Genomic DNA, 115,343 nt, shown 5'->3' with positions numbered 1-115,343 from the left:
TGTGCAAAATAGTTTGCCATCAACTTATTATGATGCTCCTGCTCGTTATGGAGAGACTTTCTGAAGCCAATAAAATCGGCAGGAATAAATTTTGTTCCCTGGTGAATAAGCTGGAAGAAAGCATGCTGCGAATTAGTACCGGGTTCACCCCAAACGATGTTTCCGGTTTGGTAGTTCACCTCGTTTCCATTGCGATCTACACCTTTTCCGTTACTTTCCATAATTGCCTGTTGCAGGTAAGCAGGGAAACGGTGAAGGTACTGCGTATAAGGAATGACTGCCTGGGTTTCAGCTTTAAAGAAGTTGTTGTACCAGACTGTCAAAAGTGCCAGTTGAATGGGAATATTTTTTTCGAACGATGTCTCCTTAAAATGTTCATCCATTTTTCGGGCACCTTCGAGTAGCGCAGTAAAATTGTCGTACCCTATAGAAAGACTTATAGAAAGCCCCACAGCGCTCCAGAGAGAAAAACGGCCTCCAACCCAGTCCCACATGGGGAAAATGTTCTGAGTTTCAATCCCAAACTCTTCTACCGCCTTTACATTACTCGAAACAGCTACAAAATGTTTAGCCACAGCATCGGCCGGTGCTTTTTTGGTGAACCACTTTCTAATTGTAGTGGAATTTGCCAAAGTTTCCTGAGTTAAGAAAGATTTTGATACGATAATGAAGAGGGTAGTCTCAGGATTAAGGTCTTTAATTACCTCCTGTACATGGTCTCCATCAACATTAGATACAAAATGTACTTTCAGATGGTTTTTATAATACTCAAGTGCTTCAGTAACCATTACCGGGCCAAGGTCTGAGCCCCCAATCCCAATGTTCACAACATCGGTGAAAGCCTTACCTGTAAAGCCTTTTTTGGCACCTGTAATAACCGAATAAGAAAACTCCCTGATCTTCTCTTTGACCTCATAGACTTCAGGCATTACGTTCTCACCGTCAACTCTCACATCGGCATCAGCTTTGCTTCTCAAGGCTGTATGCAATACGGAACGCCCCTCGGTCCTGTTGATTTCTTCCCCTTCAAAAAGGGCATTTATAGCCTCCTTTAATCCGGCTTCTTCAGCAAGAGCAGTAAGGAGGTCACGTGTTTCTTCAGTAATTAAATTTTTGCTGTAGTCTACATAAAAATCTTCCCACTTAAGAGTAAAGGCATCGGCCCGATTAGGGTCTTTTTGAAAAGCTTCCTTTAGGTTAAGATCTTTTATTTCAGAAAAGTGAGCCTGAAGTTTTTTCCAGGCTTTGGTATGGATTGGATTAGTGTTAGTCATTTTAAATAGGTTCTTTAAATTCAATTTTTCCCAGCTCCGTCTTCAAAGGCTCAATAGCCGCAAAGTAAGACGGGATGTATTTATCTTCAATAGGCTCGGCTGCCGGAAGGTTTTGACGGAATGGATCTACCTGCACGCCATTCTTCCAGAAGCGGTAGCAAACATGCGGCCCGGTGGCCAGTCCTGTACTACCTACATAGCCAATAATATCTCCCTGCTTTACACGCTGCCCCTGCTTTACTGCACGTTTTGACATGTGCAGGTACTGGGTGGTATAGGTGCCGTTGTGTTTTATCTTGACATAATTACCATTTCCGGCAGTATAGGAAGATGCGATAACCACACCATTTGCTGTACTCCAAATTGGCGTACCATGAGGTGCTGCGTAATCTGTACCTTTATGAGCCTTCCATCTTTGCTGCACGGGATGAAATCTTCTAGGGCTGAAACGAGACGAAATACGGGTAAAGTTAAGCGGTGCCTTTAAGAAGAAACTCTGTAGCGGCCGGGCTTTTTCATCGTAATAATCACGCTCTCCCGAAGTAGAATCTACCATGAAATTAAAAGCGTAATAAGGCTTATCTTCATGGTAAAAAACCGAAGCTTCAATATTCTCGATCCCGGCATAAATGCTGTCATTAATGTAACGCTCGTTGTAGACCAGCTTAAACCTGTCTCCTTTCTGCAACCTGAAAAAATCTATACTCCACTGGTAAATATTGCTCATTTCATGTGCAATAAGATAGCTTAGCCCCTCGTCTTGTATAGCCTCGGTCAAACTGGAATTTATCACTCCAGAAACTGATCTTTTTGTAATGGTAACGGGCTTTTTGGCAGTATATACCGAAATGCTGTCGCGTAGATCTACCACGGTATAATTTACAAGGTCGTTCTCATAAATAAATACATTTGGAGTTGCAGCCGAATCCCGGCTCTTTAAAATTGCATAGGGCTTGCCAAGAACTATTTTACGCGGATTAAAGGTATCCCGCACTTTGTTAACGATTTCAAAAATCTTATTCGGGTCTACCCCATGCGTACCGAGGATAAGTCCAAAACTATCACCCGAACGTATGGTGTCGCGCACCACTTCATAATCATTTAATACAAAACCAAACTCTTTTACAATAGCTGGCGCCTTTACTTTAACAGTGTTATCGGCTATTTCGGGTTTTTCATTGTGGTTATTACAGGCAGTCATAACCATCATCAGCATTAGCAGGTAACCAAGTCTTTTCACTTTCAATATTTTATTAATTTATCATTTCTTCTACCCATTGTCTACCCCATTCCTTTTTTTCTTCTTCACTCCAAAGTTCGGGAAAGAAGAAAATCCTTTGAAAACTGGGCGGCAAAAACTCTTTCCAGTTTGTACCTCCCGTAGCTTTTACAGCGTGTTTTTTCACCACAAGGTAACGTTGCGCTGCACCAATATGAACCAGAAGCCAGTTTACATTGACTGCAACATCCAGATTACGCAACGCCGAAATAAGATTTTTATTGTTTTTTTCTTCCTGCGGAAGTTTGTCATACAGCGCAAGAAGGTTTTTACCCTGAAGCTTATGAGCTAGCCGCAAGAACTCGTCATCATATTTTTGTTCAAACTGCCTAAGGGTAAGTGTTTTCTCTCCCGTATCTGAACTAATCCCGCCACGCTTCCAGTAGATGTTTTGATACACCTCCTGAAGGTTAGTATTAGCGCGATATGCTTCCCGATTTGCCTGCAACACCAGGTTTTGTAGTGGAGTTGCATAAATCTCTATCATCCTGAACTGGGCAGACTGGAATCCGCTGGCCGGTAAAAGGGCCATCCTGAATTTAAGGAACTGCTCCCGGTCCATCCCCTTAATCATTACATCAAAAGAATGGGCTAGAATGTGGAAGTATCGTACAATACGATTAAGCCTTTCAGTAAAGAAATCGGCTTTGAGATCCCTGGCTTCAACCAGCTGCTTCATTTCATGGAGCACCAGCTTAAAATAAATTTCTGTAATTTGATGATATCCTATAAATATCTCCTCATCGGGAAAATGAGTTTTGGGTTTCTGCAGGCTCAAAAGGGTATCGAGTTCGATATAATCCCAGTAGGTAAGGTATTTGTCGTATAGTAGACCATCGAGATAAGAGCCAAGGTCCTGGCCAGAATTTCGGAATTTTTCTTCCAGCTGCCGCACCTTTTCGGCTATCTCGGGCTGTATGACGCTCATATTTAATTCATTATTATATTCAACGGATATTTCAAGCCTTTAAAAGCATCAATATCAGCATTTAGAGAACCTACAGCAAGATCGGCTTTGATCTTTAGGGGCATGCGATTTTTATCATCACTAACCCAAATAGTAAGGCTTTCTTTCTTTTCAAAAACCCTTCCTGCTAACACGTAGGGCCGAAATTTTAATGCCGCAATATTACCCATTTTTGTTTTTACGACCTCCCTCCCCAGGAATTTTAACTTAAAATCGTGATTCTCGTCATCTATAAACATTTTAATGCTAAACATCTCTCCCTTTTCAATAGCACTTACATCAAGATTATTACGCAGGTAATAGAAAGAAGAAAGCATATCCTGAACATTCTCGGGAATAGCGTAAGTATCCCTGGTATTATGTTTTCTATTGAAAACATGAGCGGTATTACTGTCATGATCAAAATCTACAAGTAGATCACGGGTATGACCACCTTCATCTATTTGCCTTATAAACCTGAGAGGCGCACCACTCTTTTTATCCATAAAGGTTTCATAGTTGTCATCAACTTTAAAGAACAGGTGTAATAAACCAGTAGATTTTCCCTGCCCCACCACATGATAAACAGGTTTATTTCTTAGTGTGGTCTCCTTCACTTCAAGGGTAGCAAAGCTCGCGTTGAACATGCCGTAGTGAATACGGAACCTAAACCATTCGCCGGCGTCAAAAGCCTGATGAGACTGAGCCGAAACATTGAGAGCTATAAGTGAAATTATAATTGCTGTAATCTTCTTCATTTTATACAAGTAGGTTTTTTTGATATGACAATTACAATTTCTATTCCAAATGTATTAAAAACAAAAAGCCCCGTCAAATGAATGACGGGGCTTTTAATCTTATTAACCAACTAAAACTTAAATTATGAAAAAAAAAGTAATTTTTTTTCCCAATCCTGGTAACCACTCCAAAATTGCGGTGCAAAAGTCTTATATAAGTAGCTATTACACAACTAAAAAAATAACTTTAACGCAACTTTTTGTAAAAACCTATCTTTTTAAGTCTTAATCTACATTATCAATGAGTTGGCATCTAATTTATAGGGTTCCCCGCAAATTCTGTTCTCTTTCTATAGCTTCAAAAAGGGCTTTAAAATTACCTTTTCCAAAAGATTGAGCTCCTTTTCTCTGAATGATCTCAAAGAACATGGTTGGCCTGTCAAGAACCGGCTTGGTAAATATTTGCAACAGGTAACCTTCATCATCACGATCAATCAACACCCCAAGTTCCTTTAGCGGCTCGAGTTCTTCATCTATTTCTCCTACCCGATCTAAAACATCGTCGTAATAAGCCTCGGGAACATAAAGGAATTCTACTCCCCGGTCCCTCAAAGCAGTGACAGTTTCAATGATATTATCGGTGGCCACAGCGATGTGCTGTACGCCGGCACCATTATAAAAATCGATGTATTCTTCTATCTGGGACTTCTTCTTTCCTTCCGCGGGTTCATTGATAGGGAATTTGATCCGCCCGTTACCGTTACTCATCACCTTACTCATCAAGGCGGTGTATTCCGTAGAAATATCCTTATCATCAAAAGAAACCATTTGCGCAAAGCCCATTACTTTAGCGTAGAACTCACACCACTTGTTCATTTCATTCCATCCCACGTTTCCTACCATGTGATCAATGTATTTTAAACCTACATCTTTCACCTGGAAATTGGGTTTATATTCCTTGTAGCCCGGCATAAATGGCCCCGAATAATTTTTTCTTTCAACAAATACGTGCACTGTTTCGCCATAGGTGTGAATTCCCGAAAGCACTACATGCCCATGTTCGTCACTTACCTCTTTAGGCTCAAAATAAGATTTCGCACCTCGCTTTGTAGTCTCTTCATAACTCTTACGGGCATCATCTACCCACAGGGCTACTACTTTAACGCCATCTCCATGCTTGTCTATATGTGCATTTATTTCGCCTCCCGGTTGCAAAGGGCTGGTAAGCACCAATCTAATTTTGCCCTGCTGCAGTACATAGGAGACCCTGTCTTTGCTACCCGATTCAAGCCCCGAATAAGCTACAGGCTGAAAGCCCCAGGCCTGTTGGTAGTAGTAGGCTGCCTGCTTGGCATTCCCCACATAGAGTTCAACATAATCTGTACCCATTATGGGCAGGAAATCTTCTGCCTGTGGCACGGTCTTTTTTATTTCTGTTGTGTTTTCAGTAGACATAAATAAATATATTTTAGGCCGCTGTGCGGCATGTTTCTTTAAAGTGTTATTTAATAAACCCTCAAAAATGCCATTTTTGAAAGGTTTTGTTTTTAATGATCAAGCCATGATTTATGGTAAGAGTCATCTGCAATCTCCATGGCATCTTCGGTCACCATTAAGGGCTTAAAGGTATCTACCATCACTGCCAGCTCTTCGGTCTCAGTCTGGCCTATACTTCGCTCAACAGCTCCCGGGTGTGGCCCGTGAGGAATACCCGCCGGATGCAAAGAAATATGCCCGGCTTCAATATCATTCCGGCTCATAAAATCGCCGTCTACGTAATATAAAACCTCATCGCTGTCTATATTGCTGTGACTGTAAGGCGCCGGTATACTTTCGGGGTGGTAATCGTAAAGACGGGGGCAAAAAGAACACACCACAAAGGCATCAGTCTCAAAAGTTTGGTGTACCGGTGGCGGCTGGTGAATTCGGCCGGTAATAGGTTCAAAATCGTGAATAGAAAAAGCATAGGGATAATTGTAACCATCGTAACCCACTACATCAAACGGATGCGACGCGTATACCATATCAAATATTTTCCCCTGTTTCTTGATCTTGATCAAAAAATCCCCTTTTTCATCATTCGTTTCCAGCTCATAAGGCCTTCTAATATCCCTTTCACAAAAAGGCGAATGCTCCAGCAACTGCCCAAAATAATTCCGGTAGCGTTTTGGGGTGTAAATTGGCCTTCTCGATTCTACAATGAACAACCTGTTCACCTCATCATCAAAATCAAGTTTATAAATGGTTCCGCGGGGAATTAGCAGGTAATCTCCATATTTAAAATCCAGGTTTCCCAGGTGGGTTCTTAACTTCCCGCTGCCTTTATGAATAAAAAGCAACTCATCTGAATCTGCATTTTTATAGAAATAATCTTCTGTAGATTTTTGTGGCGCAGCCAGGGCGATATCTACATCGCTATTGGTAAGCACCACTCTTCGGCTCTTCAGGTAATCTGGGTCTGGTTTTACCTGGAAACCTTTAAACCTGTATGACTGTATATTCTTTTCAGTAGCCACCTTTGGCTGTACATCATAGCTCCCTTTAATCTCTTTTACCTGCGTAGGCCGCTGCTCGTGATACATATTTGTATACATTCCGTCGAAGCCAATGGTTCCAAAAAGCTGTTCATAGTACAGGCTTCCATCGGGCTTTCTAAAGACGGTGTGTCTTTTATGCGGAATTTTTCCGAGGGTGTGATAAAAAGGCATGTTATTTATTTTAATGAAAACGTTTTCGTAAATTTCCGTAATGAGTCTCAAAACTCCTGAAGGAACAGCTACAAATATGAACAATTTTTAGCTAAATATCCGTTAAAGGACCTCTAAAACCAGAAGCCCAGGCTAAAATACCACTGACTTTCCTTCCTTTCGGGGGAAATAGAATATTTTACCTCAACAGGGCCTAAGAAGGTCTCCAAGCCGTATCCTATAGCATATCCCGAATACTCCGGCCACTTGATCCATTTCCCTCCTTCAAAAAGTTCATTTTCAACATTGGCAAAATTAGCGCTAAGAATAAGGTGGCTGTTTTCCAGAAATTTGTAATCAAGCTCCAGCAAAGCTTTAGTAAAACTATCTCCCGAAAGATTTACAAATTCATACCCGTAAAAAGAGGTAAAATTGTTTATGAAGTCATTGCCGTAACCGCCCAAAAAGAAGTCAAAAATATTATTTGAACGACTACCAATCCTGAACCCCGCTTCCGAAGAAATTCTTACCGCCAACTGCTCTACAGGAGAAAAAGCAGCTCCAAGAGTTCCCTTTGTAACAGAAAACGGTGAAAAATCATCTCTTGATGAGAGGAGGTGCCAGTGAAAATCACTTTCAAAATAAACCCCGCGTGTGGGAAAATATTTAGAATCCCTGCTGTCGTAAAGCAAATATCCGAAAGGAGCATAATAAGAGCTGTCATCAAACTCGCCATTTGACGGTTGTGCAGGACCTGAGGTATTAAGAGTCTCTGAAGTTACACTAAGATGCTTGTGCTCCAGCCCTACCCCAAAAGAAAATACCTGCTGAAAAAGCGTCTCTAAATAAAGCTGATTTGTAAGATCTTCATAATCTATCTCCAACTTATTGATCCCTTCGCTTTCAAACCCCGAATTTTCACTAGCGAGGTCAAACGAAACTCCTTTGCTAAAGCTATTGTACCTTGACCTAAACCCCACGCTCCAATAGTAGCCTTTATCAATATAGTAGTTGAAGTTATACCTGAAGTTATCTCCCAGGACCACATCAAGGGAACTTACATCATTAGCCACAAGTAAGCTTTTATGGGTAATATTAAGGAGCACACCGCTGTGATAGACATTGTCATAATGCACACCCATTCTCAAAAGAGTTTTACTTGAATTTTCCTCGAGTTGCAGCACAAGGGCGTGACCTCCGTTTGAAGGAACCAGCCGGTAATTTATCCGGTTAAAGTTCCTGGTGGCCGAAAGGTTATTGATGCCAAGGTTTAAATCTCTGTAGGTAATAGTATCGGGCGACTGAATTTTCAATTTTCCCATAATATACGCCCTGGGATAAGAGGTGTTCCCTTCTATCTGTACCCCGGTGATGTATAAAGATTCTACAGGTGAGATGTGATTCTGCGGTGCCGGCTTTTCTTTCTGCCTGGCCGCGATCTCCTTCAGGTTAGGTAATATTGCCCGCGCAGCGGCCTCGCCTTCATCAATGATCTCCCGGCCTTTTTCAAAAGAAACTACAGAGAAAGGTTTGATGTCAGGATCTATATAAACATCGGTCTTTTCAATTTTGTCGCGCATATCGGTGATGGTCCTGAAGTTACTTACCTGGGTAAGAATATCAAAAACCGACCTGAGTTCATCCCTCTTCATAAGGGTGTCCTGCACATCGACACCAATAATGATATCTGCCCCCCTGCGCTTCACCTCTTCTACCGGATAATTATTTACAACTCCCCCGTCTACCAGCAATTGGCCGTCAATGATCACGGGACTGAACAGGCTTGGGATGGCTGCACTTGCCGAAATGGCCTGCGGTAGATGCCCCTCATCAAGCAAAACTTCCTTTCCGGTTTCAATGTTGGCAGCAACAGCGAAAAAAGGAATAGGCAAAGCCTCAAAATCCTGATTTTCCTCCAAATGCAGCGTTAGCTTAGACATGAGGTTGTAGACATTTTGCCCCCTTGAAAGCGCAGACGGGAAACTAATATTAAAGCTATCAAAGGGCAGCGTAAGCGCATATTTTTCTGAATCCCTTTTCTCGTAAAAAGTCTTGGCACTGCGGGGTAGTTCGTCCTGGAGCAGGATATTAAAGTTGATGGTTTGAAAAATACTGTCCAGCTGGTGAGCCGAATAGCCTGCAGAATAAAGAGCCCCAACAATAGCCCCCATGCTGGTACCGCCAATAACATCAATGCGCACCCCGGCTTCTTCGAGCACCTTAAGCACCCCAATATGAGCCAGGCCTTTGGCCCCGCCCCCACTAAGCACCAACCCTACCTTTGGATCTTCCTGCTCCTGGGCAATTCCCGGCAGAAGCCCCAAAAAAAGGAAAAATATGCACAGTTTTTTATTCATTTTCTGAATGGTAAAATTGATAGATCAGCGTGGCTTTAGATTTCCCAATCACCGAAGATAAACTTTCTATCGACGCTTCTTTCACTCTTTTTACAGACCTGAAATTCTTGAGCAACTCAACCACGGTTTTTTCTCCAATTCCCGGAATCTCTTCAAGTTCGGTATTAAGGGCAACACTGCTGCGCTTTTGCCTGTGAAAGGTAATACCAAACCGGTGCGCTTCATTCCTTAACTGCTGAATGATCTTAAGGGTCTCCGATTTTTTATCGAGGTATAAAGGAATAGAATCTCCCGGATAAAAAATCTCTTCCAGCCTTTTTGCTATCCCAATAATGGCGATCTTCCCTCTTAGCCCAAGTGTCTCCAAAGCTTTTACTCCCGAAGACAACTGGCCTTTCCCACCGTCTACAATCACCAGCTGCGGCAAAGGTTCACCTTCTTCCAGGAGTCTGCGGTAGCGCCTGAAGACTACCTCTTCCATAGAAGCAAAATCGTTAGGCCCCTCAACAGTTTTAATATTGAATTTGCGGTAATCTTTTTTACTGGCTTTCCCATCTTTAAAGACCACACAGGCTGCCACAGGATTACTCCCCTGGATATTTGAGTTGTCAAAACATTCAATATGCCTTGGCTCCTCGTTTAGCCTGAGGTCCTGTTTCATCTGGGCCATAATACGGTTTACATGCCGGTCTGGATCTACGATCTTCATTTGCTTGAAACGCTCCTGCCTAAAGTATTTTGCATTTCTTGTAGAGAGATCTACAATTTGTTTCTTGTCTCCCAATACGGGCACAGTCACCTTAATTTCTTCACCCACATCAACCTTAAAAGGAACATATATTTCACGGGTGAGAGAATTGAACCTTTGCCTGATCTCGGTGATGCCCAGCTCCAGGAGTTCCTGGTCTGTTTCGCTAAGCTTCTTCTTCATTTCTATGGTATGAGACCTTATAATGGCCCCGTGCGACAATTGTAAAAAATTCACATAGCCATACCCCTCATCGCTCACAATCGAGAACACATCTACATTGTTGATCTTTGGGTTCACCACTGTAGACTTTGCCTGATAGTTCTCTAAAATGTCAATTTTGGTCTTGATTTTTTGCGCCTCCTCAAATTCCATTTTTTCGGCGTGATCTTTCATTTGCTGCCGAAACTGCTGTAAAGAGTCCTTAAAATTTCCTTTGACGATTTGGCGTATGGCGTCAATCTTTTTCTGGTACTCTGCTTCAGCTTCATAGGCTTCACAAGGCCCCATGCAGTTCCCAAGATGGTACTCCAGGCACACTTTATACTTCCCGTTCCTTATTTTATCTTCAGCAAGGTCATAGTTACAGGTGCGAAGAGGATAAACGCCCTTAATCAAGTCCATAAGCGTGTGTATGGTCTTAAAACTGGTAAAAGGGCCGTAGTATTCACTGCCATCCTTAACTAAGCGGCGAGTAGCAAAAACCCTCGGAAATCTCTCATTTTTGATACATATCCACGGGTAAGTCTTATCGTCTTTCAACATTACATTGAAGCGCGGCTGGTGCTTCTTAATGAGGTTATTTTCCAGGAGAAGCGCATCGGTTTCCGAAGAAACCACGATATGCCTTATCTCATGGATTTTTTTCACCATCACGCGAATGCGATGGCTATCATTGTTCTTGGTAAAGTATGAAGTGACCCTTTTTTTGAGGTTTTTAGCTTTTCCCACGTAAAGGATCCTTCCGTTTTTGTCAAAGTACTGGTAGACCCCCGGATTTTCGGGGAGGGTTTTTAATTGTACTTCCAGCTTATTTTCCTCCATGCTTCAAAGGTAAAATATTAGAATTTGCCTTTTTGGGTAGGTTCGGGTGTATAGTGTTAAAAATTTTTTCTGAAGCTTCAGGTGTCAAAAATGTCAAAAAGAAGGATTACTTAGGAAGAAACCGGAATCATAAAAGAGCTTTAAAGAACCTTCCGAAGCATAAAACCAATGGGGAGTTACTTCATTTTCAGCAGAATATATTTTCAGAAATAGTTAAGATTTTAAAAATCTGCTTTTAGTACCTTGCGTTCATGGAAAAAATTACCATTGGCCGTTTTGACAAGGCAGATTTTCCCGATCTACACCTCGAAGACATAGCAGTTAAGGTAGATACAGGAGCTTACACCTCATCCATCCACTGCGATCACATCGTGGAAGAAAAAGGGGTGCTAAAATGCACATTTTTGGATGAAGAGCACCCGCTGTACAATGGCCGCACTTACAGGTTTAAAGACTATGATATTGTTTTTGTGAAAAGCAGTAATGGCATTGTTCAAAAGCGTTATCAAATCCAGACCACGATCACCCTGTTTGGAAAGACCCGGAAAATTTCCCTGTCCCTTTCGGCTCGGCAGGAGATGAGATTTCCCGTACTTTTGGGCCGTAAATTTATAACTAGAAAATATATCGTAGATACCGAGTATTACGATCTCTCTTTTAAGAAGAAACAAGAATGAATATAAAGATCCTTTCCAGGAACAGCAGCCTGTACTCCACGCAACGGCTTGTAGAGGCAGCTAAAAAAAGGCATCACGATGTCGAGATCATTGACCCTCTCAAGTGTGACCTCATTATTGAAAAGAAACACCCGAGTATTTACTACAAAGGCAGGCATATTGAAGACGCCGATGCTGTAATTCCGAGAATTGGGGCTTCGGTTACTTTTTACGGTACTGCAGTGGTACGTCAATTTGAGATGATGGGCGTTTTTTCTACTACCGAGTCACAATCTCTGGTAAGGAGCCGTGATAAACTGAGAAGCCTGCAGGTACTCTCTCGCGCCAGGCTTGGACTTCCTAAAACCGTGTTCACCAATTATTCTAAAGATGTTGGGGAAGTTATAGACCACGTGGGAGGTGCCCCTTTGATCATTAAATTGCTTGAAGGAACCCAGGGCCTTGGAGTTGTTCTTGCTGAGACCAAAAACGCAGCCGAATCGGTCATTGAAGCTTTTAACGGGCTGCAGGCAAGGGTAATTGTACAGGAGTTTATCAAGGAAGCCGGTGGTGCCGATATACGGGCATTTGTTGTGGATGGCCATGTAGTTGGAGCCATGAAGAGACAGGGAAAAGAAGGGGAATTTCGTTCTAATCTTCACCGTGGCGGTACTGCAAGCATCATTCAGCTTACAGACGACGAAGAGAACGCAGCCATTAAAGCAGCCAAAGCAATGGGACTGGGTGTTGCCGGTGTAGACATGCTACAAAGCTCCCGCGGACCGCTTATTCTTGAAGTAAATTCTTCTCCGGGCCTAGAAGGCATAGAAGAAGCCACTGGAAAAGATATAGCTAAAACCATTATTCGTTATATTGAGCGAAATGTTTAGTATATGGCATCTATAGATGAGAACAATGTTCTTGAGATCTTAGGGAAAAGAGTACCTCCCGGCAAAAGTGCAACGATTAACTTTAACATGGCCAAACTCTACACCACTACCCATGTAGAAGTGCCAATTATTATTGAAAGGTCAAAAAAACCCGGCCCGGTGGTACTTATCACCGCGGGGATTCACGGTGATGAGATCAATGGCGTAGAGGTGGTGCGCCAGCTTATAGTAAAAGAAATAAACAAACCTGCCAGGGGCACCGTGATTTGTATTCCTATTCTAAATGTCTTCGGATTTTTAAATATGGCACGCGAATTCCCTGATGGGCGCGACCTTAACAGGGTTTTCCCGGGTTCCAAAAATGGCTCTTTGGCCAGCCGTTTTGCTTACCAGTTTGTACAAAAGATACTGCCGGTAGCCGATTTTTGTATGGACTTTCATACCGGCGGGGCAAGCCGGTTTAACGCTCCTCAAATCAGGATTAAAAAAGGAGAGGAAATGGCCATGCACTATGCCAGGATCTTTAATGCACCTTTTACGATCATCTCCAAGACCATTACCAAATCATACAGGGAAACCTGTGCAAAACAGGGCAAACCGGTGCTGCTCTTTGAAGGAGGAAAATCACAGGACAGCAACAAAACCATTGCAAAACAGGGGGTAGAAGGGGTGATGCGCATTCTTGATCATTTTGAAATGCTCAAGCCAAAATTTGATGTGCCCGATCCTACAGGGGAAACAATTATTATAGAATACAGCAGCTGGATGAGGGCAAAATACAGTGGCCTTCTACATGTAAAGATCCCCTGCGGCAAACACGTGGAAAAAGGTGAATATATTGCTACTATTACCGACCCTTACGGAAAGCTGAGGCACAAAGTAAAAGCTCCAAATACAGGTTACATTATAAATGTGAATGAATCGCCCATTGTTTACCAGGGGGATGCCATTTTCCATATTTCTCTTTCAAAAGAATCCTATGAACAAGAAACAGCTTCGGCTTGAGTACAAAGAACTAAGAGACTCCCTCACCCCGGAACACATTGAAAAAGGCAGCCTGGAGATTGCCAATCGCCTTTTAGATCTTCCTATTTGGAACTTTTCTTATTACCACCTGTTTCTGAGTATTTCAGAAAAAAAAGAAGTTGACACACAGCTCATTTTACACATCCTGCAGGGCAAGGATAAGAATATTGTACTCTCAAAATCCGATTTCAAAAGTGGCTCTCTTACCAATTACCTGCTCACAGACTCCACCGTTATTAAAGTTAACGACTGGGGAATTCCGGAGCCGGTAGATGGCATTGAGATCCCGGCTACAAAAATTGATGTGGTTTTTATTCCGCTACTGGTTTTTGATAAAAAAGGCAACCGAATAGGCTACGGAAAAGGATTCTACGACAGGTTTCTTTCCCTTTGCACAAAAGAAGTAGTAAAAGTAGGATTATCGCTATTTCCAGCTGAAGAAGAGATTAAAGAAATTAACGAACACGACGTTCCATTGGACTACTGCATCACTCCCGGCAAAATATATAATTTCAAAAATTTGTAAACCTACTGGTTTTCAATTACATTTATTACCTCCCTTATTGGAATTTTAATGCTCAACGATCTCCAGTTAAACAGTATTTTAGAAGACTTTGATGTTGCTTATTGGAAAATCAATGTCTTCTCGAAAAAGATTTCCTGGTCTCCTCACTTCAATCATCTGGTAGGAGATCCAGATACAGGAGGTGACCATTTTGAGTACTTTCTCAATAACATTCTACACAAAGATTACCGGTATGACTTCAGGGAGCATTTTGAAGATCTTACCACTCATTCTAAACCCTTTAATGCTGAAGTCCGCATCAAGCTGGAGAACGGAAAATACCGGTGGTTCGAATGCAGAAATTTAAAAGGTAAAGAAGGTGCTTTTGGTGATACAGCCATACTCATGTTTGTGAACATTCACCAGGCAAAGAGAGACGAATACACCATTGAAGAGAATTTCTTCTACTATCACGAAACTGCTGAAATGACCTCTACGGGTGGCTGGTATTACGATGTGACTTCGGGAGCTGTGTACTGGGATAATGTAACGAAAAAGATTTTAGATTGCCCTTTAGATCATGAGCCAAAGCCCGAAGATAAAATGCGTTTCTATGCCGAAGATCACCGGGAAAAAGTGACAGACATGTTCCATAAATGTTCAAAATACGGGATCCCTTTCAAGGTAGAGATAAAAATGCGTACCCTTCACAACAGGGAGTTCTGGGTGAGGGCCACTGGCAAGCCGGTTTACAATAACGACCAGGAAATTATTGGGATTCGGGGTGTCTTCCAGGATATAGATGAGCAGAAGACCAACGAATTGAACCTGCAAAATTCCCTGGATATTATAGCATCCCAAAATTCCAGATTATTCAATTTTGCACATATTGTATCTCACCAGCTACGCTGCCATAGCAGTAATTTAAACCTCATCTCCCAACTTCTTGAAGAGTCAAAATCTGTTGAAGATAAGCTTGACCTGCTTATCAATGTAAATGACATTTCAAAAAATCTCGAAAAAGCCATTGTTGAGCTCAATACAATAGTTACAAAACAGAACAACCTTAAAAAAGAACGCCGGGTGGTGAAATTTAAAGATGCTCTAGATGTAGTTATCGCCTCTGCACATTCTCTTATCAAGAGAGAAAATGCGGAGATCATCGCCGAATTTAATCAGTTGAACGAAATAAATTACATTTCGGAATATCTGGAAAGTATTTTGCTAAATTTGATCACCAATGCCATAAAGTACAGGTTCGAAGGCAGAAAACCAGTGATCTTTATCCAGACCTACAAAGAGAATGGAGAAAACATTCTTGAGATAAGCGACAACGGGATGGGTATTGATCTTGATGAGCACGGGGATAAAATGTTTGGCATGTACAAAACCTTCCACCGGCATCCCGAAGCAAACGGAATAGGCTTATTTATTACCAAAAATCAGGTGGAAACCATGGGAGGAAAAATTTCTGTGACCAGTACAGTGAACATTGGCACCACTTTTAAAATTACTCTCTAATTCTATGGATCATCCAATAGAACTTGCCTGTATCATTGACGATGACAGGATCTATGTTAACCTGGTAAAGAAGATCATCGAGATCAAAAAGCTTTCCCAAAACCTTATCATCTTCAAAAATGGCAAAGAAGCGCTTGATTACTTTAAAGCTATTCTCGGGAACATAAGTGAAAACAGGCTGCCCGATATCATTTTTCTAGATCTCAATATGCCGGTGATGGACGGCTGGGAATTTCTTAGTGAATTTGTAAAGATCAAGAATAACTTCAATAAGAAGATAACGCTGTATGTAGTAAGTTCTTCAATAGATCCCAGGGACCTGCAAAGGGCTAAATCCTTTAACCTGGTTACAGATTACCTGATCAAGCCCATAGAGCTAAAACAATTTGAGAAGATCTTTGATCAGGACGTCGCTTAATTAACGGTTTCTTTCGACTGTTCCTGCTCTTTTTTATCCTGCGGAAAAACTTTCTTGTTAAAGATGATCAATAGGAAAAAACCTACAGTAATGGCAGAGTCGGCGATGTTGAATACAGGCTCAAAAAAGGTAAAATACTCACCTCCCCATATTGGAAGCCACTCGGGCAGGTAACCAGACCATAAAGGGAAATACAGCATATCTACAACATGGCCGTACAACATAGGAGCATAACCTCCCGCTTCGGGCATAAAATCGGCTACCTGATTGTAGCTGTGCTCGAAGATCACTCCATAAAAAACTGAATCTATAATATTACCCACGGCCCCTGCAAAGATCAAAGCTATGGCAGTGATAAGCGTCCTTGATCCATTTTTTCTCACCGAATCCCATAACCAGTAGCCAATAAAGGGCACCGCAATTAACCGGAAGGTGGTAAGCAGTAATTTCCCGTACTCGCCGGGAATCTGGGCGCCCCACGCCATACCTTTATTCTCCACAAAAAGAATCCTGAACCAGTCAAAAACCCTTATTTCATCTCCCAACATAAAGTGGGTTTTAATATAGAATTTTGAAACCTGATCAATTAAGAGGATCACAACTATAAGGGCAGAAGCTTGTTTTAAGGACATTGAAAGTTTTTTAAGCGGAGTAAAAATACTAATATTATTTAGTTTCAGTAAGCTTTATATCCCCGTTAATACTGGTTAATACCATATTGTGAACTCCATCGGGAACTTGTGGTACATTCACAGTGCCATGCCTTGTTTTCGCCTCCACATTCACCTTGCTCACCGTTCCCAGGATGTTACCGTCATAAGTATTGATCACTGCTTCCCCGCTGAAGTCGCTAAGGTAACAGGAGCCATTCTTCAGCTCAATAAATACCGACTTATACCTGCCCGAAAGATAGACACTGGCTGTGTTAGAATTTATCTGCAGCAGCATACCTTCAGGTATTTCAAGGTCAACTTCCATAGAAAAAACTTTATGGGCACTCAATTTGTCATAACCACTCTGCAAAATTTTCATGTAGCGGGAGCTCAAAAGAAGAGTATTGCCTTCAAGTTTGGTGTCGAGACTAATCTGGTTGAAGTATTCTCCTTCTGTTTTAGTCTTAATCTGGATCTCTTCTCTAGTGCTTGCTTTAATATTGATCCTGTAAATCTCGTCACTGGACAAAACGATTTTGTCAAGGTGAGCTGAAGCTAAAACATCCTGCGTCACCTTCTGCGCACTTGCCGAAAGAGATAATATGAAGAGGAAAATAACGAGATATGATTTCATAGCGGGAAAAAAACAAAAAACGCTCCAAACCTAACGGCAGGAGCGTTTTTTATCATGAGATAACATCACAGTTTATCGCTGCATGTTTTTTGCCTCAATACTAAGGGTAGCATGAGGAACCAGTTTTAATCGCTCTTTAGCAATTAACTTCCCGGTAACTCTGCAAATTCCGTAGGTTTTGCTCTCAATGCGCACAAGGGCATTCTTCAGGTCACGAATAAATTTTTCCTGGCGAATAGCCAGCTGCGAGTTAGCCTCTTTACTCATTGTTTCACTGCCTTCTTCAAAAGCCTTGAACGTGGGAGAGGTGTCATCTGTACCATTGTTCCCGTCGTTCATGTAGGCGCTCTTGTAAAGTTCCAGCTGCTCCTTTGCCTTCTCAATTTTGGCAAGGATCAATGTCCTGAATTCCGCCAGCTCTGCATCGCTGTAGCGTTCTTTTACTTCTGTTGACATAGTTCTTAATGTTTTTTAATTAACAACCTTGTGGTCACTTCATCAAAAGAAACTTCCAGTCCGTTGTTCACTTCTTCTGCTAAGTCGAGATTTGCAGTGAGGGTTTCGGTTTTAATATATTGAATATTTTGTTGAACAGCATCCTCGACAGTGCCGTCCTTTTGTAGGGTCACATCTATTTTATCTGTCACTTCAAAGCCAGAATCCTTACGCATGTTTTGAATGCGGTTCACCAGCTCTCTAGCAATCCCCTCTTTCTTGAGTTCATCAGAAATGGTGATATCTAAAGCAACAGTAATATTTCCAGAGTTGGCTACTAACCAGCCCTCAATATCCTGGGAGGTTATTTCTACATCTCCGCTTTCTAATGTAAGCGAATTCCCGTTAATATCAACTTCAATTTTTCCGTCGCGCTCAATTTTTTTGATGTCTTCTGCGGAAAAACTATTGATCTTAGCCGCCACCTGCTTCATGTCTTTTCCAAAACGGGGGCCCAGAACTTTAAAATTAGGCTTGATTTGCTTTACCAAAATGCCCGAAGCATCATCAATAAGCTCAAGCTCCTTCACATTCACTTCAGATTTGATGAGCTCAGCCACTGCCGCAATTTCCTTTCTTTGCTGCTCATCCAGAATAGGGATCATTACTCGCTGCAAAGGCTGGCGCACTTTGATCATCTCTTTTTTCCGAAGCGAAAGTACAAGCGAAGAGATGGTTTGCGCTTTTTGCATTTGACGCTCCAGCTCCTTATTCACATAACTGTGATCTACCTCGGGGAAATTCGCTAAATGTACCGACTCAAAACTCTCCTTCTGAGTGGCTTTTTCAAGATCTTTGTACAACCTGTCCATAAAGAAAGGCGCCACGGGAGCTCCCAGCTTGGCTACGGTCTCAAGGCAGGTGTAAAGCGTTTGGTAAGCTGAGATTTTATCGGTACCATATTCACCTTTCCAGAATCTTCTTCGGCACAATCTCACATACCAGTTACTCAAATTCTCCTGTACAAATTCTGAAATTGCCCTTGTAGCCCGTGTAGGCTCATAATCGGCATAGAATTTATCAACATTCTCAACGAGCGTGTGCAATTCTGAAAGTATCCAGCGGTCTATTTCTGGTCTTTCCTCCAATGGCACATCGGCTTCGGAATAAGTGAAATTATCAATATTTGCGTACAAACTAAAGAAAGAGTACGTATTGTAGAGGGTTCCGAAGAATTTACGCCTTACTTCTGAAATTCCTTCAATATCAAATTTTAAGTTGTCCCATGGGTTGGCATTAGAGATCATGTACCAACGGGTGGCATCGGGCCCAAAGGCAGCAAGGGTTTCAAAAGGATCTACGGCATTACCAAGACGCTTGGACATTTTTTGCCCGTTCTTATCGAGTACAAGTCCGTTAGAAACCACATTTTTATAAGCCACATCATCAAAGGTCATGGTCGCTATAGCGTGCAGCGTATAGAACCAGCCCCTGGTCTGGTCAACACCTTCAGCTATAAAATCGGCTTTACGCCAGGTTTTTTCAACTTTTTCGGCATTTTCAAAAGGATAATGCCACTGCGAATAAGGCATAGAACCTGAATCGAACCACACGTCGATAAGATCGGCTTCGCGCTTCATTGGTTTTCCTGAACCTGATACCAGTACAATCCCATCAACCACATTTTTATGCAGGTCGACTTTGTCATAGTTGTCATCGCTAAAATCTCCAGGCTGGAAGCTTTCAAAAAGATCGGCTTCCATAAACCCGGCCTCTACGGCCCTGCTCATTTCCTGCTTCAGCTCTTCAATAGATCCTATGATCTTTTCTTCTTTCCCGTCTTCAGTCCTCCAGATAGGTAGCGGGATCCCCCAATATCTGGATCTTGAAAGGTTCCAATCATTAGCGTTGGCAAGCCAGTTTCCAAAACGGCCTTCGCCGGTAGATTTTGGCTTCCAGTTTATTTCTTTGTTCAGTTCATGCATCCGGTCTTTGACCTCTGTGATCTTGATGAACCAGGAATCAAGCGGATAATATAAAATAGGCTTATCGGTTCTCCAGCAGTTAGGATAACTGTGAAGATATTTCTCAACTTTAAAAGCCCTGTTCTCTTCTTTTAATTTGATGGCGATCTCTACATCCACCGACTTTTCGGGGGCCTCACCATCATTGTAATATTCGTTCTTGACGTATTTTCCTCCAAACTCCTTTAACTCGGGCCTGAATTTTCCCTGTAGATCTACCAGCGGAACAAGATTGTCATTCTCGTCTTTTACGAGCATTGGCGGCACCTCAGGGTTTGCCTGCTTTGCAACCATAGCATCATCGGCACCAAAAGTTGGGGCAGTGTGAACAATTCCGGTACCGTCTTCGGTGGTAACAAAATCCCCAAGAATAATCCGGAAAGCATTTTCGGGATGTTCATACGGCTGCGCATAAGGCATCAACTGCTCATACCTGCTTTCTGAAATTTCCTTACCGGTGAAAGACTTACCTGTCAAAAATGGGATTTTCTTATCCCCTTCTTTGTAAGCCTGCAAAGCCTCTTCAGAATCCACTTTTTGGAACTTCTTATCGAACTGCTTTTCGGCCAGGTCTTTTGCAACTATAACTGTAATAGGTTCAAAAGTGTACTGGTTATAAGTTTTAACCGTCACATATTCTATCCTGGGGCCAACTGTGAGGGCAGTGTTAGATGGGAGCGTCCAAGGAGTGGTGGTCCAGGCAATAAAAAATACTTCCCCTTCAATTTCTGAAAGAAAATCGGGAAGCGTTTCCTTCTTCGCCTTAAACATAGCAGTAACCGTGGTATCGGTCACATCCTGATAAGTACCGGGTTGGTTGAGCTCGTGTGAACTAAGGCCTGTTCCCGCTTTTGGGGAATAGGGTTGTATGGTATAGCCCTTGTAAATAAGGCCTTTTTTATAGATCTGGGAAAGCAGCCACCAAACGGTCTCCATGTATTTGGACTTGTAGGTAATATATGGATCATCCATATCTACCCAGTACCCCATTTTTTCAGTAAGGTCGTTCCACACATCGGTATAACGCATCACGGCATTTTTACACGCCTCGTTATATTCCTCTACACTTATCTTCTTCCCAATATCTTCTTTGGTGATGCCCAGCTCCTTCTCAACACCAAGTTCTATAGGCAGGCCGTGGGTATCCCAACCGGCTTTTCGCTTTACCTGGTAACCTTTTTGGGTTTTGAACCTGCAAAAAATATCTTTAATGGCACGCGCCATGACATGGTGAATTCCGGGTAGACCGTTTGCTGAAGGTGGCCCTTCAAAAAAGATAAACGGCTCTTCTCCATCTCTTGAAGTTATACTCTTCTCAAAAATGTCATTTTCCTTCCAGAATTGCAGAATTTCTTCGGCCACTTTTGGCAGGTCAAGTCCTTTATATTCAGGGAACTTTGCGCTCATCATCTTGTTCTTTCAAAATAGTTGCGCGAAAATAATGATTTTTAGTAAATCGAGTGGTTTAAAATAGGAAAACCTGAAGACGAGCTGATTTTTGTCAGTTCTAAATTATTTAAAATCTGAAGCTTATACTAGAAGGAGTACTGCAGGGCGAGGATCAGGTTCCTGCCGGCAGCCGCCACTCCCGATGAGTACGTGCGGTAGCGTTGATCGGTAATATTTTCAAGACTGGCAGTGACCAGCCACATTTTCCCTGCCTGGTATTGAGAACTAAAGTTAAGTGTATACCATTCAGGAGAATAAGGATCTCCATTTTCATCTATGGCATAAAGGTAGTCTTTGTCCCTTTCTGAAGGTGCCAGCTCAGAGGCGCTAATCTCTCCATTGTACTCACTAAAAAGGTCAAACCTAAGCCTGTCTTTCTCCCAAACCAGGTGTGCATTTCCAAAAAGAGGTGCTGCATGTCGCAAAGGAGCTGTTGTACCATCGTCCTGCTCTTCCTCTCCTTCAGTAATACTCAATTGCGCCTTTAATTTCAGTTGTTCGCTAAACCTGATTTTTGCCCCGGCCTCGAATCCGTACACATGCGCACGAGCCGCATTTTGAATAGCCTGCACCCTGCTGGGTTCGCCGTGATATTCAATTGTAGTTTCCCCATTGAGGTCAAAATCCCGCCGCACCAAAGCATCTTCTAGTAAGGTGTAGTAACCGGCAAGATCGAGCTTTACCACCTTATCAAAGTTCAATGCAAGCCCCAGCTCGGCATTATAGGCTTTTTCGGGCTCAAGATCGGGATTGGGCACTACCACAAGGCCGGGTGCCGAATCGAAGATCTTCCCAACATCATCTATATTGGGCGATCTAAAGCCGGTAGAAAGGTTGAATTGCCATCCAAAAATGTCATTTTGCTGCCAGTTTAATCCGGCACTTCCCGTTAAAGCGCCGGTTCGCAAATTGGCATCTGAAAACGGAAAGTCATAGGTATCCTCATCAAAAACAGCGTCTAAAAGAATGTAATTATATCTGGCCCCGGTTTGCAGAGTAAGGGAAGGATCAATTTCCCACTGCAAATTACCATAGGCAGCCAAAGATTGCCAGGTGGCATCATCGGGATATCTCGAAGTGCCGGCAGCCCACTCTCCGGTGATGATGTTCTTTTCACTCCCTTTAGACCCTACTTTGTTGTACACATATTCTGCTCCGTAAGAAAGTGTGGTAAGGCGGAAGTTCTTTTCAAAATCAAGGTTAAGAGAATAAGCATCGACTTCTTCCTGCGTATGATAAAAGATGTCATCTCCAAAAGCACGGTCATTACGGCTCTCTTCAAAATATTGGTATGCTGCAGTCAGTTTAGCTTGATTATAAATTTTTCCGTTCCCGACTTTATTAAGCTGAAAATTAGTTTGCAGCCATTCCTGTGGGCCATAATACCATTCGGCAGCTCTTAAAACTCCATTCTTTTTACGGTAAAGCCGGTCGTAACGCGGATAATCGGTAGTAGTGGAATAGATCATTCCGAGGGAAAAATTGTATTCTTCATTGGGTTTGAACCTTATTTTCTGAAGTAGATTGAGCTGTTCATATCCCGTAGGTTTTTGCACCTGCGGATTGTCATTTTCTACCATCACATCCTCCCCGTTTCGTCTCACTACATAGTTGGGGCGCAAATATTCTTCGGGCCCGTGGCTTCCCATGCGCATATCCCCAAAATCTGAATAAGAAGCACTGCTTAAGAATGCCCATTCCTTGAGACCGTAAGACAAATTGAGATGCCCGGTTTTCTCATTATTGGCAGTGGCATACCGGCTGTAAACGCGGCCGGAAAGATTTCCTCCTTTCGCCACCGAAAAAGCAGGAGAAAGGGTGAGAAAATTGATCACGCCACCAATAGCGTCGCTTCCAAAAACTAAAGATCCGGGGCCGGGAACAACTTCGGTCCTTTCAACCGAAAGTGGATCTATAGAGATCACGTTCTGCACATTACCACCCCTAAAAATGGCAGTATTCATACGAACCCCATCTACAGTGATCAACAACCTATTGGTTGCAAACCCCCTAATCATGGGGCTCCCACCTCCCAGCTGACTCTTTTGAACATATACCTGCCCGGTACTCTCCAGTAGATCGGCTGAAGTTTGAGGTGCCGCGGTAAGTATATCTTTCCGGTTAATGGTGATCACCTTTTGGGGGACCATGTTTCGGTTCTGCTCAAATTTTGAGACCGAAAGCACTACTTCTGAAAGTTCATTTTTAGTAGATGACAAATATACTTTTCCTTTCTTCTGAAGGATTTGCCGCTTGGTAGCATGAAAATCTGAATGCGAAACATGCCTGAAGAAGATGACTTCGTTAGAAGAAAAACCTGAAATATTGGCCTCCCCGTTAAAACCGGTAAGAAGGTTTTTCGACTTATCCTTGTTAAAAACTGCAACATTGAAAACAGGCTCTCCTGTTTCTTTATCAAGCACCGTAATTTCCTGAGCTGAACAAACAGAAAAAAGCAGGAAAAACAGGGCTAAACCAGAGTAAAGTCTCATCATGAATTATAGATTTCATTCATTACCGCAAGAGACTTTGGCTTGTGAAAACCCTGAAGGTGAATTTCGTAATATTTCAAAAGCATTAAAAGAAATCCCGAACGGGTGGTTTGGTTAAGTTTAATGGCAGAAAGCGCATCAAAGTCTGTGCCTAACAGGCGCTGTAGAAGTACCACGTTTTCATCATTTATGCAATCTGGATTGGTCTCCACATCCTGAAAAGTACCATCTACAAGATTAAAAACCGGCGCATCCTGTTGATAATCATCGGGGTAGAACCCAAGGTAACGGCTAAGCTTCAGCAGAAAAAGCAAATGAAAATTTACCGTACTGCTATGGGTGTCAAACCATTCAAGACTCGACTCGAAAAAATTGTAAAGGGCCGGGTTAGCTTCCTCCTCCTTAATGGCATTTTTGAGCACTTCAGAAAGGAACATCACCACACTGGCTTTCACCACATTAGTATGCAGGCTTTGATAAACTTTACCCAGTTTAGCTTCCTTCATGTACTCCATCGTACCCTTGTCTTTGTGATTGGCCACAATTTCAAGCTGGGTGAGCGGCTGAAAAAGTGAGGCTTTGAATTTGCCTTTTTTAGACTTTAGCACTCCGCGTAGCAGGTAAGTCTTTAAACCGCTTTGCAGGGTGAAACATTTCACAATAAGATCGGCTTCCCCATACTTTAAGGCGCTAAAAACAATTCCTTTGGTTGTGATCAACATGTATTACTGGTCTTTCAGGAGAAAACGGGTTTCAAAAATGGCATTTTTAAGAGGTAATATTACTTCTGCTTACCTGTCAAAAATGGCATTTTAAGCAGTTATTCTTCAGAAGCAATAAATGTAAGCTAAAAAAAGAAAAAGCCGCAAAAGCGGCCTTTTCAGAATTTATTTCAGCAAAAGTTTATACAACTCCCTGCGCTAGCATGGCGTCGGCTACTTTTACGAATCCGGCGATGTTAGCTCCTTTTACATAGTCAACGTAACCGTCTTCACCTGTACCATATTTCACACACTGGGCATGAATATCGTTCATGATTTGTTTAAGTTTTGAATCTACTTCTTCTGAAGTCCAGTTGAACCTCAGGGAGTTTTGAGACATCTCAAGTCCAGATGTTGCAACCCCACCGGCATTTGAAGCTTTACCTGGCGAGAAAAGGATCTTAGAGTCCTGGAACACTGCAATAGCTTCGGGGGTACAAGGCATGTTGGCACCCTCACCTACAAGGATACAGCCATTGTTCACAAGAGCGCGTGCGTCATCTTCCTGCAGCTCGTTTTGCGTTGCACATGGTAGCGCAATATCACACTTCACATTCCACGGAGTTTCTCCTTCAAAGTATTCGGCATCAGGATACTCGTTGAGATATTCTTTGATCCTGCCCCTTTTCACGTTCTTAAGGTCCATGATGAAAGCAAGTTTTCCGGCGTCAATTCCGGTTTTGTCATAAATATACCCTGAAGAATCGGACATGGTTACTACTTTCCCACCCAGCTGGGTAGCTTTTTCAGCAGCATACTGCGCCACGTTTCCGGAACCTGAAACCACTATAGTCTTACCTTTAATAGAGTCTTCTTTGGTCTTCAGCATATTTTCGGCAAAGTAAACGTTCCCGTAACCTGTAGCTTCGGGACGAATTAAAGATCCGCCGTAAGAAAGGCCTTTTCCGGTAAGCACTCCCGTAAATTCATTGCGAAGTCTTTTGTACTGCCCGTACAAATATCCTACTTCACGCCCCCCTACTCCAATGTCTCCTGCAGGCACATCTGTATTTGCACCAATATGACGTTGCAATTCGGTCATAAAGCTCTGGCAGAACTTCATCACCTCATTATCTGACTTTCCTTTGGGATCAAAGTCTGATCCTCCTTTACCACCGCCCATAGGCAGGGTAGTAAGGCTGTTTTTAAACACCTGCTCAAAGGCGAGGAACTTCAAAATAGAAAGGTTTACGGAAGGGTGAAAACGAAGACCACCTTTGTAAGGTCCAATGGCAGAGTTCATCTGGATCCTGAAACCACGATTCACCTGTACTTCGCCGTTATCATCTATCCAGGGCACACGAAATATGATCACGCGCTCTGGTTCGACCATACGTTCCAGTAATTTTTTATTTTGATACTTTTTATTTTTTTCAATGAATGGGATAACAGTTTCAGCAACTTCATGAACCGCCTGTAAAAACTCGGGTTCATTACTATTCCTTTTTGAAACGCTATCTAGAAATTCTTTTACATTTTGTTCCATGGTTTTGGCTAAAATTATATTAACGAAAACGTTTTATACGATTCGATGCAAATATACATTATCTGCAAAATTTAGCCTTGAAATTTTTGTTATTCCTTTTATAATTAATCATTTTCTGAAAGCCCCATAATTCCAATTTTCCTTAAGATGTTTTTATATATTTGCTCGTATCGCAATTTTCTATATGGCCAACATTCTCAAATCTTTAATGCTGGGTTTGTTCCTTTTTTTCTTCGGAAAAGGAACTGCTACCGCACAGGTGGGAATGGTAGGCCAGGAAATAGGTATAGTGGCGGGACCGGTAGCCTATTTCACCGATTACGGTTTGCGCTGGAATTTTGAAACAAATTCATCTAACGTAGGTTTTGGAGTAGGCCTGGTTTACTATCTCAACTTCGCATATAGGGCCGATTGTAATTGTTATGCCCGCTACAGTTATTTTAACGATCATTTTAGAGTTAGGGCCGAAATTGATTATCACCAGGGGGAGCTTAATCACTATGGGCCTCTTTCTCAAAAAGCAAGTACCGGTGGTGAACAGCTGCGTTCAATGATTGGAGAAGTAAAGGTTTATGAAATGGGCGCCCATCTTGAATACTACCCACTAAGCATAAGAGATTATACAGCTTTTGCCTATCCCATTGCCCCTTATGTAAGCCTTGGTTTCAACTTTGTGGGTTATGATCCTAATACTTATTCAACCCTGGGGCCACTTGATGAAAATATTTTTCCCACCTTTAAAGGTTACGTAAGCCAGGAAGAAGGCTCTACCTGGGGCGTGACCCTGGGCGCAGGATTCCGTTACAAGCTGGCAGTCTCCAGCGATTTGGTGATGAATATGCAGTGGCGGTATTACGACACCGACTGGCTGGATGGACTTGATCACGACAACCCCCAAAACAAGTTTAACGACATGATGTTCTGGTTAAACTTCGGGTATATTTATTACCTGAATTTTTAATTAGGCGGTAGACAGTAGACGGTAGGCGGGAGATTTATTGAGAGTTAGAAGCAATTATTATAGACAGGAGTGTAAATAGTTTGCTGTACTATTTAAGCCCAAATTTCTTAATCGATCAAGAATTTCAAATTCATCTAAATCAGGATTTGTTCTATTCAGAACAAGCTTTTTAAATGCTTCAACTGCTTTTTCTGGATTTAGGTCAATTATATCAGTTAAAAACTCATCACTAGATTTAGCACTTAAACCAAAAGATGCCAGGTAATCTTCAGGAAAATCCTTCAGGTTTTCAGTTACAATTATATTAGCATTAGTCTTTATAGCTGCAGCTAAAACGTGTCTGTCTTTCTCATCGGGTAATTCTAAGCTTGTTATTAGTTGCTCATAATTATCAACCATTGCGTCAGGAAATGCTCTATTAGCTATATTAATTCGTTTGGTTATTTCTTCTTCTGAAATGCCTTTTCTTCCCATTACATTAATCCATTCATCAAAAATATGTTGACTCCATTTTGGAGTAAACAATTCATAATAAGCAAACCAAAACATTAGGTCCCTAATTAGTAGAGGATAAATCACATTGGTGTCTAAAACACAAATAAACCTAACACTATGAATCATATAGACCAGATTCTTCGTCTGATTTCATCATTTGAATAATTAAATCTTCCTGCTCTTTCTTCATTCGATCTTTATAATTAGATACATCTTCAAATTTTACTCTTCGATGTTTGCCAATTTTTGTGAATGGAATTTCCCCTTTCTCTAAAAGTTTTACAAAATGAGGTCTGGAACAATTTAAAAATTCTGCTGCTGCCTGAGTCGTCATTTCAGCAGCGACAGGCACTACAGAAATGGGTTTTCCCTCACCCATGGCTTTTAAAATTTTGGCTAATAGTTTTAAAGCCTTAAGAGGAATTCTTATTTTATCTTTGGTTTCTTCTATCTCAATTTCAGGAGATTTATCTCTGATTTCTTTCAATACAGCTTCCAGCGCATTATAAGATTCAAATGCCGTAGTTTGTTCTTCCTTTGATGGTCTCTTGATATTTTTTAATTCTTCCATTGCTTCAGGAGATTGATTAAACATAAATTTAATCGAAATAAACGAAACAATCGAAATAAACGAAAATGTTTAACAAAAACTGTGACTAATAATGAAAATTAAAATTTCGAAATAGCTTTCAAAAATGACATTTTTGAAAGCTTATTCTAAAGCCTGTTGAAGGTCGTTGATGAGATCTTCTTCATCTTCAATCCCTACACTCAGTCGAATCATGGAATCTACTACCCCGGTCTTTTCCCGCTCTTTCTTCGGAATAGAGGCATGGGTCATGGTGGCAGGGTGACCCGCAAGAGACTCCACGCCGCCAAGGGATTCGGCCAGCGTAAAAACCTTCAGTTTTTCTACAAATTTCACAGCGCTTTCCATAGTTCCTTCAGCAGTGGTAAAAGAAACCATTCCGCCGAAACCGCTCATTTGCCTTTTTGCAATTTCGTGATTAGGATGATCTTGAAATCCCGGCCAGTACACATTTTCAACCTTTGGATGTGCCTTCAGAAACCTTGCTACAGCTTCCCCGTTCTCACAATGCCGCTGCATACGCAGGTGCAGGGTTTTGATGCCGCGCAGCACCAGGAAACTGTCCTGCGGCCCACACACCGCCCCGCTGGCATTCTGGATAAAATATAATTTTTGGGCAAGTTCCTGATCTTTCACTACCAGGCTCCCCATGATCACATCGCTATGCCCGCCCAAATATTTTGTAGCACTGTGCATTACAATATCGGCACCCAAATCCAGCGGCTGCTGCAAATATGGGGTTGCGAAAGTATTGTCTACCGCCAGCAACAGCCCGTACTTTTTGGCAATGCCGGCCATGGCTTCTATGTCAATGATATTCATCATTGGGTTGGTTGGAGTTTCCACCCAAATCATCCTGGTATTCTCATTGATATATTGCTCAATGTCACCAGCATTTTGCATGCTCACAAACCGGAATTTAATGCCCAATTTTTCAAAAATTCGGGTAAAAAGCCGGTAAGAACCTCCATAGAGATCATTGGTAGAAATAATCTCATCACCGGGACCAAACAGCTTTAGCACGGCATCTATTGCGGCTAGACCCGAGCCAAAAGCAAGGCCAAAATTGCCATTTTCAAGACTGGCAAGAGATCTCTCGAGGGCAGCGCGGGTAGGATTGCCGCTCCTGGAATACTCAAAACCTTTGTGGCCTCCCGGAGTATCCTGCCTGTAAGTGCTTGTCTGGTAAATGGGCGGCATTACAGATCCATAAGCAGGGTCTGTGTTCTCCTGGCCTCCATGAATGGTTTTGGTATTGAACTTCATTTTTACATTTTATTTAAGATACAAAGGTAGCATTGACCTTGGGCTTTCCCAAAATAGCCCGTACCTTTCAGATCAGTTTAACATCAAGAATTTATGTTCCGCAATTTATTGGCCCTGGTATGCCTGGCACTGGTCTTTACAGGGTGTAAACAAGACAAAGAAGAAGAAAAACCAGTAAGAAATTTAGCCCCTTTAAGCTTTCAAAAGGAGAGCCTGGTTAGAAAGGCCGGAGAACACTGTGATACGGCCGATTATGATTGTTCTATCATTGCGCTGGACGTGGTGAGGGCCAAGGGGGCTTCGGAAGTTTCAGAAAAAATAAACCGCAGGCTTGATGAACACACCATTGGGCTGGTTGCTACCCAGGAAAATCCTGATATCTCAAATCTCGAGGAACTGGCTGAAAAATTCCTGAAAGATTATCGGGATGCTGCCGAAAATTTTTCGGAAGAACCACCATGGGAAGCATACGTAGATCAAAAGGTTTATATGCAATCAGACAGCCTGATCTCTATTGGTATAACCACCGAGATATTTAGCGGTGGCGCCCACGGCTATAAAACACTTACCTTTCTTAATATTGATCCTGCCACCGGAAAAAAGTTATCCAAAAATGACATTTTTGAAGAGGATTTTTCTCCATTTGTAGAGCAAATATTTCGGCAGGAACAGGGAATTCCTGAAGATGAAAACATCAACAGCACAGGGTTCTGGTTTGAAAATGAAACCTTCAGCCTACCCGAAAATATTGGCTTTTCCGAAGAAAAAGTGATCCTTATATACAACTCTTATGAGATTGCTCCTTATGCAGCCGGGGATATCGTAATGGAAATTCCGCTGCAAGAAGTTCGGCCTTTCATGAAGATTGAATAATTTTACCCCATGAAGAAAATCTATTACCTGTCTACCTGCGATACCTGCAAAAGGATTCTAAAAGAACTTGACCCACCTGCTGATTATGAACTGCAGGACGTTAAAAAAGTACCTCTTACTTTAGACCAGCTTCAGGAATTAAAACACAGAGCGGGCACTTATGAATATCTTCTTAATAAACGGGCAAAAATGTACCAGGAGCGGGATTTAAAGAATAAACAACTCTCGGAAGAAGATTATAAAAATCTCCTTTTGGAGCATTATACTTTTCTAAAGCGACCTGTGATTATAAACAATCAAAAGATCTTTATTGGCAATTCCAAAAAGGAAGTCTCTGCCGCAAAAGCTGCGCTAAGTGAATAGCAGGCTGCTGGCTATTCTCGCAGCCATTGGTGCCGGCACTATCTATGGTATTAACCACACGGTAGCAAAAGGTTTGATGCCTGTTTACATCCAGCCATTTGGTTTTATCCTGCTGCGGGTAACGGGAGCTGCTATTCTTTTCTGGCTCATTAGCCCGTTGGGACCCAAAGAGAAAATCGCCACCAGTGACTGGCCGCGACTGCTTGGTTGTGCCGTGCTGGGAATGTGTATTAACATGCTGTTCTTCTTCAAAGGCCTTAACCTCACTACCCCAATCAACAGCTCGGTGATCACCACCATCACACCAATTATCGTGCTGGTGCTGGCTGCCATTCTTATCAAAGAAAAGATTACCCTGCTAAAAACGGTAGGAATAATAACAGGGCTTGCCGGGGCGCTTGGCCTCATACTTTTTAGCAGTAGCGAAGTAAGGAACGCCAGTAACATTCCGCTGGGAAACTTCCTGGTGCTTATTAATGCCACTTCTTACGGACTTTACCTCATCCTGGTAAAGCCGCTTACCAGCAAGTATCACCCGGTCACCCTAATGAAATGGCTTTTTACAATGGCGATTATTATCAATTTGCCGTTCACCCTGAAGGAATTCACACAGGTGGAATGGAGCAGCCTACCTACCGAAGCTATTTTTGGGATGAGCTTTGTTGTTGTAGGAACCACTTTTCTCACCTACCTGCTCAACGTATATGCACTTAGACAGCTAAGCGCCTCCACCATAAGCGCTTTTGTGTACTTACAGCCCCTTATTGCGATTATTTACGCAGTTTCAACCGGCGCCGATTCTCTGAATATGCTCAAAATAGTGGCGGCACTTCTAGTCTTTGCAGGGGTTTATATGGTAACCCGAAAGCCTAAACCTAAGCCTGCAGCATAGCCGGATCTATATCTTTTGGCTTCTTGCCATACCTCCTGGTGTCTTCACGGGTTAGGATCTTGAAATCTTCGGTGTGGGATAGGTGGTTAATATTGTCAAACAGTTCTTTTGGGAGACCTGTTAATTTGCGCTCTTTTAGATCTATCCAGCCGCCCATCATTTCACAGCTCGCAAAGTTCCTACCCTTGTGATCATAAAAATCATGGATGAATTCAAAATACATTCCGTCTTCAGAAAGGCCTTTTAATTGTAAAGTAACGGTTACCGGCTTACCTGCAAAAACTTCTTTGAAGTATGAGATATGTTCATAAAACACCACCGGCCCCAGGTTGTGCTGCGCCATTTCTTTTTGTCCGAAGCCGTTTTCCATTAGAAAACTCATTCGGGTGTGGCTCATAAAATTTATATAGGCAGTGTTAGCCAAATGCCTGTTTGCATCGATATCACTCCATCTTATTTCAAAACTCTTCTTGTACATTTTTCAAATTTTGAGATAAAATTACAAATTTATACTATGCATGCATAACGAATTTTTCTTTCATTTACAGTTCTAAAACCTTACACCGCTCGATGCCCATAGTAGAAAGTACATATAAACCCCCAATGATCTTCAGGAATTATCACGTCTCAACCGTGTATTCTGCCATGATTAGACGGGCACCTGTAGCGCAGCAGCGCGAGCGGATAAACCTTCAGGATGGGGATTTTCTGGATCTTGACTGGAGCTTTTCCGAAGAAAGATCAGAAAAAGTACTTATTGTAATTCACGGGTTGGAGGGCAGTGCAAAACGCCCTTACGTTACCGGGCTTGCCAAATATTTCACTCAAAAAGGCTGGGATGTTGCTGCCGTGAACCTTAGAGGTTGCAGCGGCGAGATCAACCGCCATTTCAGGTCTTACCATGCCGGGGCCACCAATGACCTTCAGGAAGTGGTGGAGCATATTCTGAAGAAAAACAAGTATGCTACAATGGCCTTTAACGGCTTCAGCCTTGGTGGGAATTTAATGCTGAAGTACCTTGGCGAAGACAGGGAAATTCCGAAGCAACTCAAAGCAGCAGTGATGGTCTCGGTGCCCTGCGACTTACATGGCAGTTTGAAACAACTCGAGAAGAGGGAGAATTTTCTCTACGCAAAACGTTTCCAGATCAAACTTCAAAATCATTTACGCCAGCGCGCACAGCATTTCCCCAACCAGTTAACCACTGAAGAAATCAATGCCTGTGACAGCCTGTTAGACATTGATGACCTGTATACCAGCAGGGCCCATGATTTTGAAAATGCGCTAGATTACTACCACAAAAACAGCTCCCGTCGTTTTCTTGAAAATATTGGGGTGCCCACCCTGCTTATAAATGCTAAGAATGATGGCTTTTTATCTCCTGCCTGCTATCCTTTTAAAATTGCTGAAGAAAGCAAATATCTTTACCTGGAAACGCCTGAGTATGGCGGACATGTAGGTTTCATGCAAAACAAACCGGAGACCTATACCGAAGAGCGCGCATACCAGTTCATACATTCCCACCTCTAGCCACTTTTCTTTGTACCGCCTTGAATTTGTTTATCTTTGTGCATCAATAAAATTACCGTATGATTCAGTCCATGACCGGTTTTGGAAAAAGCGTTTTACAGCTGCCTTCCAAAAAGATCACCGTAGAGATCAAATCCCTCAACAGCAAAAATTTAGATTTAAATGCGCGCATCCCATCCCAGTACAGGGAAAAGGAGTTACAGCTACGCAATAAAATTTCACGGGAACTCACCCGCGGAAAAGTTGATTTTTCGGTTTATGTTGAAGTTACAGGAGAAGAAACCAGCTCGGCAGTCAATGCGGCTGCAGTAAAAAAATACATGAACCAGTTGCGGGAGATCTATTCGGCACCTGATGTTGACCTTCTTCAAATGGCAGTGCGCATGCCCGATGCCTTTAAGACGGAAAGAGAAGAAATTGATGAAGATGAATTCAAAGCTATAGAAGAAGCCGTTGATGAAGCACTTAGAGAGATCAATGATTTTCGCTCGGCTGAAGGGAAGGTACTCGAAGATGAACTGGAGCAAAGAGCCGGAAACATTCAGGAGCTGTTGCAAAAAGTAATCGCCATGGATCCCGAAAGAATTGCCGGTGTGAGAGAACGCCTGCAAAAAGGAGTAGCCGAACTAAAAGAAAACGTTGACCAGAACCGCTTTGAACAGGAGTTGGTCTTCTACATCGAGAAATTCGATATTACCGAAGAAAAGGTGAGACTGGAAAACCACATGGACTATTTTCAGAAGACACTTGGATCATTAGATTCCAACGGGAAAAAACTCGGTTTCATCTCTCAGGAGATGGGTCGTGAGATCAATACCATTGGCAGCAAATCAAACTATGCACCCATGCAGCAACTGGTGGTGCAAATGAAAGACGAACTGGAAAAGATCAAAGAACAACTTCTAAACGTACTCTAATGGCTGATGGCAAATTAATCGTTTTTTCGGCACCATCAGGATCGGGAAAAACAACTATAGTAAAATACCTGCTTGCCCAGGAAGAACTAAATCTTGAATTCTCCATCTCTGCAACCTCGCGCGCACCAAGAGGTACAGAAGTGCACGGCAAAGATTACTACTTTTTGGACCTTAAGGAGTTCAAAAATAAGATCAAGAACAACGAATTTTTGGAATGGGAAGAAGTTTACCGCGATAATTTCTACGGAACGCTTAAGAGTGAAGTAGAGCGCATTTGGTCACATGGCAAAAATGTCATTTTTGACATCGATGTGGTGGGCGGGCTCGACATTAAGAACATCTATCCTGAAAAAACCCTGGCCGTATTCGTAAAACCCCCCAGTATTGAGGAGTTAAAGATACGCCTGAAGAAACGCAAGACAGAATCGGCCGACAAGATTAGCATGAGGGTGGCAAAAGCCTCTATTGAGCTGGCTACTGCCCCACAGTTTGATCACATTATCATCAACAACGACCTCAATACTGCCCTCGAAGAGGCTTACACTTTGGTGACCGATTTTGTGGGCGCTACTAAAGTCTCAAAAAAGTGAAAAAAAGAATAGGTTTATTTTTTGGCACTTTTAACCCTGTACATGTAGGGCATCTTATTTTGGCCAATCACTTGCTACAGTATTCAAATCTCGATGAAGTATGGATGGTGGTAACACCACACAACCCGTTCAAGAAGAAAAGCAGCCTCTTAAATAACCATCACCGATTTGAAATGGTTTGGCAGCTGTGCGAAGAATATCCCGGAATAAAACCGAGTGATATTGAATTCAATCTGCCACAGCCCAATTACACGGTGTATACCCTGGCACACCTGGAAGAAAAGCATCCAGATTATGAATTTGTATTGATCATGGGAGAAGATAACCTGAAGAGCTTCCCGAAGTGGAAAAATTATGAGGTTATTCTCGAAAGGCATGATATCCTGGTGTACCCAAGATATTCTGAAGGAGAAAATCATCCCGAATTGCTGGAGCACCCCAGAATTACCCTTACCGATGCCCCAAGAGTAGAAATTTCATCCACTTTTATAAGAAATGCAATTAAAGAGGGAAAAGATGTGCGGCCTTTATTACCTCCCACAGTTTGGAAGTATATTGATCAAATGAACTTCTACCGCTAAAAAAAATTGCCTCCGAAGCTTAAGCTTCCGGAGGCAATCCTCACTAACTAACCAACCAAAAAAGAAAACTCTTCTTTTAATTATAATCTTTCTTATATCATAACGCAATTGAAGTGCTATTCGTACATCATTAATACCTGCAAAATGTTAAAGTTTTAAAGTTTATAAATAGCTTTTTAAACTATTCTTTGCTACGGCTATTCTTATCAACCCCTTTATTTTGCTTATTTTTGGTGACACAATTACCGTTCTATGGAGAAATCGCCGAAATTTGCCGTTATAGGCGGAGGGAGCTGGGCTACAGCTAATGTAAAAATGCTTTGTGAGAACCTCGACGAGGTTACCTGGTACATGCGCAGCGTTTATGCTATTGAACACATTAAAAAACAGGACCACAACCCCAATTACTTAAGCTCGGTAGAATTTGACAATTCTCAACTCTATCTCACCAGCGACATAAACGAAGCCGTTAGACGGGCAGATGTATTGATCTTTGCAATTCCTTCAGCTTTTCTAAAGCGGGAACTCGACCATCTCACCGAATCTCTCCAGGAGAAGATCATCTTTTCGGCCATTAAAGGAATTGTACCCGAAACCAGCCTTATTGTTGGCGAGCACTTCCACAAGACTTACAACATACCTTACGAAAACATTGGGGTAATTACAGGGCCATGCCACGCAGAAGAAGTGGCACTGGAGCGTCTTTCTTACCTCACCATCGCCTGTTCTGATGAAGAGAAGGCAAAACTGGTTGCCAAACACCTTAGTAGCGATTACATCACCTGCAAAACAAGTGATGATATTGTGGGTACCGAATATGCTGCAATGCTCAAAAATATTTACGCTATTGCTGCAGGTATTGCTCATGGCCTTGGGTATGGAGATAATTTTCAAAGCGTCTTGATGAGCAACGCCATAAGGGAGATGAAGAAGTTCATCAAAAAGGTGCATAAGATGAAACGGAATATCAACGATTCGGCTTACCTGGGCGACCTTTTAGTGACGGGATATTCTACCTTTAGCCGTAACCGGATGTTCGGGAATATGATTGGAAAGGGCTACACGGTAAAGAGTGCACAAATGGAAATGAGCATGGTAGCCGAAGGTTATTACGCTACAGACAGTGCTTACAAAATAGTGCAGGAAACGGGAGCTAAAACTCCTATTATAAACGCCGTTTATGGTATTTTATACCAGGGAAAGGAACCAAAGAAAGTATTCAATAAACTGGCCGAGAAACTGGACTAATACGGAGACCTGCGAGGTTTTAAAAACCTTGTAGGTTTTTCATTCTGATAAGACCTACAAGGTCAAAAAAAAGACCTTGCAGGTCTTCTAAATTTTTATCGCAATCTACTCCTCTCCTTTAGAGAGGCGGGGAAGAGGTTTTACTTCAGCAGCACGCCTTTCTTCGGCATGACCGGAAGGTCTTGCAGGGCTTTTTCATTGATGCTGTTCTTCTGGAATACAAATTTCTTGTGAAACATCTTTCCTTCAGCAAAAAAAGAAACTGAGAATTCGTTGTTCAGTTGCAACACGTCGTCCTGCAAAAATTCCACTTTAGCAAAAGATTGCGGTGGCAGGTTTGTTATACTGTGCCTCATGGTTGAAGTTTCCTTCTTTCCGTCGTAACCTTTAGAAACGATCAGGACTCCTTCAATGGCTTCGGGACGATCATTTATGAGATAGATGTTCCAGTCAAGGCTGCCATATTCTTCGTGTTTTTCACGTACGGCTGCAATGAAAACATTCTTCACCTGCGGGATATCAATATCCTTTTTCACTAACGATCTAATTTGCTTTTAGCCCATTTGTAAACACCCCATAAAATTAATGCGGCAACCACCACTAAAATTGCTCCTATGGTGAATTCAATGATCTCAATAGCTACTAATAGGATGATGATCGCAACTGCAATGATTCCAATAAATACCAGGCCTGCTGTTTTCATATAGACGATTTAAACTGTTCCAGAAATCTCATGTCGTTCTCATAGAACATCCTAATATCCCCTATTTGGTAAAGTAGCATGGCAATTCTTTCTATTCCCATTCCAAAAGCAAAACCTGAATATTCTGAAGGATCTATGTTACAATTGCGAAGTACGTTTGGATCTACCATACCGCAGCCCATGATCTCCAGCCAACCCGTACCTTTTGTGATGCGGTAATCGGTTTCTGTTTCAAGGCCCCAGTAGATATCAACCTCTGCACTTGGCTCTGTAAAAGGGAAGTAAGAAGGGCGTAACCTTATCTTAGATTTCCCGAACAACTGCTTTGTAAAATACAACAAAGTTTGCTTCAAATCTGCAAACGACACATTTTTATCAACATACAGGCCTTCTACCTGGTGAAAGATACAATGTGATCTTGCTGAAATTGCCTCATTTCTGAAAACCCTTCCGGGAGAGATCGTTCTAATTGGCGGCTTGTTATCCTCCATATACCGCACCTGTACCGAAGAAGTATGCGTGCGCAACAGCACATCGGGGTTGGTTTGGATAAAGAAAGTATCCTGCATATCCCTTGCCGGGTGGTATTCCGGAAGGTTTAATGCAGTAAAGTTATGCCAGTCATCTTCCATCTCGGGCCCTTCAGAAACATTGAACCCAATATTGGAAAAGATCTCGATGATCTGGTTCTTTACGATAGAAATTGGATGGCGAGCACCTATCTCAACCGGCTCCCCGGGGCGTGAAAGGTCTCCGTAAACCCCTTTCTCCTCCTCGCGGCTCTCCAGTTCTTCCTTTAATTTCTGAACTTTATTGGTAGCAGCATCCTTCAGCTCATTCACCGCCTGCCCAAATGCTTTTTTCTCTTCATTGGGCACCGCCTTAAATTCAGCAAAATACCCGTTCAAAATGCCCTTTTTGCCAAGGTATTTTATACGAAAATTTTCAACTTCATCTTTAGTATTCGCCGTGAAGGCTTCAATTTCAGAGATATGCTCCTTAATAGTTTCTGTCATGGTCCCTTGTCTTTAGGAAGCTGCAAATTTAGGAAAATAATACGGCACTCCAACTGTGGGTGCCGGTGCAATATTTGGGTAGCTAACCTGCCAAAAATGTCATTTTATATATTCCTTTCCCAAAAAGTACTGCACTATAGCTTCTTTCATGAGTACCGCCTGTTCTCCGGGTTTTAAGGTCGGCAGGTTTTCAACCACCTTATAATGAGGCCAACCTTCATCATCAAAATATTCAAATTCATAGTAACCATAAGGCTCCAGGAGTCGGCAAATGGCGATGTGCATCAAATCGAGCTTGTGATCTTTTTTGAATTTCCTGTGAATTTGCCCCAGTTCCTGCAGGCCAATTATATATATGATAGCATCGAGCTCGAGCTTCTCCCCGTCGGCAAACTGCTTTGAAAGTTTAGTTTCGACCTCGGCCCAACGTTGTTTTAATTGTTCATCTCTAGACATGGCGCAAAGATAATTACTAAGAACCGGAAATTGCTATCTTTGGGAATATGAATATCCTGGATCTGCTGCTTAGCATTTTTCTACTTTTAGGGCTTGTAAGAGGGCTGTTTAAAGGTTTCTTTGCAGAACTTGCAGCCCTGTTATCTCTCATTTTGGGAATATATGCTGCCATTCACTTTTCGGGCAGCACCTATGTTTTTCTCGGTTCCTTTATCAACTGGGATGAAAAATACCTGAGTATCCTGTCTTTTGCCCTTACCTTTTTCGTGGTGGCGCTCATCATTTCTCTGGCGGGGAGCTTTCTCACCAAAATGGTACATATGGTGGCACTGGGTATTATCAACAGACTGGCAGGTGCAGCTCTGGGAGTGTTAAAAATGGCATTTTTGGCAAGTATTTTTATAATGTTCGTAGATGGCTTTGAAGTCTTTGATGCCGAAGAAGCTACGAAAGAAGAATCTGTATTATACGCCCCGGTGAGTGTACTTGCACCGGCAATTCTTCCTACTATTATTAAAGAAATAAAAGAAGGGGATCTTTTTGAGACTTCTTCTGAAGCTGAAACAACTCCAAAATAATCTCCGAAAAATCCCCTTTTTGGAAGGTATATTAGAAGTTTAACTGGTAAACCTCGTCCAGTTCAGAATTGTTGCTGATGTTTACACCCAGATCTTTGATAATTCCTGAGCCAACCCCGTACACAGCGCCGTGCAGGAATAGATCCTGATTGTTGTTCCATGCATTTTGAACAATAGTGGTCTTAGCCAGGTCATAAACCTGCTCTACCACGTTCAACTCAACAAACCTGTCAAATCGCTCTTTTTCATCAGCAATACTATCCAGTGTATTCTTATGCACACGGTACACATCTTTTATATGACGAATCCAGTTGTCTATAAGCCCGATAGACTGGTTCTTCATTGCAGCCTGCACACCCCCGCAGCCGTAGTGGCCCACAACCATCACGTGTCTTACTTTTAAATGATTTACAGCATAATCGAGCACACTTAACATATTCATATCGCTGTGTATAACCATATTGGCTATGTTTCTGTGAACAAAGACTTCCCCGGGTGCCGCCCCAATAATCTGGTTGGCTGGTACACGGCTATCTGCACAACCTATCCAAAGAAGCGGTGGCTGTTGTCCCTTTTCAAGTCTTTTAAAAAATTCAGGGTCTTTATTTAACTCATGTTCTACCCACTCCTTGTTATTCTTTAATATTTGATCAAATAATTGTGCCATTTTATTTATTATTTAGTTTTTTAGATTCACCTGCTATAGCAGGCATATTCTGTTTGAATTTAGTTTGTCTTAAGCTGTCTTAGGTCTCATAAAGAACTGCTGATAGCTGGACGGGTTTTCTACCGTGCCTCTTTGAGAAATAATTTTAATGTTAATTTTTTTCTCTTCTGCCTTGATTCTGAAATCATCAAATATCTCTATAATATCACTATCAAGATAATGAGTTTTGCTCACATCCATGATGAGATATGAATTTTCTTCAAGCCGATTAAGCTCTTTTATAATTGCCCCTTTATTGATAAAGGTAACTTCTTCGGCCAACCTCATTTTCACCGTCTTTTGCCCGTTTTGCACATCCTCTTTATGCAGGAAGTAAGAGTTTTGGTAACTCTTGATAAGGATCACACAAATACCAACCAGTAATCCCATGGTAATCCCTACCAGCAAATCTCCAAAGATAATACCTACTACCGTAACTATAAAGGGTACAAATTGCTTCCATCCGGCGTTGTACATCTGCACAAAAAGCTGCGGTTTTGCAAGTTTATAACCCACAAGAAACAACACGGCCGCAAGTACCGACAACGGAATGAAATTAAGGATTGTAGGAATAATAATTACAGAGATAAGCAACAAAAATCCGTGGATGATGGCAGAGAGTTTGGTTTGCCCTCCAGACTGGATGTTAGCCGAACTTCTTACAATTACCTGTGTGATAGGTAAACCTCCAATAAATCCCGAGACAAGGTTTCCGGTTCCCTGTGCAAATAATTCCCTGTTTGTAGGCGTAGTTCTTCTATGAGGATCAAGCTTATCTGTAGCTTCTACACAAAGAAGGGTTTCAAGGCTGGCAACAAGCGCCATAGTAAAAGCCGTGATCCAAATCTCTGAACTTCCAATCATTTTAAAGGAAGGAAAAGTGAATTGCCCTATAAAAGAGTCAAAACTATCAGGTACGGGCACGTTTACCAGGAACTTCTCATCAATAGCAAACATGGAGGAATCACGGGTTACAATAAAGAAAATAATTCCTACTACCACTGCCACGAGCGGCCCCTGTATCAACCTAAAGATCTTGCTTTTCTTAGTAAGCACCGAGTCCCATAGAATGAGGATCCCCATTCCTATCAGGGCAATTACAGTAGCCCCCACACTTATACTATTAAAAGCATTACCTATTCCTTCAAGAGAATAAATATCCCCAATGTTTCCATCATATCCAAAGAAGTGCGGGATCTGTTTTAGAATAATAATTATCCCAATTCCCGTCAACATTCCTTTAATTACAGACGATGGAAAATAGTACCCGATGATCCCGGCTTTGAGCACACCAAATAAGATTTGGATAACTCCTGCCAAAACCACGGCTAAAAGAAAGTCTTCATAACTTCCCAAACTGGCAATTGCAGCAAGAACTATTGCCGCCAGTCCGGCAGCGGGGCCACTCACCCCTACGTTAGAACCACTTATGGCTCCAACCACAATACCTCCAACAATTCCGGCAATTAATCCTGAAAATAAAGGTGCGCCACTGGCTAAGGCGATTCCTAAACAAAGTGGTAAGGCGACAAAAAATACTACAACACTGGCCGGCAAATCACTTTTGAGTTGCTTGAACATAAAATATATACGTTTACTCACAGGAACTTCTTTTGCTCCTGCAATTGGTTATTAAAACTTGATAAAAAATGAAAGGCCTTGCCAAAAGTGCAAATACAGCACATGGAATATCTGGGCCGCAAAAGTGCAGCCACATAAAAGCAGACCTAAAAAACGGATATAATTATATGCTCTTGGGCGGGGGAGAAATTACCTCCAGGTAAACCGGATAATAATTTTTGGTGTAGGAAAAATTTTCTTTTTGATGCGCTTTTAGATATTCAATACTAACGTGGTTTGAATAATTATCTTCTATTACAGTTTCAAAAGAAGCCAGGTTCTTTGAAGAGTTTTCCTCCTCGTTTGTCGTAAAGGCAAAAGATATATCTACAGAGTCGTCTATTAAAGCAATAGTTGTAGGCCCCACAATAAATGTGAAGAAAACAAAGAACAATATGTAAGCGATCTTTTTCAAAGGTTACAAAAATAACATTTTTGACGAGTGTCACAAATCTTATCACTTTCCCAAGTCTCCTAAAACACAGTAAATGGGGGAATTTTCAATTCTTTTTAGGTATGGTAAATAAGTAAAATTTATACTTGTTTGCAGAAAAGCTGATTTACAACCTTTTGAGATTGTCTTCTTCTAACCATCCCCGGCTTCCGTTGGGCAGCGCTATTTCTACCCAGTCCTGGAAATTTTCAGTGATCTTCACCTTCGCCCCTTCATGAAGTAAAAAGGCATCTTCGGCCCTGGGAGAGGGTTCGTTCTTTATTTGTACTTCTTCAGAAAAAACAATAGCATAATTACTCTCCTTATCAAAGCTCTGTTTTGTCGCAGCCACTACTGCTGAAGATATAGCCATCACCAAAAAGAACATCGCACCTATAAACAGCAGCCTTTTCACCAAAGTTTTGTTACTGAAATAGTAAACAAGGAAAAAGACCACAAACACGAGCATACAAAAAATAGCTACCAATCCCCATCCTGAAGCTGAGAACGCTGCAGTAGAGGTGTCAAAAATGCCTTTAAAGCCTGCCTGTTCTTCCTCTCCTATGGCATCAATCGCCATGTTCCTGGCAAAGCCAAGATTATTACGCACATCTTCATCACCGGGTGCGAGTTGCAATGCTTTTTCGTAATGAAAAATACTTGGTGCAACCCGGTTAAGCTTATAGTAGCTATTTGCGAGGTTGTAATGCAGTGCTGCCGAAGTTTGTCCGTTTTCCAGGATCTGTTCGTATTGCGTTATGGCTTCCTCATAATTTCCTGCGGCGTAAGCTTTATTTGCAACCTCAAAAACCTGAGAATTCTGTGCTGTTGCACTTAAGCTGAAACACAGTGCCAGTAAAAAGATCAGCTTTTTCATACTTGTTTATCCAATTCTGAAATTACACGTACTGCCTTATCATAATCCTGCTGCATGGCAACATTTGAAGCCGGGGTGTAGCGGGCAAATTCACAGCTCTTAAGCAGTTCATTGAATTCTGCTACTGTACCTGCATTGGCACCTCTACTTTCCAACAGCTCCTTTATGCGCTCCTTGCTCATCTCGCTGGTTTGTATGTGCAGTTTTGCCTTTAAATAATTGTGCAGTGCCCTTTCCAAAGATTCATAAAACTTGGTTTGGTCTCCCAGGTTCTTTTTAGCTTCAGACAAATATTTACGCGCCAGTCGGTCAGCTTTTCTAATTCGGTTACCCCGCACATCACCTGCTTTTGCACGCCTCTTTTTTCCGAAGAGAATTACCAGCGGAATGAAAAGCAACGGACTCAAAAACAACGTCCAGAATAAAGCCGACCCCATGAATGGTGCCTCTCCAACAGTTTTTAGAGAAGTATTAAGCTTAATATACCGGAATTGATTTGTCGCAGCAGGCACCTGTTGCGCTACTGCAGACGGGTTATTGCCCGGTGTTGCACGGCTTCCTGCCGGCGGGGCCTCAACTTCGAGCAGGATCTCCTGTGAAGTAAGGGTTTTGTAGGAACGGGAATCAAGATCAAAGTAACTAAAACTCACCGGCGGAATGGGAACCTTGCCTTTGCCCTGTGGCACAAGTGTATATTGATTAGCAATGCTTCCCTGCATCCCGTTGATCGTGGTGTTTACATTTTCAGTATACTCCGGCTCATATTTTTCCATAGAGGCCGGTACTGTTAACGGTGGAAGATCAAATAATTTAAGGTTCCCCTGGCCCCGCACCTCAACTGTAGCCTGTAAAGATTCTGTTGCCCTAAGTTCAGTTTTGTCTGTGGTAACTTTAAGGTTAAGATTTTTACCCACAGCCCCTGTAAAATCGCCAGGGCGGCCTTCCTGTGGCAGCGGTTTTACATCAATCACCCGGTTACCCGCAGCGACTACTTTATCTACTGTTTCGTAGAACCTGTTTCCAAAGATATCCCTTCGGTTGCCCGGAACTTCTACTGAAATATTCAATGTAAGGGGTTCTATATTTAGTTTTCCGGTCTTCTGCGGATAAAGGACTGTTTTCCGAAGTACTACAAAGCGATAAGGCTCTCCTTCATAAGTGCCGTTTTCTACTTCCAGCCTTCTAATGTCAATATTCTGACTCCAGAAATCACTAAACTTGGGGCTATCAAGCTGCCGCCAGTCACTCACGTTAATCCGCGGACTCACATACAGCTTGTACACTACCGTAATGGCTTCATTGAGATAAGGATTGGTGTTGGAGATTTCTGCCACCAAATGAAGATTTTCTGAAGCCACATACTCTGAATTCTCCCCATCGGTAGGCTGATCTACGGCAGCCGTTACCTCCACCTGTACTGGTGTTGTTTTATAAAGCTTACCATCAATTGTGATCTCGGCCTGCCCAATGGTAAATTTACCACGCCCTTTTGGGGCAAGAAAATAGCTGTAGGTTTTAGAATAAGTCCGTTTGCCGTTGATCCAGCTGTTGCTCACCGCCTGGTTGGGACCTCCCACTACGGTAAAATTGGTGAACTCTGGCGGATTAAAATTATCTCCATCCTGGTTCATCTCAAAATCTACCCTAAGGCGCTCATTCACCCCCAGCCTGTCCTTACTTACCTTAGCCTCAAACTGCACCTGCCCAATGGCAAGACCAGAGAGTAGTAACATTACTAAAAGTACCAGTTTATGCTTCATCATTAACTACCAGTCTTTTTCTGTTTGCACAGGAACTCCTTTAGCCTTTTTGGCATTTATCCTTTCCTGAACTTTCTTTTCTTCATTTCCCATAGCTTCCAGTAAATTCTTCACCTGTTGTGGTGAAAGCTGGCCCGGTCGCTGCTGTGGCTGTTTAGGCTGCTCTCCTTCTTTTGGCTGCTCCTGTTTTTTCTGTTCTTTATCATCGGGTTGGCCGGCTTTGTCTTTCTTCTGCTCGCCTTCCTTGTTCTCATCTTCTTTTTTATCGCCACCTTCCTTTTCATCAGGCTTGCCATCTTCGTTCTGCTCCTTCTCGCCTTCGCCGTCCTGCTGCTCTTTTTGATCCTCTTGCTTTTGTTGATCCTGTTGATCTTTCTCTTTGCTGTCGCCGCCGCCACCTTGTTTTTGCTCTTCTTCCAGCATCTTTTTAGCCAAAGCCAAATTGTAGCGGGTCTCGTCGTCTTTAGGATTATTGCGCAGGGACTGCTTATAAGCCTCAACAGCTTCACTATATTTCTTTTGCTTCATATAGGCATTCCCCTGGTTGTGAAAAGCATCGTGTTTTAAAGGCTTTTCTTCGGCTGTTGCTGCAGCACCGCGATGTCGCTCCAGCGCCTGATACGTTATATCTTTGTTGTAGTAAAGATTTCCGAGGTTGTATTTTGCTTCGGCATTTGCCGGGTCTTTTGCTATTGCCTTACGGTAATACGCCTCGGCCGTAGCAGGGTCATTATCTGCCAAAGCAGCTTCGGCCTCCTGCATATACTTTCTTGCAGCTTTAACTGCTGCTTCAGGATTTTCCTGTGCACCTGCAACCAACGGAAAAGAAAAAAGCAAACCCAAAAACAGCATTTTTGGCAGGTGTGGTTTCATCATCCTATTCATCATCAGCTTCTTTTTTCGTTAAACAAATTTAACCTTTTTAACCAGGAAGTTTGTCGCTCAAGCAAAAGTATATCGAGCAACAGGAAGAGCAGACCCAGGGCTAAAAACCACTGAAACTGGCTTTTGTAATCGGCCACCTGCTGGGATTCAAACTCCTTCTTGTCCATATTCTGAAGAATGTCGGTCACTTCTTCCACTACCTGCGCTGTATTACTGCCATCAATATATCTGCCGTTTGCTTCGGAAGCTATCTCCTTCAGGGTTTCCTGGTCAAGCCGGGTGATCACCGTTTCCCCCTGATTATTTTTCTTATAATTCTGAACTACTCCGTTCCTTTTGATGGGAATTGGCCCTCCTTTGGCAGTTCCCACTCCAATAGTTACTATCCTGATGCCTTCTCGGGCGGCTTCAGCAGCAATATCTTCAATATTACCCTCATGATCTTCCCCGTCGCTAATAAGGAATAAAACCCTATTGGTTTGCTCGTCATCATTAAAGTAGGACTTAGACAGCTCAATCGCTTCCCTAATGGCTGTTCCCTGCGATGAAAGCATGTCGGTATTCATGCCCTGCAGAAACATTTTTGCCGCAGCATAATCTGTCGTGATTGGCAACTGCGGAAAAGCACTTCCGGCATAAGCTATGATCCCCACGCGGTCACTCGCCAGGTTATTGATGATTTGGGTTACCAGTTGTTTTGATTTCTCAAGCCGGTTGGGGGCAATATCTTCGGCCAGCATACTTTTCGAGACATCTATTGCAAAAACAACATCAACCCCTTCCCGTTTTACAGTTTCCAATTTTGTGCCAAACTGCGGATTCACCAGGGCAATAACAAAACTGGCAATAGCCAGGCAAAGCAGCACAATTTTAAGCACCTGCTTTCCGGTAGAGCGATTAGGGCTCAACCTGTCCAGCAACTCCTTATCGGCAAACTTCCGCTGCGTTCTTTTTTGCCAAAAGATGACCATGGCATACAGCAGTACAATGACCGGGATACCTATCAATAACCACAAGTAAGTCTTATCTTCTAACAAAAACATCTTATTCTCTTTTTAAACAAAGCTTCTGAAAATAGTAAATCTCAACAGCACTTCCACCAATAACAGGAATCCTGCCAGTAAAATCAAAGGCCGGAATTTCTCTTCATAATTATAGAACCTGAATTCTTCTATTTCAGTTTTTTCCAATTCATCTATCTCATCATAAATCGCCTCGAGGGACTTATTATCGGTCGCCCGGAAGTATTTTCCACCCGTGGTTTCAGAAATATCTTTCAAAAGAGCTTCATCGATCTCTACCGGTACCCTGCCGTACTGGAAACTTCCGTTAGGCAAAATTGCTATGGGAGAAAGTGCGGTTCCATTACTCCCCACGCCAATGGTGTAAACTTTAATTCCAAATTCCACTGCCAGTTCGCTGGCAATCTTTGGATCTATAAAACCTGCATTGTTCATCCCGTCGGTAAGCAGGATCACTACTTTACTTTCGGCTTTACTGTCTTTTAATCTATTTACTGCTGTAGCGAGGCCCATCCCAATTGCTGTTCCATTTTCGAGCACATTGTTGTATTCAATATCTTCAAGCGCACTTAGCACTATACTCTTATCACTTGTAATTGGGGTTTGGGTAAAACTTTCCCCGGCATAGACTACTAGCCCAATTCTATCTGCAGGACGGTTTTTCACAAAATCGGCTGCCACTTCTTTTGTAGCTTCCAGCCGGTTGGGATCTAAATCGCGTGCGAGCATACTGGCCGAAACATCTATAGCCATGACAATGTCGATACCAAAGTTACTACTGGTACGAGACGAGACATCAACGCTGCGGGGCCTGGCAAGGGCAGTAATGACCAGTGCAAGCACCAACAACCTGAGCACCATGAGAATGGGCCGCAGCTTCCCTAACATACCGGGTTTAGCCTCAAAACCTTTGATGCTCGAGATCCTGAGTTCGGCGGTTTGCCGGTGTCGTTTCCAAATGTACCAGCCCAGGGCCAGTGGCAAAAGCAACAATAACCAAAAGAACTGCGGATCTTCAAAAACTAATCTTTCGAACATTAATTGCTGTTGTTTATAAGTTCAACCGATGTGGTGATGCGCTGGGCGATCTCATCGGCATATTTGTCATTTTCATTATAGATCACTACCACCTGCTGGAATCCTTCTCCCATTCCGAAGTTTAGGATAGTGTATTCTTTGGAAACAGGTTGTGATTTTTCATCTTTTTGAAGGCTCATGGTTCCAAATATTTTGAAACCGGGAGCTCCGTTCAAAGTTTCATAACCTTCCTGTTTGGTGATGATGTTCTTTGCACCGTTAGCCTCAAGGAAGGCATAAACATCTTCTACAGCCATCTCCACATCAAAATCTTCACTGGCGGGGCGCGTACTTACACTTACAAACAGGTTGGTATCAAGGCTGCCAAAGTTAAAGGTCTCTTTGCCCTGCGACATTCCTACGCTATCGCGGATATTTCTTACCAACACATCGGGCGTGGCAATAGTAACAGACGGCGTACCATATTCACTGGAGATCCAATCGCTCTCAAGCATCTCTTTACTGCTGTTCCCAATGTAGGTGTCTGTGAAATATTCTATCCCGCGGGTAGAAATGAGGTATGCAGCACCTGCACTTATAAGAAGTACAACTGCAACGATCCCAAAAATGATCTTTTTGACCTTCCTTTTTCTTTCAAGTCGCTCCCTGTATTCACGATCTCTCAACAGTTCTTCTTCTGTTGGCTGCGGGATAGAAGCTTTAGTGTCTTTTATAACATTTTCAACACTGCTGCGGTCTTCTTTTGCCGTAAGCACATCGGGTTTGGAGTTGGCAAATTTTGCAAGATCGGCTCTTTCCAGTATTTCTTTTAAGCGGCTAATGGTGGTGTTTTCCAGTTTCAGTTTACCCTTGTCTCTTTCGGCTTCAAGGTAGGTGATAAGCTCATTGGTGGTACTTTCCAGTGCATGGTCATAGATCTCTCCATCAAGGTATCGCCTTACTGCGGCAGAGAGCTGGGAGTAGTATTCTTTTATTTCCCGTTGCTCCAAAAGATGAGAATCGTCCAGCTGCTTTAGCTCAAAAAGTGCACGCTCATAAGGCGGAAGCTGTTTTGCAGCCTCTTTTCTCTTTTTCCTGCTCCTGTAAAGCAGATATGCTACTATCCCCAAAAGAATAAGCCCCAGCAGCCACCAGAGCCAGGTGGGAACACCAAAGGCCGGCGGTACTTCAACAGCAGGTTTTATGGGAAACATTTTTTGTTTGGTAGTATCAACTACCACATCATTCACTACCACCGAAAACGAATCGGTGCGAAATTCCCTGTCGTTTATTAAAACACGCTGCCGCGGAATGGTATAGCTGCCTGAATCAAACTGAGTAAGCGCATATTCGCGGGTAAGGCGGTAACGGTCGCTTATCTCGCTGGTGTCTATTGCAAAAGTCTCTATCATTTCGAGCGGAGAGAAGCTCTGCCCTTCGGGGAAAACAACCAGGTCTTCACGACTGGTTTCCACAGCCAGTTTATAGGTGATCTGCTCCCCTATCTTTATCGTAGTGGTGTCTACGGAAGCAGAAACTTCCTGTGCCTGCCCCCTAAAATTGTTAAGCAGCAGAAAAAATGTACACAGGCAGAAAAAGAGAACGCTCTTCGCGGGGGTGTCAAAAATGCCATTCTGCCTTACTATTTTTTGCATTGGTATTCTTTTATCTGGCCTTGAAATAGCCCAGTAATTTTTTTACATAACTTTCATCTACACGGGTGCTAAGGCTTCCCGCTCCACTTCTTCGGAAGCTTTCAGTAAAATATTCCACCCTTTCGTGGTAATACTTCGAATAATTGCGGCGCACTGATTTGGAAGAAGTATCTACAAGTATCCTTTTTCCGGTTTCTTCATCCTGCATGGCGACCATTCCCAGGTTAGGAATCTCTTCCTCGCGCTCGTCATAAACCCTAATCCCGGTCACATCATGCCTACCACTGGTGATCTTTAGGGTACGCTGATAATCTTCAGCAATAAAATCGGAAAGCACAAATACAATGGCCTTCTTCTTCATGACGCGTGAAAGGTAGCTCAGGGCATTTTCCAGGTTGGTCTTTTGGCTTTTAGGTTCAAATTCCAGCAGTTCGCGGATAATACGAAGTACATGAGAACGCCCTTTTTTAGGCGGAATATAAAGTTCAATAATATCTGAAAACAGGATAAGCCCTATCTTATCATTGTTTTGGGTAGCCGAAAATGCCAAAGTAGCGGCAATTTCAGTAATAATGTCCTGCTTGAACCCATTGCGGGTACCAAACAATCCGGAGCCGGAAACGTCAACCACCAACATCATGGTAAGCTCGCGCTCCTCTTCGAACACCTTCACAAAAGGTTCAGAATAGCGGGCAGTAACATTCCAGTCAATATTCCTTACATCATCCCCAAACTGATACTGGCGTACCTCGCTAAAGGTCATTCCCCGCCCTTTGAAGGTAGAGTGATATTCCCCGCCAAAAATGTGGTCACTTAACCGGCGGGTCTTAATCTCTATTTTTCGTACTTTCTTGAGTAACTCCTTAGTATCCATTTCTTCAATTGACAATGATCAATAAACAATTATCAGTGACTAATTAACAGCTGACAGACCTTCAAATTCTGTTCATTGCTAATTGCTAATTGTTCATTGTTTAAGGTACTTCGATCTCGTTGACGATCTTGTTGATGATATCTTCAGAAGTTACATTTTCGGCTTCGGCTTCATAGGTAATTCCAATCCTGTGGCGCAGCACATCGTGTACTATGGCGCGAACATCTTCGGGCACCACATAACCCCTGCGCTTAATAAAGGCGTAGCATTTTGCCGCCGTTGCCAGGTTGATACTTCCCCTTGGCGAAGCACCAAAGTTGATTAAAGGCTTAAGACTTTCAAGTCCGTACTTTTCAGGGAAACGAGTTGCAAAAACGATATCCAGGATATATTTTTCGATCTTTTCATCCATATAAACCTCGCGCACCGCTTGCTGGGCTCTGGCAATTTGATCCAGGCTCACCACCGGATTCACCTTCTCAAAACTACCTTTTAAATTGGCACGAATGATCATTTGCTCATCGGCCATTTCAGGATATTTAATGACGGTTTTCAGCATAAAACGGTCAACCTGCGCCTCGGGCAGCGGATAAGTTCCTTCCTGCTCTACCGGGTTCTGGGTTGCCATTACTAAAAACGGCCTGTCCAGCACAAAGGTCTCTTCCCCAATGGTCACCTGCTTTTCCTGCATGGCTTCCAGCAAAGCCGACTGCACTTTGGCCGGCGCCCGGTTAATCTCATCGGCAAGCACGAAATTTGCAAAGATGGGCCCTTTCTTTATGCTGAAATCATTCAGCTTCATATTGTATATAAGGGTACCTACAACATCTGCCGGAAGAAGATCGGGTGTAAATTGTATACGACTGAAGGAACCATGTACGGCTTGCGACAGCGTATTAATAGCAAGGGTTTTTGCCAGTCCCGGCACACCTTCAAGAAGAATATGCCCCTGGCCCAGCAAACCAATTAACAGACGTTCAACCATATGCTTCTGGCCCACAATGACCTTCTTCATTTCTGAACTTAAAATATCAACAAAGGCACTTTCGCGCTCAATTTTTTCATTGATACTGGCTATGTCTACCGAGCTGTTATTTTCCTGCATGGATAAAAAATTTTATTTAGGTGAAGATACTTATCTATTGTCAACGGCGCAACCTCAGCAAATATTCAACCAAAGTATCTTAAATTTTTGTTAAAACAAAAAAAGCAGCGGGGTTACCGCTGCTTTAAAAATGCTTTTTTAAAGACTTATTTACTCTCCGTCAAGGAACATAGGATCAAGAGGCACTGTTTCCCCCTGTTCAACCTCAACGTTATTCACTACTGCAGAATTAAGCCCGGAACCTTCGGCAGGGACAGCGGTAACTTTATAAGTACCTGCAGGCAGCCCGTGTACTTCAAACTTTCCATTGGCATCGGTATAAGCAGAAGCATTCACAGTAGCGTTTTGAACTTTGATCAAAGCCTGCTCTGTAGTTGGATGTACGCTCCCCATAATAGAACCTGATTTCTCTTCAACTGCCATTCTTATTACAGGGTGAAGGTTGTAACCATCGGCTGAAGTATTTTTCACAGATTGGTCTACATCAAAATCAAGAATAAAAGTGTACTCGGCATTTGCTTCCAGTTCCTGCCCCACCATTACTTTCAAGCCAGATTGTTGACCGCTCGGGGTTTTCAAAGCAAATTCCTGCTCTACATCTCCATTCATAACAACAACACTGTTGTCACCACCTAATATAAGTCTTATCTGGTGAAGGTAACCGGCTTCAATTTCGGTGTCTACCAATAATTCGGTCACACCACCTGTAAGGCTTAAAAGATCAATTACTCCTGTGTTCACTCCTTCAAGGCTCGTCCAGCCTTCTTCGTCATTACCTTCGGTGGTTGTTTTTATCATTACATCTTCAACTTCCACGTATACGTGCTTGTAATCACCGGGAGCATCGGTTAGTTCTACTGCCACTCTTGCAGTACCCCTGTCGGAACCACTGGCATCGTCATCTGAACTACAACTAACAAGCCCGCTAAGCAGGGCAGAAAAGAATAAAAATAAATGATACTTTTTCATAAATGATTTGTTTTGGTTTAGGCATGATAACGCTCGATGAAAGGGTTTAATCTATCGATAAACGAAGTTTAACTCTTTTTAACTCTCCTTCGAATTCTTTAACAATCCGCCTCCTTCGTAGAAGAATAGAGTTCATTACTTTTAAAACATGAGGCAAAGAAATTCTTATTCCCGTATTATTCAGGATCCTGAAGCCTGGCAACAACTTTCAAAAGGAAAGAAAATTCAGCTTTTTCAACATTGCGTGGAAAAAGGAATCACCAGTTTTTTAATTGACCTTTCCGGGACCCAAAGCTACACTCATGACCTGGGAGCTGCATTTAGCGAGAGCGGATTAAGCCGTGACCAGGTACAAATAGCAGCCTGTCCCGGTACAAATCTTACAGAAGAACAAGCTATTTTTGACCGGGTAGATGAAATTCTCGAACTTCTGGATACCGACTACCTCGATCTATTGCTTCTCGATTTTGACGTACCATCAGAAGTCCTTCTTTCGGCTATAAAAAAGCTAAGGGCAGTGGGTAAGATTGTGGAAGTTGGAATAGTGGAAAAACGCCTGGGAGAGAAAAAGGCATTTTTGGAAGATTTTCCTGCCAGCGCCACACTTTCTGCCTTCAGTTTTACACCCGCAGCCGTGAAAAGCCTTACCTTAGCTGAAGCTGCTTCCGAAGGGATCACTCAAATGATCATTCCTGAAAGCGGGGACTGGGAAAATGAGCATGAAGAGCTCCAAAAAGCCGCCGGAAAGTACAACCTGCGCCCAAAAGAGCTGCTTTTTGCATGGTTACTGCACCACAAAGCCCAGTTTCATGCTGTGATTAAAGGAAATTCTGAAGCGATAATAGATTCGGCATATAAAGCTTTCCATACCTCTATCATTGAAGAGGATTTTAAAAAGCTGCCGGAAAGACTTTGAAAAAAACACTTTTTTGACACCTATGAACAAAACAGCTTTAGTCACCGGCGCCAGTAGTGGAATTGGCAAAGCAACCGCGAAAGCACTGGCCGGTGCAGGTTATCGCCTGGTTATTTGCGGCAGAAGAAAAGAAGCCCTGGAGACCTTAAAAAATGAACTAAGCGGTAAAACTGAAGTTCACATCCTTCAGTTTGACGTGAGAGATAAAGAAAAGGTGAAGGAGGCCATTCAAAGCCTTCCGCAGGACTTTAAGACCATTGATGTACTGATTAATAATGCAGGAAATGCCCACGGTCTTGACCCAATTCAAACGGGGAACATTGAAGACTGGGACGCAATGATAGATATTAATGTAAAAGGCCTGTTGTATGTAAGCCGGGAGATCATTCCGCAGATGGTGGAAAGGGGCGCCGGAGACATCATCAATATTGGCTCACTGGCGGGAAAAGAAGTTTACCCAAACGGGAACGTATACAGCGCCAGCAAACACGCTGTTGATGCTATAAACCAGGGAATGCGCATAGACCTCAACGGAAAGGGGATAAGAGTGGGCGCCATTAACCCGGGGCTGGTAGAGACCAACTTTAGTGAAGTGAGGTTTAAAGGAGATTCCGAAAGGGCAAAATCTGTATACACTGGCTTTAATGCCCTTAAACCTGAAGACATTGCCGAGATCGTAGCTTTTGTGGTGACCCGCCCGCCACATGTGAACATTGCCGACCTGCTGGTACTGCCTACCGCACAGGCAACTTCTACCATTGTGCACAAGGAATAGGAAGAAATGATTAATAAGCGCCTTCTTATCAAAAACCTGCTTGCGCATAACAGCGAAAATAGTTTTTACGATAAAAAGCGCCAGATCAACCTGGGGGAAAAAGAAGGAAAGGCCAAATTTTTAAAACATATATGCGCCCTTGCCAATTCCAACCCCAACAATAATTCTTATATGGTGATTGGCGTAGAAGACGCCGACAACGAAATACAGGGAGTAGATTTTTTTGACGACAGCAAGATCCAGAACCTCGTGAATGCCTATCTCAAGAACCCTCCGCTGGTAGCCTATGAGAATATTCCATTCCCGCATTTGCCCCACGACATGGTGGTGGGATTGGTGACCATTAAACCCAACAAAGGTACAACCTGTTCGTTGCGAAAAGGCATCTGGAAGTATCCTGCGGGCAGTACATTCTTCAGGGAAGGCAGCATAAGCATAGCTTCAGAATTTTCCCGGGGCATTCAAAGCGATAATTCAGAAGTAGTGGGTGCCATTGAGGCGCATTCTCAGAATAACGTACAACTTACCCTTGACGGGGTATTCGACTTCATGGGAAAACATGAGAACCTGAGCCCCGAGTATAAGGTTTTTAAAGAGTACTTTGTAGTGTGCTGGAGCGGCAAGAAGAAAGAAATCAACCAGGAAGTTTACTACTCGAGAGTAGATATTGAACTTATTAATGAGCAGGTAAAACTTTTTTATTCTGAACTTGATGAGGTGAGCATTAATATTTCTGAAGACCTTTTTACCATTTTGGAGTATGTAAAACTGGGGCTTAATGACAGGTTTAAATACTATCCGCTTGAAGAAGTAAAGATCCTCTTTAAGGATAATGCCACTTACGAGATTAAAACCAACATGCTTTTTGAACCTCCGCAATTCGAGAAAAGAACGCTTTACCACATCTACAATTCCAATATTGCACTGGTACAAAAGCTGAAACAAAACTTGCAGCTGACCCCTTCCGAAGAAAAAGACCTTTATAATGTGCCTGCCACTTATTTATTATGTCATTTCAACGGCTTTAGCGAAGCCCTTGACAGGCTGGAAGATGCTAAAGAAGAACTGAAGAATTTTGATGAAAGAATATATCAGCAGTACAAGGAAAGCCTGCGGATATTGAGGAAAGTAAAATATAATTAAATGAAAAGGACTCTTGTAATAGGAGATATTCATGGAGGTTTAAAAGCGCTTGTTCAATTACTGGAAAGGGCCAAAATAACGCCAGATGATAAGATCATATTCCTGGGAGATTATGTAGATGGCTGGAGCGATTCGGCCAATGTGGTTTCCTATCTAATAGAATTTTCAAAACAAAACACCTGCATTTTTTTACGCGGAAACCATGACGACCTCACCCACCGTTGGTTAAAAACCGGCGAGCTGAATGATAAATGGCTGCAACACGGGGGGCAGTCGAGCATTGATGCCTACCGTAGATTTACCAATAAAGAAAAACAGGAGCACATCAGGTTCTTTGAAGAAATGGTCAATTATTATATTGATGCCGAAAACCGGCTTTTTGTACACGCCGGGTTCACCAATCAAAAAGGCCCCGAAGAGGAATATACCCCCACGCCGTTCTACTGGGACCGCACCCTCTGGGAAATGGCCATGGCTGTTAATCCCGCATTAAAGCCGGGAGAAACGCATTATCCAAAACGCCTGGAGCTATTCAGGGAGATCTATATTGGCCATACGCCGGTTACCAGGATTGGTGAAGACAAACCTGCGAATTTTGCAAATGTTTTTAACATAGACACCGGTGCGGCCTTTATGGGAAAGCTATCTTTACTCGATGTAAATTCAAAAAAAGTGGTTCAAAGTGACCCGGTACATAGCCTTTATCCTGACGAATCGGGTAGAAATTAAGAATTTTTTTAACGCTCTCCTCTATTAACTTTCTATCTTTGTAGATTACCAAAATTATAATGGTTCGGTTCTTGAGAATATAACCATGAAAAACACCCTACCTATATGGCGCTAGAGAATATTAGATTAGAAGTAATGAAGACTGTTGAAAAGTCTATCGATGAATTTGTAGAAAAGTATCTCATTCCGGTGGAAGATATCTGGCAGCCTACAGATCTTTTGCCAAATTCGCAGAAAGAGAATTTCTTTGAAGAAGTGACCCAGATCCGTGAAGAAGCACAGGAACTCGGATACGATTTCTGGGTGGTGCTCGTAGCCGATATGGTCACCGAAGAAGCCCTGCCTACTTACGAATCCTGGCTTATGGACATGGAAGGTGTAGAACAACACGGGGCCTCAAAAGGGAATCAAAACGGATGGGCTAAATGGATTCGCCACTGGACCGGCGAAGAGAACCGTCATGGAGACACCCTCAACAAATACCTTTACCTCTCGGGCAGAGTAAACATGAGAGAAGTGGAAAAAACCACGCAACACCTCATTAATGATGGTTTTGACATTGGTACCGGGCGTGATCCTTACCGCAATTTCGTATATACCAGCTTCCAGGAACTGGCAACCAATATTTCTCACAAACGAGTAGGGCAACTTGCGAGAAAGAAAGGTAATAAAATGCTGGCCAAGATGTGTAACATCATCGCGGGAGACGAAATGCGTCACCACCTTGCCTACAGGGAGTTTGTAAAGACCATTTTTGAGTACGATCCAAGTGAGATGATGCTTGCTTTTGAAGATATGATGAAAAAGAAGATCGTTATGCCTGCCCAGTTTATTAGGGAAAGTGGCCAGGGCATTGGCGAGGCTTTTGAAAACTTCTCAAATGCCGCACAAAGGCTTGGCGTCTACACCACGCAAGATTACATCGAGATCCTTCAAAAACTGAATGACTACTGGGAAATTGACAAAATGACTTCCCTTACAGATAAAGCCGAAAAAGCCCGTGATTACCTCATGAAACTTCCAGACAGGATGACGAGAATTGCTGAGAGGATCAAAGTTCCACAAGATCCGCATCAATTTGCATGGGTAACGCCAAACGGAAAGTTATAAGCATTGGGAGGCTGTTCTTAAAAAGACAGCCTCTTTTTTTTCTCTTTTTCTACGGAAGTTTCCTTCCAAAAATGGCATTTTTGAGCAGCTTTTCCAGGAACTCTTTCAGTAAAAATTATGTCTAAAAAGGAAATCAATTTTCCTGCTGAAGATTTTTCAAAACTATCCACAGGAATCCTGTTTTTTTAAGAAAAAATCGCGATAGCTGAAGCAGCCGTTTTATTGCTAAGTTTGCACAGCAAATTTTTAGCATGGGTACCACCAAAAATCCGTTTTTTATAGTTCTGGCCTTTTTCTCTATCTACGTGATCTGGGGTTCTACTTACCTGCTCAACAAGATCGCGGTGACCGAGTTGCCGCCATTCATGCTGGCTTCCATCAGGTTTGCCACAGCGGGGCTACTCATATTCGGGATAAGCCGTGCCATGGGCAAAAGACTGCGAATTACCCGTGCTCAATTCTTCAATACCGCGATTGCGGGATTCCTTTTCCTGGCATTTGGAAACGGCGTGGTGGTTTGGGCTCTCAGGTATGTAGACAGCGGCTTTGCAGCCCTGGTAATTTCGGCACAACCCTTGGTAGTGCTGGTGTTTATGCGCATTTTTGAAGGTAAAAAGATCCTGCCCATGTCTATGGTAGGGGTCGCATTGGGCTTAACAGGTATTTACCTACTCGTGAGCCAGAAGCAGGTCACTTCAGAAGAAAAATCAGTTTTGGGAATTATCATGATCTTCTGCTGTCTTCTTAGCTGGTCTTACGGAAGCCTTTTTGTGGGAAAAGCAAATTTACCAACCAATCATTTTGTCAATACGGGCTATCAAATGTTTGCAGCAGGCATTATTTTAGCAATAGCAAGCCTTGCCTTCAACGAGCCCTGGAGCTCTCCTTTCAACTGGAGCACCCAGGTACAATACTCGATGCTACTGCTCATTATCTTCGGAAGTATTGTAGCATTTACAGCCTTTAACTACCTGCTGAAGGTGATCTCTCCCGAAAAAGTAGCCACTTCAACCTATGTGAATCCGGTTATTGCCATGATTCTGGGCTGGTTCTTCTTAGATGAACAAATCACAAGCCAGTCGGCCATTGCCGCAGCCGTTCTTCTCACAGGAGTATATTTTATAAACACCAAGAAAAAACTGATGGTGCTTTCGCGATTCACAAGCAAAGCATCTACTTTTCTGAAGAAAAATTAGGGGCGGAAAATGCCATTTTTCACCCCTTAGCAGCATTTCCTTTCTTCGGAAATAACCGTTCCTGTTATTCCTGAATCTCTACTTTACCTCCAGATTCTTGTGGCTCACGTTTACCGCATTCTGCTGAATGTCAAAAACCAGGGTCTTCTTGAAATAATCATCTCCCTCCTGGAGATAACTCCCGGTAACCGATTCTTCTTTTCCGTTATTGCGGGTAAACCTGAAGGTGTACTTACCATCAACAGCATCTCCGGGCACCTGTAGAGTGTGAGCTATTTCCTGCCCGGCCGGCAAAGCATCTACCTCAAAACTTACTTTTTCCCCGGCAGTGAAGACCCGCAGGTTTTTAACTGTTTCAGAAGTATTGTTGACAAGTTCCAGTTCCAGAACATGATCTTCGGGGACGCAGGAGAAAAAAAGGCAGACAAACAACAAAAGTGTAAAGATTCTTTTCATTTGAATAGTTGGTTTAGTTTGTTCTAAGATAAAGAATCTGTCACTTTAAAAGAAGTGGTTTTTCTACGGAAGGGTTTTAACAGGCTTAACTTAACATACTTTAACCCTTTCCTTTGACATACATCAATTCTAACCCGCCAGGCCTTTATTACCTTTACACTGTTGAGGATTAACCTCATAACAAGACAAATAAAATTATAGATATGAACAAAGAACAAACACTATTACAACCGTATAATAAAGGAAGTTTGAACCTGAAAAACCGTGTGGTCATGGCTCCCATGACACGAAGCCGGGCCGCAAATGCTGAAAATAAACCTACCGGAGAACTTCAGGGGGAGTATTATAAACAGCGCGCCAGCGCCGGACTCATCATTACCGAAGGGGCTCAAATCTCTAAACAGGCCGTAGGTTATATCAATACCCCGGGGATCCATTCCGAAGAACAAATTCAAGGCTGGAAAGAAGTCACCGATAAAGTTCATGAAGCCGACGGAAAGATCTATATACAGTTGTGGCATGTGGGGCGCATGTCTCACCCCGATTTTCACAACGGAAATTTACCCGTGGCACCTTCAGCCATAAATCCAAATTCAAAATCCTTCACTTCCGAAGGTTTAAAAGACACGGTCACGCCAAAAGAAATGAGCGTGGAGGAAATCAAATCTACCGTGCAGGATTTTAAACAAGCCGCTGCAAACGCCATGAAAGCCGATTTTGACGGGGTAGAAATTCATTCCTCAAATGGTTATTTGCTGCACCAGTTCTTTAATGGAACCTCAAACCAACGCACCGATGAGTATGGTGGCAGCATTGAAAACCGTGCAAAGATCCTTTTTGAAGTGATTGACGCCATTAAAGAAGTAATGCCCGAAGAGAAAATTGGCCTGCGCCTTAACCCTTCCCTGCACGGGATCTTTGGGATGACCATGGATGAAGAAACCATTCCTACTTTTGATTACATCATTAAGAAGCTGAATGATTACAACCTGGCTTACCTTCACCTTTCTGAACCTTTTAATGATGTTTCCGATCTTCCTTTTGCTGAAACTGAGATCGCGAAACGTTACAGGCCTATGTATAACGGGACTTTAATGATCAATACCAACTTTGACCAGGAAAGTGGAAATACCGTTCTGAAAGCAGGCAATGCCGATCTTGTAGCCTTCGGAAAACCTTACGTTTCAAACCCCGACCTGGTAGAGCGGTTTGAACAGGGCGTTGAACTAACCGAATGGGATGAGAAAACCTTCTACACCCCCGGAAAAGAAGGATATTTAGATTACCCGGTAAAAACTGAAAGAGAACCTGCACTAAAATAAGGTTCCAAAAATGCTAAAATAAAGAGGCTGTCTTTCGGGACAGCCTCTTTATTGTTTCAGCGTGTTTAGCTCTTACAAATCAAACTTGATTCCCTGCGCCAGTGGCAGTTCAGTCGTGTAGTTGATGGTATTTGTTTGTCGGCGCATATAGACCTTCCAGGCATCAGAACCTGATTCTCTACCACCACCGGTTTCTTTCTCACCTCCAAAGGCTCCGCCAATCTCGGCACCCGATGTTCCTATGTTTACATTGGCGATTCCGCAGTCAGATCCTTCTACCGAAAGGAATCTTTCAGCCTCTCTTAGGTTGTTGGTCATAATTGCAGATGATAATCCCTGTACCACTCCATTCTGAAGTTCCAAAGCATTTTCGAGATCTCCCGAATACTTCATAATGTATAAGACCGGAGCAAAGGTTTCGTGTTGTACAATCTCATATTCATTTTTGGCTTCAGCAATTGCCGGTTTTACATAGCATCCACTTTCATAACCTTCACCTTCAAGCACCCCACCTTCTACAAGGATCTTTCCGCCTTCTTCAACTACTTTGTCTAAAGCAGCCTGGTAATTTTTGACGGCATCCTTATCAATAAGTGGTCCCACGTGGTTGTTCTCATCTAACGGATTTCCTATTCGTATTTGCTTATAGGCATCAACAATGGCGTTTTTGACCTTATCGTAAATAGACTCGTGGATAATCAATCTACGGGTTGAAGTACAACGTTGCCCACAAGTTCCCACGGCTCCAAAAACGGCTCCAATCACTGTATTTTTAATATTGGCATCGGGAGTTACAATGATGGCATTGTTTCCGCCAAGTTCCAGAAGCGATTTTCCAAGTCTTGCAGCAACTGCCTGGGCAACTATTTTACCCATTCTTATAGACCCGGTTGCAGATACCAAAGGAACCCTTTTATCATTGGTCATCATTTCACCAACTTTGTAGTCTCCAGTGATCAAACAGGAAATACCTTCAGGAAGTCCGTTTTCTGAGAAAACTTTGGCTGCAATATTCTGGCAGGCCACAGAGGTTAAAGGGGTCTTTTCAGATCCTTTCCACACGCATACATCGCCACATACCCAGGCAAGAGCGGTGTTCCACGACCATACAGCTACAGGGAAATTAAAAGCCGAGATCACTCCCACTATCCCCAGCGGATGGTATTGTTCGTACATGCGGTGTCCGGGCCGTTCTGAGTGCATGGTAAGCCCGTGCAACTGCCGGCTTAATCCCACTGCAAAATCACAGATATCGATCATCTCCTGCACCTCTCCCAGCCCTTCCTGGTAAGATTTTCCCATTTCATAAGAAACCAGTTTCCCAAGAGGCTCTTTTAAGCGGCGCAATTCGTCATTAAAATTCCTTACTATTTCCCCTCTTTGAGGCGAAGGCATTGTTCTCCAGGTTTTAAAAGCTTCCTGTGCAGTTTTGATGGTGCGGTCATAATCTTCGCGGGTAGTAGACTTTACTTTTCCAATTAAAGCTCCGTCAACCGGTGAGTAAGACTCGATGACCTCTCCCGAAGAAAACCATTCCTTCCCGGTAGAGGTACCGTTGTTCACCTTGTCTACATTAAGACCAAGATCTTTTAAAGCCTGATTTATTCCGAATTTTTCAGCAATTGCGCTCATTCTTGTTGTTGTTTTAGTATGTTTTTGTTTGGATAGTTGCGAATATAAAAAAATTAAAGAGGAAAGCCTTGTTTAAACCTTACTTCGGCTTTTCCATCACCGTTCCGCAGTTGTTACAGGTGCGCAGTTCCTCACTGTTGTAGAAATGTTCAAAATGCTTCTGAAAATCATTCTCGATATCATTCAGCGGGAAATAGACTTCATATAATTTATTATTACAGTTTTCACAAAACCACAATAAACCGTCTTTAGCATCAAGCTCTATCCTTCTTCGCTCCACCACAAGCCCTACAGAACCCTCTGTACGCTCGGGCGAATGCGGCACTTTTGCGGGGTTGAGATACATATCGCCGGGCCCCAGCTCAAAAGTCCTTTTTTGACCCTCTTCCTGAACGTGCACTTTTATTTGCCCCTCAAGCTGGTAAAACAGCTCTTCGGTTTCGTTGTAATGGTAATCTTTCCGCGAGTTTGGGCCGCCCACCACCATTACAATATAATCTTCGGCCTCGGGATAGATGCTTTTATTGGCCACAGGCGGTTTTAGAAGATCCCGGTTCTGCGCTATCCACTTATTTAAATTAAAAGGTTTTGAAATTGCCATGTCTCTATATTTGAACCCTAAATTTACGCAATCTTTTCCTGAAGCACCACCCAAAGCATTACTTGCTGTGATACCGCTCTTTTTTTATAACTTTCCTGCTGAAAAACTTCCGGTTATGAAAAAAATACTTCTCGTTTTTGCCATTTTTGGCACCCTGGCCTGTAATAATGCTGAAAAACAAAGTAAGGTAGAGGGGGCAACCCCTGAAGCAGCTTCCGAAGAGAAAGATACAGCACCCAACTTTGGGATTGTGATTCACGGTGGCGCCGGCACCATCTTAAAAGAAAATATGAGCGACAGCCTGGAGCAGCAATACCGGGCAAAGCTTGAAGAAGCCATAAGAACAGGACATGAGATCCTGGCCAATGGCGGTACTGCGGTAGAAGCCGTGCAAAGAACCATTAATGTGATGGAAGATTCGCCATTGTTTAACGCCGGGAAAGGTGCTGTTTTCACTAATGAAGGCACTAATGAGCTCGATGCATCAATTATGGACGGCTCTAACCTCAATGCAGGCGCAGTGGCCGGGGTCACTACCATCAAGAACCCCATCAACCTGGCTTATGAAGTCATGGTAAATTCTGAACACGTGATGCTGGCCGGTAAAGGCGCCGAAAGATTTGCCAAAGAACAGGGCATCGAGATTGTAGACCCGCAATATTTTTATACCGAAAACCGGTACAGGAGTCTGCAGCGTATTAGGGAACAGGAGAAAACACAGCTGGACCACGACGATCAAAAAACGGCATTTTTGGATCCCTATATTAAAGATTCCAAATTTGGAACCGTGGGTTGTGCTGCGCTCGATAAACACGGAAATCTTGCCGCAGGCACCTCTACCGGCGGAATGACCAACAAGAGATACAACCGCATTGGTGACGCTCCTATAATTGGCGCGGGTACCTACGCCAACAACAAAACCGTGGCGGTATCGAGCACCGGCTGGGGCGAATTCTTCATCCGCGGTATGGTGGCCTATGATATTTCGGCACTTATGGAATACGGCGGACTAAGCCTGGAGGATGCCGCAAGGGAAGTAATTCAGGAAAAGGTGCCGGCATTGGGCGGAGACGGTGGCATTATTGCAATAGATCACCATGGAAATGTCGCCATGGAATTTAATACCGCCGGAATGTATCGCGCTAAAATGAACCGGGATGGAGACCTGGAAATAGGCATCTACGGCGAGTAATACTCCTTCCGAATACACCTCTTAAAAAGCTGTCTTAAAAGCTCTTAAAATGTCGTTTCTGAAACTTCAGGATGACAACAATAGCTTTTAGGCGGCTTTTTTCATATTCAGGCAGCAGGCATTAACAAAATTTTATAGTTCCTTTAGTTCGGAAATTCCCGAACTAAGTGGTAGTTTTGCAGCTTCAAATTTGAGAAGTTAAAAACGTGGACTTAGAAATTCAGCGAAAGACGCTAATAGAAGAACTGGGAGTACACCTGGAGGAGGACAATCTTGCCCCCCTTGCAGCGCGTATTCTTGCTACTCTTATTCTTGCTGGAAGAAGAGGGGTGACTTTCGATGAGATGGTGTGTGAATTAAGTGCAGGAAAAAGTACGGTTTCTACTCATCTGGATCATCTTCAAGCAACAAACAGGGTAACATATTTTACCAAACCTGGGGACCGCAAGCGGTACTTTGTCATTGACCCTAATCTTATCCTCAACCTAATGGAGGAAATGATCACAAAATGGGACAAAGAGAAAAGGCTACACCTCAAAATTCGGGCATATAAGGAGCAGTGCAATTGCGAAGCCAGGGAAACCGGCGGCTTTCAATTTGATCTGGAATTTCAGGAAGATTTTCTCACTTATTTAGAGGAAACTTCAAACGCAGTAAAAAAATTCAGGGACAAACTTTTATCTAGAAACAATTAAAACAGACAGAAAGCAGAATATGAGAAAACTACACGCTATAGGAATGATGTTAATTGCCTTTATGGCTTTTTCATGCCAGGACCAGCAGGCAGGCGCAGCCCAACGTGGTGCTGCCACTCCTTTTCCGGTTATTGAAGTTCCACAAAGAACCATCACAGGTTTTACTTCATATCCCGTTAGTATTGAAGGTACTGTAAGCAGTGCCGTGAGAGCAAAAGTCCCAGGATATGTTACGCAGGTATTAGTAGATGAAGGAGAAAAAGTGAGAAAAGGCCAAACGCTTTTCAGGCTTGAAACCGAGTCTTTATCACAGGAAGCCGGTGCAGCTAAAGCCAATGTAAATGCGGCACAGGTAGAGGTAGATAAACTACAGCCCCTTGTAGAAAAAGGGATTATAAGCCCGGTACAACTTGAAACTGCAAAAGCAAGACTTGAGCAGGCAAAAGCCGGTTATAGCAGTATTGCTGCAAATATTGGTTACGCCACTATAAAGAGCCCTGTAGACGGTTATGTAGGTGCCATTAATTTTAGAGAAGGAGCGCTGGTTAGTCCGGGTGATCCAACACCACTCACCACTGTTTCAGACATTGATGAGGTTTATGCCTTTTTCTCTATGAATGAAAGAGATTATTTAGACTTCATTCAAAATGCTGAAGGGGAAAACCTTTCAGAAAAAATAGAGAATTTCCCGCCGGTACAACTTCAACTGGTGAACGACAGGATCTATTCTGAAACAGGAGAGATTCAAACCGTAACAGGGCAAATTGATCCATCAACAGGAACAGTGAGCTTTAGAGCGATGTTCCCTAACCCTAACGGTATTCTTGCCAGCGGTAACAGCGGGAGAATTAGAATTCCGCGTACCTATGAAGACGTTCCGGTAGTACCCGAATCTGCTTCCTTTGAACAACAGGGAATTGTGTATGTGTACGCAGTACAGGGAGACAGCCTTGCTACCAGTGCACCAATCGAGGTGCTTGACCGCGTTCAAAATCTTATTGTAGTGGGAGAAGGACTTAAACCTGGCGACAAAGTCGTAGCGCAGGGAGTTGGAAAATTGAGAAATAACACTCCAATTATTCCTCAGCCTGTATCCTTTGACAGTATTGCCACTTCCATTAAACCAATCTTTAAATAAGAACGACTAATGCTAAAGACTTTTATAGAGAGACCTGTACTATCTACAGTAGTCTCGATAGTTATAGTTATGCTGGGAATTTTGGCCATCACCACTTTACCGGTGACCCAATATCCCGATATTGCTCCCCCCACGGTGCAGGTAAATGCCAATTATGCCGGGGCCAACGCAGCTACCGTACTCGAAAGTGTGATCATTCCCATTGAAGAGCAAATTAACGGGGTTGAGGGAATGGACTACATTACCTCTACTGCCAGTAACAACGGTAGTGCAAGTATCAATGTATTCTTTAAACAGGGAATAGACCCCGATATTGCTTCGGTAAACGTACAGAACAGGGTAGCCCGTGCTACTCCTTTACTGCCACGCGAGGTGACTCAAAGTGGGGTTACCACCCAAAAGCAGCAAACCAGTGCCCTCATGTTCCTTACGGTACTTTCTGAAAATGAAGCTTACGACGCTACTTTTATTCAGAATTACCTTAACATCAACGTGATCCCTGAACTTAAAAGGATCAACGGGGTTGGTGACGTGAGTGTGTTTGGGGCCAAGACCTACGCGATGAGGGTTTGGTTACAACCTGAGAAAATGGCCGCCTACAACCTGATCCCTTCAGATGTTATTGGTGCTATTAACGAGCAAAGCCAGGAAGCTGCAGCCGGATCTTTAGGTCAAAATAATGCTGAAGCTTTTGAATATGTTATTAGGTACAGTGGTAGATATAATACCCCCGAAGACTACAATAATATTGTTATTAAAGCCCTTGATGACGGAAGGTTCTTAAAGCTTCAAGATGTTGCCCAGGTAGAACTTGATGCCCAGGGTTATAACGTGATATCTTTCACCAACGGAAAACCGGGGGTGAGTATGGCAGTTTATCAAACCCCGGGATCAAACGCCCAGGAAATTATCGAGACCGTTCACGATAAACTTGATGAGCTTGAAAAAAATTATCCTACCGGACTTAAAACGGTGATCAACTTCGACTCTAACGAATTCCTGAACGCTTCTATAAGCAAGGTGGTAATGACCATTTTTGAAGCCTTCTTGCTGGTATTCCTGGTAGTGTTTATCTTCCTTCAGGATTTTAAATCTACGCTCATTCCTGCCATTGCAGTGCCGGTGTCTATTATTGGAACTTTCTTCTTCCTCAACCTTTTTGGTTACTCCATCAACCTGCTTACGCTGTTTGCACTCGTGCTGGCTATTGGTATTGTGGTAGATGATGCCATTGTGGTTGTAGAGGCGGTGCACGCCAAACTGGAAGAAGGTGCCAAAAATGCCAAAAAAGCGACCCATTCGGCCATGGAAGAAATTGCAGGTGCAATTATCTCTATTACTTTGGTGATGGGTGCAGTGTTTATTCCGGTTACATTTATTTCAGGCCCTACAGGAGTTTTCTACGAACAGTTTGGGGTAACTTTAATGGTGGCAATCGCTATTTCAGCAGTAAACGCCTTAACTCTAAGTCCTGCCCTTTGTGCGCTCTTCCTGAAGCCTCACGACGAAAAAGAAGGAAAAAGAAAAGGCTTTTTGAAGCGCTTCTTTTCAACCTTTAACGTGGCTTTTGATGTCACCACAAAGAAGTATGTGAATTCGGTTTCTTTCCTATACAAAAACAAATGGATAACCGGGGCGATCATTATAGCTGCCATAGGGGGTATCTTCTGGGCTTCGTCTACGACTCCAACCGGGTTTGTACCCGATGAAGACCGTGGGATGATCTTCGCCAATATCGAATTGCCTGCAGGTGCTTCTCTTGATAGAACTGCCGAGGTTACTGCGGAATTGAGCCGAAGAGCACAACAAATTCCCGGAATTAATATGGCTTCTGTAGTAAACGGTTTCAGCTTCCTTGGAGGTGCCGGTAGTAACTACGGAATTGGCTTTATCAAACTAGACAACTGGGATGAAAGGACCGAAGATGGCATGTCGGCCGAAGATATCATAGCAAAACTCTTTGGTGCCGCTGCAGGAATATCTGATGCCAATATTCTCTTTTTCCAGCCTCCAAGTGTACCAGGATTCGGGACCTCTTCAGGATTTGAATTAAAGGTACTAGACCGTACAGGGGGTAGTTTTGAAGACCTTGATGCCGCAACACGAAATTACCTGGCCGATCTTTCAGCCAGACCCGAAATCCTGTACGCCAACAGTTCTTTCAACACCAATTATCCGCAGTACGAGATCGACTTAAATATTCCGAAGGCAAAAGAAGCAGGAGTAGATATAGGTACTATTTTCTCTACGTTGCAGTCTTATATAGGATCTGTATACGCAGCCGATTTTGCCCGCTTTGGAAAACAATACAGGGTTTATGTACAGGCGCTGCCCGAAGACCGGGCCACTGTAGATGATCTCAACTCGATCTTTGTGCGTAACTCCCAGGGAGAAATGGCTCCTATCACGCAGTTTGTAACCCTAAGCAGGGTTTACGGGCCACAGTCGGTTACCAGGTTTAACCTCTTTAACTCGGCCAGTGTGAACGGTGCACCGGCACCAGGATTTTCTTCGGGAGATGCTATTGCTGCCGTACAGGAAGTGGGAACAGGATCTCTTCCGGAAGGATTTGATATCGGATTTTCTGGGCTTACCAGGGAAGAGGTATCGGCCGGAAACCAAACGACTTTCATCTTCTTTCTAAGTGTGCTATTTGTATTCTTTATTCTTGCAGCACAATATGAAAGTTATTTACTTCCGCTTGCCGTACTGCTATCGCTACCGGTTGGGGTAATGGGAGCTTATGTTACCACAGCCCTTACAGGACTGGAGAACAACATCTATTTCCAGATCGCGCTTATCATGCTACTGGGCTTACTTGCCAAAAATGCCATTTTGATTGTGGAATTTGCCGTGCAAAGGCGAAATGCCGGAAACTCAATTGTTGACTCGGCTCTTGGAGCTGCAAAAGCACGTTTACGTCCTATTCTTATGACCTCGTTTGCCTTTATTGTGGGGCTTCTTCCTCTGGTGTTCGCTACAGGAACAGGAGCTGCAGGAAACAGGTCTATTGGTACAGGTGCCGTTGGTGGATTGTTAATAGGTACCCTACTGGGAATCTTTATCATCCCAATTCTATACATCCTGTTCCAATGGCTCCAGGAAAAAATCTCGGGACAACCTAAAGCCGCAAATGAAAACCTATAGAAAATGAGAAGACTAAATATATACAAGTTCATTTTAATTCCCGCGGTCCTGCTATCTCTTCAGTCATGTTTTGTAGCTAAGGAATATTCCAGGCCCGAAGAAGTAGTTGAAAACGAAGCTTACAGAACCGATAATCTGCCTACAGATACTTTGTCTATGGCCAGGATCTCGTGGAGAGAACTCTTTACAGACCCTGTACTGACAAACCATATAGACCGGGCTCTTGAGAATAACATAGACATTCGCATTGCCCTACAGCAAATAGAAGCGGCAGGCGCCTATCTCAAGCAGGCAAAAGCAGCATATTTGCCAACACTGGGAGTTTCTGCGCAGGTAACCCATCAGGAATTAGCACAAAACAGCCAGTTTGGAAGCTTCTTTGATGGTGGTATTACTCAATATGATGCTACCGCCAACCTGTCCTGGGAAGCCGATATATGGGGAAGGATAAGAAGCAATGAAAGGGCACAAAGAGCGGCCTACCTACAAACAGTAGCTGCACACCAGGCTGTGAAGACCAGGTTGGTTGCCAATGTTGCCAACCTGTATTATCAACTTTTGGCTTTAGATGAACAACTGGAAATTACCCGGGAAACGGTGGCGAACAGGATCAATAGCGTGGAAACTATTAGAGCTCTTAAAGAAGCAGGGAATGTGACCGAGGTGGGCGTAAAGCAAACTGAAGCCCAGCTATATCAGGCACAAGCTGTTGAAATAGAACTTGCTAACCAAATAAGGCTTCTGGAAAATACTTTCTCAATCCTCTTAGGAGAAGCCCCTCATGCCATTGTAAGGAGCGACCTTGGACGGCAGGAGCTCAATACCGAACTAAGAACAGGAGTGCCGGTACAGCTGTTGAGAAACAGGCCCGATGTTATTGCGGCAGAATATAATCTTGTCAATGCTTTCCAGCTAACCAATGCTGCACGAAGCAACTTTTATCCGGCATTGCGGCTTAGTGCGAATGGAGGATTCCAGAGTCTGGACCTGGAAGAACTTATCGACACCAATTCCTTGTTTGCAACCATTGTAGGTAATCTTACTCAGCCTATCTTTAACCGAAGAGAGATAAGGACGCAGTACGAAGTAGCCCAGGCCCGACAGGAAATCGCATTTTTAGAATTTAGAAGAGCTATTCTGGATGCCTCCAGAGAAGTTTCGGATGCCCTTTATAATTATGCTGCAGCCGATAGAAAATTTGATTTCAAACAGGATGAGTTTGAGGCCTACGATTTGGCCACTTCTTACTCAGAAGACTTGCTTAACAGTGGCTTTGCAAACTATCTTGAAGTATTGACAGCAAGAGAAAATGCTCTTAATTCTCAACTGGAACTGGTGAATATAAGGTATGATGAGCTTAGTGCCATAGTAGATCTATACCAGGCGCTGGGAGGCGGCTGGGAGTAACTTTTCATGATTGGATTTTTAGTTGTTGGAGTGGCCCCGTTTTTTCGGGGCTGCTTTTTTTTGCTTCAGTTCCTATTTAAGCGCGCTGCCTTTTGCTGCCCACCATGGATAGACTTCAATGGCTAACCTTCCAGCCACAACCATAGGATCAAGCCTTGCCAGGCTATCGGCCATCTCGAAGTTTGGGGTATTATAAACTGCTATTCCTCTAATGTCACCCTCGTCCCCAAACGGACCTGCCATACTGAGATATCCTTCTGAAGCCATTCGCTCAAGATGCGCCAGATGCTCTTGCTGAAGCTTCGCAGCTGTAAGAGAATCCTGGCCTCTATCTTCTCCTCTTTTCAGAAACACTATAAAGTACTGCTGCATGAGCTGCTGCTGTTCCCCTTCACCATATAAAAAAGTCTGATACCCCTGCTTCTTAAGCTCTGCCGCTTCATGTTCAGGATCCCTAATGGTATCGGGCATTCTTGCCTCCACCTCTTCGGGCCCGGGAATACCCCTGGTGTCGCGGCTCTGGTTGCATGATGTGATCAACAAAAGTGCACTTCCTAAAAAGATAAGTTTTTTCATGGTCTTGATATTTGCCATTCCTTAAAAGGAAATTTACTGAGGTAAGAATTGTAGTAACGCTTTTCTCCTGTCACTTCTTTACCCAGCCAGGCCGGCCTGGAAAATTCCTCATGTTCAGATTGGAGCTCCACTTCAGCCATTAACAGGCCTTCATTAAGGCCGGTAAACTCATCGACTTCAAAAATGTGCTCACCTACTTCAATTTCATACCTGAATTTCTCAATGACACCTGGCTCACAAAGCTTCAGCAGTTCTTCGGCTTCAAAAAGGGGAATTTCTTTCTCCCATTCAAAACGCGAGAGGCCGTCACTGCTACTCCTCCCCTTTATGGTCAAAAAGCCTTTATCTCCCTTGATTCGTACCCTCACCGTTCTGTCGGGTGCCGAGTTGAGATAGCCCTGCACGATTCTGGTCTTGTTTCGGACTTCCTCTTTAAAATCCGGGGCCTCTAAAATGAGAAATTTGCGCTCTATTTCCTGCATGTGTAATGGTTAACGATAACTTTCGGCAATTTCCCTAATTTCCGAAGATTTTATACAGGTAGCTGAATATTTATTGTTGGCCACGTAAATCATGGCATCGGCGATCTTTCCGGCAGGAATGCTCCTGTACTTTTTAAGAGGGCCTACAAGCAGGTGGTTACCCACACTCATGGCCTTTTGCCACGCGGCTTCAAAAGGGCGTTTTTCATCGCGTTTCCCGGCGATAAGGGAAGGTTCAAAAATGTAAGTTTCGTCAATACCCTGCGCCTTTACGTCGCGTTCCATTTCTCCTTTTGTACGGTTGTAGAAAAAGCGGCTTTCCTCATCGGCTCCCAGTGCTGAAATCACCAAAAACCTTGAAATTCGGTTCTTTTGGGCCAGTTTTGCGGCATTTACGGGAATTCCGTAGTCAATTTTGTGATAAGTATCCTCATCGGGCGTTTTCGCCTGGGTGGTGCCAATACAGCAGTAGACTTCATCGGCCACAAAATCATCTGCGTGTTTTTCCAGTTCGAACAGGTCAATTAAATGTTCTTCAATTTTGTCATTTTTGACACCTGCGGTAGAGCGGGAGAAAAGTTTGATCTTGTCATAGCGCTTATCCTCAAGCAGCCTTTCGAGCAACTCTCCCCCTGTAAGGCCTGTGGCTCCCAATATAATAGCAGTTTTCATAGTTTTTTCTTTTTTTATGAAGGTAGCAGATTTCTGTTTCAAATCAAAGGGAGTCAAAAATGGCATTTTGAAACTTATTTTTTCTTCGGAAGTAGCGCCATTTCAAACTTGAAGCTGAAGATTCACTAATTTTACAGCGATGGAGGAGATCATACAGCGGAAGATTATTCACGTAGACATGGATGCGTTCTATGCCTCGGTAGAACAGTTAGACAACCCAGAACTGCGCGGTAAACCTATTGCAGTGGGCGGTAGTTCGCAGCGCGGCGTTGTAGCGGCGGCAAGTTATGAAGCCCGCAAATTTGGGGTGAAAAGTGCCATGAGCAGTGTGCTAGCAAAGCGCAATTGCCCCGATCTCATCTTTGTAAAGCCAAGATTTGAACGCTACAAGGAACTTTCACAGCGCATAAGGAATATTTTCTTTGAGTATACAGATCTTGTAGAACCTTTATCGCTGGACGAGGCTTACCTTGACGTGTCCCAGAATAAAAAAGGCAATCCAAGTGCCACTATGATCGCCAAAGAAATTCGGCAGAGAATAAAAGAGAAAACTGGTTTAAATGCTTCCGCAGGGATATCGATCAATAAATTCATTGCCAAGGTAGCCAGTGACGTCAACAAACCCAACGGACAAAAGACCGTAAACCCCGAAGAGGTGGAGGCTTTCCTGGAAGACCTTGAAATAAGGAAGTTCTACGGTGTAGGCAAGGTCACTGCCGAAAAGATGTACAGGCTGGGCATCTTTACCGGAAAAGACCTCAAAACCAAACCTCTTGATTTTCTCAATGACCACTTCGGAAAGAGCGGGGAATACTATTATCAAGTAGTGCGGGGAATTCACAATAGTGAAGTAAAACCTTCACGAATAAGGAAATCTTTGGGTGCAGAGCGCACTTTTGAAGAGAATATATCTTCAGAAGTATTTATGCTGGAGCGGCTGGAGAATATTTCCGAAGAAATTGAGCGGCGCCTTACCCGGAGTAAGGTTGCTGGAAAAACGATCACCCTAAAGATAAAATACAGCGATTTTACGCTGCAAACCCGCAGTAAAACGCTGTCTTACTACATCTCTTCAAAAGAATTGATCCTGGAAGCCGCAAAAGAGCTGTTGTACCAGGAAAAAATGAGGGAAAGCGTGCGCCTGCTGGGAATTTCCCTGTCTAACCTCAATACCGATAAAGCGGAAGAAAAAGAGGAGAAGAAGGAAATTGCAGTACAGCTAAAGTTTGATTTTTGAAGGAGTGGGAAGTGGAGAGAAGATTCCATAAAGAAAAAAGCCACAGATCTTTGCGATCTATGGCTTTTTAAAATTAATTCTCAGTACTCAATACTAAGTACTCAATACTAAATATTATTCAATTTCTGAAATTCTCAACGTATTCACCATTCCTTTACTGGTAATAGGCATGGCTGCGAGGTTGATGGTGAAATCACCCTTTTCAACAAATTTATTTTCTGAAGCAATCCTGTTGATATCATCAATAGTCTCGTCTGTACTTACCATTTTATCGTAGTAAAACGCACGTACCCCCCATAAAAGGCTTAATTGATTAAGGATCCTTTTATTAGAAGTGAACACAAGAATATTAGATTCTGGTCTCCAGGCCGAGATCTGGAAAGCTGTATAACCACTATTGGTCAAAGTACAAATAGCTTTAGCTTTGATCTCATTGGCCATATGGGCAGCGTGGTAACAGATAGATTTGGTGATGTATCTCTTGGTACGCACGTGAGGTGGCTCATGAGGTACTTTAATAAGCGGTGAATTCTCAACGCTCATAATAATTTGGCTCATTTTTTCAATCACCTGCACCGGGTAATTACCTACTGAAGTTTCTCCACTTAACATCACGGCATCGGCCCCGTCCATTACAGAGTTCGCCACGTCGTTCACCTCGGCCCTTGTAGGGGTAAGGCTGGTGATCATGGTTTCCATCATTTGGGTAGCAATTATAACCGGAATACGGGCTTTTTTAGCCTTTAGCACCAGTTGCTTCTGAATAAGCGGAACTTCCTGTGCAGGAATTTCCACTCCCAGGTCACCGCGCGCTACCATTAGTCCGTCGCAATAAGCCACGATCTTGTCGATATTATCAACACCTTCAGGCTTTTCGATCTTGGCGATGATTGGGATCTTGTGATCTGTATGTTCTTTTATTAAATTCTGAAGTTGAATAAGGTCATCGCTGTTTCTTACAAAAGAAAGTGCAATCCAGTCTACACCCTGCTCAACTGCAAAAATGGCATCCTGAATATCTTTTTCGGTAAGGGCCGGAAGGGAAATCTTTGTATTAGGAAGGTTAACTCCTTTTTTAGATCTCAATGGGCCTCCCTGTATCACTTTTGCAAGAACCTCATCTTTTTGGTTGGTAGACACCACTTCAAAGATAAGTTTACCATCATCAAGAAGAATTCGCTCTCCGGCTTTTACATCCTGAGGGAATTCATCGTAGTTCATGTAAACCCTGGAAGCGGTACCTTCAAATTCTTCACCGGTGGCAAAGGTGATTTCATCTCCTTTGGTTACCACCACTTCTTCCTTCATCTTCCCTACCCTTAATTTGGGTCCCTGCAGGTCACCAAGTATGGCCGCGGTAAAGCCATTTTCTTCATTTAGTTCCCTTATAAGCTTTATGCGTTGTTTTACATCTTCATAATCGGCGTGAGAAAAATTGATCCTAAACACGTTTACACCTGCATGCATCATATCTCTCAAAACGTCTTTCGAACTCGTTGCTGGCCCTAGGGTGGCCACAATTTTAGTCTTTTTCGTATTCGGCATTAGTCAAAAATTATATTTTCTTTAGTTTTTATGTGATGAAAATCAACGGCATACGCCGTAGAAACCTGTGGGATCTCGAGGATCAATGCGTTGAGCATCTTTAAAGATACCGCATCCAGTTCATCCTCGATCTTCAGCAAAAAATCTACCTGCTTAAATTCTGGTAATAGAATTGATTTTTGGACAGCCAGTTCATCCCCAAAAAAAAGAGAGTCCTTATTAGAACCCGTTCTTCCTTCCCGCCTGGCAACGTTACTTACCAGGTGATAAGTACAATATTGCCGTAGATCTTCATAGATAAAATGCGCAAAATAGTTGCTCTCATTTCCTTTATGAAGATCAATATCCTTTGGCGTTCTGGCTAATTTAAGGCCTAAATGTTTGTTCAACAGGTAAGCCAGCTTGTACTCTTCTACCGAAGAATGTACTGCAAGTAGCTTGTAGGGCTGTTCAAAAACGTCATTTAAAACCAGTTTATGCGCCGGCATATGATTTTACATCAAAGGTTAAAGATAATTATTGCATCGCAGAAAAGTAATTTTTTGGGGTATATTTTCAGAATATCTTACGAAAACGTTATAGTTTCTGCTATATTTTTAAGGGTGGTCAATTTTGCTCTGCAGGGCATAATATGCCCTTTTGGATGCTTTTTCTTCGGCTTTCTTCTTTGAAGTCGCCCTGGCTTTAGCCACAACTCTGTTCTCAATCCTTAATTTTACAGCAAAATGTTTTAACTCGTCTTTTCCTGTATCTTCATAGACTTCAAAGCTAAACTCTTTCTTCTCCTTTTGGCACCACTCGATTAAGAGTCCTTTATAACTTATAACCGTGCCTTCCAGTTGCTCGATATCTACATAAGGCTCAATCACCCTTTCATAGATGAATTTTTTGGTATACCTGTAGCCTCTATCAAGGTAAATGGCACCTACAAGGGCTTCAAAAAGGTTTCCATGGATGTTTGTGCCAAACTGCTCTATGGGGATATTAGTCTGAATGTGTTTGATCAACTCGAGATCTTTCCCGAGCTCATTCAGGTGCTTACGGCTTACAATCTTGGAGCGCATTTTTGTGAGGTAGCCTTCGTTACCACTGGGCACTTCATTGAACAGGTGCGAAGCTATAACAGCACTTAACATAGCATCTCCAAGAAACTCCATCCTTTCAAAATTGATGGCGTTGCCCTCTGCATCTTTCTTGTTTAAAGACCGGTGGGTGAATGCTTTTTTGTAGTGTGCAATATTGCGGGGTTTGAACCCCATTATCCTTGTCAATTCCACAAAAAAATTCCCGCCTCTGGAAGAGCGGGAATTTAATATGTTTCTTATTACACTCATGGAAGGATTTACTCGTCCAGTTTTTTGAACAAAACGCAGGCATTGTGACCTCCAAAACCAAAAGTATTGCTCATAGCCACTTTCACATCTCTCTTCTGCGCCTTATTAAGGGTAAGATTTAATTCGGGATCAATATTTTCATCCTGAACTTTGTGATTGATTGTAGGTGGTACAATTCCATGTTTCATTGCGAGAATAGAGGCAATTGCTTCTACAGCTCCCGCAGCACCCAACAGGTGACCTGTCATGGATTTTGTAGAGTTGATATTAATATCTTTGGCATGTTCTCCAAACACCTTCTTAATAGCCTTAAGTTCAGCCACATCACCCAACGGTGTTGATGTTCCGTGTGTGTTGATGTGATCTACATCTTCCGGTTTAAGTTCTGCATTTCTAAGGCAATTCTCCATTACAGCCACTACTCCTATTCCTTCCGGATGTGGGGCAGTCATGTGGTGGGCATCCGAAGATAACCCGCCTCCAAGTACTTCTGCGTAGATCTTCGCTCCTCTCGCTTTTGCATGTTCATATTCTTCAAGAACAAGTGCGCCTGCACCTTCACCTAAGACAAAACCATCTCGTGTTGCATCAAAAGGTCTTGAAGCAGTCTCGGGACTTTCATTTCTTGTTGAAAGCGCATGCATGGCATTGAAACCGCCCATTCCGGCAGGAGCAACTGCCGCCTCGCTTCCCCCTGTTACTATTATATCACTGTGGCCCAACCTAATATAATTCAACGCATCTATAAGCGCATTGGCTGCAGATGCACATGCTGAAACTGTAGTATAGTTGGGACCCATGAAGCCGTGCTTGATGGAAATATTTCCCGGAGCAATATCGGCAATCATTTTAGGGATAAAGAAAGGGTTGAATCTCGGTGTTCCGTCTCCCTTACCAAAAGCCAAAACTTCATCCTGAAAGGTTTCGAGACCTCCAATCCCGGCACCCCAGATAACTCCTACACGAAGCTTATCAATAACATCGAGGTCCAGCCCCGAATCTTTGATAGCCTCATCGGAAGCTACCAGGGCGTACTGGGCGAACTTGTCAAGCTTCCTGGCTTCCTTTCGATCAAAATAATCTTCAACCTTGAAGTTTTTGATCTCGCAAGCGAATTTAGTTTTGAATTTCTCGGTATCAAAATAGGTAATGGGTGCAGACCCGCTTTTACCATTCACCAGGGCTTCCCAGTATTCCTCAATGTTATTTCCAATGGGGGTAAGGGCACCTAATCCAGTTACTACAACTCGCTTCAACTCCATAAGGATATGTTAGTTTTTTATTTTTTTGCGTCTTCAATATAAGAGATTGCCTGACCCACAGTAGCAATGTTCTCTGCCTGGTCGTCTGGAATCTGAATATCAAATTCCTTCTCGAACTCCATGATCAACTCTACAGTGTCTAATGAATCAGCGCCCAAGTCGTTGGTGAAGCTAGCTTCGTTTACTACTTCATTCTCGTCAACTCCTAACTTGTCAACGATAATCGCTTTTACTCTTGATGCAATGTCTGACATAACTTGTGTTTTTAATTTTTAATTTAAGTGGCAAAAATAAAAAACTTTATTTTAAAACCTGTTTTTACTTTAAAAATGTGAATGTAAATTACATAATTTCCGCCTAAAGCCAGTATTTTTACCTGCCAATAATTGTTAACACCCTACGCTTGCAACAAGTAAAAAATTCCAGAAAGAACAAAATTGTGATCTTTGCTTCGGGTAATGGATCAAATGCCGAGAACATTATTAAGTACTTTCAGCAAAAAGACACTGCAGAAGTTGTCGCGGTTTTCTCCAACAACCGCAGGGCAAAAGTACTGGAAAGAGCACATAATCTGGGTGTAAAGGCCCTGCATTTTGACCGCCAGGCGCTTTATCATTCCAATGAGGTACAACGTTTATTGATTGATATGAACCCAGACCTTATTGTACTGGCCGGCTTTCTTTGGATCTTCCCTACCAATATTCTGCAACACTTTCCTAATAAGGTGATCAATATTCATCCAGCTCTTCTTCCAAATTACGGCGGAAAAGGTATGTATGGCATGAATGTTCACAAAGCCATACATGAAAATAAGGAAGTGGAAACAGGTATAAGTATACATTACGTCAATGAAAATTATGACGAGGGAAAAATGATCTTTCAGGCTACCACTGCTATTAAACCTGAAGACTCGGTAGAAGATATTGCCCACAAGATCCATGAACTGGAACAGGAACACTTTCCGAAGGTAATAGAAAACCTCTTACTCCCTGCTAAGAATGATTGATGCTAATGTTCACATATATACCGATGGGGCAGCCAGGGGCAACCCGGGGCCCGGCGGTTATGGAATTGTAATGGAATGGGTAGGAAAACCGTACCGCAAGGAGTTTGCAAAAGGCTATAAACACACCACCAATAACAGGATGGAGCTGCTCGCAGTAATAGATGCCCTTAAAAAACTGAAAAATCCCGATACACGGGTGGTCGTTTTTACCGACTCAAAATATGTTGCCGACGCTGTAGAAAAAGGCTGGGTTTTTAACTGGGAGAAAAAAGGTTTTAAGGAGCGAAAGAATGTGGACCTATGGAAAGAATTCCTGAAAGAATATCGCAAACACAAGGTGAAATTCCAGTGGATAAAAGGCCACAACGCACATCCTCAAAATGAACGCTGCGACAGTTTGGCTGTAGAGGCCTCAAAAGGAAAACGCCTTTTAATAGACACAGGATTTGAAGGAGACTCGAAAAGCCTTTTTTGAGTATCAGGGCTTGAAAAACAAAAACGTATATTTGCACCTCATTTTTAAAGAACGTTATGAATAAATTATTGATAGTGGGCACGGTCGCCTTTGATGCCATCGAAACCCCTTTTGGTAAAACAGATAAAATTCTTGGTGGTGCAGCCACTTATATTGGTCTATCTGCAGCACAATTCGATATTAAAAGCGCTATAGTATCTGTGGTAGGAGAAGATTTTCCGCAGGAATATCTGGATCTGCTAAAAAACAGGAATATCGACCTTAGCGGCACTGAAATAATTAAAGGCGGAAAAACCTTTTTTTGGAGCGGTAAATACCACAACGACCTTAATTCCCGAGACACGCTTGACACGCAATTAAATGTACTTGCCGATTTTCAGCCGGTGGTGCCCGAAGATTTCAAATCTCCCGATGTGGTGATGCTGGGAAACCTTCACCCACTTGTGCAGCTTAGTGTTCTTGAACAAATTGAAAGACCAAAGCTGGTAGTACTTGATACTATGAACTTCTGGATGGACAATACCTGGGATGACCTTATGAAGGTAATTGGCAAAGTAGACGCCCTTACTATTAATGACGAAGAAGCAAGGCAGCTTACAGACGAGTATTCTTTGGTGAAAGCTGCCCGTAAGATCGCCGAGATGGGACCTAAATATGTAGTTATTAAAAAAGGGGAGCACGGGGCTTTACTGTTCCATAACGAACAGATCTTTTTTGCTCCTGCCCTTCCGCTAGAAGAAGTTTTTGATCCTACAGGAGCGGGAGATACTTTTGCTGGGGGGTTCACAGGATACCTGGCGCATACAGGGGATATCTCGTTCAAAAACATGAAAAATGCAGTGATCTACGGCTCTAATCTCGCCTCCTTCTGTGTAGAAAAATTCGGGACCGAAAGAATGCAGAACCTCAAAAAAGAAGAAGTGCATCAACGCCTGGAAGAGTTTAAATCCTTAACACAATTCCAAATCAAACTTACTTAATATTGTGCCCTGTAATTTCAGGGCTTTTTTTATGACTAAACCCGGGCCAAACAACAACAAGATATGAGTGATGCTTTAAAACACGAATGCGGAATTGCCCAATTGCGCCTACTCAAGCCATTAGAGTACTACAAAGAAAAGTATGGAACGGCATTTTATGGGGTAAATAAGATGTACCTCATGATGGAGAAGCAGCACAACCGGGGGCAGGATGGTGCCGGTTTTGCCAGTATTAAACTCAATACCCAACCCGGCGATCGCTATATAAGCCGTGTAAGATCTAATGCAGCACAACCCATACAGGATATTTTTGCTCAAATCAACGCACGCATTAATGACGAAATAAAGGAGCACCCCGAATATGCCGAGGATGTTGCCCTTCAAAAAAAGCATATTCCCTACCTGGGAGAGCTATTTTTGGGACATGTGAGATATGGCACTTTTGGAAAGAACAGCGTGGAAAGCGTTCATCCGTTTTTGCGCCAAAACAACTGGATGCACCGTAACCTTATTGTTGCCGGAAACTTCAATATGACCAATGTGCACCAGCTCTTCAACAACCTGGTAGAGTTGGGTCAGCATCCAAAAGAAAAGGCCGATACGGTTACTGTAATGGAGAAAATTGGGCATTTTCTGGATGATGAAGTTAGAAAACTTTACAAAAAACTTAAAACCGAAGGCTATTCAAAAGTAGAAGCTTCTCCCCTCATTGCCGAGCAGTTAAAAATTGGTAAGATCCTTAAAAAATCGGCAAAGAACTGGGATGGCGGCTATGCAATGGCCGGCCTCTTAGGGCATGGAGATTCCTTTGTATTAAGGGATCCTGCCGGGATAAGGCCCTGTTACTATTACTGTGATGACGAGGTGGTTGTAGTTGCTTCGGAAAGACCGGTGATACAAACAGTATTTAACGTAGATTTTGACAAAGTCAAAGAACTGCCACCGGGCCATGCAATTATTACCAAAAAGAACGGAAATGTGCGGATCAAGCAAATCCTTGAACCGCTGGAAAGAAAAGCCTGTTCTTTTGAACGCATCTATTTTTCCCGCGGAAGTGACTCCGAAATTTACCGCGAGCGGAAAATGCTTGGAAAGCTCCTGATGCCCGAAGTTCTTAAGGCCATAGACCACGATACCGTAAACACCGTTTTCTCATTCATCCCAAACACTGCGGAAACTTCCTTTTACGGCATGGTAGAAGCTGCACAGGATGAACTCAATAAACAAAAGAATGATACCATTCTTGCTGAAAAAGAGTCTTTGACCGATGCACGCCTGCAGGAGATCCTTAATCACCGTTTGAGAACTGAAAAGATTGCCATAAAAGATGCCAAACTGCGCACTTTTATTACTGAAGACAGTAGTCGCGATGACCTCGTGGCACACGTTTACGACGTTACCTACGGGGTGGTAAAACCTGAAGATAACCTGGTGATCATTGATGACAGCATTGTGCGTGGTACTACTTTGAAGAAGAGTATCCTTAAAATGCTTGATCGTACCAAACCTAAAAAGATTGTTGTAGTATCTTCGGCTCCGCAAATACAGTACCCAGACTGCTATGGCATAGACATGGCAAGGCTGGAGAACCTTGTGGCATTCCAGGCTGCTTTAGAGCTCCTTAAGGAAACAGATCAATATCAAATTGTAGATGAGGTCTATGAGAAGTGCAGGCAGCAGGTAGAACTTGATGACAAGGATGTAAAGAATTTTGTAAAAGAGATCTACGCACCTTTTACAAATCAACAAATCTCTGATAAAATTGCCGAATTGCTAAGCAATGATACTATTAAAGCTGAAGTGAAGATCATCTTTCAAACTGTAGAAAACCTTCACAAAGCATGCCCTCAAAACCTGGGAGACTGGTACTTTACCGGGGATTACCCCACCTTTGGAGGTAACAGGGTAGTAAACCGGGCGTTCATCAATTTTTATGAAGGAAGTACAGACAGAGCATATTAAAATAAGCTTTTTCTGCCACTCGTGAAGTCCATTGTGCAGTTTAACTAAAATTTATGTACTTCATCTAAAAAGCTATTGGAAACAAAGATTAATATCTACTTTTACAAAGCCATAACATAAGTAGGTTAAGTTCATGGTAGATTTGGGGCAAAAAAGGTGGATCTTTCCACCTTTTTTATTTTCAGCACTTTTCATCCCTTCCTAAATACTCTTTCCATTAGTCCAATTTAGCAAGGTAGGCCACTGTTAAGGCCGAAAAATAGCTTATTTTTATACTCCATATTTAAGAGTTATTACCATGCCCAAAAAGACCTTTTTTCTTCTCTCGTTTCTTTATACTATTTCACTTTCGGCACAAAACAAAGAGGATCTTTTAGGATCATGGACAGAAATTATTGGCCAGCATCACATTTCTGAAAAATGGAGCATTCCCACGGTGGCACTACTTCAGCATTACGAGATGCTTGATAAATTTCAGTTTATTATGCTGCGCAGCGGGGTCACCCATACCTTTTCAAAGAATTTTTCGGCTTCTGTGGGCTACGATTATGTCTATTCTGAAGCATTTTCCGAAGATAGTTTCACAATACAGCACAGGGTCTGGGAAGAAGCGACCTTAAAAACGCCATTTTTGAGCCCCTATATTGCTCATCGTTTTCGGCTGGAGTCTACCTAGAAAAGGCAGGAACCTCAATATGATCTTAGCCATCGCGTTCGTTACCGACTTAAATTTGACCGGCCTTTGTACAAAAGTTTATACTTTACGGCTTTTAATGAGGTGTTTATAAACCTGAAAGAGCCATATTTTAATCAAAACCGGTTCCATATTGGGCTTGGGTACAGCTTACATCAAGATCTAAAAATAGAAATAGGGTATTTAAAAAACCATTTTAGGCGCGCACATTACGACCGGTTAAGAGTGGGAATGGTTTTTAAGACAAGGTTCTTAGAACAAAAAGAACACTAAGCGGGAGAAAGAAAAGCGGCAGCAAAAGAAAGGGCTCCATGTATCTCGAAGCCCTTTCAATCAACTACCAATAGTTTCTACATTAAGAAACTAATCATAATACCAGCGGCAACAGCCGATCCTATCACACCACTAACATTGGGTGCCATGGCATGCATGAGCAAGTGGTTTGAAGGATCGCTTTTGATCCCTTCCTGTTGAACTACACGGGCACTATCAGGCACCGCCGAAACGCCGGCCGCACCTATGAGAGGATTTATTTTATTCTTTTCACTGAGGAATAAGTTCATGACTTTGGCAAAAAGGAGTCCGCCGGCAGTGGCAATGATAAAAGAAACTGCCCCAAGCGCGAATATTTTGATTGAACTCCCTGTAAGGAACACGCTTGCCTGTGTTGAAGCCCCCACAGTTACCCCCAGAAGAATGGTCACAATATCTATCATTTTTGTCCTGGCTGTATCGGCAAGACGGTCTGTAACCCCACTTTCTTTAAGTAAGTTTCCGAAGAAAAGCATACCAAGAAGCGGAATAGCCGATGGAGAAATGAAGGTGGTGAGCAACATCCCTATAATTGGGAATAAGATCTTCTCAGTTTTAGAGACAGCACGCGGTGGCTTCATTCTTATAAGCCTCTCTTTTTTGGTGATCAACAGCTTCATGATAGGAGGCTGAATTACCGGTACAAGAGCCATATACGAATAGGCCGCAATAGCAATACTACCAATTAATTGAGGCGCCAGTTTAGCCGAAGCAAAAATGGCTGTAGGGCCATCGGCACCACCAATGATAGAAATTGCTCCTGCTTCATGTACTTCAAACCCCAGGGCGATAGCTCCAATAAAGGTTCCAAAAACCCCAATTTGGGCAGCTGCGCCCAGCAACATGAGACGCGGGTTGGAAATGAGAGACGAGAAATCTGTCATGGCTCCAATCCCCAGAAAGATCAATGGAGGATAAATACCCTGGGTGACCCCGAAATAAAGATAATTAAGCACAGAACCAGATTCGTAGATCCCAACACCTGCCCCTGCAGGAAAAGGAATATTACCTAAAAGGATACCTGTACCTATGGGAATGAGCAATAGAGGTTCATAATGAAAGCGAATAGCCAGGAAAATAAATAACAGACCTACAGCTATCATGATGAAATTACCAAAGGTCGCATTCGCGAAACCGGTGTATTCCCAAAAGTGAAGCAGCCCTTCTGTAAGACCTCCTCCTTCTTTTGGTATGTTAGGAACTAAATCCTGAGCCATTAATTCTCCTCCCAAAAGGGTTGGGATGAGGTAAAGAATGCCCAGTACAACTATAACAGTTAATAATTTTTTCACAATCTTGTTTTTAGAATTAGGGAAAGATTTGTTGAAATAGGTCTATCCTATTACCAGGAGTAGATCATTCTGTAGAACAGCATCTCCTTCCTTAACTTTTATTTCCTTAATGACTCCTGCCTGGTCTGCCAACACATCATTCTCCATTTTCATGGCTTCAAGTATAAGCAGGGAATCTCCCTTGGCTACCGTGTCACCTTCCTTCACCTTCATCTTAAAGATACTGCCTGGCAGAGGTGCTTCTACGGGGAAACCTCCAGAGGAAGCTTTCTTCGCAATGTGCCCCTCTCCGGGTTGCCGCACTACGTTTTCCCTTACCAGCTTGGGTGTTTTAACACGCTTCTTTTCCTGGTGGACTTCCACCACGTATTCGGTTCCATTTACATGAATGGTAGCTTGTTCATCTTCAAACTCTTTGATATCAACCGAATATTTATTTCCGTTTATTGTAAAATCGAATTTCTTCATTTTTATATTCTTTACCGTGGGTTATTGTTTACTCCATAGATCTTAGAACTCCATGGAGAATAAGTGCGGGCAACTCTTTTAATAGTGATCACACCGCTTTCTTCATCGTGCTGCTCCTTAAAGTATAAATGTAGCGCCATTGCTATAGCAGCACTAATCTCTCCCGAGAGATAGCGTTCTTCTTCGGCGTTTCCATTTTCTTTATAACGTGATTTCTCTCTAACCTCTTTGATCTTTTTTCCGATCCCGAGATTAAGTATTTGCGGCATTTTCTTAAATACGAACATGAGCAGCAGGAGAGCAAGAAAGACAACGGTATAACCCACCCCTGTAATGATCCATATTTGTGACCAGTCTGTGGCCGATGTTGAAGCATATTCCATAGTTATTTATTTAAAGGGGGATATTACTGTGTTTCTTCGGCGGATTGGTGACTTTCTTTGTCTGTAGCGTCTGGAGGCCTCTAATGATCCTAAAACGGGTATTACGGGGTTCTATGACGTCATCTATATATCCATATGCAGCTGCCTGGTATGGATTCGCAAATTTCTGCTGATATTCCTGTTCTCTTTTAGCCTTGAATTCGGCTCTTTCTTCAGGATCTTTGATCGCACCCATAGCTCTTCCTTCAAGTACCTCAATAGCTCCTGAAGCTCCCATTACGGCAATCTCTGCCGATGGCCAGGCATAGTTAAGGTCTCCTCTAAGTTGTTTACAGCTCATCACATCATGCGCCCCACCATAAGATTTCCTCAAGGTGATAGTGATCTTAGGCACGGTAGCCTCACCATAGGCGAACATGAGTTTTGCACCGTGAATAATGATACCTGCATACTCCTGGCCGCTTCCGGGTAAAAATCCCGGCACATCTACCAGGGTGAGGATAGGAATATTAAAGGAATCGCAGAAGCGTACAAACCGTGCTGCCTTTCTTGAAGCATCACTGTCCAGCACACCGGCTAAGAAATTAGGTTGATTGGCCACTATACCTACAGATTGGCCGTCCATTCTTCCAAATCCCACGATTATATTCTTCGCGTAATTTCTGTGCACCTCTAAAAACTCACCTTCATCCACAACACTGTAGATCACCTCCTGCATATCGTAAGGCTGGTTTGGATTGTCGGGAATAATGGTATTTAAAAAATCGTCCCTTCTATCTATAGGGTCAGTACTATTTTGAATAGGAGCTTCTTCGAGGTTATTCTGCGGAAGGTAGGAAAGCAGCTTTCTTATTAACAGCAATCCATTTTCCTCTGTGGAAACCTTAAAGTGTGATACGCCCGATTTTGAGGCGTGAATATTGGCACCACCAAGATTTTGAACCGAAATATCTTCGCCGGTTACGGTTTTAACCACCTTTGGCCCGGTAACGAACATGTAGCTGTTCTCTTCGGTCATCATTACAAAATCTGTGAGGGCCGGTGAATAAACAGCTCCTCCTGCACAGGGTCCAAAAATGGCAGAAATTTGAGGGATTAATCCGGAGGCAAGGATATTGCGTTCAAAGATCTCGGCATATCCTGCAAGTGAAGTCACCCCTTCCTGTATACGGGCTCCACCACTGTCGTTAATTCCAATTACCGGTGCGCCGGCCTTCATAGCCATATCCATCACCTTACATATCTTCTGGGCAAAAGTTTCAGACAGTGAGCCCCCAAAAACGGTAAAGTCCTGTGAAAAGACGTAGACTACCCTGCCATCAATTGTGCCGTGGCCTGTAACGACTCCATCTCCCAGAATCTTATTTTCTTCCATTCCAAAATTGGTACACCTGTGGGTGACAAACATGTCGAATTCTTCAAAACTACCTTCATCTAAAAGGATTTCCAGACGTTCTCGTGCCGTAAGTTTTCCTTTTTCGTGTTGGGCATCTATACGTTTTTGTCCACCACCCAAACGGGCTATTTCCCGTTTCTGGATCAATTCGTTTACTTTATCCTGACTTGACATTTATATAATTTTTAAATTACTGTTGAGGTTGTTCACAGAGTTCTGTCAATACACCAAAAGTTGATTTTGGATGTAAAAAGGCAATATTGAGCCCCTCTGCGCCTTTTCGGGGAGTTTTATCTATAAGCTTTACTTCTTTTGTTTCCAGTTCATCCAATTGATGCTGAAGATCATTTACTGCAAAAGCCATATGGTGTACCCCCTGACCTTTTTTCTCGATAAACTTTCCAATAGGCCCATCGGGAGCTGTAGACTCAAGCAATTCAATTTTTGTTTGGCCTACTTTAAAAAAAGCCGTTTTGACCTTCTGGTCCTTCACTTCTTCTACAGAGTAACATTTTAACCCAAAGGTTTTTTCGTAAAAGGGGATTGCCTCTTCAAGGCTTTCAACAGCAATACCTATATGTTCTATATGCGTTGGTTTCATGGTTTATATAGTTTTAGTTTCACTTCAGTTTAGAGCAAAAAAAAATCGCACCCCTGCGATTTCTGTTTTTTACCGATAAAAAATATTTAACCCTTCTTCAGGAAGAGATAATTTACAATCTTCATCTTGATTCCATGGCAAAATTGGAGGTAACGCAATTCTTAATTGTTGGTAAGAAAAGCACAACTTAAACCAGTGGAAAATATGACTTAAAATGCGTATCATTTGATACTGTATAAATGTCCTATAAAGGTAACGAAACTTTAACTTTCACAGCCTCGAAAACCCCGGCAATTTTTTATAAATTAACGCAATCGTTGTAGTGATAGCAAGGCTTACCAAAGGGTCCGAATTAAAAATAACTGCGTAAAGATCGACCAATAATTTTTCTTAAAGAATGATTAAAATCATCCTCATTTTGATCCTTTTTCACAAAAGTTATAAGTAAATTTACTGGGAAGATTTGGCTGGTGTCTGGAGATAATAAAATGTTTCCACCAAGACAGAAGTAATGTTTTTATAAAGGGAAAAAATAGAAGCTGTGAGTATTTTTAAAAATCTTCTCTGCTTCTATAATTCCAACTGAATCTAAAAACAGACCGGTTAAAACTTTCACTTAAGATTTAGGTCGTGAACATCTTGTTCCATTTCAGCAGAGATCAATATCGGGCTACTACGAATTTTAGCCGGGACCAACTTTTGAAGTTACTCAACTTTCGAAAGCAAATGCTGGATACCTTAAGAATCAACAATATTTCATTTAAAGTAAATTTTTCAAAAAGATCCCTTAGGGATATCTATAGAACAGATTACGAGACAGTCCCGTAATCTCTCATGCAGCGATGCAATTACTTTCATTAAAACGATAAAAATGAAGGAATCATTATTTCAGGAATTTCCAGATGTTCCAGCTGAACAATGGAAAGATCAAATCAAACAGGACCTAAAAGGTGCCAGTTACGATGAGAAATTAGTTTTTAGATCTCTTGACGGGATCGAGGTACAGCCCTTTTATACTTTAACAGATGTAAAAGACCACATGCAGCTACCACCGCCACTTCCCTGGCGCATCTGTGAAAAGATCAATGTGACATCGGCCGGCGAGAGCAATACACAGGCCGCAAAAGCCCTTCAAAAAGGTGCAGAAAGCCTTTGGCTCCATATTTCTTCGGAAGATGTAGAACCCGATGTGCTTTTTGAAGGATTTAATTTAGAGAACCTGCAGGTTCATCTAAGTTTTTCATTCTTCTCTCCTGATTATGTTGAAAGGCTGAAGTCTTACTTCAAAAACAAAAATACTGAAGTATACCTGCAACTGGATGTTTTGGGCAATCTTGCCGTCACAGGAAAATGGTTTTTTGACCAAAAAAGAGATTTTAAGGTATTAAAATCTGTAACAGAAACAACACCATATTTTACTTCTACAGTAAGTGTGAACGGCGATCTGTATCAAAACGCAGGAGCCAGCATTCCGCAGCAACTTGCTTTTTCTCTTGCTCACATGAATGAGTACCTCAACTTAATGTGTCAAAAAGGGGAAAAACAAGATCAATTTCAGCCACAGTTCATCCTGGCTACAGGTAGCAACTACTTCTTTGAGATTGCAAAAATAAGGGCGCTTCGCCTGCTTTATGCTTCTTTGGCAAAAGAGTACGGGCTTCCCGAAACCTGCTTTATACTCGCGCAACCATCGCAAAGGGATAAAACCTTGTACGACTACAACGTGAACCTGCTTCGTTCCACCACTCAGTGTATGAGTGCTGTGCTGGGAGGTGCCGATGCTGTGAGTAATCAGCCTTATGACCTGCTTTTCCACAAAGACAGCTCATTTGGCAGGCGTATAGCCCGCAACCAGCTTCTTGTGATGAAACACGAGGCTTATTTCGATAAAGTAGCCAACCCGGCCGATGGGGCGTATTATATTGAACATCTAACCCACGAGTTTGCCGGTAAAGCCCTTGAGATCTTCAAGCAAATTGAAGAAGAAGGCGGCTTCCTGGAACTTTTGCTGAAAGGCGAGCTTCAAAAAAGAATAAAAGTGAGCGCCCAAAAGGAACAACAGCTTTTTGACGAAGGTAAGCTGGTTCTTATTGGCACTAACAAATTCGAAAATTCACAGGACCTCATGACGCAGGAACTGGAATTTGATCCTTTTGCAAAAACTTCTTCTGAAGATACTCTTATTGAACCTCTTTTCCCTGTACGCCTAAGCGAAAAGCTTGAACAGGAAAGACTTAAAAAGGAGCAGGGAATATTAACCGAAAGCTAAAACCATGAAAAGAAAATCACTTCAAAATATGACACTTTTGGAACCTGAGACAGCAACTCAAGTCGCTGCGGCTCCAAATGAATCAGGTAATCTGAAAGTTGCGGCCGAAGGTAGAAAAGTTTATGCTGCAAAAGATGTCAAAAACCTGGAGCATCTCAATTTTGCTGCGGGAATTCCGCCTTACCTGCGGGGGCCTTACAGTACCATGTATGTGATGCGACCCTGGACCATTCGCCAGTACGCCGGGTTCTCAACCGCCGAAGAAAGTAACGCCTTTTACCGCCGTAACCTCGCTGCGGGTCAAAAAGGGCTTTCGGTAGCCTTCGATCTTCCTACCCACCGCGGGTACGACAGTGACCACGAAAGAGTGGTGGGAGACGTTGGTAAAGCAGGGGTTGCCATAGACTCGGTAGAAGACATGAAGGTGCTCTTTGACCAGATCCCGCTAGACCAGATGTCGGTTTCCATGACCATGAACGGGGCGGTGCTGCCTATACTCGCGTTCTACATCGTGGCTGCCGAGGAACAGGGCGTAAAACCTGCACTGCTTTCAGGAACCATTCAAAATGACATTTTAAAGGAGTTCATGGTAAGAAATACTTACATCTACCCTCCTACTCCTTCGATGAAGATCATATCTGATATCTTTGAATACACTTCCAAAAACATGCCCCGCTTCAACAGCATCAGTATCTCCGGGTACCACATGCAGGAAGCAGGTGCTACCAGCGAGATCGAACTTGCATATACCCTCGCCGACGGACTCGAATACATCAGGAAAGGTCTTGAAGCCGGAATGGATATAGATAGTTTTGCACCAAGGCTTTCATTCTTCTGGGCTATAGGTTTAGATCATTTTACCGAGATCGCCAAGATGCGCGCAGCCAGGATGCTGTGGGCAAAACTGGTAAAACAGTTTAACCCGAAGAACGAAAAATCCCTTGCGCTTAGAACCCACAGCCAAACCAGCGGCTGGAGTTTAACCGAGCAGGATCCTTTCAACAACGTGGCACGCACCTCTATAGAAGCCGCAGCTGCTGCTTTTGGAGGTACCCAGAGTTTGCACACCAATGCCCTTGATGAGGCTATCGCCCTACCCACAGATTTCTCTGCAAGGATTGCCAGGAACACCCAGCTGCACCTGCAGCAGGAAACCCAGATCACCCGGACTGTAGACCCATGGGCAGGTAGTTATTATGTGGAAGAACTCACAGATAAAATAGCTCATAAAGCCTGGGAACTCATCCAGGAAGTGGAAGAATTGGGCGGTATGACCAAAGCCATCGAAGCGGGAATTCCGAAACTACGTATTGAAGAAGCCGCAGCCATTAAGCAGGCAAGGATTGACAGTAGCCAGGATATTATTGTGGGGGTAAATAAATACCGAAGGGACAAAGAAGATCCTATTGTTACCCTTGAAGTAGACAACCAGTCAGTGAGAAGGCAGCAAATTGAGCGGCTAAACCAACTGAAAGCCGAAAGAAACAATGAAGAAGTAAAACAAGCCCTTCAAAAACTTACCGAAGCAGCAAGATTGGGGCAGGAAAACCTACTGGCGCTGGCCGTAGATGCCTCCCGAAAACGCGCTACCCTTGGGGAGATAAGCGATGCTCTAGAAGAAGTTTACGGCAGGTACAAAGCACAGATAAAATCATTTAGCGGCGTGTATTCAAAAGAGATAAAAGACGATGCTTCCTTTAAAAAGGCAAGAGAAATGGCCGACAGGTTCGCGGAACAGGAAGGCCGCCGCCCAAGGATCATGGTGGCCAAAATGGGACAGGATGGCCATGACCGTGGCGCCAAAGTGGTATCTACAGGTTATGCCGATGTTGGTTTTGATGTAGACATAGGACCACTATTCCAGACCCCGGCAGAAGCTGCAAAGCAAGCCGTGGAAAACGACGTGCACATATTAGGAGTTTCTTCTCTGGCTGCAGGACACAAAACACTCGTGCCACAGGTGATCGAAGAACTCAGGAAATACGGCAGAGAAGATATTATGGTGATTGTAGGAGGGGTGATCCCTTCACAAGACTACCAGTTCCTCTTTGACGCAGGTGCCGTAGCCGTTTTTGGCCCCGGTACAAAGATTAGTGAAGCAGCAATAAAACTTCTGGAAATCCTTATTGAGGAATAAACCTTCAGAATTAATATTTACAAAAATTAAAATTCAGCATTATGAGAGATTCTCTTAACATAGTTTCCCCAGAAGAAGCTGTATCTCACGTAAAATCGGGAGATAGAGTCTTCCTGCACGGTGCCGCAATGACCCCCAATGTACTCATTGATACGCTTACCCAACGCTATCGTGAATTACAGGATGTGGAGTTTATTCATATTCATACTGAAGGGGCTGCACCTTACACGCAGCCTCCTTACAACGAATCCTTCAGGACCAACAGTTGCTTTGTGGCGGGTAATGTAAGGCAGGCAGTCAACTCCAGTATTGGCGCCTACATTCCTATATTCTTAAGTGAGATACATTTGCTCTTCCGCAGAAATATACTTCCGCTTGACGTGGCTTTCGTACAGGTTTCTCCGCCAGATGAACACGGTTATTGTTCATTGGGTGTTTCAGTTGATATCGCATTACCAGCAGTTCAAACTGCAAAAAAGGTGATAGCCCAGGTGAACCCCAGGGTGCCTCGCACTCATGGAGATGGTATTATTCACGTAAGCCAAATTCACGCAGCCATTGAAGTAGACCAGCCTATTCATATTCACGACATCCCGACACCTTCGCCTATCGAGCAAAAAGTGGGGGAATACGTGGCCGGACTGGTAGAAGATGGTGCTACGTTGCAAATGGGGATAGGAGGTATTCCAAATGTGGTGCTTTCTAAATTAATGAATCACAAGCGCCTCGGAATTCACACCGAATTATTCTCAGACGGGGTGTTGCCACTCATTGAAAAAGGAATTATCACCGGTGAAGAGAAAAAGATCAAAACCGGAAAGATCGTGACCTGCTTTGCAGCCGGAAGTCAGAAGTTGTACGACTATATTGATGATAACCCTGTAGTGCATTTTAAAGAAGCTGCTTACACCAATGATTCTGCTATTATAAGGCAGAACCCAAAGGTAACTGCTATTAACTCGGCTATTGAGATAGACCTAACCGGACAAATTTGCGCCGATACTATCGGAAAATATCATTTTTCGGGCGTGGGTGGCCAAATGGATTTTATTCGCGGTGCATCTCTTTCTGAAGGCGGTAAAGCCATTTTTGCCATGCCATCGGTGACCAATAAAGGGATTTCAAAGATTGTGCCTTCCCTCAAAGTAGGTGCAGGGGTTACCACAACCAGGGCTCACGTTCATTATGTAGCTACTGAATATGGGGTAGTCAATCTCTTCGGAAAAAACCTTAAAGAACGCGCCAAAGCCCTTATCTCTATTGCTCATCCCGACCATAGAGAGGAGCTTGAAAAAGCCTTTTTTGAGATGGCATATTGATTTCCTGATTTAAACAAATCAGACACTGAGAAACGGACAAACTGCTTCAGGAGTTTTTCTGAAGCAGTTTGCTCCCTTTCTTTATTCATTTTTTGACCGAAATTTCACTTAATAATGATATTCATAAAAAACTCCGTTACCCGAAAGAACCTTATGGCAATTACAGGATTGTTCTTGTCGTTCTTTTTAATCATTCATCTTTTAGGTAATTTACAGTTACTGTTGCCCGCAGCAGAAGCGCAGCTTCAGTACAACTCCTACAGCCATTTGCTAGGTGGTAACATCGTTATAAAACTTGTTTCGTACGTTTTATACCTATGCATCCTCCTGCATTCAATAGATGCCATCTACCTTTCTTTTAAGAAAAGAAAAGCCAATGGCACTTCATATTCCTATGACCGTCGTGGAAGAGCCAGTTCCTGGTATTCCCGAAATATGATGGCCCTGGGCATTATAATTTTTGTATTCCTGGTAATTCACTTTAAAGACTTTTGGTACCACTACAAGTTTGGTGAATTTCCGGTAGATACTAACGGGAATAAAGACCTCTACACCATTGTGGTTGTTGCTTTTGAACAACTCTGGTATGTTGTGCTATATATTGTGGCCATACTCGCTTTAGGTTATCACCTACTTCACGGCGTTTTTAGTGCTCATAGAACAATGGGAATCTATCACCCCATGTACAACCGAATTATAAACATAGTAGGAAAGTCCTTCGCTGTAATTATTACCATAGGATATATTATTATTCCTCTATTCCTCTACTTTAATCTACAATCATGAGCAAGACCTTAAAAGCACCAATTCCTGAAGGCCCTTTAGCCGAAAAATGGAACAACTATAAAGCAAAAGCCCGTCTTGTAAGCCCAAACAACCGTAAAAAACTAGACGTAATTGTAGTGGGCACAGGACTGGCGGGAGCCTCTGCGGCAGCATCTCTGGCCGAAATGGGGTACAATGTAAAAAGTTTCTGCTTTCAGGACTCCCCAAGGCGGGCACACTCTGTTGCTGCCCAGGGAGGCGTGAATGCAGCCAAAAATTATAAGAATGACGGTGACAGTGTGTACCGTATGTTTTATGACACTTTAAAAGGAGGCGACTTCCGCTCACGCGAGGCCAACACCTACCGCCTTGCCGAATGTTCTGCAAGTCTTATAGATCAGGCTGTAGCTCAGGGAGTACCTTTTGGTCGGGAATACGGCGGGTACCTGAGAAACCGCTCTTTTGGAGGCGTGCAGGTATCACGAACCTTTTATGCCAGGGGCCAAACGGGACAACAACTACTCCTGGGATCTTACCAGGCCCTATTGAGACAGCAGCATACGGGAAAAGTAAAGCTTTATGCGCGTCACGAAATGCTGGATGTGGTGATCATTGAAGGTAGAGCACGCGGAATTATAGCAAGAAACCTCGACACCGGCGAAATTGAACGTCACGGCGCCCATACTGTGGTACTGGCAACAGGAGGTTTTGGTAAGATCTACTACCTCTCTACCCTGGCTATGGGTTGTAATGCTTCAGCTATTTGGCGGGCTCATAAGAAAGGAGCCTACATGGCTAACCCCAGCTGGACCCAAATTCACCCAACAAGTTTGCCTCAAAGTGGGGAACATCAGTCTAAATTAACGCTGATGAGTGAATCTCTACGGAATGATGGCCGCATCTGGGTGCCCAAAGATAAAAATGAAACCCGTGCTCCCGGCGAAATTCCGGAAGAGGACAGAGATTACTACCTCGAAAGAAAATACCCGTCATTTGGAAACCTGGCGCCCCGTGATATCTCATCGAGAGCTGCCAAAGAGCAAATAGACCTGGGCAAAGGAGTGGGACCTCTCAAAAATGCCGTTTACCTCGACTTTTCCAGAGCTATTAATGAATATGGCAAAGACGTAATTGCCGAGCGATATGGCAACCTTTTCACCATGTACAAGAAAATTACGGGTATTGATGCTTATAAGGAGCCTATGAAAATCTCGCCTGCAGCCCACTTTTCAATGGGTGGTTTATGGGTAGATTATGAACTTATGACCACTGTTCCGGGACTTTTTGCCATTGGAGAAGCTAACTTTTCAGACCATGGAGCCAATAGACTGGGAGCAAATTCCCTGTTGCAGGCTTGTGTAGACGGATATTTTATTCTGCCTCATACCCTTCAGAATTACTTAGCCGATCAAATTAAAATTCCGAAGATCGAAATCAATCACCCGGCATTTGAAGAAAGTGAGAAACTGGTTAAAGACCAAATGCAGTCCTTTTTAAGCTGCAAGGGTAAAAAAACAGCCGAAGAATTCCATAAAGAGCTCGGAAAAGAACTCTATGATAAATGCGGACTACTCCGCACCAAAGACGGGCTTGAAAAAGCTATAGAGAACATTCGAAATTTAAGAGAAGAATTCAAAACCAATCTACTGGTACCGGGAAGTGCCGAAGAGGTGAATAGTGAGCTTGAAAAAGCCGGCCGGGTTGCAGATTATATGGAGCTGGCAGAGCTTATGTGCATAGATGCCCTTCACAGGGAAGAATCTTGTGGAGCCCATTTTAGAGCCGAATTTCAAACTGAAGATGGCGAAGCCCGGCGGGATGATGATAATTTCTGCTATTCGGCAGCCTGGGAATGGACAGGCAATGCATCTCAGCCAATTTTAAACCGTGAACCCCTGGTCTTTGATACCGTAAAACCAACGGTGAGAAGTTATAAATAGAAAGTTATGAAGATTACATTAAAAATATGGCGTCAACGTGACTGCCAGAGCAAAGGAGAATTTAAAGAATATCACCTGGATGAAGTAAGCAAAGACATGTCATTCCTGGAAATGCTGGATACCCTGAATATAAAATTAATAAAGCAGGGAGATTTACCGGTGGAATTTGACCATGATTGCCGCGAAGGTATTTGTGGGCAATGTGGGGTAATGATCAATGGAATTGCCCATGGCCCCTTAAAAAACACCACCACCTGCCAACTACACATGAGGTCTTTTAATGATGGAGACACAATTTACGTAGAACCTTTTAAAGCTTCGGCTTTTCCTATCGTGAGAGACCTGAAGGTGAATAGATCGGCGCTGGATCATATCATTACCTCTGGCGGATATGTTTCTGTAGACACAGGCCAGGCTCCCGAAGCCAACTCAATCCCCATCACTTTTGAACAGGCTGAAGCTGCTTTTGATGCTGCGGCTTGTATTGGATGTGGGGCTTGTGTTGCCAGTTGTAAAAATTCAAGTGCTGCCCTCTTTACAAGTGCTAAAATCTCACACCTGGCGCAGTTGCCTCAAGGGGATAAAGAGACCTCAACCAGAGTGGTGAGCATGGTGAACCAAATGGAAGAAGAAGGCTTTGGCCACTGTACCAATACCGAAGCCTGCGAGGTAGAATGTCCCGAAGGTATTTCGGTTCTCAACATCGCCAGGATGAACTACGAGTACAACAGGTCGAGGCTGATGAAAAAATAAATATCATTTAACTGTCAAGAAAAAGAGGGAGCTGTAAAAAGCTTCCTCTTTTTTTGTGCAGGTAAGTCAGGTTACTATAGGTTAAGCCAGCGAAGTAATTCAGTAGAAGACATTTTTGAAGCTTTACATCCCTAACTAACTGGTAAGTATTGAAGTATTAAAATGAAAAGGCCGTCTTAGAAATCTAAGACGGCCTTTTCGTGGTTAGAAAAGCTCTAGTTAAAATTCTGCTTCCATGTGGTGGTGCTCATCAATTAGCGGACCTCCATTAATAATCTGTTCCGATGCCTCAGCAGAGAATTTCTCGAAGTTGAGGTGGAAAGAATGTGCCAGCTGAATTGACTTTTGAATATAGGCTCCTTTTTGCAGCCAGGTATTGATTGGGTTCAGCATTTCGATAGGCACATTAGGACAATATTTAGGCATATAAAGACCAAATATTGGGTGCATTTCAAATTCTACGTTTTCAAGTTCACCTTTTAGGATAGAAGTGATCATGGCACGGGTATATTTCAGTTTGATCCTTGATCCCACTCCAAATGGTCCTCCGCTCCATCCGGTATTCACAAGCCATACGTTAACTCCGGACTCTTTCATCTTTTTGCTCAGCATTTCAGCATACACAGTTGGGTGTAGCGGCATGAATGGAGCTCCAAAACAAGCAGAGAAGGAAGGTACAGGCTCAGTAATTCCGGCTTCTGTTCCGGCAACTTTTGCTGTATATCCAGAAATGAAGTGGTAAGCGGCCTGGCCCGGAGTTAGTTTTGAAACCGGAGGCAGTACTCCAAAGGCATCACAGGTAAGGAAGAAAATATTTTTAGGATTCTTGGCATAAGAAGGCCACTGAATACCTTCTATGTGTTGTAGCGGATAACTTACACGAGTATTTTGAGTGATGGTTGCATCAAAAAAGTCTACTTCTTTAGTGCCTTTTTTGAAGATCACGTTTTCAAGTAAAGCCCCTGGTTTAATTGCGCGATAGATATCTGGTTCAGATTCTTCGGTAAGGCCAATAACCTTGGCATAACAACCACCTTCAAAGTTAAAGATCACATCTTCTGATGTCCATCCGTGCTCATCATCTCCAATAAGCTTACGATCGGGATCGGCAGAAAGCGTAGTTTTTCCTGTTCCTGAAAGTCCGAAGAAAATGGAAGTATCTCCTTCCTGTCCTACGTTGGCAGAACAGTGCATAGGCAGCACATCTTTTTCAACCGGTAGTATAAGGTTAAGAGCAGAGAAAATTCCTTTTTTCATTTCTCCTGTATAGGCAGAACCTCCTACAAGCGCAACCTTTCTGGTAAAGTCAAGAATACTAAAGTTTCCCTGGCGTAAACCGTACTTGGCAGGTTCGGCCTCAACATAACCGGGAGCACATAGTACCAGCCATTCTTCAGAAAAATCTTTAAGTTCTTCTTCCTTAAGCCTTAAAAACATATTCTTTACAAAGAATGCAGACCATGGGTATTCGGCAATGGTACGCACATTCATTCGGTAATCTGGGTGTGAACACACATAACCGTCATGAACGTAAATTTCTTTACCAGATAGGTATTCGGTAACTTTATCGTACAGCAATCCGAAGTTTTCTGAAGATAAAGGTTTATTGATATTTCCCCACCACACTTTGTCTTTGGTGTAATCGTCTTTTACCAAAAAGCGGTCCTGTGGAGATCTACCGGTAAAAGTTCCTGTATTGACACTAAGGGTGCCATTTTCAGTTTCGGTACCCATTCCCTTACGTACAGCGATTTCCTGAAGTTCTTCTCCAGAAAGGTTCCAGTTCACTCTACAGTTTTTCAACCCGTATTTATCGAGGTTTGTGGCTTGAGGTCTTTCTAAAACATTTTTCATGATCTAAATATTGAGTGGTTATAAATGGTGCCATAATCTATGGCGGTAATAAAGTTTATGTTCTCACCAGCAGTGAGAAAGTTGGTGTTCCTGCTTTTGCTTAATCAAGCACCAGTAATGGAACATTTGAGTGCAGTGTGAGCAATCTTGTAAGACGGCCTGGAGAAGCTTCATCACCCGGTAAGTGGGTTTTTGGCATAATGGCCAGCATATCCATATCGTTCTTTTTAATGTAATTCAAAATTCCAGCTTCAATGTCTTCACTTTCATGGAAGGTGTGGTGAGAATAGAACATTTCAAGAAAATAGTTGAGGGTAGTTTCATTGCTCTCATCATCTTCGCTGTAACCCATTGCCATCTCCTGTTGTTGTATGGTTAAAACATGAACCTGCGCCTTGTGTTTTCTTGAAACATCAAGCAATACATATAAAGGAGACCTGTCGGCAATCTTTTCATTACCCAAAGAGAGGATAATACTTTCAAGTCTAAATTTTTTGTATTTCTCCGGAATCACCAAAACCGGAAGATCGGCTTCCTGTACCAGGCGTGAAGTGGTGGTTGCCACATTTTCTTCTTCGAGGTTGGCACCTCTGGTTCCCATCATAATAATATCAACCTTTAACTCTTTTTGAAGCTGAATGATAGAGGAAACCAATTCGCCGGTCTGCACCAGGGTATAGATCTCGGGAGAGAGCGGTTTTTTATATTTTTTGATGATTTTTTTAAAATTCTCACGTATAGCATTAACGTCAGCACCTTCTTCAGTTATATTGAGTAGGAATAAATTAATTAACGGATCCTTATCTGCAAATTTCACAGCATAATCCAAAGCATTTTTAGATACTTCAGAAAAATCGAAGGGGATTAGGATATTTTTCATGGCTTTAAAAATTGCGGAAACTGCCGTACACATTTCCTGATTTATATTACCTAAAGATACCTCTATATAAAGCCTACCAATATGACAAATATCATTTGCATAATGAAAGAAATCAACATTTTAGCATCGAAAACGATTGCAGGTTTTGCAATTTTATTACTGAAGAAAAATGGGTGTCAAAAATGTCATTTTTGGCACCTCAGTAAATTTATATTTCCCCTAAAAATTCTGAAATGTTCACCAGTAATTCTCCTGAAGCCAGAAAAGATTTAGCCCCAATTTTCTTCGGAAGAAATTCCTTCCGAAGATCAAACTAAGCATGTGTAGATAATTATTGTCCTAAAACTGATGTGAAAGAAGTGCGTTACTTCTGAAGGTTTTCGTTTTTCCACTCTTTAAGCTGAAGCTCTTTACCATCAAAAACTCCATAAGTGTAGAAATTGATCCAATCTCCCAGGTTCATATAGGTAGCATCTTCCTGAAGGCTGATATCTAACGGCAGGTGGCGGTGACCAAAAATAAAGTAATCGTAATGTTGTGTTTCCAGCTTTCGGCGGCAGTATTGAATTAGCCATTCCTTTTCTTCTCCCAAAAACTGCACATCCTCTTCTCCCGAAATTGCCTTGTTCTTTACCGAAAAGTACTGCGCCAAAGGCACGCCCAAATCGGGATGCAGCCACCTGTACAGCCATTTTGAAAGCGGGTTGGTAAACACCTTTTTCATGCGCTTATAGCCTTTGTCTCCCGGCCCAAGTCCGTCACCGTGACCAATAAGGAACTTTTTGTCATTGAAAACAAACTCCTTCGGCTTTCTAAATACCGGGATATCGAGTTCCTTTTCAAAATAATCATCCATCCAGAGGTCATGGTTACCTACAAAGAAATATACAGGAATACCCCTGTCTCTCAACTGGGCGAGTTTTCCCAAGGTTCGCACAAATCCTTTTGGAACTACATGTTTGTACTCAAACCAGAAATCAAATAAATCTCCCAGGAGAAAAATAGCTGCAGCATCCTTGCTTACGTGCTCAAGCCAGGCCACGAATTTTGCTTCCCTGGGGCGGCTTTCTTCGGCCGTTGGTGCTCCCAGGTGGTTGTCACTTGCGAAATAGATCTTTTTACCCTCGGGTATCTGCATGCTAAGGATTTGCCGGTAAAGATAGTTTTAAAATTTCCGAAGTTAAAATCTTCAGAAAAAATGCCATCACACAGCGCTGTACTTGGGCATTTTATTAATTAAAAGTATCTTTAAAACAAACAGTAAATAATGAGCCAGCTAATTACCGGAATACATCATGTCACTGCCCTTGCGGGTGAACCACAAAAAAATCTTGATTTCTATACGGGAGTCCTGGGGCTGCGCATGGTCAAGAAAACAGTAAACTTTGATGCCCCCAATGTTTACCACTTTTATTATGGCGATGAACAAGGCCAGCCAGGATCTATCATGACCTTCTTTCCTTATGAAGGGATCAAAAAAGGCCGCCCTGGCAAAGGCATGCTCAACATCACCACATTTTCGGTGCCTGCAAATTCTCTTCTGTTTTGGGAAGAGCGTCTTAAAAAGTTCAATATCGACTTTAAACCTGCGCAAGACAGGTTTGATGGCGAGGCGGTGATTTATTTTGAAGATCCCGACGGGCTGGGGCTGGAGCTGGTTTTTAATGAGCGCGACGACAGGCCGGGATGGACCTATGGGCAAATTCCGATGGAGCATTCCATCCGCGGGTTCTACAGCGTAGAAATATGGCAGGAAGGTTATGAACGCACTGCAGGTTTACTGCAGGAAGTTCTTGATCACAAATTAATTGCCGAAAAAGGAAATCGCTTTCGCTTTGCGGCTACAGATGCACCGGGAAATTACGTAGACATTCTATGCAGACCCGATGCATTGCGGGGCCTTGGCGGCGGCGGCACGGTACATCACCTTGCTTTTTCTACAGCAAATAAAGAAAGTCAGTTAGGGGTTAGGGAGAAGCTGGCCAGTTCGGGTTATAACCCCACGCCGGTATTAGATCGCCAATACTTTGAATCTATTTACTTCAGGGAACCCGGAGGCGTTTTATTTGAAGTAGCCACAGCCGAACCCGGTTTTGCCATTGATGAACCGCAGGATACGCTGGGGCAGGAGCTTAAACTTCCGCCGCAGTATGAATCGCGCAGGGAACTGATAGAAAAAGCCGTAAAACCGGTAAACCTCAACCCTTCAAAATTTTAGACATGTTACACCAAAAAGATTTCAAGTATAACGGAACTCCTCTAAAAGATGCAAAAAAAGCACTTATCATGGTGCATGGCAGGGGCGGCTTTGCCGAAGATATCCTGGCAGTGGCCGATCATCTTAAAATAGAAGATTTTGCCCTGGTTGCGCCACAGGCTTATAACAACAGCTGGTACCCGCTCTCTTTTATGGCCCCGGTACAACAAAATCAGCCGTGGCTGGATTCGGCTGTAGAGATGCTTCAGCTTTTGGAAAAGGAACTCAATGATGAGGGCATAGCTTCAGAAGATATCTATTTCTTCGGATTTTCACAGGGAGCCTGCCTTACGCTCGAGTATGTAACGCGAAATGCCAAAAGGTACGGCGGGGTAATTGGGATTATTGGCGGACTTATAGGCAAAGAAATCAACACCGGAAATTACCTTACAAATTTTGAAGGCACGCCGGTTTACCTAGGCACCAGCGATCCCGATGCGCACGTACCTGCCGAAAGGGTGCAACAAACTGCAGATATTCTAAGGAACAAAAATGCACAGGTGGAGCTACAAATTTTCCCCGATGCCGGGCACGTGATCTTACCTGAGGAACTGGGCCGGGCCAATAATTTTATCTTCGGGTATTCGGGGATGAAAAATGAAAAACCTTAAAGGTTATCTGAAGCATACCATTCGGCATAAGAAGTCTCGGTCTCCTGTAATTTCAGGGAGAAAAGCTTAATATGCTCTGGCAGGCGGCTCATTATTCTTTCAGCAAAATCCTGGATCATATTCTCACTGGTAGGTTGGTATTCAACAAGAATGATGTTGTGGCCTCTCTTTTGTAATTCTTCTGCCAGCTCAACATGAGGCGTGTTCTTGTTAAAAACAGTAGCATGATCAAATTTATCAACGATCTCCTGTTTTACAATTTTTTTGAGGTCACCAAAGTCTATGACCATTCCCAGCTTCACGTTATCCTCATCTTTTATGGGCTCTCCCTGCACTGTTACCCCTAATTTATAACTATGCCCGTGCACGTTCTTACACTTGCCGTCATAGCCAAAAAGGGCGTGGCCTGCCTCAAAAGAAAATTGTTTGGTGATGCGAATAGTTGCCATACTTTAATTTTGGGCAAAGATAGAGCTTGGCTACACGAAATTTAACTATTCAGCCTAAAAAATTATAAATCTTTGCTTTGAAGACCACGTAAAAAATGGGAAATTCAAACGTACATTTGCACGCCTAAAATAATGACATTGGAAATTATAGAGAACCCGGTTTATGAAAAGATCATTACAGATCTTTCTGAGCAGCAATATTCTATTGTTGAAGATTTCTTCAGCCCCGAAGAAGTCCTGGAGCTGCGCAATTCCCTGCTGCACAAATATGAAGAAGACAACTTCAAAAAGGCTGCGATAGGAAACCGAACCAATGAAATTATAGCAAAATCTATTCGTGGGGATTTTATTCTATGGTTAAATGAAGCTGAAGCAGCACAAGCCGAAAAAGCCTTTTTTAGAAGGATCAACGATTTTGTAGATTACCTTAACCGCACCTGCTTTACCGGCATTCTACACAAAGAATTCCATTATGCGCTATATCCCGAAGGCACCTTCTATAAACGACACCTGGACACCTTTCAAAATGACGACAGGCGAAAACTCTCTATGGTGTGTTACCTCAATGAGCAGGACTGGCAGCCAGAGTATGGAGGAGAACTTGTTATTTATAACAATGAAAATGGCGTGGAAGTTCCAAAAAGTATTTACCCTTTCCCCGGAAGAATGGTCATTTTTGAAAGCCAGATCCTGGAGCACGAAGTAAAACCGGTAAAAACCGAAAGACTGAGCATTACAGGCTGGTTGAAGACCCGCTAAAACCTACTTCCTGAATTTTTTATACAATACCACCACGATTAACAAAATTGCGAGGAGCAGCCAAAAGCCATAGCCGCTTAAAAACCTCAGCAGGTCAAAAGTTTCCTCATTTACGGGGAGATCTTCCTGCATTAGCGTTCATTTCTTTTGCGCCAGGCATACCTCGCGTAGAAAAATATGCCTAAAATGATAAGGATGCCCACAAGGTACATCCATTGGTCTTCAAGGAAATTCTCTAAAGAAAATCCATAGCCTTCCCTTTCACTTGCGGGTTGATCTTTTGGTATATGTTCCTGCTGAAAATTCATACTGCCTGCATTTTAGGTGTCAAAAATGACATTTTAGCTGATGCTTTTTTTCTTTCTGAAGAAAGCAAGATAAAGAATAACAGCCAGAATCACCACGGCTGCGGTCACTACTTCCCAAAAATTAGAACCTACAAAATAACCTACTTCATAGCCTACCTGGAAAGCTTTTGTTTTCTCTATCTCCTGAAAGAGCACTACATTCATTAATTCCATATTATTTTCTGAATTTTGATAAAGCGCTTCGTGTAAATTCTGAAAGCACCAATTCTCCCGAAATTGCCGCACGTTCCTGAAGCAAAGAATCCCAGCTCCTGGTTCCTTCCCACAGCACTTTCTTCATTTCCAGAAGGGCAGCAGGATTGTAAGAAGCCAGTTTTTCTGAAAAGAATTCCAGTTCCTTATCCATGTCCCCTGTGTTTTCAAAAACCCGGGCATAAAGACCTTTTTCCTTTGCCCAATAAGCATTTTTCCACTCATGCGCTGCAAGGGTAAGTTCGGCAAGGGCAGCCACCCCCATTTTTCGCTCAATTGCCGGGGCAATGACAAAGGGCCCGATTCCTATACTTAGTTCAGATAATTTTATTGCGGCATGTTCAGTAGCAAAACAATAATCGCAGGCTGCTGCCAGGCCTACCCCGCCGCCCACGGTTTTTCCGTGAATACGGCCAATAATCAGTTTTTTACAGCTGCGCATAGCATTGATCACATTGGCAAATCCCGAAAAAAAAACTTTCCCCTGCTGCATATTCTCTACCGCTAAAAGTTCATCAAATGATGCCCCGGCACAAAATGCCCTGTCTCCTTCAGCTCTTAAAATGATGATCTTTACCTCATCATCATCTGACAGTTTATGCAGTTCCTTTTCAAGTCTTTCTAACAGTACTCCGGGAAAAGAATTACTTGCCGGGTGCCCAAATTCAAGAGAAGCAATCCCGTTAACAATGTTGGTGTATAAACTTCCATTCTCCCTGTTCGTGGTCATTTTTTTATTCTTTCCCGTAAAGTTACATTTTTTATTTTCAGTCCTGTATCTCTAGGTTTCTTTGTACAAATATTTCCTGCGGAATTTTATCACCAGCGCACTGCTTCTAATAAGCATCCATACAAAGAAAGCGATCCAGATGGCGTGGAGTTTTAATCCGAAGTAATCGCCTATGAGCAGCGCCGGGGTAAAACCAAGAAAGGTAGCTGCCAGCAACACATTCCGAAGATATTTTGCTTCCCCCAGCCCTTTAAATATTCCGTCGAACATAAAAGCAATGGCATTCACTGGCTGCATGAACAGTACCATCCAGAAAACAGAAGTGAACAGCAGCAGCACAGGCGCTTCTTTGCTGAAGATCAACCCTATTTCTTCATAAAACAGCGCACAAATCCCGATTAAAAAAACAGCGATGATGACAGAATATTTGCTGATCTTTTTGCTCAACTGCCATAAGCCATTGTAATCCCTTGCTCCCAGGAGTCGGCCGCCCATGGCATTTCCGGCATTGGCATAGCCATCAATAAAGAAACTGAAAAAGAGCCAGATGTTCATGAGGATACTCTGGGCAGCAATATAGTTTTTACCGTAATCTGTCGCATAGGCATTAGCCAGGTAAATGGCGAAATTTAAAGCCGCAGTACGCACAAAAAGGTTGCCGCTCATTAAAAGCAGGGCTTTCATCTGCGGATTGATGGTGCGGCTAAGGCCCAGGTGAAAAGGCGTTTTTTTAAAGAAAAAATACAATGCCATGACCAGCATGACCAGTTGCGCAATAACACTGGCATAAGCGGCGCCTTCAAGATGCATGGCGGGAATCCAGCCCTCTATGCCATAAACCAGCATAAAATCGAGGCCCACATTTAGAACCGCGCCGGTGAGACTGCATTTCATGGCCCACAACGTGTTTTGGAGCCCACGAAAAACACCAAAGAGAGCGAAGGTGACCAGGGTGAGTGGGTAGCCTATCGCACGAATTTGATAATAATCGGCAGCATAATTCAAGACCTTTCCTTCAGCATTATAAGCGCTAAAGATCGCGGCAGCAAAGTAGGCTGTCACGGCATAGATCAACAGACTAAGTAAAAAGTTAAAAAAAATAGCTTGTGGTACCAGTGTTTTAACTGCATGAATGCGGTTTGCACCAAAATGCTGTGACACCAAAGCCGAAATAGCGGTTTTAGTTTGGGCTACGATCCAGATAATAGCCGAAAGAAATGAACCAACAATTCCTGCTGCGGCAAGAGCTTCAACAGGATCCTGGTCTACATTACCAATAATGGCAATATCGGTTAAGGAGATAAGAGGTTCTGCAATGCCTGCGATTATTGCAGGAATTGCAAGCCGATTGATATTTTTGAAGTTCACTACAGCCATTACTTTATCACTTTTTCATAGCAGTAGAAAGGGGCTTCACTTTGCTTCGGAAAATAAATATTCCCCAGCCTTTTGTAGCCCCGGGCTTCGTAAAATTTTTGATTTCGCTGGTTCTGGCTGAAGGTATCCAGTCTTACTGAATCATAGTTGTGCTTACGGGCAAAATCTTCAGCAAAATCCATAAGCCTACGCCCATGCCCGCTGCCCCACTTCTGCGGATTGGTAGCCAGGCGGTGTACGTAAAGATTATTGCCGCTGGGGGTGAGCCATGCTATAGGCAGGTACTCTTCATCTATGGTAGGCGTCAAAACAATAATCCCCTCAATCTCTCCCTCTTCTTCAAGCACATACAATTCCTCCTGTAAAATGTCATTTTTGAGCCGCTCTAAAGAAGGATAAAATTCATTCCACTGCAGGATCCCTTTTTTCTGCATGGCGTGGGCACAGGCTTCGGTGAGGCTTTTAATGGTCGCTAAGTCCTGGTATTTGGCTGTTCTTATCATGTGAGAAAGGCTTCTCAACAAAAATAATTTTATAGAAAGAAATAAAGGCTTTAAACATTGGAATATATTTTATAAATTTGCCCTCATCAATGGGGGATTAGCTCAGCTGGCTAGAGCGTTTGGCTGGCAGCCAAAAGGTCATCGGTTCGACTCCGATATTCTCCACAAAAAACCACCGTTTCGCGGTGGTTTTTTCGTTTTCGGGTGTTCCTAACTGCTTAGCGTATATAAAGACCTCACAGGTTTTCAAAACCTGTGAGGTCTACAGTTATGTCGGGTAAGTTATCTGATAGGTCATGGTACGATCAATTAACCTTGACTAAAACACCTTCCAAAAATGCCATTTTTGACAGGTTACTTTTTAATGAATTCAGTAGCTTTTTTTATGATCTTCTCCATGGCCGGCGGGAGGTCTTCGCGTTCCCACGGATGTGAAGCCTCAAAAACATGATCGCTGCCATCAAGTAGGAACAACTCCGATTGTGATGACCATTCATGCAATTGACGGGCGTTATCTACAGCAACTGTAGGATCATTGGTGCCGTGAACCACGAGATAGGGAATATTGAGCTTTTCCGCCGACCTGGCGATATTCAGTCGCTCTTCATTTTGTTTAAAATCTTCGTAAAAGTCGAACAGGTGCGGCATTTTCTGCTTGGTGCGGGAATTTTCTATATAAGAGATTCCTTTTTGTTTCCAGGCCTCCAGTTCTTCCCCTTTTGGAAAGCGGTCTTCAAAGTCACTAACTGCTGCAAGAGTAATGAGCTTTTGGATACGGGGGTCTTCAGCAGCTTTAACCACCGCAATACCTCCGCCGCGGGAGTGGCCCATCAAAGTGAGACGGGAAAGATCGGCCCGGTTAGCGTAAGGGAAATCTTCACTGCTTATCCAGTCAATTAAAACTTTAAGATCATCGAGCTCTTTGGTGTACGTGTTCTCTCCAAAAGCGTCTAAATCGGGGAAATCTATAGGGTTTTCAAGAGTGCCGCCATTGAAGGCAAAATTAAACTTTACGAACAGGAAGCCATTTTGGGCAAATGCGGTTGCCATCAGGTTCCAGGCGCCCCAGTCTTTGAAGCCTTTATAACCATGACAGAACAATACTACCGGTTTCTGCCCCTCTTCTTCCGAAGAAAATACATCTGTTGGAATTGGCCGCCCGTGCAGGCCCGGAAGGCTTATATTCTTTTGCTTTTTTACTACCATGAATGTTGTTTTATTTCTTTTTCAACAAAAGGAACTTCGGGATCACATATCTCTAAAATAAGGTTTTTAAGCTGAATTTTAAATTCTGCAAGGGTATCTGAAGTTATATTAATGTCTTTTTTGGCACCATATCCTTTTTTGTCTTTTTTACAGAACTGAAGGAATCCTGCTTTCAGATTTTTGAAGGAAATAATCCCTGCTTCAAGATCTTGTGGAAGTGGCGAATCTTCGTTCATCATAAGCGCATAAGTGAGTATCTGAAATGGCTTGCTGTACTTGTCATAATCTAAACTGATCTCTTCCCAGTCTACTACCTCAACTTTGTTTTGTTCAACCTTACCGGTTTTATAATCAATGATGCGCATCTTGCCGTTGAATTCATCAACACGATCTACAGTTCCCTTTAAAAATACAGGAAAATCGAGCTCTTCAATGGGAATCTGCACCTTCAGCCTGTCTTCTATTTTCAGGATCTTTATAGTATTCCCTTCTTTTATGTGAACAATCTCTGATCTTAAAAAGTTGCGCACATAGCGGCGTGCAACTTCAAAAATAAGCAGGTTTTGCCCATTGTTGAGGGGCGCTTTGGTGTAGTGCTCCCTAAACTGTCTTTCAATTTCGGCATTGCTGTTGTCAAGGGCTTCTTCGAGCTTTTCAACAGTGACCTGCTCCTCGAGCATATTTCTGTAAAAAACCTCGAGGGTATCATGCACTACAGTCCCCAGGGTATTATAGGCGACTGTTTCTTCTACCTCTTCGCGCTCCCTTATTCCCAGAACATACTGTTTATAAAAATCTAAAGGATTCCTGATATAGGTGGTGAGCGCCGATGGAGAAAATCCTTCTGCCGCTCTTGCCTTGAGCATTGCAATGACTTCTGCCGACTTGTGTACGGTTTTAAGTTGAGCCGACACGGGTGGAACTACGGGGCTAATATTGAAGTTCTGTATGTTGTGATCTTTCTGGGCTTCCATTTCAAGCTGCAGTAAAAAACGGCTTTTTTCACCCGCATTGAGTCCGTCACTTTCAGTATTGTACAGCAAATGCACCTGTTTTGCCCGCTGTAGTAAATGGTAAAAGTGATAGGTATAAACAGCGTCTTTTTCTTTATAAGTGGGCAACTTATAAGCGCATTTAAGATCAAAAGGGATAAAGGAATTACTGCTTTTTCCTGCCGGAAGCACTCCTTCATTTACCGAGGTAAGGATTACATTTTTAAAATCGAGCACTCGCGACTCGAGCATCCCCATAAGCTGTAGCCCTGAAAAAGGTTTCCCACGGAAGTCGACCGTCTTTGAAGACAGGAAATCTTTGTACACAGAGAACAGGATCTTAATGGAATCTATGTAGGGATATTCTGATACAAGGTTGTTTATCTGGTTAAGCAACAAATGCAGCTGATACAGGAACTCGAGGGTAATTTTATCGCGGTCACTATCCATACGATCTTTAAAGATCATGATCAACCCCTGAAGATTCTGTAAAGCAATTTTCGGATCATTTTTCCAATCTCCAAAGCAGGCAGTGAAAAGCGGTTTAAACTCGGTGGGGACAGCTTTAAACAGGTCCTCTTCTTTTATATAGACCAGGTTCTCCTTGCGGATATTTTCCAGCAACCGGCGCGAAAATCCACCTGTCACCTGTTGTACCAGCGGGTGGCTGAGCACCAGCATAAGATCTTTGTAATAGTGAGTGCCATCGCCCTGCACCGTATGTATTTTAAGCAGGTGTTCAAGAAGGAAAGCAACAGGGGCATTTTGCAGTGCAAAGCCCATGGTAATATTTACCTCCTCTACATTGGGCGGCAGGGAATTCAACACCGGGAGCAGCAGGCTTTCGTCGCCAAGAACCACGGCGGTTTCCTTTAGTTCTTCAGGCGAAAGCTTAGACAATAATTCTCCCACATACTTGGCCTGCCCAATATTTTTGGGAACGCCAATCATCTTTATATCCTTGGGTTCACTATACGAGCGGGAAATAAACTGTGGCTTATGGTTCTTAAAATAGGGCCAGGATTTGAGATAATTCCGTAGAAAAAGTGAAACATCATGCTGCTCATCCTGAAGAAAGACTTCATCTATATCCCAGAATACTTCAGCTTTACCGGCTTCAAGAAGAAACTGAAAAATATTTTGTTCCGCAGTATTTAACGCATTAAAACCTATAAATACAAATGGCCCGGCTACTCTCCCGGCATATTCAGAAATTCTTTCAGAAGCCCTTCTGTAGACCATTCCCTGATAGGCCAGCTCCTTCTCTTCAAGCTGCTTTTGGAGTGCCTCATAATAGTCGGGAAGTTTATTCCAGAAGAGCAGGTAGTTCTCCATGAGTGGAGTTTTCTCTTCCTGAAGGTACCAGTGGTTCATTTCCTGGATATCACCCAGGTAACCAAAAAACGTTTTATAGTCTATAAGATAGCGGTCAATTTCGTTGAAATCGTAGAGCAGCGTTTGCGCCCAGGCAGAGAAAGTTTCAAAACTTTCACATTGATCTTTTGGCGTACAGGCCCGGTAAGCGGAATAAAATTCAAAAAGGGCTGTGATATTATCAATAGATTTAAGCCCTGCTATTTCTTCGGAAAAGTCTTCAATACTCAACACCCTGGGAGCAAACATAGGCTTTGAAGAAAGGCGGGAAAGCCTGTTCACCAGGCTGGCACCTGCTCTTTTACTGGGCAGGATAAATGTGGTTTCAGAAATGTTTGCGTTTCGGGATAGTAACTCCTGAAGCACCTGTTCAATAAATGATATCATGCCTTAAAAATAAAAAACGCCCCGGTCAAACCGGGGCGTTTTTCTAAATAAATTTAGTGAAAGTCAGGTTACATTCCGCCCTGATTATCTCTCATCTCTTTTTCTTTATCTAAAGATATCTCTACCCTTCTGTTTTCCTGTCTTCCTTTAGCAGTGCTGTTAGAAGCGATTGGTTGAGATTCACCATATCCTTCAGAAGTTAATCTGCTAGAAGGAATACCAGTGTTTTCAAGGAAAGTTTCTACAGATTGTGCTCTTTCTCTGGATAGTTTTTCATTGTAAGATTCACTACCAGTGCTATCTGTGTGTCCTCCAATATGGAAAATTGTGTTAGGATATTCTTTCATGATATCGGCGATAGCCTGAAGAGTTTCTTCTGACTCAGATCTAATTGTAGCTTTATCAAGATCGAAAAGAATAGTTCTTGAGTATTCATTCAATTCTTCGATTACCTCTACAGTTGGTTCAGGACATCCGTTGTTTGCAGCAGTTCCTGCTACTTCTGGACATTCATCATCTTTGTCTAGCACTCCATCGTTATCCATATCTTCCCATGGACATCCGTTGTTTTCTTTTGGACCTGCTTCGTTTGGACATTCGTCCTCGCTATCTTTAACTCCGTCACCATCGGCATCTGGACATCCGTTCAATGCAGCAAGACCGGCTACAGTAGGACATTCATCCTGAGGATCGGCAATACCATCACCGTCTGTATCTGGGCAACCGTTAAATTGTGCAAGACCTGCTTCATTAGGACATTCGTCCAACCTGTCCTGTATCCCGTCACCATCAGAGTCAGGACAACCGTTGAATTGTTCTAATCCGGCTACTTCAGGACACTCATCATCCTTATCGTAGATACCATCTCCGTCAGTATCCTGTCCTCCAAAGGCAAACTTAATTCCTGCTGCGTGTTGGAAGTGAGAGTTCATATCATCGTCAAATCCATGCTTGTAGATAGTTTGGACTGAAAGGGCAAGATTATCTGTAAACCAGAAATTGAAACCTACAGTTCCATCAAGAGTTGCGAAGCCTTCTTCGTCAATCCAGGTGTAACCCCCACCAACTCCCACAATAGGATCTAACCAACCTGCGTTGGCGTCATTACGAAAGCTGTAGTTGAAGGTACCGTCAAGACCGTAATACATTAGGTCATCCCATCCTTCATCTCCATATTTACCGATTTGGTTAACCGAACCAGCTGCTTCAAAATAGAACCCTGCGCCAATGTTACGGGCAACAGAGATTCTAGAAATACCTGCAAGTACATTCCAGTGATCTCCGGTGTTGAAGAATTCATCAAAATACCCCCCTAGAGGTGCGTCTTCACCTGTAGGATAAAAATCCACTGCGTTTACTCCTATTCCAATAGCCCATGGATTATTGTCATCCTGCGCCTGCATAGTGCTGAAGCTCAGAATGCATAGTGAAGCCAATAATAATCTGTTTAGATGTTTCATATTGCTGAGTTTAATATTTTAATTAGTTAGCAGAAACAAAAGTAGACCGATATTCAGTATTAACAAAGCCCAATTTAATAAAGTTTTCTTAATAAGACTGGCATTTGGAGCAGTTACAAAGGATTTACAACATAATTATTTTGCGAAAACCTTAAAATATTAACAATTTTTTAGGTTTTGCTGTTGTGTTATTCTGCCCTGTAAAAAGCTTTCCTAAAGTATCTGATATAAAGGATGAAGAAGCCCGAAATGGATGTAAAAAAGGTGTTCCTAGACAGAAACACCTTTTTTATTTTTAACCTTATTTAATGATATCAAGCTCTTTTCCCACTTTTTTAAAGGCGGCAATAGCTTTATCAAGGTGTTCCTGAGTGTGGGCAGCCGAGAGCTGTACCCTTATTCTCGCTTTTCCTTTAGGCACTACAGGGTAGAAGAATCCAATTACATAGATCCCTTCCTCTAAAAGCCTGTCGGCCATTTTTTGTGAAAGTTTTGCATCATAAAGCATTACCGGTACAATGGCAGCTTTCCCGTCAATGATTTCAAATCCGGCATCTTTTATACCTTTTTTGAAGTATTTTGTATTTTCCTTGACCTTGTTCCTAAGAGAGTCGTCTTTAGATAACATATCAAAAACCTTGATAGAAGCTCCCACAATAGCCGGAGCCAGGGAGTTGGAGAATAGATATGGCCGCGATCTTTGACGCAAAATTTCTATAACCTCTTTTTTGGCCACAGTATATCCGCCCATTGCACCTCCCAGTGCTTTCCCGAGGGTTCCGGTAATAATGTCTATGCGCCCAAGCACTCCTTTCTCTTCGAGAGTACCAATCCCGTCCTGACCAATAAATCCTGTTGCGTGGCATTCATCTATCATAACCATGGCATCATACTTTTCGGCAAGATCGCAGATCTTATCAAGGGGTGCCACCAGCCCGTCCATGGAGAATACACCATCGGTAACAATAATTTTAAACCGCGCTCCTTTTTCATTAGCTGTTTTAAGCTGCGCTTCAAGCTCTTCCATATTTCCATTTTCGTAACGGTAGCGAGCTGCCTTACACAACCTTACCCCATCAATAATGGAAGCGTGGTTGAGGGAATCAGAAATTATAGCGTCTTCAGCAGTCAAAAGTGGCTCAAAAACACCCCCGTTCGCATCAAATGCAGCAGCATAAAGTATGGTATCATCCATCCCGTAGAAGTGGGCAATCTTGCGCTCCAGTTCTTTATGGATATCCTGGGTACCGCATATAAACCGTACACTAGACATTCCGAAGCCATGCGTATCCATAGCGTCTTTTGCTGCCTGTATCACTTCTGGGTGTGACGAGAGCCCAAGGTAATTGTTGGCACAAAAATTCAGAACCTTTTTACCACCTTCAAGAGTGATCTCAGCGCCCTGTGGTGAAGTAATGATCCTTTCTTTTTTATAAAGGCCTTCTTCTTTAATATTGTTTATTTCCTTTTCAAGGTATTCCTGCATTTTTCCGTACATAGTGACTGGTTTTTTTACAAAATTACATTCTTTTTACACAAAAGTTACTTCAATCTGGTCGTTTATATAAACCAGGATCTTGTTTTCAATTTCAAAATTCATCTTTTCTAAAATATCGGCATATTGCGATATCTGCGCCTTGTGTTTTGGATCTGCTGCACCTGTCTTGTAGTCAATAATATTCACCTTATTACCAGAAAAAATAAGTCTGTCGGGTCTTAAGAGAGCGCCGTCTTCAGAAATTATTTCCCGCTCATTATAATTCACCACGTCATTTGTAAAATATTCCCTTAACGCGCTATGGCCTGTAACTTCTAAAATTGATCTTTTAAGTTCTTCTTTTTCTTCGGAAGGAAAAAGTCCGTCATTTTTGGCATTTTCAAGTACCCGCTCCACATCTGCTTCCGTATCTATTTTAGCAAAAAGATCGTGGATAAGCTGACCTTTCTCGATGGCCTTTTGCTGTTTCGTATTCCACATGAGACCTGACCGCGTGATGATCGAAATACCATTGCCCTCGGTTGGGGAAGAAAAGAAACTTTGCTGCTCAAAGGTATTAGCCGGTTTTTTTTCTTCGGAAATTACTTCATGCATATTTCCGAAGTGGTACTCATTACTGTCATTCCACTTCCCTATAGACCGCAAATAGGATATAAACAAGCCCGAAATGCGATTGGTATTTTCGTTCCCCTTCTTGTCCAGGTCCATTTTTGAAATGATATACAACTGATGTTCGGGGCGTGTCATAGCCACATACAGCACATTGAGCGCATCAAGCTGACTATTACTACTCAACTCATTATAAATTTGAGGTGCCTCACCTTCCCATTCTTTCATCTTATCGGCTGCACGCAGGTAAGCAATTTCTACGTTGGTATCGAGTTCTTCGGGCAATTCTATCCAAAAATGTTCCCTGGCCGTGTCATTTATCTGGGTATTGGCAAAAGGATAGATTACCACAGGAAATTCCAGTCCTTTAGCTTTATGTATGGTCATTATTTGCACTGCATTTTCACCTTGTGGTACCACAATGCTCAGTTCGTCTTTCTTTCGTTCCCACTGTTCCAAAAAGGTGAAAAATGCGACCCCTTCGGTACTGGAAATTTCATAAACAAAATCGAGATAGAACTGCAGGTAAGCATCAGACACGGCCTCTAGCGAGAAAGCCCTGATTATATATTCAACCGCCTCATAAACCGACATTGCAGTAGCTGCCACGGGCGAAAAATTGATCCCGTTTTTTTCCAGAGCTTCAAAAAATTCCTCTCCTTCAGGCTTTAGATGCTCTTCCAAAAATTGAAAATCGTTGTCTACTTCAATAGTTTCAGTCAAAAGATAATCGAGGATCTCAAATTTGAGAGACCTGTCTCCGGGATCGAGGCAGTACTGCAAAACTGCCGTAATAAACCTGATTTTTGGAGAACGGTTTATGAGTAAGCTTTCCGCAGAGATAACGGGAATAGCATGTTCACTCAGGTAATTGGCTACAGCGATACTCTCCCGGCGTGTTCGGGTAAGGATACAGATATCTGAAAGTGCCCGGCCCTGTTCCTGCAATTCCGTAATAATTTCAAGCACCCTTATGGGGTACGCCTCCATTTCTTCGGAAGCATTTTCAGCCTCTATAAAGGAAATGTTCACATAACCTTCTTTGGAGCTCACAACGCCCTGGCCGCTGTTAAGAAAAAGGTTTTTATGGGTTTCATTCAGAAAAAATCCTGAAGCATATTTAAAGAAATCGTTATTAAACTCCACAACGGTCCTGGCACTCCTGTAATTATTTGGCAGCACCAGCATTTCCAGGTCTTCAACGCTAAACGGATGCCGCTTTTGGCATAGCTCCATAAATTGTTCGGCTTTACCGCCACGCCACCTGTAAATAGACTGTTTTGCATCTCCTACCAGCGTGAGCGAACCAAATTCGCCGGCCGGATGCTCAATAGAAAGTGTATTGTCAACAAGCGGGATCAAATTTTCCCACTGTAACTGGGAGGTATCCTGAAATTCATCAATAAAATAATGACGGTACCGATCTCCCAGCCTCTCATAAATAAAAGGTGCGGGCTGATCTTTAACTGCTTTACCTATCGTGGCGTTGAATTCTGAAATTAAAACCAGCGAATTTTCAGCTTTTATCTCTTCAATCTGTGCCTGTATGGCATTTAAAAGAGACAGCGGCACGAGGTTCTTGTCTACCGCTTCAAGGAACTGTATGCTGGTAATGTAATTTTTTACCTGATTGTACAGTGCGACAATTTGCGGCTGAAGGCTATCGAGAACCTGCTTTTTGGCTGCATCAAGTTTAGATGCATAGAGCGCTTTTTCAGCAAGATCCCTTTGCCAGCCTGCGGAAAAGTTAACGTTAAAATCCCCTTTTTGAAGCTTCAGAAAAAATTTTGGACAATAGCCGCCACTAAAACATCCATTGTCAAGATTGTTTTCATCCAGTAACTGGAAAAAGTCATTTGCCGTGTCAATAACAGCACTTTCCAGATTTTTCTGTTCCTGAATGATCTTCTTTTTGAGATCTTCAAAATCGCCCGGCTTCTTTGTCTTTAGGATCTCCAGAAATTTGCTACTGGTTTCTTGTGTGAGCAATCGGCCAATGGCAAAAAGGTCACGGGCTATGTCCCAGCTCTTATCGTCATCTGTGCGGGAGAGCACAAAATTGACCAGAATCCGGGTAATGGCTTTGTCTTTTCCGGCTTTACTTATAAGCCTGTCTACCGCCTCCCCAAGCACTTCATCGGTTCTAAGTTCCACTTCAAAATTGAGTGGCAGCCCGAGGTCTTTGGCAAAGGTTCTCAAAACCCGGTGGGTGAAGCCATCTATAGTAGAAACTTCAAACGCGGCATAATTGTGAATTATATGCTTTAGGATATCACTGCTTTTCTTCTGAATGATCTCTGGCGGCTTTCCAGTGTCTTTGGAAAGCACCATGAGCAAGTCTTCTTCTTTCCTGGTGCGCCTGGGGTTGGCAAGCCCGTGCAGGCTCTCAATTATGCGCGATTTCATCTCCCCCACAGCCTTATTGGTAAAGGTAATGGCAAGAATATTTTTATAGCTGTCTATTCTTGGCGAAGACAGCAGAAGTAAAAGATACTGTTTTACAAGGGTATAGGTC

At 42.8% G+C, this 115,343-nt stretch carries 109 protein-coding genes, 1 tRNA gene and 1 pseudogene (2 of these 111 running past the window's edge); 44 read left to right on the top strand and 67 right to left on the bottom strand.

Going from position 1 to position 115,343, the window contains the following annotated elements; all coding sequences use genetic code 11:
* The 8 genes from pgi to uvrC all read right to left on the bottom strand — a co-directional run.
* Window positions 1-1,274 carry the 5' portion of a glucose-6-phosphate isomerase gene (gene pgi / locus VS868_RS08400; RefSeq protein WP_345596653.1) on the bottom strand. It extends 361 nt beyond the left edge of the window, so only the first 1,274 of its 1,635 coding nucleotides appear in the window; its start codon is at window positions 1,272-1,274; its stop codon lies beyond the left edge, outside the window.
* Window position 1,275: 1 nt separating this feature from the next.
* The gene (locus VS868_RS08395; RefSeq protein WP_266068074.1) at window positions 1,276-2,514 is read right to left on the bottom strand and encodes a peptidoglycan DD-metalloendopeptidase family protein; all 1,239 of its coding nucleotides are present in this window, start codon (window positions 2,512-2,514) and stop codon (window positions 1,276-1,278) included.
* A gap of 13 nt (window positions 2,515-2,527) precedes the next feature.
* The gene (locus VS868_RS08390; RefSeq protein ID WP_345596650.1) at window positions 2,528-3,481 is read right to left on the bottom strand and encodes a tryptophan 2,3-dioxygenase family protein; all 954 of its coding nucleotides are present in this window, start codon (window positions 3,479-3,481) and stop codon (window positions 2,528-2,530) included.
* Between the two features lie 2 nt (window positions 3,482-3,483).
* The gene (locus VS868_RS08385; RefSeq protein WP_345596648.1) at window positions 3,484-4,257 is read right to left on the bottom strand and encodes a DUF3108 domain-containing protein; all 774 of its coding nucleotides are present in this window, start codon (window positions 4,255-4,257) and stop codon (window positions 3,484-3,486) included.
* A gap of 297 nt (window positions 4,258-4,554) precedes the next feature.
* Window positions 4,555-5,691: a 4-hydroxyphenylpyruvate dioxygenase gene (hppD, locus tag VS868_RS08380; RefSeq protein ID WP_266068077.1), complete on the bottom strand. Its 1,137-nt coding sequence runs from the start codon at window positions 5,689-5,691 to the stop codon at window positions 4,555-4,557.
* 92 nt (window positions 5,692-5,783) lie between these two features.
* The gene (locus tag VS868_RS08375; RefSeq protein ID WP_345596645.1) at window positions 5,784-6,944 is read right to left on the bottom strand and encodes a homogentisate 1,2-dioxygenase; all 1,161 of its coding nucleotides are present in this window, start codon (window positions 6,942-6,944) and stop codon (window positions 5,784-5,786) included.
* A gap of 113 nt (window positions 6,945-7,057) precedes the next feature.
* Window positions 7,058-9,280, bottom strand: a complete 2,223-nt coding sequence (locus tag VS868_RS08370) for a patatin-like phospholipase family protein (RefSeq protein ID WP_345596643.1) — start codon at window positions 9,278-9,280, stop codon at window positions 7,058-7,060.
* Window positions 9,273-11,072 carry an excinuclease ABC subunit UvrC gene (gene uvrC / locus VS868_RS08365; RefSeq protein ID WP_345596641.1) on the bottom strand — a complete coding sequence of 600 codons (1,800 nt, stop codon included), beginning with the start codon at window positions 11,070-11,072 and terminating at the stop codon, window positions 9,273-9,275. Before uvrC ends, VS868_RS08370 begins: the two co-directional genes overlap by 8 nt.
* Window positions 11,073-11,323: 251 nt before the next feature.
* On the opposite strand from uvrC, the gene VS868_RS08360 reads away from it, so the two are divergent.
* The 6 genes from VS868_RS08360 to VS868_RS08335 are packed head-to-tail and all read left to right on the top strand — an operon-like array spanning window position 11,324 to window position 16,088.
* Window positions 11,324-11,749: a RimK/LysX family protein gene (locus VS868_RS08360; protein WP_266068081.1), complete on the top strand. Its 426-nt coding sequence runs from the start codon at window positions 11,324-11,326 to the stop codon at window positions 11,747-11,749.
* Entirely contained in the window at window positions 11,746-12,618 is an 873-nt protein-coding gene (gene rimK / locus VS868_RS08355) for a 30S ribosomal protein S6--L-glutamate ligase (protein ID WP_265162311.1), read from the top strand. The genes VS868_RS08360 and rimK overlap by 4 nt, the downstream gene beginning before the upstream one ends.
* Window positions 12,619-12,621: 3 nt before the next feature.
* Window positions 12,622-13,623, top strand: coding sequence for a succinylglutamate desuccinylase/aspartoacylase family protein (locus VS868_RS08350; protein ID WP_345596634.1), 1,002 nt, complete (start codon window positions 12,622-12,624; stop codon window positions 13,621-13,623).
* The gene (locus VS868_RS08345; RefSeq protein WP_266068083.1) at window positions 13,598-14,170 is read left to right on the top strand and encodes a 5-formyltetrahydrofolate cyclo-ligase; all 573 of its coding nucleotides are present in this window, start codon (window positions 13,598-13,600) and stop codon (window positions 14,168-14,170) included. The genes VS868_RS08350 and VS868_RS08345 overlap by 26 nt, the downstream gene beginning before the upstream one ends.
* A gap of 48 nt (window positions 14,171-14,218) precedes the next feature.
* Window positions 14,219-15,670 carry a PAS domain-containing sensor histidine kinase gene (locus VS868_RS08340; protein WP_266068084.1) on the top strand — a complete coding sequence of 484 codons (1,452 nt, stop codon included), beginning with the start codon at window positions 14,219-14,221 and terminating at the stop codon, window positions 15,668-15,670.
* Between the two features lie 4 nt (window positions 15,671-15,674).
* Complete coding sequence (locus VS868_RS08335; protein ID WP_266068085.1) at window positions 15,675-16,088, top strand: response regulator; 414 nt, start codon at window positions 15,675-15,677, stop codon at window positions 16,086-16,088.
* Here VS868_RS08335 and VS868_RS08330 read toward each other — a convergent pair.
* The 7 genes from VS868_RS08330 to gdhA all read right to left on the bottom strand — a co-directional run bounded on the left by VS868_RS08330 (window position 16,085) and on the right by gdhA (window position 26,022).
* Complete coding sequence (locus VS868_RS08330) at window positions 16,085-16,720, bottom strand: lipoprotein signal peptidase (protein WP_266068086.1); 636 nt, start codon at window positions 16,718-16,720, stop codon at window positions 16,085-16,087. The two genes, VS868_RS08335 and VS868_RS08330, sit on opposite strands and share 4 nt — an antisense overlap.
* 34 nt (window positions 16,721-16,754) lie before the next feature.
* Window positions 16,755-17,375 carry a hypothetical protein gene (locus VS868_RS08325; RefSeq protein ID WP_266068087.1) on the bottom strand — a complete coding sequence of 207 codons (621 nt, stop codon included), beginning with the start codon at window positions 17,373-17,375 and terminating at the stop codon, window positions 16,755-16,757.
* A 72-nt stretch (window positions 17,376-17,447) separates the two neighbouring features.
* The gene (locus VS868_RS08320; RefSeq protein ID WP_097054928.1) at window positions 17,448-17,831 is read right to left on the bottom strand and encodes a TraR/DksA C4-type zinc finger protein; all 384 of its coding nucleotides are present in this window, start codon (window positions 17,829-17,831) and stop codon (window positions 17,448-17,450) included.
* Between the two features lie 5 nt (window positions 17,832-17,836).
* Entirely contained in the window at window positions 17,837-21,241 is a 3,405-nt protein-coding gene (gene ileS / locus VS868_RS08315; protein ID WP_266068163.1) for an isoleucine--tRNA ligase, read from the bottom strand.
* Window positions 21,242-21,369: 128 nt separating this feature from the next.
* Window positions 21,370-23,778 carry a TonB-dependent receptor gene (locus VS868_RS08310; protein WP_345596627.1) on the bottom strand — a complete coding sequence of 803 codons (2,409 nt, stop codon included), beginning with the start codon at window positions 23,776-23,778 and terminating at the stop codon, window positions 21,370-21,372.
* Window positions 23,775-24,497, bottom strand: coding sequence for a DNA repair protein RecO (recO, locus tag VS868_RS08305; RefSeq protein WP_345596625.1), 723 nt, complete (start codon window positions 24,495-24,497; stop codon window positions 23,775-23,777). Before recO ends, VS868_RS08310 begins: the two co-directional genes overlap by 4 nt.
* A gap of 181 nt (window positions 24,498-24,678) precedes the next feature.
* A complete protein-coding gene (gdhA, locus tag VS868_RS08300) occupies window positions 24,679-26,022 on the bottom strand; it encodes an NADP-specific glutamate dehydrogenase (RefSeq protein WP_345596623.1) in 1,344 nt (447 codons plus the stop codon).
* 184 nt (window positions 26,023-26,206) lie between these two features.
* Between gdhA and VS868_RS08295 the strand changes: the two genes are divergently transcribed.
* Window positions 26,207-26,983: a glutamate dehydrogenase gene (locus tag VS868_RS08295; RefSeq protein WP_345596621.1), complete on the top strand. Its 777-nt coding sequence runs from the start codon at window positions 26,207-26,209 to the stop codon at window positions 26,981-26,983.
* Between the two features lie 57 nt (window positions 26,984-27,040).
* Here the strand turns inward: VS868_RS08295 and VS868_RS08290 are convergent, their stop codons facing one another.
* The 3 genes from VS868_RS08290 to VS868_RS08280 form a co-directional block, all read right to left on the bottom strand.
* Window positions 27,041-27,604, bottom strand: coding sequence for a PIN domain-containing protein (locus VS868_RS08290; protein WP_266068091.1), 564 nt, complete (start codon window positions 27,602-27,604; stop codon window positions 27,041-27,043).
* Window positions 27,594-28,073 carry a helix-turn-helix domain-containing protein gene (locus VS868_RS08285; RefSeq protein WP_345596618.1) on the bottom strand — a complete coding sequence of 160 codons (480 nt, stop codon included), beginning with the start codon at window positions 28,071-28,073 and terminating at the stop codon, window positions 27,594-27,596. Before VS868_RS08285 ends, VS868_RS08290 begins: the two co-directional genes overlap by 11 nt.
* Window positions 28,074-28,190: 117 nt before the next feature.
* Window positions 28,191-29,333: a cystathionine gamma-synthase gene (locus VS868_RS08280; protein WP_345596616.1), complete on the bottom strand. Its 1,143-nt coding sequence runs from the start codon at window positions 29,331-29,333 to the stop codon at window positions 28,191-28,193.
* Between the two features lie 93 nt (window positions 29,334-29,426).
* On the opposite strand from VS868_RS08280, the gene VS868_RS08275 reads away from it, so the two are divergent.
* The 3 genes from VS868_RS08275 to VS868_RS08265 are packed head-to-tail and all read left to right on the top strand — an operon-like array spanning window position 29,427 to window position 31,461.
* Window positions 29,427-30,206, top strand: coding sequence for a DUF3298 domain-containing protein (locus tag VS868_RS08275; protein WP_345596613.1), 780 nt, complete (start codon window positions 29,427-29,429; stop codon window positions 30,204-30,206).
* A 9-nt stretch (window positions 30,207-30,215) separates the two neighbouring features.
* A complete protein-coding gene (locus VS868_RS08270; protein ID WP_266068095.1) occupies window positions 30,216-30,569 on the top strand; it encodes an ArsC/Spx/MgsR family protein in 354 nt (117 codons plus the stop codon).
* Window positions 30,562-31,461: a DMT family transporter gene (locus VS868_RS08265; protein WP_345596610.1), complete on the top strand. Its 900-nt coding sequence runs from the start codon at window positions 30,562-30,564 to the stop codon at window positions 31,459-31,461. Before VS868_RS08270 ends, VS868_RS08265 begins: the two co-directional genes overlap by 8 nt.
* Here the strand turns inward: VS868_RS08265 and VS868_RS08260 are convergent.
* On the bottom strand, window positions 31,445-31,939 hold the full coding sequence (locus VS868_RS08260; RefSeq protein WP_266068097.1) for a thioesterase family protein: 495 nt from the start codon (window positions 31,937-31,939) through the stop codon (window positions 31,445-31,447). The genes VS868_RS08265 and VS868_RS08260 overlap by 17 nt on opposite strands.
* Window positions 31,940-32,031: 92 nt before the next feature.
* Between VS868_RS08260 and VS868_RS08255 the strand changes: the two genes are divergently transcribed.
* The 5 genes from VS868_RS08255 (at window position 32,032) to VS868_RS08235 (ending at window position 36,327) form a co-directional block, all read left to right on the top strand.
* The gene (locus VS868_RS08255) at window positions 32,032-32,991 is read left to right on the top strand and encodes an alpha/beta fold hydrolase (protein ID WP_345596607.1); all 960 of its coding nucleotides are present in this window, start codon (window positions 32,032-32,034) and stop codon (window positions 32,989-32,991) included.
* Between the two features lie 59 nt (window positions 32,992-33,050).
* Entirely contained in the window at window positions 33,051-33,908 is an 858-nt protein-coding gene (locus tag VS868_RS08250; protein ID WP_345596605.1) for a YicC/YloC family endoribonuclease, read from the top strand.
* The gene (gene gmk / locus VS868_RS08245) at window positions 33,908-34,498 is read left to right on the top strand and encodes a guanylate kinase (protein ID WP_345596603.1); all 591 of its coding nucleotides are present in this window, start codon (window positions 33,908-33,910) and stop codon (window positions 34,496-34,498) included. The genes VS868_RS08250 and gmk overlap by 1 nt, the downstream gene beginning before the upstream one ends.
* On the top strand, window positions 34,495-35,079 hold the full coding sequence (gene nadD / locus VS868_RS08240; protein ID WP_345596601.1) for a nicotinate (nicotinamide) nucleotide adenylyltransferase: 585 nt from the start codon (window positions 34,495-34,497) through the stop codon (window positions 35,077-35,079). Before gmk ends, nadD begins: the two co-directional genes overlap by 4 nt.
* A 252-nt stretch (window positions 35,080-35,331) precedes the next feature.
* Complete coding sequence (locus VS868_RS08235; protein ID WP_345596599.1) at window positions 35,332-36,327, top strand: NAD(P)H-dependent glycerol-3-phosphate dehydrogenase; 996 nt, start codon at window positions 35,332-35,334, stop codon at window positions 36,325-36,327.
* 140 nt (window positions 36,328-36,467) lie between these two features.
* Here VS868_RS08235 and VS868_RS08230 read toward each other — a convergent pair whose 3' ends face one another.
* From VS868_RS08230 to VS868_RS08215, 4 genes are all read right to left on the bottom strand, one after another.
* Window positions 36,468-36,863, bottom strand: a complete 396-nt coding sequence (locus VS868_RS08230) for a hypothetical protein (protein ID WP_345596597.1) — start codon at window positions 36,861-36,863, stop codon at window positions 36,468-36,470.
* On the bottom strand, window positions 36,863-37,030 hold the full coding sequence (locus tag VS868_RS08225) for a hypothetical protein (RefSeq protein ID WP_266068104.1): 168 nt from the start codon (window positions 37,028-37,030) through the stop codon (window positions 36,863-36,865). Before VS868_RS08225 ends, VS868_RS08230 begins: the two co-directional genes overlap by 1 nt.
* The gene (pheS, locus tag VS868_RS08220) at window positions 37,027-38,046 is read right to left on the bottom strand and encodes a phenylalanine--tRNA ligase subunit alpha (RefSeq protein WP_266068105.1); all 1,020 of its coding nucleotides are present in this window, start codon (window positions 38,044-38,046) and stop codon (window positions 37,027-37,029) included. Before pheS ends, VS868_RS08225 begins: the two co-directional genes overlap by 4 nt.
* A gap of 99 nt (window positions 38,047-38,145) precedes the next feature.
* The gene (locus VS868_RS08215) at window positions 38,146-38,502 is read right to left on the bottom strand and encodes a hypothetical protein (protein WP_345596594.1); all 357 of its coding nucleotides are present in this window, start codon (window positions 38,500-38,502) and stop codon (window positions 38,146-38,148) included.
* Window positions 38,503-38,549: 47 nt separating this feature from the next.
* Between VS868_RS08215 and VS868_RS08210 the strand changes: the two genes are divergently transcribed.
* A complete protein-coding gene (locus VS868_RS08210) occupies window positions 38,550-39,080 on the top strand; it encodes a CvpA family protein (protein ID WP_266068108.1) in 531 nt (176 codons plus the stop codon).
* 31 nt (window positions 39,081-39,111) lie between these two features.
* Here VS868_RS08210 and can read toward each other — a convergent pair whose 3' ends face one another.
* From can to VS868_RS08150, 12 genes are all read right to left on the bottom strand, one after another.
* A complete protein-coding gene (gene can / locus VS868_RS08205; RefSeq protein ID WP_345596591.1) occupies window positions 39,112-39,747 on the bottom strand; it encodes a carbonate dehydratase in 636 nt (211 codons plus the stop codon).
* Between the two features lie 69 nt (window positions 39,748-39,816).
* Window positions 39,817-41,367 (bottom strand): SulP family inorganic anion transporter, encoded by a 1,551-nt coding sequence (locus VS868_RS08200; protein ID WP_266068165.1) that lies wholly within the window; start codon window positions 41,365-41,367, stop codon window positions 39,817-39,819.
* 163 nt (window positions 41,368-41,530) lie between these two features.
* Window positions 41,531-41,821 (bottom strand): hypothetical protein, encoded by a 291-nt coding sequence (locus tag VS868_RS08195; RefSeq protein ID WP_345596589.1) that lies wholly within the window; start codon window positions 41,819-41,821, stop codon window positions 41,531-41,533.
* 145 nt (window positions 41,822-41,966) lie between these two features.
* The gene (locus VS868_RS08190) at window positions 41,967-42,716 is read right to left on the bottom strand and encodes a tetratricopeptide repeat protein (RefSeq protein ID WP_345596587.1); all 750 of its coding nucleotides are present in this window, start codon (window positions 42,714-42,716) and stop codon (window positions 41,967-41,969) included.
* On the bottom strand, window positions 42,713-44,476 hold the full coding sequence (locus tag VS868_RS08185; protein WP_345599826.1) for a BatD family protein: 1,764 nt from the start codon (window positions 44,474-44,476) through the stop codon (window positions 42,713-42,715). Before VS868_RS08185 ends, VS868_RS08190 begins: the two co-directional genes overlap by 4 nt.
* A 6-nt stretch (window positions 44,477-44,482) precedes the next feature.
* Window positions 44,483-45,364 (bottom strand): tetratricopeptide repeat protein, encoded by an 882-nt coding sequence (locus tag VS868_RS08180; RefSeq protein WP_266068112.1) that lies wholly within the window; start codon window positions 45,362-45,364, stop codon window positions 44,483-44,485.
* Window positions 45,364-46,404, bottom strand: a complete 1,041-nt coding sequence (locus VS868_RS08175; protein WP_345596583.1) for a VWA domain-containing protein — start codon at window positions 46,402-46,404, stop codon at window positions 45,364-45,366. Before VS868_RS08175 ends, VS868_RS08180 begins: the two co-directional genes overlap by 1 nt.
* Before the next feature lie 12 nt (window positions 46,405-46,416).
* Window positions 46,417-47,421: a VWA domain-containing protein gene (locus tag VS868_RS08170; RefSeq protein ID WP_266068114.1), complete on the bottom strand. Its 1,005-nt coding sequence runs from the start codon at window positions 47,419-47,421 to the stop codon at window positions 46,417-46,419.
* Entirely contained in the window at window positions 47,421-49,055 is a 1,635-nt protein-coding gene (locus VS868_RS08165) for a DUF4381 domain-containing protein (protein ID WP_345596580.1), read from the bottom strand. Before VS868_RS08165 ends, VS868_RS08170 begins: the two co-directional genes overlap by 1 nt.
* Before the next feature lie 10 nt (window positions 49,056-49,065).
* The gene (locus VS868_RS08160) at window positions 49,066-49,929 is read right to left on the bottom strand and encodes a DUF58 domain-containing protein (protein WP_266068116.1); all 864 of its coding nucleotides are present in this window, start codon (window positions 49,927-49,929) and stop codon (window positions 49,066-49,068) included.
* Between the two features lie 100 nt (window positions 49,930-50,029).
* The gene (locus VS868_RS08155; protein WP_266068118.1) at window positions 50,030-51,034 is read right to left on the bottom strand and encodes a MoxR family ATPase; all 1,005 of its coding nucleotides are present in this window, start codon (window positions 51,032-51,034) and stop codon (window positions 50,030-50,032) included.
* Between the two features lie 150 nt (window positions 51,035-51,184).
* Window positions 51,185-52,003 (bottom strand): DUF4382 domain-containing protein, encoded by an 819-nt coding sequence (locus VS868_RS08150; protein WP_345599805.1) that lies wholly within the window; start codon window positions 52,001-52,003, stop codon window positions 51,185-51,187.
* A 148-nt stretch (window positions 52,004-52,151) separates the two neighbouring features.
* Between VS868_RS08150 and VS868_RS08145 the strand changes: the two genes are divergently transcribed.
* From VS868_RS08145 to VS868_RS08125, 5 genes are all read left to right on the top strand, one after another.
* Entirely contained in the window at window positions 52,152-52,919 is a 768-nt protein-coding gene (locus tag VS868_RS08145; RefSeq protein ID WP_345599804.1) for an aldo/keto reductase, read from the top strand.
* A gap of 22 nt (window positions 52,920-52,941) precedes the next feature.
* Complete coding sequence (locus VS868_RS08140; protein ID WP_266068122.1) at window positions 52,942-53,694, top strand: SDR family NAD(P)-dependent oxidoreductase; 753 nt, start codon at window positions 52,942-52,944, stop codon at window positions 53,692-53,694.
* A gap of 6 nt (window positions 53,695-53,700) precedes the next feature.
* A complete protein-coding gene (locus VS868_RS08135) occupies window positions 53,701-54,837 on the top strand; it encodes an ATP-binding protein (protein ID WP_266068123.1) in 1,137 nt (378 codons plus the stop codon).
* Window positions 54,838-55,566: a metallophosphoesterase family protein gene (locus VS868_RS08130; RefSeq protein WP_266068124.1), complete on the top strand. Its 729-nt coding sequence runs from the start codon at window positions 54,838-54,840 to the stop codon at window positions 55,564-55,566.
* A gap of 105 nt (window positions 55,567-55,671) precedes the next feature.
* Entirely contained in the window at window positions 55,672-56,676 is a 1,005-nt protein-coding gene (locus VS868_RS08125) for an acyl-ACP desaturase (RefSeq protein WP_266068125.1), read from the top strand.
* A 17-nt stretch (window positions 56,677-56,693) separates the two neighbouring features.
* On the opposite strand, the gene VS868_RS08120 is transcribed toward VS868_RS08125, so the two are convergent.
* Entirely contained in the window at window positions 56,694-56,846 is a 153-nt protein-coding gene (locus tag VS868_RS08120) for a hypothetical protein (protein WP_345599802.1), read from the bottom strand.
* An 81-nt stretch (window positions 56,847-56,927) separates the two neighbouring features.
* Here VS868_RS08120 and VS868_RS08115 point away from each other — a divergent pair, with 81 nt between their 5' ends.
* The gene (locus tag VS868_RS08115) at window positions 56,928-57,872 is read left to right on the top strand and encodes an EamA family transporter (protein WP_345599801.1); all 945 of its coding nucleotides are present in this window, start codon (window positions 56,928-56,930) and stop codon (window positions 57,870-57,872) included.
* A gap of 78 nt (window positions 57,873-57,950) precedes the next feature.
* On the opposite strand, the gene VS868_RS08110 is transcribed toward VS868_RS08115, so the two are convergent.
* Complete coding sequence (locus VS868_RS08110) at window positions 57,951-58,328, bottom strand: hypothetical protein (protein WP_345599800.1); 378 nt, start codon at window positions 58,326-58,328, stop codon at window positions 57,951-57,953.
* 203 nt (window positions 58,329-58,531) lie between these two features.
* On the opposite strand from VS868_RS08110, the gene VS868_RS08105 reads away from it, so the two are divergent.
* A complete protein-coding gene (locus VS868_RS08105) occupies window positions 58,532-59,650 on the top strand; it encodes an alkene reductase (RefSeq protein WP_345599799.1) in 1,119 nt (372 codons plus the stop codon).
* Window positions 59,651-59,722: 72 nt separating this feature from the next.
* Here the strand turns inward: VS868_RS08105 and VS868_RS08100 are convergent, their stop codons facing one another.
* A complete protein-coding gene (locus VS868_RS08100) occupies window positions 59,723-61,282 on the bottom strand; it encodes an aldehyde dehydrogenase family protein (protein WP_345599798.1) in 1,560 nt (519 codons plus the stop codon).
* 79 nt (window positions 61,283-61,361) lie between these two features.
* On the bottom strand, window positions 61,362-61,883 hold the full coding sequence (locus VS868_RS08095) for a 3-hydroxyanthranilate 3,4-dioxygenase (protein WP_345599797.1): 522 nt from the start codon (window positions 61,881-61,883) through the stop codon (window positions 61,362-61,364).
* Between the two features lie 115 nt (window positions 61,884-61,998).
* Here VS868_RS08095 and VS868_RS08090 point away from each other — a divergent pair, with 115 nt between their 5' ends.
* The 5 genes from VS868_RS08090 to VS868_RS08070 all read left to right on the top strand — a co-directional run bounded on the left by VS868_RS08090 (window position 61,999) and on the right by VS868_RS08070 (window position 69,462).
* Complete coding sequence (locus VS868_RS08090; protein ID WP_345599796.1) at window positions 61,999-63,075, top strand: isoaspartyl peptidase/L-asparaginase; 1,077 nt, start codon at window positions 61,999-62,001, stop codon at window positions 63,073-63,075.
* A gap of 206 nt (window positions 63,076-63,281) precedes the next feature.
* Entirely contained in the window at window positions 63,282-63,770 is a 489-nt protein-coding gene (locus tag VS868_RS08085; protein ID WP_266068133.1) for a transcriptional regulator, read from the top strand.
* Window positions 63,771-63,789: 19 nt separating this feature from the next.
* Window positions 63,790-64,908 carry an efflux RND transporter periplasmic adaptor subunit gene (locus tag VS868_RS08080; RefSeq protein ID WP_345599795.1) on the top strand — a complete coding sequence of 373 codons (1,119 nt, stop codon included), beginning with the start codon at window positions 63,790-63,792 and terminating at the stop codon, window positions 64,906-64,908.
* A gap of 9 nt (window positions 64,909-64,917) precedes the next feature.
* The gene (locus VS868_RS08075; protein ID WP_345599793.1) at window positions 64,918-68,055 is read left to right on the top strand and encodes an efflux RND transporter permease subunit; all 3,138 of its coding nucleotides are present in this window, start codon (window positions 64,918-64,920) and stop codon (window positions 68,053-68,055) included.
* Window positions 68,056-68,058: 3 nt separating this feature from the next.
* Complete coding sequence (locus tag VS868_RS08070; protein ID WP_266068137.1) at window positions 68,059-69,462, top strand: efflux transporter outer membrane subunit; 1,404 nt, start codon at window positions 68,059-68,061, stop codon at window positions 69,460-69,462.
* 72 nt (window positions 69,463-69,534) lie between these two features.
* Here VS868_RS08070 and VS868_RS08065 read toward each other — a convergent pair whose 3' ends face one another.
* From VS868_RS08065 to VS868_RS08055, 3 genes are read right to left on the bottom strand one after another with little or no spacing between them, the layout of a single operon-like run.
* Window positions 69,535-70,038, bottom strand: coding sequence for a YciI family protein (locus VS868_RS08065; protein WP_345599792.1), 504 nt, complete (start codon window positions 70,036-70,038; stop codon window positions 69,535-69,537).
* Window positions 70,035-70,520, bottom strand: coding sequence for a CYTH domain-containing protein (locus tag VS868_RS08060; RefSeq protein WP_266068139.1), 486 nt, complete (start codon window positions 70,518-70,520; stop codon window positions 70,035-70,037). Before VS868_RS08060 ends, VS868_RS08065 begins: the two co-directional genes overlap by 4 nt.
* A gap of 9 nt (window positions 70,521-70,529) precedes the next feature.
* Window positions 70,530-71,192 (bottom strand): NAD(P)H-binding protein, encoded by a 663-nt coding sequence (locus VS868_RS08055; protein WP_266068140.1) that lies wholly within the window; start codon window positions 71,190-71,192, stop codon window positions 70,530-70,532.
* Between the two features lie 139 nt (window positions 71,193-71,331).
* Here VS868_RS08055 and dinB point away from each other — a divergent pair, with 139 nt between their 5' ends.
* Complete coding sequence (gene dinB, locus VS868_RS08050; RefSeq protein ID WP_266068141.1) at window positions 71,332-72,429, top strand: DNA polymerase IV; 1,098 nt, start codon at window positions 71,332-71,334, stop codon at window positions 72,427-72,429.
* Window positions 72,430-72,543: 114 nt separating this feature from the next.
* On the opposite strand, the gene pyk is transcribed toward dinB, so the two are convergent.
* The 5 genes from pyk to VS868_RS08025 all read right to left on the bottom strand — a co-directional run bounded on the left by pyk (window position 72,544) and on the right by VS868_RS08025 (window position 76,824).
* Window positions 72,544-73,974 carry a pyruvate kinase gene (gene pyk, locus VS868_RS08045; RefSeq protein ID WP_266068142.1) on the bottom strand — a complete coding sequence of 477 codons (1,431 nt, stop codon included), beginning with the start codon at window positions 73,972-73,974 and terminating at the stop codon, window positions 72,544-72,546.
* Window positions 73,974-74,462 carry an IPExxxVDY family protein gene (locus VS868_RS08040; RefSeq protein WP_345599791.1) on the bottom strand — a complete coding sequence of 163 codons (489 nt, stop codon included), beginning with the start codon at window positions 74,460-74,462 and terminating at the stop codon, window positions 73,974-73,976. Before VS868_RS08040 ends, pyk begins: the two co-directional genes overlap by 1 nt.
* A 108-nt stretch (window positions 74,463-74,570) precedes the next feature.
* Complete coding sequence (gene rnc, locus VS868_RS08035; RefSeq protein ID WP_345599790.1) at window positions 74,571-75,308, bottom strand: ribonuclease III; 738 nt, start codon at window positions 75,306-75,308, stop codon at window positions 74,571-74,573.
* A gap of 8 nt (window positions 75,309-75,316) precedes the next feature.
* A complete protein-coding gene (fabF, locus tag VS868_RS08030) occupies window positions 75,317-76,570 on the bottom strand; it encodes a beta-ketoacyl-ACP synthase II (RefSeq protein WP_345599789.1) in 1,254 nt (417 codons plus the stop codon).
* Between the two features lie 17 nt (window positions 76,571-76,587).
* Window positions 76,588-76,824: an acyl carrier protein gene (locus tag VS868_RS08025; protein WP_013069791.1), complete on the bottom strand. Its 237-nt coding sequence runs from the start codon at window positions 76,822-76,824 to the stop codon at window positions 76,588-76,590.
* A 149-nt stretch (window positions 76,825-76,973) separates the two neighbouring features.
* Between VS868_RS08025 and VS868_RS08020 the strand changes: the two genes are divergently transcribed.
* The 5 genes and pseudogenes from VS868_RS08020 to VS868_RS08000 all read left to right on the top strand — a co-directional run bounded on the left by VS868_RS08020 (window position 76,974) and on the right by VS868_RS08000 (window position 81,960).
* Window positions 76,974-77,576: a phosphoribosylglycinamide formyltransferase gene (locus tag VS868_RS08020; RefSeq protein WP_345599788.1), complete on the top strand. Its 603-nt coding sequence runs from the start codon at window positions 76,974-76,976 to the stop codon at window positions 77,574-77,576.
* Window positions 77,569-78,051 carry a ribonuclease HI gene (gene rnhA / locus VS868_RS08015; RefSeq protein WP_345599787.1) on the top strand — a complete coding sequence of 161 codons (483 nt, stop codon included), beginning with the start codon at window positions 77,569-77,571 and terminating at the stop codon, window positions 78,049-78,051. The genes VS868_RS08020 and rnhA overlap by 8 nt, the downstream gene beginning before the upstream one ends.
* Before the next feature lie 56 nt (window positions 78,052-78,107).
* Window positions 78,108-79,031 carry a PfkB family carbohydrate kinase gene (locus tag VS868_RS08010; RefSeq protein ID WP_345599786.1) on the top strand — a complete coding sequence of 308 codons (924 nt, stop codon included), beginning with the start codon at window positions 78,108-78,110 and terminating at the stop codon, window positions 79,029-79,031.
* 63 nt (window positions 79,032-79,094) lie between these two features.
* On the top strand, window positions 79,095-80,993 hold the full coding sequence (locus tag VS868_RS08005) for an amidophosphoribosyltransferase (protein WP_345599785.1): 1,899 nt from the start codon (window positions 79,095-79,097) through the stop codon (window positions 80,991-80,993).
* Between the two features lie 298 nt (window positions 80,994-81,291).
* Window positions 81,292-81,960 (top strand): annotated as a pseudogene (locus tag VS868_RS08000) (DUF2490 domain-containing protein).
* 77 nt (window positions 81,961-82,037) lie between these two features.
* Here the strand turns inward: VS868_RS08000 and VS868_RS07995 are convergent.
* Genes VS868_RS07995 through mce form a run of 5 tightly spaced genes read right to left on the bottom strand, consistent with a single transcriptional unit; the run spans window position 82,038 to window position 86,139 of the window.
* Window positions 82,038-83,291, bottom strand: a complete 1,254-nt coding sequence (locus VS868_RS07995; RefSeq protein ID WP_345599784.1) for a sodium ion-translocating decarboxylase subunit beta — start codon at window positions 83,289-83,291, stop codon at window positions 82,038-82,040.
* Window positions 83,292-83,333: 42 nt separating this feature from the next.
* The gene (locus tag VS868_RS07990; RefSeq protein WP_345599783.1) at window positions 83,334-83,759 is read right to left on the bottom strand and encodes a biotin/lipoyl-containing protein; all 426 of its coding nucleotides are present in this window, start codon (window positions 83,757-83,759) and stop codon (window positions 83,334-83,336) included.
* Between the two features lie 11 nt (window positions 83,760-83,770).
* Window positions 83,771-84,142, bottom strand: coding sequence for an OadG family protein (locus tag VS868_RS07985; RefSeq protein ID WP_345599782.1), 372 nt, complete (start codon window positions 84,140-84,142; stop codon window positions 83,771-83,773).
* Between the two features lie 10 nt (window positions 84,143-84,152).
* A complete protein-coding gene (locus VS868_RS07980) occupies window positions 84,153-85,712 on the bottom strand; it encodes an acyl-CoA carboxylase subunit beta (RefSeq protein ID WP_345599781.1) in 1,560 nt (519 codons plus the stop codon).
* 16 nt (window positions 85,713-85,728) lie between these two features.
* Entirely contained in the window at window positions 85,729-86,139 is a 411-nt protein-coding gene (gene mce, locus VS868_RS07975) for a methylmalonyl-CoA epimerase (protein WP_345599780.1), read from the bottom strand.
* Window positions 86,140-87,010: 871 nt separating this feature from the next.
* On the opposite strand from mce, the gene VS868_RS07970 reads away from it, so the two are divergent.
* From VS868_RS07970 to VS868_RS07945, 6 genes are all read left to right on the top strand, one after another.
* Window positions 87,011-88,408: a methylmalonyl-CoA mutase subunit beta gene (locus VS868_RS07970; protein ID WP_345599778.1), complete on the top strand. Its 1,398-nt coding sequence runs from the start codon at window positions 87,011-87,013 to the stop codon at window positions 88,406-88,408.
* A 4-nt stretch (window positions 88,409-88,412) separates the two neighbouring features.
* Window positions 88,413-90,545: a methylmalonyl-CoA mutase gene (scpA, locus tag VS868_RS07965; protein ID WP_345599777.1), complete on the top strand. Its 2,133-nt coding sequence runs from the start codon at window positions 88,413-88,415 to the stop codon at window positions 90,543-90,545.
* Between the two features lie 41 nt (window positions 90,546-90,586).
* A complete protein-coding gene (locus VS868_RS07960; RefSeq protein WP_266070864.1) occupies window positions 90,587-91,864 on the top strand; it encodes an acetyl-CoA hydrolase/transferase C-terminal domain-containing protein in 1,278 nt (425 codons plus the stop codon).
* A 114-nt stretch (window positions 91,865-91,978) separates the two neighbouring features.
* Window positions 91,979-92,650, top strand: coding sequence for a succinate dehydrogenase cytochrome b subunit (locus VS868_RS07955; protein WP_345599776.1), 672 nt, complete (start codon window positions 91,979-91,981; stop codon window positions 92,648-92,650).
* Window positions 92,647-94,569, top strand: a complete 1,923-nt coding sequence (locus VS868_RS07950) for a fumarate reductase/succinate dehydrogenase flavoprotein subunit (RefSeq protein ID WP_345599775.1) — start codon at window positions 92,647-92,649, stop codon at window positions 94,567-94,569. Before VS868_RS07955 ends, VS868_RS07950 begins: the two co-directional genes overlap by 4 nt.
* Window positions 94,570-94,575: 6 nt before the next feature.
* Complete coding sequence (locus VS868_RS07945) at window positions 94,576-95,322, top strand: succinate dehydrogenase/fumarate reductase iron-sulfur subunit (protein WP_345599774.1); 747 nt, start codon at window positions 94,576-94,578, stop codon at window positions 95,320-95,322.
* 219 nt (window positions 95,323-95,541) lie between these two features.
* Here VS868_RS07945 and pckA read toward each other — a convergent pair whose 3' ends face one another.
* From pckA to VS868_RS07930, 3 genes are all read right to left on the bottom strand, one after another.
* Window positions 95,542-97,176, bottom strand: a complete 1,635-nt coding sequence (gene pckA / locus VS868_RS07940; RefSeq protein WP_345599773.1) for a phosphoenolpyruvate carboxykinase (ATP) — start codon at window positions 97,174-97,176, stop codon at window positions 95,542-95,544.
* A 100-nt stretch (window positions 97,177-97,276) separates the two neighbouring features.
* Window positions 97,277-98,056: a universal stress protein gene (locus VS868_RS07935; RefSeq protein WP_266070869.1), complete on the bottom strand. Its 780-nt coding sequence runs from the start codon at window positions 98,054-98,056 to the stop codon at window positions 97,277-97,279.
* 364 nt (window positions 98,057-98,420) lie between these two features.
* Window positions 98,421-99,194 carry a UDP-2,3-diacylglucosamine diphosphatase gene (locus tag VS868_RS07930; protein WP_345599772.1) on the bottom strand — a complete coding sequence of 258 codons (774 nt, stop codon included), beginning with the start codon at window positions 99,192-99,194 and terminating at the stop codon, window positions 98,421-98,423.
* A gap of 129 nt (window positions 99,195-99,323) precedes the next feature.
* Here VS868_RS07930 and VS868_RS07925 point away from each other — a divergent pair, with 129 nt between their 5' ends.
* Both VS868_RS07925 and VS868_RS07920 read left to right on the top strand, forming a co-directional pair.
* Entirely contained in the window at window positions 99,324-100,274 is a 951-nt protein-coding gene (locus tag VS868_RS07925; RefSeq protein WP_345599771.1) for a ring-cleaving dioxygenase, read from the top strand.
* A 2-nt stretch (window positions 100,275-100,276) separates the two neighbouring features.
* Complete coding sequence (locus VS868_RS07920) at window positions 100,277-100,924, top strand: dienelactone hydrolase family protein (protein ID WP_345599770.1); 648 nt, start codon at window positions 100,277-100,279, stop codon at window positions 100,922-100,924.
* Here VS868_RS07920 and queD read toward each other — a convergent pair.
* Complete coding sequence (gene queD, locus VS868_RS07915) at window positions 100,921-101,373, bottom strand: 6-carboxytetrahydropterin synthase QueD (protein WP_266070873.1); 453 nt, start codon at window positions 101,371-101,373, stop codon at window positions 100,921-100,923. The two genes, VS868_RS07920 and queD, sit on opposite strands and share 4 nt — an antisense overlap.
* Before the next feature lie 132 nt (window positions 101,374-101,505).
* Here queD and VS868_RS07910 point away from each other — a divergent pair, with 132 nt between their 5' ends.
* Window positions 101,506-102,132: a 2OG-Fe(II) oxygenase gene (locus tag VS868_RS07910; protein ID WP_266070874.1), complete on the top strand. Its 627-nt coding sequence runs from the start codon at window positions 101,506-101,508 to the stop codon at window positions 102,130-102,132.
* Between the two features lie 3 nt (window positions 102,133-102,135).
* Here VS868_RS07910 and VS868_RS07905 read toward each other — a convergent pair whose 3' ends face one another.
* From VS868_RS07905 to VS868_RS07880, 6 genes are read right to left on the bottom strand one after another with little or no spacing between them, the layout of a single operon-like run.
* Window positions 102,136-102,264 (bottom strand): hypothetical protein, encoded by a 129-nt coding sequence (locus VS868_RS07905; RefSeq protein WP_266070875.1) that lies wholly within the window; start codon window positions 102,262-102,264, stop codon window positions 102,136-102,138.
* Window positions 102,264-102,440, bottom strand: coding sequence for a hypothetical protein (locus tag VS868_RS07900; protein ID WP_266070876.1), 177 nt, complete (start codon window positions 102,438-102,440; stop codon window positions 102,264-102,266). The genes VS868_RS07905 and VS868_RS07900 overlap by 1 nt, the downstream gene beginning before the upstream one ends.
* Before the next feature lie 33 nt (window positions 102,441-102,473).
* Complete coding sequence (locus VS868_RS07895; protein ID WP_266070877.1) at window positions 102,474-102,653, bottom strand: hypothetical protein; 180 nt, start codon at window positions 102,651-102,653, stop codon at window positions 102,474-102,476.
* A 1-nt stretch (window position 102,654) separates the two neighbouring features.
* Window positions 102,655-103,422: an enoyl-CoA hydratase/isomerase family protein gene (locus VS868_RS07890; protein ID WP_266070878.1), complete on the bottom strand. Its 768-nt coding sequence runs from the start codon at window positions 103,420-103,422 to the stop codon at window positions 102,655-102,657.
* A 51-nt stretch (window positions 103,423-103,473) separates the two neighbouring features.
* Window positions 103,474-104,799, bottom strand: coding sequence for an MATE family efflux transporter (locus tag VS868_RS07885; protein WP_266070880.1), 1,326 nt, complete (start codon window positions 104,797-104,799; stop codon window positions 103,474-103,476).
* Window positions 104,799-105,302 carry a GNAT family N-acetyltransferase gene (locus VS868_RS07880; protein ID WP_266070881.1) on the bottom strand — a complete coding sequence of 168 codons (504 nt, stop codon included), beginning with the start codon at window positions 105,300-105,302 and terminating at the stop codon, window positions 104,799-104,801. Before VS868_RS07880 ends, VS868_RS07885 begins: the two co-directional genes overlap by 1 nt.
* Before the next feature lie 91 nt (window positions 105,303-105,393).
* Between VS868_RS07880 and VS868_RS07875 the strand changes: the two genes are divergently transcribed.
* Window positions 105,394-105,467 (top strand) — tRNA-Ala (locus VS868_RS07875).
* A gap of 189 nt (window positions 105,468-105,656) precedes the next feature.
* Here the strand turns inward: VS868_RS07875 and VS868_RS07870 are convergent.
* From VS868_RS07870 to VS868_RS07850, 5 genes are all read right to left on the bottom strand, one after another.
* Window positions 105,657-106,508 carry an alpha/beta hydrolase fold domain-containing protein gene (locus VS868_RS07870; RefSeq protein ID WP_345599769.1) on the bottom strand — a complete coding sequence of 284 codons (852 nt, stop codon included), beginning with the start codon at window positions 106,506-106,508 and terminating at the stop codon, window positions 105,657-105,659.
* Window positions 106,502-109,261 (bottom strand): PD-(D/E)XK nuclease family protein, encoded by a 2,760-nt coding sequence (locus tag VS868_RS07865; protein WP_345599768.1) that lies wholly within the window; start codon window positions 109,259-109,261, stop codon window positions 106,502-106,504. The genes VS868_RS07870 and VS868_RS07865 overlap by 7 nt, the downstream gene beginning before the upstream one ends.
* 68 nt (window positions 109,262-109,329) lie before the next feature.
* On the bottom strand, window positions 109,330-110,721 hold the full coding sequence (locus tag VS868_RS07860) for an OmpA family protein (RefSeq protein ID WP_266070885.1): 1,392 nt from the start codon (window positions 110,719-110,721) through the stop codon (window positions 109,330-109,332).
* Window positions 110,722-111,022: 301 nt separating this feature from the next.
* Window positions 111,023-112,219, bottom strand: coding sequence for a glycine C-acetyltransferase (kbl, locus tag VS868_RS07855; protein ID WP_345599767.1), 1,197 nt, complete (start codon window positions 112,217-112,219; stop codon window positions 111,023-111,025).
* 33 nt (window positions 112,220-112,252) lie between these two features.
* Window positions 112,253-115,343, bottom strand: partial view of a UvrD-helicase domain-containing protein gene (locus VS868_RS07850; protein WP_345599766.1) — the 3' portion only. It continues 53 nt past the right edge of the window; 3,091 of the gene's 3,144 nt are visible here — the last part of the coding sequence; its start codon lies off the right edge, out of view — the gene reads right to left on this strand; it ends in the stop codon at window positions 112,253-112,255.

It is taken from the genome of Salinimicrobium sp. 3283s, from assembly GCF_039602225.1.
Classification (GTDB): domain Bacteria; phylum Bacteroidota; class Bacteroidia; order Flavobacteriales; family Flavobacteriaceae; genus Salinimicrobium; species Salinimicrobium profundisediminis.
This window is presented reverse-complemented; position numbering and strand designations above follow the sequence as displayed.

Coding starts and splice junctions, on each gene's coding strand:
- VS868_RS08270 (WP_266068095.1), top strand. CDS start 30,216: ATGAAGAAAATCTATTACCTGTCTACCTGCGATACCTGCAAAAGGATT.
- VS868_RS07930 (WP_345599772.1), bottom strand. CDS start 99,194: ATGCAGATACCCGAGGGTAAAAAGATCTATTTCGCAAGTGACAACCAC.
- VS868_RS08095 (WP_345599797.1), bottom strand. CDS start 61,883: ATGGCAATTTCAAAACCTTTTAATTTAAATAAGTGGATAGCGCAGAAC.
- pckA (WP_345599773.1), bottom strand. CDS start 97,176: ATGAAAAATGTTTTAGAAAGACCTCAAGCCACAAACCTCGATAAATAC.
- VS868_RS08105 (WP_345599799.1), top strand. CDS start 58,532: ATGAACAAAGAACAAACACTATTACAACCGTATAATAAAGGAAGTTTG.
- VS868_RS08110 (WP_345599800.1), bottom strand. CDS start 58,328: ATGAAAAGAATCTTTACACTTTTGTTGTTTGTCTGCCTTTTTTTCTCC.
- VS868_RS08250 (WP_345596605.1), top strand. CDS start 33,051: ATGATTCAGTCCATGACCGGTTTTGGAAAAAGCGTTTTACAGCTGCCT.
- VS868_RS08330 (WP_266068086.1), bottom strand. CDS start 16,720: ATGTCCTTAAAACAAGCTTCTGCCCTTATAGTTGTGATCCTCTTAATT.
- VS868_RS08295 (WP_345596621.1), top strand. CDS start 26,207: ATGGCCAACATTCTCAAATCTTTAATGCTGGGTTTGTTCCTTTTTTTC.
- pheS (WP_266068105.1), bottom strand. CDS start 38,046: ATGACAGAAACTATTAAGGAGCATATCTCTGAAATTGAAGCCTTCACG.
- VS868_RS08200 (WP_266068165.1), bottom strand. CDS start 41,367: ATGTTCAAGCAACTCAAAAGTGATTTGCCGGCCAGTGTTGTAGTATTT.
- VS868_RS08360 (WP_266068081.1), top strand. CDS start 11,324: ATGGAAAAAATTACCATTGGCCGTTTTGACAAGGCAGATTTTCCCGAT.
- VS868_RS08145 (WP_345599804.1), top strand. CDS start 52,152: ATGAGGCAAAGAAATTCTTATTCCCGTATTATTCAGGATCCTGAAGCC.
- VS868_RS08170 (WP_266068114.1), bottom strand. CDS start 47,421: ATGTTCGAAAGATTAGTTTTTGAAGATCCGCAGTTCTTTTGGTTATTG.
- VS868_RS08150 (WP_345599805.1), bottom strand. CDS start 52,003: ATGAAAAAGTATCATTTATTTTTATTCTTTTCTGCCCTGCTTAGCGGG.
- VS868_RS07865 (WP_345599768.1), bottom strand. CDS start 109,261: ATGATATCATTTATTGAACAGGTGCTTCAGGAGTTACTATCCCGAAAC.
- VS868_RS08340 (WP_266068084.1), top strand. CDS start 14,219: ATGCTCAACGATCTCCAGTTAAACAGTATTTTAGAAGACTTTGATGTT.
- VS868_RS08025 (WP_013069791.1), bottom strand. CDS start 76,824: ATGTCAGACATTGCATCAAGAGTAAAAGCGATTATCGTTGACAAGTTA.
- queD (WP_266070873.1), bottom strand. CDS start 101,373: ATGGCAACTATTCGCATCACCAAACAATTTTCTTTTGAGGCAGGCCAC.
- VS868_RS07950 (WP_345599775.1), top strand. CDS start 92,647: ATGAGCAAGACCTTAAAAGCACCAATTCCTGAAGGCCCTTTAGCCGAA.
- VS868_RS08235 (WP_345596599.1), top strand. CDS start 35,332: ATGGAGAAATCGCCGAAATTTGCCGTTATAGGCGGAGGGAGCTGGGCT.
- VS868_RS08130 (WP_266068124.1), top strand. CDS start 54,838: ATGAAAAGGACTCTTGTAATAGGAGATATTCATGGAGGTTTAAAAGCG.
- VS868_RS08260 (WP_266068097.1), bottom strand. CDS start 31,939: ATGTACAAGAAGAGTTTTGAAATAAGATGGAGTGATATCGATGCAAAC.
- rimK (WP_265162311.1), top strand. CDS start 11,746: ATGAATATAAAGATCCTTTCCAGGAACAGCAGCCTGTACTCCACGCAA.
- VS868_RS07910 (WP_266070874.1), top strand. CDS start 101,506: ATGACATTGGAAATTATAGAGAACCCGGTTTATGAAAAGATCATTACA.
- VS868_RS08370 (WP_345596643.1), bottom strand. CDS start 9,280: ATGAATAAAAAACTGTGCATATTTTTCCTTTTTTTGGGGCTTCTGCCG.
- VS868_RS08160 (WP_266068116.1), bottom strand. CDS start 49,929: ATGGATACTAAGGAGTTACTCAAGAAAGTACGAAAAATAGAGATTAAG.
- VS868_RS08275 (WP_345596613.1), top strand. CDS start 29,427: ATGTTCCGCAATTTATTGGCCCTGGTATGCCTGGCACTGGTCTTTACA.
- VS868_RS08190 (WP_345596587.1), bottom strand. CDS start 42,716: ATGAAAAAGCTGATCTTTTTACTGGCACTGTGTTTCAGCTTAAGTGCA.
- VS868_RS07885 (WP_266070880.1), bottom strand. CDS start 104,799: ATGGCTGTAGTGAACTTCAAAAATATCAATCGGCTTGCAATTCCTGCA.
- VS868_RS07860 (WP_266070885.1), bottom strand. CDS start 110,721: ATGAAACATCTAAACAGATTATTATTGGCTTCACTATGCATTCTGAGC.
- VS868_RS07945 (WP_345599774.1), top strand. CDS start 94,576: ATGAAGATTACATTAAAAATATGGCGTCAACGTGACTGCCAGAGCAAA.
- VS868_RS07920 (WP_345599770.1), top strand. CDS start 100,277: ATGTTACACCAAAAAGATTTCAAGTATAACGGAACTCCTCTAAAAGAT.
- VS868_RS08125 (WP_266068125.1), top strand. CDS start 55,672: ATGGCGCTAGAGAATATTAGATTAGAAGTAATGAAGACTGTTGAAAAG.
- VS868_RS07985 (WP_345599782.1), bottom strand. CDS start 84,142: ATGGAATATGCTTCAACATCGGCCACAGACTGGTCACAAATATGGATC.
- gdhA (WP_345596623.1), bottom strand. CDS start 26,022: ATGGAACAAAATGTAAAAGAATTTCTAGATAGCGTTTCAAAAAGGAAT.
- kbl (WP_345599767.1), bottom strand. CDS start 112,219: ATGTACGGAAAAATGCAGGAATACCTTGAAAAGGAAATAAACAATATT.
- VS868_RS08010 (WP_345599786.1), top strand. CDS start 78,108: ATGAATAAATTATTGATAGTGGGCACGGTCGCCTTTGATGCCATCGAA.
- hppD (WP_266068077.1), bottom strand. CDS start 5,691: ATGTCTACTGAAAACACAACAGAAATAAAAAAGACCGTGCCACAGGCA.
- uvrC (WP_345596641.1), bottom strand. CDS start 11,072: ATGGAGGAAAATAAGCTGGAAGTACAATTAAAAACCCTCCCCGAAAAT.
- VS868_RS07955 (WP_345599776.1), top strand. CDS start 91,979: ATGATATTCATAAAAAACTCCGTTACCCGAAAGAACCTTATGGCAATT.
- VS868_RS07990 (WP_345599783.1), bottom strand. CDS start 83,759: ATGAAGAAATTCGATTTTACAATAAACGGAAATAAATATTCGGTTGAT.
- VS868_RS08350 (WP_345596634.1), top strand. CDS start 12,622: ATGGCATCTATAGATGAGAACAATGTTCTTGAGATCTTAGGGAAAAGA.
- VS868_RS08385 (WP_345596648.1), bottom strand. CDS start 4,257: ATGAAGAAGATTACAGCAATTATAATTTCACTTATAGCTCTCAATGTT.
- VS868_RS07895 (WP_266070877.1), bottom strand. CDS start 102,653: ATGGAATTAATGAATGTAGTGCTCTTTCAGGAGATAGAGAAAACAAAA.
- VS868_RS07890 (WP_266070878.1), bottom strand. CDS start 103,422: ATGACCACGAACAGGGAGAATGGAAGTTTATACACCAACATTGTTAAC.
- VS868_RS08080 (WP_345599795.1), top strand. CDS start 63,790: ATGAGAAAACTACACGCTATAGGAATGATGTTAATTGCCTTTATGGCT.
- VS868_RS08290 (WP_266068091.1), bottom strand. CDS start 27,604: ATGATTCATAGTGTTAGGTTTATTTGTGTTTTAGACACCAATGTGATT.
- VS868_RS07870 (WP_345599769.1), bottom strand. CDS start 106,508: ATGGTAGTAAAAAAGCAAAAGAATATAAGCCTTCCGGGCCTGCACGGG.
- VS868_RS08255 (WP_345596607.1), top strand. CDS start 32,032: ATGCCCATAGTAGAAAGTACATATAAACCCCCAATGATCTTCAGGAAT.
- gmk (WP_345596603.1), top strand. CDS start 33,908: ATGGCTGATGGCAAATTAATCGTTTTTTCGGCACCATCAGGATCGGGA.
- scpA (WP_345599777.1), top strand. CDS start 88,413: ATGAAAAGAAAATCACTTCAAAATATGACACTTTTGGAACCTGAGACA.
- VS868_RS07970 (WP_345599778.1), top strand. CDS start 87,011: ATGAAGGAATCATTATTTCAGGAATTTCCAGATGTTCCAGCTGAACAA.
- mce (WP_345599780.1), bottom strand. CDS start 86,139: ATGAAACCAACGCATATAGAACATATAGGTATTGCTGTTGAAAGCCTT.
- can (WP_345596591.1), bottom strand. CDS start 39,747: ATGGCACAATTATTTGATCAAATATTAAAGAATAACAAGGAGTGGGTA.
- VS868_RS08320 (WP_097054928.1), bottom strand. CDS start 17,831: ATGTCAACAGAAGTAAAAGAACGCTACAGCGATGCAGAGCTGGCGGAA.
- VS868_RS08215 (WP_345596594.1), bottom strand. CDS start 38,502: ATGTCTAGAGATGAACAATTAAAACAACGTTGGGCCGAGGTCGAAACT.
- VS868_RS08065 (WP_345599792.1), bottom strand. CDS start 70,038: ATGAAAAAACTTATCTTTTTAGGAAGTGCACTTTTGTTGATCACATCA.
- VS868_RS08115 (WP_345599801.1), top strand. CDS start 56,928: ATGGGTACCACCAAAAATCCGTTTTTTATAGTTCTGGCCTTTTTCTCT.
- VS868_RS07935 (WP_266070869.1), bottom strand. CDS start 98,056: ATGAAAAATATCCTAATCCCCTTCGATTTTTCTGAAGTATCTAAAAAT.
- VS868_RS08225 (WP_266068104.1), bottom strand. CDS start 37,030: ATGAAAACAGCAGGCCTGGTATTTATTGGAATCATTGCAGTTGCGATC.
- VS868_RS08325 (WP_266068087.1), bottom strand. CDS start 17,375: ATGAAATCATATCTCGTTATTTTCCTCTTCATATTATCTCTTTCGGCA.
- VS868_RS08210 (WP_266068108.1), top strand. CDS start 38,550: ATGAATATCCTGGATCTGCTGCTTAGCATTTTTCTACTTTTAGGGCTT.
- VS868_RS08285 (WP_345596618.1), bottom strand. CDS start 28,073: ATGTTTAATCAATCTCCTGAAGCAATGGAAGAATTAAAAAATATCAAG.
- VS868_RS08140 (WP_266068122.1), top strand. CDS start 52,942: ATGAACAAAACAGCTTTAGTCACCGGCGCCAGTAGTGGAATTGGCAAA.
- VS868_RS08390 (WP_345596650.1), bottom strand. CDS start 3,481: ATGAGCGTCATACAGCCCGAGATAGCCGAAAAGGTGCGGCAGCTGGAA.
- VS868_RS08135 (WP_266068123.1), top strand. CDS start 53,701: ATGATTAATAAGCGCCTTCTTATCAAAAACCTGCTTGCGCATAACAGC.
- ileS (WP_266068163.1), bottom strand. CDS start 21,241: ATGAGCGCAAAGTTCCCTGAATATAAAGGACTTGACCTGCCAAAAGTG.
- VS868_RS08100 (WP_345599798.1), bottom strand. CDS start 61,282: ATGAGCGCAATTGCTGAAAAATTCGGAATAAATCAGGCTTTAAAAGAT.
- VS868_RS08180 (WP_266068112.1), bottom strand. CDS start 45,364: ATGATGAATAGGATGATGAAACCACACCTGCCAAAAATGCTGTTTTTG.
- VS868_RS07925 (WP_345599771.1), top strand. CDS start 99,324: ATGAGCCAGCTAATTACCGGAATACATCATGTCACTGCCCTTGCGGGT.
- VS868_RS07960 (WP_266070864.1), top strand. CDS start 90,587: ATGAGAGATTCTCTTAACATAGTTTCCCCAGAAGAAGCTGTATCTCAC.
- VS868_RS08185 (WP_345599826.1), bottom strand. CDS start 44,476: ATGAAGCATAAACTGGTACTTTTAGTAATGTTACTACTCTCTGGTCTT.
- VS868_RS08155 (WP_266068118.1), bottom strand. CDS start 51,034: ATGCAGGAAAATAACAGCTCGGTAGACATAGCCAGTATCAATGAAAAA.
- VS868_RS08005 (WP_345599785.1), top strand. CDS start 79,095: ATGAGTGATGCTTTAAAACACGAATGCGGAATTGCCCAATTGCGCCTA.
- VS868_RS08175 (WP_345596583.1), bottom strand. CDS start 46,404: ATGTTTTTGTTAGAAGATAAGACTTACTTGTGGTTATTGATAGGTATC.
- VS868_RS08055 (WP_266068140.1), bottom strand. CDS start 71,192: ATGAAAACTGCTATTATATTGGGAGCCACAGGCCTTACAGGGGGAGAG.
- rnhA (WP_345599787.1), top strand. CDS start 77,569: ATGATTGATGCTAATGTTCACATATATACCGATGGGGCAGCCAGGGGC.
- dinB (WP_266068141.1), top strand. CDS start 71,332: ATGGAGGAGATCATACAGCGGAAGATTATTCACGTAGACATGGATGCG.
- VS868_RS07980 (WP_345599781.1), bottom strand. CDS start 85,712: ATGTCAAGTCAGGATAAAGTAAACGAATTGATCCAGAAACGGGAAATA.
- VS868_RS08040 (WP_345599791.1), bottom strand. CDS start 74,462: ATGCCGGCGCATAAACTGGTTTTAAATGACGTTTTTGAACAGCCCTAC.
- VS868_RS07905 (WP_266070875.1), bottom strand. CDS start 102,264: ATGCAGGAAGATCTCCCCGTAAATGAGGAAACTTTTGACCTGCTGAGG.
- VS868_RS08070 (WP_266068137.1), top strand. CDS start 68,059: ATGAGAAGACTAAATATATACAAGTTCATTTTAATTCCCGCGGTCCTG.
- VS868_RS08280 (WP_345596616.1), bottom strand. CDS start 29,333: ATGAAGTTCAATACCAAAACCATTCATGGAGGCCAGGAGAACACAGAC.
- VS868_RS08310 (WP_345596627.1), bottom strand. CDS start 23,778: ATGATGAGACTTTACTCTGGTTTAGCCCTGTTTTTCCTGCTTTTTTCT.
- fabF (WP_345599789.1), bottom strand. CDS start 76,570: ATGGAGTTGAAGCGAGTTGTAGTAACTGGATTAGGTGCCCTTACCCCC.
- VS868_RS08375 (WP_345596645.1), bottom strand. CDS start 6,944: ATGCCTTTTTATCACACCCTCGGAAAAATTCCGCATAAAAGACACACC.
- rnc (WP_345599790.1), bottom strand. CDS start 75,308: ATGAGTGTAATAAGAAACATATTAAATTCCCGCTCTTCCAGAGGCGGG.
- VS868_RS08165 (WP_345596580.1), bottom strand. CDS start 49,055: ATGCAAAAAATAGTAAGGCAGAATGGCATTTTTGACACCCCCGCGAAG.
- pyk (WP_266068142.1), bottom strand. CDS start 73,974: ATGCCGAATACGAAAAAGACTAAAATTGTGGCCACCCTAGGGCCAGCA.
- VS868_RS08090 (WP_345599796.1), top strand. CDS start 61,999: ATGAAAAAAATACTTCTCGTTTTTGCCATTTTTGGCACCCTGGCCTGT.
- VS868_RS08345 (WP_266068083.1), top strand. CDS start 13,598: ATGAACAAGAAACAGCTTCGGCTTGAGTACAAAGAACTAAGAGACTCC.
- VS868_RS08060 (WP_266068139.1), bottom strand. CDS start 70,520: ATGCAGGAAATAGAGCGCAAATTTCTCATTTTAGAGGCCCCGGATTTT.
- VS868_RS07880 (WP_266070881.1), bottom strand. CDS start 105,302: ATGATAAGAACAGCCAAATACCAGGACTTAGCGACCATTAAAAGCCTC.
- VS868_RS08335 (WP_266068085.1), top strand. CDS start 15,675: ATGGATCATCCAATAGAACTTGCCTGTATCATTGACGATGACAGGATC.
- recO (WP_345596625.1), bottom strand. CDS start 24,497: ATGTTGATCACAACCAAAGGAATTGTTTTTAGCGCCTTAAAGTATGGG.
- VS868_RS08075 (WP_345599793.1), top strand. CDS start 64,918: ATGCTAAAGACTTTTATAGAGAGACCTGTACTATCTACAGTAGTCTCG.
- VS868_RS07900 (WP_266070876.1), bottom strand. CDS start 102,440: ATGAATTTTCAGCAGGAACATATACCAAAAGATCAACCCGCAAGTGAA.